Below are 115,343 nucleotides of genomic sequence, written 5' to 3' on the forward strand. Positions count from 1 at the left end.
GGCTGGAACTGATCGAGCCGAGCGACTTCAGCCTTGAAGGCTACGAGCACCACGCGCCGATGACCGCGCCAATGGCGGTTTGACCGCCGCCTCACAACACAGGCTATTGCGGCCTGTGTTGTGTTTGGTTACAGCCTCAGGCGTCCAGTTCAAGCGCCAGCAACGACTCAAGGCTTTGGCGTTTGCGGATCAACCGACTGGCCTCGCCGTCGATCAGTACTTCAGCGGCATGCCCGCGGCTGTTGTAGTTCGACGACATCGACGCGCCATAGGCGCCGGCGGTATGGAACACCAGGTAATCCCCCACCTGAGCCGACGGCAGCAGGCGCGATTCGACAATGCCGCCTTCAAGCTGAGTAAACACATCACCGGATTCGCACAACGGGCCTGCCACCACGGTAGCGCGCGGCGGACGCGGCGCCTGCGCGGTGCCGGGCTGTGGAATCAGTGAAATTTCGTGGTAGCTGCCGTACATCGAGGGGCGCATCAGGTCATTGAAGCCGGCATCGACCAGGGTGAAGTGGTTGCTGCCCATCGGCTTGGTTCCGCGTACTTCAGCTACCAGCAGGCCGGACTCGGCCACCAGGAAACGGCCCGGCTCGATTTCCAGGCGCACCGGGTGACCCAACTGCTGCTCGATCTGCTGTTTGGCTTCACGCCACTGCGTGAGGTAGTGCGCGATGTCTACGGCCTGCTCGCCATCGCGGTAAGGCACTGACAGCCCGCCACCGGTAGAGATCGCTTCGATGTCGTGGTCCAGGCGGCCAATCAGTTCCACCATGGCGCTGCATACTCGCTGCAGGTGGGAGTAGTCCACGCCCGAGCCGATATGGAAATGCAGGCCGACCAGATGCAGCTGATATTTGCGAACCTGGGCCAGCGCCTCTTGTAGCTGCTCGTGCCAGATTCCGTGCTTGCTGTTTTCACCGCCGGTGTTGGTCTTGTTGCTATGGCCGTGACCGAAGCCCGGGTTGATGCGCAGCCAGACCCGGTGCCCAGGGGAGCGCTCGCCCAGTTGCTCAAGCATGTCGATCGAGCCCACGTTTACCTCGATCTGCGTTTCTACCACGCGGTTCAGGGTGGCCCGGTCGAACAGATCGGCGGTGAACACCACTTCGGCAGCACCTGAGGTGCGGCCGGTTTTGAAGCCGGCCTTGAGTGCGCGCTCGATTTCACCGAGTGACACGGCATCAACCGCTACCCCCGCTTCACGCATCAAGCGCAGTACATGCAGGTTCGAGCAGGCTTTCTGGGCGAAGCGGATGGTGTCGAAGCCCGCCAGTTGCTGGATGCGCTGACGAATTACCTGGGCGTCGTACACCCACAGTGGGGTGCCGTGTTCGGCGGCCAACCGGGTCAGCATGCTATCGGTGATGGCGGTGGTCCGGCATGGGCCTGGACGTTGTGCGGCGGCGTGTTCCAATGAGGTTCTCCCTGGGGTATGGCGCGGCCCCGGTGTGGCGGGGCGTGGATGGCCTGCATCATGGAGAAAGGTGGGGGCGGCATAAAATATCAATTTGCCGTGAGGTCATTCATTTATGATATGGCTTTCGATCTCCCGAGCGGCCCATGTCCATCTCCTTGCGTCACATTGAGGTTTTCCGTGCGGTCATGACCTCGGGCAGCGTGACTGAGGCCGCTGCCATGCTGCACACCTCGCAGCCGACCGTCAGCCGTGAACTGGCGCGTTTCGAGCAACTGTCCCGTTTGAAGCTGTTCGAGCGGGCCCGTGGTCGGTTACGACCGACCTCACAGGCGCTGGCGCTGTTCGAGGAGGTGCAGCGGGCCTACTTTGGCCTTGATCGCATTCTCAATACGGTGGACGCCCTGCGCGAGTTCGAGCAGGGGCAGTTGTCGATTGTTTGCCTGCCGGTGTTTTCCCAGTCGCTGCTGCCCAAGACCTGCCAGCGCTTTCTGGCGCAGTTCCCCAAGGCCAGTGTCACCATCAGCCAGCAAGAATCGCCTTTGCTGGAAGAATGGCTCTCCGCGCAGCGGCACGACATCGGCCTGACCGAGGTGAGCAGCACGCCGCCTGGCACCGTGCTATCGCCGCTGATGACTGTGGATGAGGTCTGTGTATTGCCCAACGGGCATCCGTTGCTGGAAAAGCAACGCCTGGCGCCCGCCGACTTTTCCGGGCAACCCTTTATCAGCCTGTCCACGCTGGACACCTACCGGCAGCAGATCGACGAAATTTTCCGGCAAGCGCAGGTCGAGCGGCGCTTGGTACTGGACACCCACAGTGCGGCATCGGTGTGCTCAATGGTCCGCGAGGGGATTGGCCTGGCGATCGTCAACCCGCTGACTGCCCTGGACTTCGTTGGCCAGGGTGTGCAGATCCGCCCCTTCACGGTGCCGATTCCCTTTACCGTGAATATCGTCAAACCCCTGCATCGGCCACCTTCACAGTTGGTCAGCCTGTTCGAGGACGCCCTGCGCCAGCAGGCAGAGGCGGTCAAGGCGCAGTTGGCGGTTAATCCCCAGGCACTGTGAGGGCCATCAGTGGCCGTGGCTGCTGCCTACGTGTGAATGCTCTGCGCCCGGCGCGGTGACTGCCCCATTGACCTCCAGATGCTGCAGGATCGAGCACTGTTCCTCTTGGGCGTGGCAATGCTGGCGCAGTTCCAGCAACTGCTCCTGCAAGGCCAGCAACCCGTCGATCCGGGCCTTGACGTGCTGAATATGCTCATCGATCAGCGCGTTGACGCTTTCACACTGGGCCTCCGGGCTGTCGCGCAGACGCAGTAGGCTGCGGATTTCATCCAGGGTCATGTCGAGGGTTCGACAGTTGCGGATAAAGGTCAGGCGCTCGACATGTGCCTGGGTGTAGAGCCTGTAATTACCCTCGCTGCGCGCAGGCTCTGGCAGCAGGCCTTCGCGCTCGTAGTAGCGGATGGTTTCCACCGGGCAGTCAGTCGTTTTGGCCAGTTCACCGATTTTCATTGCACATTCCCTGGCAGGTTGCTTGACCCTATAGTGGCTACAGGGTGTGTACTTGGCAACAGGACCTTTAGGGATGAACCGTATGCACCAGCCTGTCAGCCACAACCACGCCCATAAGGCGCATGATGACCACGACAATGACCACGCTCATGGCCATCAAGCGCACGGCCATGCCTGTTGCTCGACTGCCGAGGCGCCGGCGCTGATTCAATTGAGCGAGGCGAGCAGTGCCAACGCTCGCCTGAGCCGCTTTCGGATCGAGGCCATGGACTGCCCGACCGAACAGACCCTTATCCAGAACGCGCTGGGCAAACTGGCGGGGATCGAGCAACTGGAATTCAACTTGATCAACCGCGTGCTTGGCGTGCGGCATACCCTGGTTGAGGCGAAGGTTATCGAGCAGGTCATCGCTGGCCTGGGCATGCAGGCCGAACCGCTGACAGAGAACGCCGAGACGCAGGATGAGCCGCGTGTAACGGCGAAGAAGCCCTGGTGGCCGCTGGCGCTTTCTGGCGTCGCGGCCCTGGTGGCGGAAGTCATTCACTTCACGGCGGCCGCGCCGAACTGGGTGGTGGCACTGGTTGCGTTGGTGGCGATCCTCAGTGGCGGCTTGGGTACGTACAAGAAGGGCTGGATCGCCCTGAAAAACCGCAACCTGAACATCAACGCCCTGATGAGCATCGCGGTGACCGGTGCAGTGCTGATCGGTCAGTGGCCGGAAGCGGCGATGGTGATGTTCCTGTTTACCTTGGCCGAGCTGATCGAGGCCCGCTCGCTGGACCGTGCGCGTAACGCCATCGGCGGCTTGATGCAGTTGAGCCCTGACCGCGCCACCGTGCAGCAGGCTGATGGCCAGTGGCTGGAGATGGAGGTCAAACACGTGGCGTTGGGCGCCCGTGTACGGGTTCGTCCCGGTGAGCGTATCGGTTTGGATGGTGAGGTATTGCTGGGGCAATCCAGCGTCGATCAGGCACCGATCACCGGCGAAAGCCTGCCCGTCGAGAAAGGGCCGGGCGACAAACTGTTCGCCGGCACCATCAACCAGGGTGGGGCCTTGGAGTTCCGTGTAACAGCGCCCGCCGGTCAATCGACCCTGGCGCGGATCATCAAGGCCGTGGAGCAGGCACAAGGTGCGCGTGCTCCGACGCAGCGCTTCGTTGATCAGTTCTCGCGCATTTACACCCCCGTGGTGTTTGCCCTTGCCCTGCTTGTAGCGGTCGTGCCGCCAGTGTTCACCGGAGCCGCGTGGTTCGACTGGATCTACCGGGCCTTGGTCTTGCTGGTGGTCGCATGCCCTTGTGCCTTGGTGATTTCTACCCCTGTGACGATTGTCAGTGGCCTGGCCGCTGCTGCGCGCAAGGGCATTCTGATCAAGGGGGGCGTGTACTTGGAGGGCGGCCGCAAGCTTGATTTCCTGGCCCTGGACAAGACCGGCACCCTAACCCACGGCAAACCGGTGCAGACCGATTTCCAACTGCTCGATCCACTGTTCGAAAGCGCCGCGCAGCGCATCGCCGCCAGCCTCGCCGCCCGTTCCGACCACCCGGTGTCCCATGCGGTAGCGCAGCAGGCCGAACAGCAGGGCATCGTCGTGCATGAGGTTCATGACTTCCAGGCCCTGCCGGGGCGAGGGGTCCGCGGGCAGGTCGAGGGCACCTTGTACCACCTGGGTAACCATCGGCTGGTAGAAGACCTTGGCCTGTGCTCGCCGCAACTGGAAGCCCGTCTCGATCTTCTGGAGCGCCAGGGCAAAAGTGTCGTGCTGTTGCTTGACGGCTCCGGCCCGGTGGCGTTGTTTGCCGTGGCCGACACGGTCAAGGACAGCAGCCGTGAGGCCATCGCTCAATTGCACGAACTGGGCATTCGCACCGTCATGCTGACCGGCGACAACCCGCATACCGCCGAGGCCATTGCCGCCCAGGTGGGCATCGATCAGGCCTACGGCAACCTGTTGCCCGCCGACAAGCTCAAGACCATTGAAGACCTCTACAGCAAAGGTCATCGGGTGGGCATGGTCGGCGACGGTATCAACGATGCTCCGGCACTGGCACGGGCCGAAATTGGCTTTGCCATGGCTGCAGCCGGCACCGACACGGCCATCGAGACGGCCGACGTGGCGTTGATGGATGACGACTTGCGCAAAATCCCGGCCTTCGTCAGGCTCTCGCGCAACAGCGCGGCGATTCTGAAGCAGAACATCGTGCTGGCGCTGGGGATCAAGGCGATCTTCCTGGGCATCACCTTTGCTGGCATGGCGACCATGTGGATGGCCGTGTTTGCCGATATGGGCGTCAGTCTGTTGGTGGTCTTCAACGGTCTACGTCTGCTGAGAAAATGAGGATGTATGTTGAGTGCCGAGTTGAAAGCGTTCTACATGGTCGCGCGGTTGGGCAGCATTACCCTGGCGGCGAAGAAGCTCGGGCTCAGCCAACCGACCGTGACCACGCAGATCCGCAATCTGGAAAGCCAGTACGGGGTTGAGTTGTTTTACCGTGGCGGTCGTCGCCTGACCTTGAGTGACGACGGTGCGCGTCTGTTGCCGATGGTCAAGGTGCTGTTGCAGCAGGAAGCGGACATCGAGTTCTTCCTGCGTAACAGCGGCCAGGCCCAGGGCACCCTGCGCATCGCCGCGACGGCGCCGTACTACATTCTCGACTTGGTGAAGATCTTCCGTGAACGCTTGCCGCAGGTTGAGGTTTCGGTAGAAATCGGCAATTCCCAACAGGTGTTGGAGTTACTGGAAGACTACCGAGTAGACCTCGCGGCGTCCTCGCAGTTACTCGAAGATGCCCGGCTGGTGCGGCGGGTGCTTGGCACCGACCCGCTGGTGGTGGCGGTGCACCGCAATCATCCGTTGGCCAATCGCGGGTCTGTGCCGCTCAGCGCCTTGAGCGGGCACTGCCTGCTGATGCGTGAACTTGGTTCCACGACGCGTCGCCTGACTGAACAGATGCTGGCCGATGCCGGGGTGAAGGCGGGTTCGTTATTGGAAATCGGCAGTCGCGAGTCGATTCGCGAGGGGGTGCTGCGCAACATCGGCATCAGCATCATTGCCCGCCATGAAGTGCCGCATAACCCGGAATTGCGCGTGCTGACCCTGGAGGGCGCTCCGCACATGTACGAATACCTCTATTGCCTGAAGGAACGGCGCCAGGCCCGCCTGCCCGCAGCGTTTCTTGGCCTCGCCCAAGAAGTCGCGGCCTGCGACCTGTAGGCCAAGGCAAGCCTGCTGCGCCTATCCCTGTAGGAGCCGGGCTTGCCCGCGATGCAGGCGCTGCGCACCCACGGGCACCCCGCCGCTGCAAAAGGTGCGGCTTTGCTGGCAATGGCAGTTAACCCAAATCTGCCTATACCACTATCGGTAGCTTTTGCCTGCGCGCCACAGAAGCTTCGCATTCGCCTCCTAGCATGACCCTCATCTGCTCGGTGAGGCCCTGCCATGAACAACCCACTCGTAAACCCTGGCGCACAGATGAAGGTGCGCGGCATCCACAAACGCTTCGGTGCTTTCACTGCACTGCAGGATGTATCCCTGGATATCGCCGCAGGCGAACTGGTCTGCCTGCTTGGCCCTTCCGGGTGCGGCAAGACCACGTTGCTGCGTTGCATCGCCGGGTTGGAGCGCCAGGACCGTGGCACGCTGTACATCGGTGATCGTGATATTTCCGACCTGCCACCGCAGGCGCGGGACTACGGCATTCTGTTCCAGTCCTATGCGCTGTTTCCCAACCTCACGGTCGAAGCCAATATTGCCTATGGCCTGAGCGGCAGTGGCCGTGATGAAGTGCGCCAGCGTGTAGCGCAGATGCTGGAACTGGTGGGCCTGTCGGGCAGCGAGAAAAAGTACCCCGGGCAACTCTCTGGCGGGCAGCAGCAGCGCGTTGCCTTGGCGCGTGCCCTGGCGCCAGCCCCCTCACTGTTGCTGCTCGATGAGCCAATGTCGGCGCTCGACGCCCGTGTGCGTGAGCACTTGTGCAGCGAGTTACGCCAATTGCAGCGTCAGCTTGGCATCACCACCCTGATGGTGACTCACAATCAGGACGAGGCCATGCTGATGGCCGACCGCATTGCCGTGATGAACAACGGGCAGGTTGAGCAGTACGCCACCCCGCAGGCGATTTATGACAAACCGGCCACCCCGTTTGTGGCCGAGTTCGTCGGCCAGGGTAACTGGCTGCCGTTCCAGCGCAGCAGCGACAGCCATGCTCAGGTCGGTTCGATGAACATGCGCCTCGACCAAGGCGCTAGCCAGGCCCGCAGCGGTCGGTTGTTCTGCCGCCCCGAGGCGATCAGTGTCAACCCGCCGACCCACGAAGAAAACCTGTTCCCGGCCCGGGTGCGGGAGATCACGTTCCTCGGCAACCGCTGCCGCATGAGCTTTGAGTTCAACGAACTGCCTGGCCATCCGCTGTTGGCGGAAGTCGCGCCGGAGGCCATGCCGCGCCTGGGTTCACAGGACATCTGGGTCGCCCTGCCACCGCGCAGCCTGCAGGTGTTTGCCTGAGATGGCTGCGCCAATCGCACTGTCGGGCGCTCAGGCGTCCCGCACTCAAACGGCCCGTATCGCACGGGGTGATCGCCTGTTCGTGGTCGGCGGCAAGGTGCTGTTGCTGCTGCTGTTGACCGTCGGTGTCCTGCTGCCGCTGCTTGCGATTTTCTGGCGTGGTTTCAGCAGCGAGGCCGGGCAGGGCGGCGGCCTGACGGCGGCCATTGAGCTGGTGACCAGCGCGAATTTCCATTGGTTGCTGGGCAACAGTCTCAAGGTATCGCTGAGCGTGGCAGCCATCGTCGTGCCCGTGGCCTACCTGTTCGCCTATGCCCTGCAGCGCACGCTGATTCCGGGCAAGTCGATCTGGCGCGGGATTTCGCTGTTGCCACTGCTGGCGCCGTCGATGTTGCCGGCCATTGCGCTGGTCTACCTGTTCGGTAACCAGGGGCTGCTGCGCGGTCTGCTCAACGACAACATCTACGGCTTCTGGGGCATTGTCCTTGGCGAGGCGATCTACACCTTTCCTCATGCCCTGATGATCCTGCTGTCGGCACTGTCGTTGGCCGATGCACGGTTGTTCGATGCAGCCTCCAGTATGGGCGCAGGCCCTTGGCGGGCGTTCCACAGCATTACCTGGCCTGCAACCCGGCAGGCGGTCTTCGCCGCGTTCTGCCTGGTATTCACCCTGACCATCACGGACTTCGGTGTGCCGGTCGTCGTGGGTGGCGACTATCAGGTCTTGGCGCTGGAAGCCTACAAGGCGGTAGTGGGGCAGCAGCAGTTCGGTCGCGGCGCACTGATCGGTATGGTGCTGTTGCTGCCAGCGCTGTTCAGCTTCGCGGTCGATGCCTGGTTGCGCCGCCGTCAGGGCGATGCAATGAGTGGTCGGGCGCAGGTGTTCCTGCCGGCGCCATCGCGGCAGCGCGATGGCTGGTTCCTGGCGCTGGTACTGCTGGTGTGCGCGATCCTGTTGCTGGTGGTAGGTATGGCGGTTTACTCGTCGCTGGTGAAGTTCTGGCCTTACAACCTGTCGCTTTCGCTGAAGCACTACCAGTTCGACGACACCGCCGGTGGCGGCTGGCTCGCTTATCGCAACAGCCTGACCATGGCCCTGGGTGTGGCACTGATTGGCAGTGTGGTGATCTTCACCGGAGCCTACCTGATGGAGAAAACCCGCGACCACCGCACTGCGCCAGCTCGACGGCGAGTTCGAGGCCGCCGCACTGTCGCTCAAGGCGCCGCTGTACCGGCATTTCCTGCGGGTGACTGTGCCGATCTGCCTGCCCGCACTGCTGGACATCATTCGCTACCTGTTCGTCTCGGCGATGACCACGGTGTCGGCGGCGATCTTCCTCTACAGCCCCGACACCATCCTCGCCGCCGTCGCTGTGTTGAACATGGACGATGCCGGCAACGTCGGCGGCGCGGCGGCCATGTCCACCCTGATTCTGCTGACCAGCGCGGCCGTCTCGCTGCTGCTGGCCTGGGCCTCGCGCGGCCTGCTGCAACGCTCCCAAGCCTGGCGCCAGCGTGCGCCAGGCCACTGATCACCCTCTAACCTGTACCGCTCAAGGAACCGCACCATGTTCAAGCCACTTGCTCTTGCCGCTGCCGTCCTCACTGCCATGACTGTGCAGGCCCAGGCCGCTACGACTCAACTGACGGTGTACACCGCACTGGAAGCCGAGCAGTTGAAGACCTACAAACAGGCCTTCGAGAAGGCCAACCCGGATATCGAGATCAAATGGGTACGTGACTCCACCGGCATCATTACCGCCAAGCTGCTGGCGGAAAAGGATCGCCCACAAGCCGATGCGGTCTGGGGCCTGGCGGCCTCCAGCCTGGCGGTTCTTGACCAGCAGGGCATGCTGCAGCACTACGCCCCCAAAGACCTGGAAAAGATCGGTGGCAACTACCGCGACGCGGCCAATCCACCGGCCTGGGTTGGCATGGACGTCTGGGCGGCGACCATCTGCTTCAACACCATCGAGGCCGAGAAGCAGGGCCTGAGCAAGCCTCTGAGCTGGCAGGACCTGACCAAGCCGGAATACAAGGGCAAGATCGTCATGCCGAACCCTGCGTCCTCCGGCACTGGCTTCCTGGACGTCAGCGCCTGGTTGCAGACCTTTGGTGAACCACAGGGCTGGGCGTACATGGACGCTCTGCACCAGAACATCGGCCAGTACGTTCACTCCGGTTCCAAACCCTGCAAGTTGGCCGCGGCCGGTGAATTCCCGATTGGAATTTCTTTCGAGTACCCGGCGGTTCAGCTCAAGCGCCAAGGTGCGCCGTTGGATATCGTGTTGCCAAAAGAAGGCCTGGGCTGGGAGATCGAGGCTACTGCCGTACTCAAGGGCAGCCAGCATGAAGCAGCCGCCAAGCGCTTGGCCGACTTCTCCGCCAGCCCGGCAGCGATGGAGTTGTACAAGGAAAACTTCGCCGTACTGGCTCAGCCGGGCATCGCCAAGCCGCAGACCGAACTGCCAGCCGACTATGAACAGCGCCTGATCAAGAACGACTTCGCCTGGGCCTCGAAAAACCGTGACGGCATCCTGGCTGAATGGCGCAAGCGCTATGACGGCAAGTCGGAAAAGGTGGCGCAGCAGTAAGTGACAGGGCCTACAGCTCTTGCACCAAGGCTTCAAGCTGCTCCAGGCGCTCTGCCTGGCTCAGCCGCGCCCCCGCGTTGAGCGATGACCACTGCGGGTGCGCCCGAGCCTTGTTGAGGGCTTCGGGCAGCTTGCCGTCACGCCAGCTGTTGTCCTGTGGTGTGCCCAGTGTGATGCGCGCCTGTGCTGCGTGCCCACGGCTGTCCAACGCCTGGGCCAGCTGGCGCTGACGCAAGGCCAGCAGGCGTAACACACCGTCGTCCACTGTCAGTTCACGTTGTCCTTTGAGCTTGCCCAGCAAGCGCGAGCCATAGTTGCGTGCGGTCTGCAGCGCGCCGCCGGCAATGGCGCCAGCCAATGCTGCCGCCCCCAGGGTCAGGCCACCTACCAGCAAGTCAACGCCCGCACCTGCGGCCGCTCCCGCCGCCACGCCGCTACCCAGGCGAACACCTAGCAGCTTGAGGGTTTCCGGGTTGAACAGGTCATCGCCCCAGCGTCCGTCGAGCAACGGCAGATCCTCGGCGCTGGCATCCTGGCTGCGGAACGCATAGAGCTTGAGCAAGGCGTCGACGCAACGTTGTTCACGTTGGCGTATGGTCTGGCGCAACTGCTCGATAGCCGCCGCTTCCTGTGTGGGGTCTGCCACTACACTGCGGCGACAGGCTGCGCAGTCGAGCAGCAGCTCGGCGATCAGTTGGCGGGCGCTGTGACGACGCGCTTCGCGCTGCGCCTGTTGGTCGTCGATCAAGCGCTGCAGGGCCGGGCGGGCACTTTCCAGCAGAATGCCAAGGCTCTCATAAAGCCTGCGTTCGCCATCTTCCGGTGGGGCCACGCTATCGAAGCGCACCAGCGCATGCAGCCCCAAACGGGCCAGCGCTTCGCGCCAGTCCGGTTCACGATGGTTGCTGCTGGCGACGAAATTGAGCACCGGCAGCAGCGGTTTACCGCAGCCTGCCAACACCTCCAGTTCATCGCGGTATTTGGCCAGCACCGGCTCGCGGGCATCGATCACGTATAGCCCGGCATCGCTGGCCAGTAACTGGCGCAGCACCTTGGCTTCTTGTTCAAAACGCTGGCGGGCTTCGCTGCCCTGCAGAAAGCGCTCCAGTCGTGCCGGGCCGTCGAGGCGTTCGCCGGGCCGCTCCAGGCGTTCGAGGTAGTCGAGCAGGGCAATGGCGTCTTCCAGGCCCGGTGTGTCGTAAAGCTCCAGCAGGGGCTCGCCCGCCACCGACAACCGTGCGCCTTCCACGTGGCGGGTGGTGCTGGGCCGGTGTGACACTTCGCCAAACCCCACATCGCGGGTGAGGGTGCGCAGCAGTGAGGTCTTGCCGACGTTGGTGTGGCCGACCACGGCCAGCTTCAAGGGCTCAGTCATGGCCATGCTCCAGCCAGTGCAAGGGCGCCGTGTCGGCGAACCTCAGGTCAAGTTTTTCCAGCGCCTGATGCCAGTCGCCCAGTCGCTCGCTGTCCAGTGCTTGCCCAGGCGGCGCTTGCATCAGCCAGATCCGCGTGGCCCCGGCGCTGCGCGCCAGTTCGGCGATCAACGCCAGGCTGCCACGGTCCGGCGAGCGGCGTGGGTCGCAGGCTATCGCCAGACGTGCAGGGGGGAAGCGGCTCAGTTGTTCCAACAGCCTGTTGCGCGACTCGCGGCTGTCGAGGATGCCGGCATCCACGACGCTGGCGGGTAGCGCCGGTGGCCACGGGCGCTGGTCGTCCAGCTCAAGGCCCACCAGCAGGGCGCCTGCGCTGTGTTCCGCGTCGGCCAGACGAGTGACCTCTGGCATGGCCGCGGGTTCTGGGTCGTTGATCCCCAAGCGTTCGCTACTGGGCATCAGGGCCTCACGCAGGGTGCTGTAGCCCGGCAGTTGCAGGTCCAGGCTCAGGTGCTGACGGCCACGTCGCCAGCGCCACAGGCAGGTCGCGGCCAGCAGCAGGCGCGGCAGCAGGCCGTAGACCACCAGCACGCCCAGCAACCAGCCGGCCCACGCCTGACGGGCCAGTTCCAGCACCGGCTGGCTGACGCCGCTGGCGCGGATCATGGCCACGTCCGGTACGCTGAAACCCAGCAGTGCCGGCAAGGCACCGAGTGCCTGGGTCAGGTCAATGAAGGTCTGGTCGCCGAGGATGGTGGTCTCCCAGACAAAGCCATAACGGCGGGTTGCCAGCAGTACCAGCAGCACCAGCAGGGCGCTGCCCAGTGCCAATAGCCAGAGGCCGTTGACCAGTGCCCCGAGCAGCCAGCGGTTGAGCCGCTGGCGTTGCAACAACAGCAGTAAGGCCGGCGCCAGATGCACCGCCTGCGCGTCACGGGCGAGCTTTTCGCTCAGCCATAGCCACACACGGCCCAGGCTTGCACCTTGCTCGCCAGCCAGGGAAAAGCTCATGGCCCAGCTCAGCAACAGCAGCAGGTTGACCCCGAGCAGGCTGCCCACGGCCCAGAACACATTCACCGGTCGCTGGCCGTCGCCCAGCGCGGCAAAGGCCAAACCGGCACCGCTCAGCACAGCCACCGCCAGCAGCACCAGCAGGGCCAGTCGCGCGCCCTGTTTCCAGTGCAGCAGCGCGGCACGCATGCCGTCACGTTCAGCCAGCCAGAGCGCACGGTTTTCGATCCGCGTTGCGAGGTCGCCCCCCAGTTGGCGGGCACGGCGATTAGCCTCCTGATCGTCCAGAGGGCCGGCGTGTTCTTCGCGCAAGCGTACCGCTTCGGTAAGCCAGCGTTTGTCCAGGTCTGTCAGTCCAGTCACGCAAAAGTCCATTGATCACGTCAGTCCAGAGCATAACCCAGGCGTGGCACAGCGGGCTTTGCTATCCTCGCCGACATGAAAACATCACTTCCCCTCAGCCTGATCGCGGCGCTCGCCGAGAACCGTGTGATCGGCATCGACAACCGCATGCCCTGGCACCTGCCGGGGGATTTCAAGTACTTCAAAGCCACCACTTTGGGCAAGCCGATCATCATGGGTCGCAAGACCTGGGATTCGCTCGGTCGACCATTGCCGGGCCGGCTCAACCTGGTGGTCAGCCGCCAGCCCGGGCTGACACTGGAAGGTGCCGAGGTGTTCGATTCGCTGGAGGCGGCCATCGCCCGTGCCGACGCCTGGGCGCGTGAGCAGGGTGTGGACGAGCTGATGCTGATCGGCGGTGCGCAGCTCTACACCCAGGCGCTGGCGCGTGGTCTGGCAGATCGCTTGTACCTGACCCGGGTCGAGTTGAGCCCGGAAGGGGACGCCTGGTTCCCTGAGTTTGATGCTGCGCACTGGCGCTTGGCATCCACCCAGGAAAACCCGGCCAATGAACAGACCCCGGCGTATCACTTCGAGGTCTGGGAGAAGGCCTTGTAGGCGCTGATGCCCAACTCAGGTATTTGACAGCGCCGCGTGTTCATCCGCTGCCAGCAGTGCCTTGTCGGTCTGCTGCATCATCTGGCTGGTAATCACGCCCGCTGTCATGGAGCCACTGACGTTCAGCGCTGTGCGGCCCATGTCGATCAGCGGTTCTACCGAAATCAGCAGCGCCACCAGTTCCACAGGCAAGCCCATCGCTGGCAGCACGATCAGCGCGGCGAAGGTAGCTCCGCCCCCCACGCCCGCCACACCGGCCGAACTCAGGGTCACAATCGCTACCAAGGTTGCGATCCACAGAGGGTCGAGCGGGTTGATGCCCACCGCTGGTGCAACCATTACCGCCAGCATTGCCGGGTACAGGCCGGCACAGCCGTTCTGACCAATGGTGGCGCCGAACGAGGCAGCGAAGCTGGCAATCGACTGCGGCACGCCCAGGCGCTGGGTTTGCGCTTCGATATTCAGCGGAATACTGGCTGCACTGGAGCGGCTGGTGAAGGCGAAGGTCAGCACCGGCCAGACCTTGCGCAAGAAACGCAGCGGGTTGACGCCGCTCAGCGACAGCAACAGGCCATGCACCACGAACATCAGCCCCAGGCCGATGTAGGACACCACCACAAAGCTACCCAGTTTGAGGATGTCGTCCAGGTTCGAGCTGGCCACCACCTTGGTCATCAGTGCGAGCACGCCGTAGGGGGTCAGTTTCATCACCAGGCGAACCAGGCGCATCACCCAGGCTTGCAGGGTGTCGATGGCCGCCAGGGCACGGTTGCCTTTCTCCGCATCGTCCTTGAGCAGCTGCAGCGCGGCCACGCCGAGGAAGGCCGCGAAGATCACCACACTGATGATCGAGGTTGGCTTGGCCCGGGCCAGATCACCCACCGGGTTCTGCGGGATGAACGACAGCAGCAATTGCGGGATATTCAGGTCGGCGACCTTACCGGCGTAATCGCTCTGGATGGTCTGCATGCGCGCCATTTCCTGAGTGCCGGCGACCAGCCCTTCAGCACTCAGGCCGAACAGGTTGGTCAGCACGATGCCGATCAGCGCGGCAATGGCCGTGGTGAACAGCAGGGTGCCGATGGTCAGGAAGCTGATCCGGCCCAGTGACGAGGCGTTGTGCAAACGGGCCACAGCGCTGAGGATCGACGCGAAGATCAGCGGCATGACGATCATCTGCAGCAACTGCACATAGCCGTTACCGACCAGATCGAGCCAACTGAGGGTGGCCTTGAGCACCGGGTGGCCGGCGCCATAAATGGCATGCAGAGCGGTTCCGAACAGTACGCCGAGGATCAGGCCCGCGAGGACCTTCTTCGCCAGGCTCCAGGTGCTGTTACGGGTTTGTGCCAGGCCTAGCAGCAATGCGAGGAACGCCAGCAGGTTAAGGGTTAACGGCAGATTCATTGAAGCTCCAGAACAAAGCAGGGGCATCGCTTCTGTGTGCGATTGCGAACAGAAATGCTAACAGCATGAAAACTGACGAATTTATATCGAAATGGAATTTGCTTAGTTGTTTTTGGAATAAAAAGTGTTGCGAAGCGTTGAAGCGTTAGCTAACCGGTGTCACGGGCTACTGTAATTCTAGAATTTAGGAACTATCCTACGAGCGCTGTCGCCCTGGGGTGCTTGTCCTGTGGATGTCTCGGTATTAGTTTCGACCTGTCACTGAACGTTTAGTGATCGGGCGTGAGAACCCGGAAGTCAGATACAGGGCGCAGTCCTTTATGGCGTTATGTCATGGTAGCCGTGCGCGGGCAGATTTCGGTCTGGCCGAGCTCCTGTATCCTCGGTTTCTCACCCCGCGTACGGCTGCCACCCTATCTCGTGAGAAAGATCGGATGGCAGCTCCTTCATCAGGTACAGGAGTGCACCATGAAAAAAATCGTCCCCGATCCACCTCCCGCCCTTGGCACCACTGTCGCCATCCCTTTTGGCACCTGCCAGTCCAGTCATCCTCCGATGTTCAGCGTTTGCAGCGGTGTCCAGGCCGAAGACGCGCTGGTTCATGCGACCCTATTGCTGCGTGGTATCCGTGACGTTACCGACTACTACTGTCAGCACCATGCCGAAGAAACCGGGCGTGGGATGTTGTGGTCGGTGCTGCATTCGGCGGAAATGGCCAAGGCATTGGTTGAAGGCGTATTGGATGGGATGCCGGTGTCGTCGGTAGGGCCGGCGCCTACGTCAACGTAGCGAGCGCATGATTCTGCAGGGCAGCCGGTTTACGGCGCCTGTATCGCAGGCAAGCCTGGCTCCCACTGGATTGCACAAGGCGGTGTGGGAGTTGGCTTGCCAACGATGGGTTTGGGCCGCTAAGGCGGTCTCAGGCGACGATCAGCGCCTTGACCTTGTTCATCGCGTTTTTCTCCAGCTGGCGAATACGCTCAGCCGACACGCTGTATTTCTCAGCCAGGTCATGCAGGGTGGCCTTTTCTTCGGCCAGCCAGCGCTGGTAGAGAATGTCGCGGCTACGCTCATCCAGGCCTTGCAGGGCTTCGTGCAGGTTGCTGGTGGAGTTGTCGCTCCAGTCGGCATCCTCAAGCTGACGGGCCGGGTCGTAACGGTGGTCTTCCAGGTAGTTGGCTGGAGACTGGAAGGCGCTGTCGTCGTCCGCTTCAGCGGCTGGGTCGAAGGCCATGTCCTGACCGGTCAGGCGGCTTTCCATCTCGCGGACTTCACGCGGCTCTACACCCAGGCTTTCGGCTACACGATGCACTTCATCGTTGTTCAGCCAGGCCAGACGTTTCTTTTGGCTGCGCAGGTTGAAGAACAGCTTGCGCTGAGCCTTGGTGGTCGCGACTTTGACGATCCGCCAGTTACGCAGGATGAATTCGTGGATCTCGGCCTTGATCCAGTGCACGGCGAACGACACCAGACGAACGCCCATTTCCGGATTGAAGCGTTTGACCGCCTTCATCAGGCCAACGTTACCTTCCTGGATCAGGTCAGCCTGGGCCAGCCCGTAACCCGAGTAACTGCGGGCGATATGCACGACAAAACGCAGGTGGGCGAGCACCATTTGCCGAGCCGCCTCAAGATCCTGCTGGTAGTAGAGACTCTCGGCCAGTTCACGCTCCTGCTCGACGGTCAGCAAAGGGATGCTGTTGACCGTGTGTACGTAGGCCTCCAGGTTTGCACCGGGGACCAGGGCATAAGCAGGTTGCAACGAAGTGGTCATACGAAAAAACCTCCGACTCACTGAATTCGTGCCCGTGGGCACTGCCAACATTGACCGGGGAACCCAGAACAAGTTCCCCCAAACGCTACGTCAATGCAGGCAAAAAGACACTTTTATCGCGGTGCGAGCTCGCTCAAGTGACGAGCGACCGCAATCCAAGCACCGATATACCCTAACAACACTGCACCAAGCAAGAGCGATAGACCATCGGCTGGCGGCACACCTGCCAGTGCGAAATCGCTACCGTAGAGGCCAGAAAGCCCGATCACCGCATCATTCAGCCAGTTCAAGCCAAATGCCAGCACGCCCCAGGACAGTACGCCTGCGCCAAATCCGTAGAGTGCGCCCATGTACAGGAACGGTCGACGGACATAGCTATCGGTACCACCGACCAGCTTGATGACTTCAATTTCGATGCGGCGGTTCTCGATATGCAGACGAATGGTGTTACCAATTACCAGCAGCAACGCCGAGACCAGCAGCACGGTCAGACCGAATACAAAGCGGTCACCCAGCTTCAGGATCGCTGCCAGGCGCTCGACCCAGACCAGGTCCAGCTGGGCCAGTTCAACCCGTGGCAGTTCGGCCAGGCGCTGGCGCAAGGCCTCGAGGGCCGGTTTGTCGACTTCCTTCGGGGTCACCACGATTACACCGGGTAACGGGTTTTCGGGCAGCTCGCGCAGGGCTTCGCCTAGGCCGGACTGCTTCTGAAACTCGTTGAGGGCCTGATCACGGCTGACAAACTCTGCCTCGGCGACACCCGCAATGCCTTTGATCTGGTCGCGCAAGGCTTCGCCGTCACGGCTGCTGGCGTCCAGTTTCAGGTACAGGGAGATTTGCGCTGCGCGCTGCCAGGAGCCGCCGAGCCGCTCGACGTTGCTCAGCAGCAACGACAGGCCCATGGGCAGGCTCAGGGCGACGGCCATCACCAGGCAGGTGAAGAAGCTGCCAATCGGTTGTTTGCCCAGGCGACGCAGGCTGTCGAGCAGGCTCGAGCGGTGGCTTTCCAGCCACGCATGCAGCAGGGTGCCGAAGTCCGGGCCGTCATCGTCGTCGTTGCCGCGTTTTTTCTTCTCCGGGGCAGGGTCGGCCGGTTTCGGTGCCACCCGCTCGGAAACCTTAGGACTACGTGTTGCACTCATTGCCCGGCCTCCCCATCGCCGATCAGACGGCCGCGCTGCAAGGTCAGCATGCGGTGACGCATGCGTGCGATCAGTGCCAGGTCGTGGCTGGCGATCAGCACGCTGGTGCCCAGGCGGTTAATGTCTTCGAAAACACCCATGATCTCTGCAGCCAGGCGCGGGTCAAGGTTACCGGTCGGTTCGTCGGCCAGCAGCAAGGCCGGGCGGTGAACGATCGCCCGGGCGATACCGACACGCTGCTGTTGCCCTGTGGACAAGTCGCCGGGGTACAGCTCAGCTTTGTCCGACAAGGCCACGCGTTCAAGTGCGGAGTCGACCCGCTTGGCCACCTCGGCCTTGGACAGGCCAAGAATCTGCAGCGGCAGGGCGACGTTGTTGAATACGGTGCGGTCGAACAGCAACTGGTGGTTCTGGAACACTACGCCAATCTGGCGGCGTAAAAACGGGATCTGTGCGTTGCTGATCTGCCCCAGGTCCTGGCCAGCCAGCAGCAACTTGCCGCTGGTCGGACGTTCCATGGCCAGCAGCAGGCGCAGCAAGGTGCTCTTGCCTGCGCCGGAATGGCCGGTGACGAACAGGAATTCGCCCCGACGTACCCGAAAACTCAATTCATGCAGGCCAACGTGACCATTCGGATAGCGTTTGGCGACCTGTTCGAATCGGATCATGGATGCTCCCGCTCGGCAAACAGTGCTTTCACAAAGGGTTCGGCCTCGAAGGTCCGCAGATCGTCGATGCCTTCGCCCACACCAATGTAACGAATTGGCAAGCCAAACTGCTTGGCCAGGGCGAAGATCACCCCGCCTTTGGCGGTGCCATCGAGTTTGGTCAATGCCAGGCCGGTCAGCTCAACGCTCTGGTTGAAGTGCTTGGCCTGATTGATGGCGTTCTGCCCGGTGCCGGCGTCCAGCACCAGCAGGACTTCGTGTGGGGCAGCCGCATCGAGTTTGCCCATTACCCGACGGACCTTCTTGAGTTCTTCCATCAGGTTGTCTTTGGTGTGCAGGCGGCCTGCGGTGTCGGCGATCAGCACGTCGATACCGCGGGCTTTGGCGGCCTGCAATGCGTCAAAGATGACCGAGGCCGAGTCGGCGCCGGTGTGCTGGGCAATGACCGGGATATTGTTGCGCTCACCCCACACCTGCAACTGCTCGACTGCGGCGGCACGGAAGGTGTCGCCAGCTGCCAGCATGACTTTCTTGCCTTCAAGCTGCAGTTTCTTCGCCAGTTTGCCGATGGTGGTGGTCTTGCCCGCGCCATTGACACCGACGACCAGAATCACGAAAGGCGTGCTCTGCGACTGGATGCGCAACGGTTGCTCAACAGGCTTGAGCAGGTCGGCCAGTTCGCCTTGCAGCGATTTATACAGGGCATCGCTGTCCGCCAACTGCTTGCGCGCGACCTTCTGGGTCAGGCTCTGGATGATTACCGATGTGGCTTCAACGCCGACGTCGGCGGTCAGCAGACGGGTTTCGATTTCGTCGAGCAAGTCGTCGTCGATAGCCTTCTTGCCCAGGAACAGGCTGGCCATGCCTTCGCCGATGCTCGCGCTGGTTTTCGACAGGCCTTGCTTGAGGCGGGCAAAGAAACCGGTTTTGGCTTCTTCGGTACGCTCTGGCGCTGGCTCGACTGGCGCAGGTGGCGCTGCCTGAGCGACCGGCGCAGGTACGACCGGTGCAGGTGCAGGTGCAGGTGCAGGTGCAGGTGCAGGTTCGGCGGCTGGCGCAGGCGCTGCAACCACCGGCGGGGTCGATTCGAGCGGCGCAACCGGTGCATCGCGATGGGGAATCGGGGGCGGCGAATGCGGCTCGAGGTCAGCCATCAGTGCCACCGGCTCCTCTGGAACCGGCAAGGTCAACCCGGCAGGCGGTGTTGCCGGGGCCGCAGCGGGGGCAACCTCTGCAACAGGCGTTGCGGGTGTCGGGGCCGAAACAGGGGCGACGTTGATCGCCGGCTCGGCGACGGTTGGCGCGACCTGCTCAGGTACATCCTGGGCGGGCGGCTGTGGCTGTTCGACAACCGGCTGCTTCTTGCGCAGCCAACCGAACAGGCCCTTCTTTTCACCGGCCGGGGCCGGGTTCTTTTTGTCGTCGTTGGAACCAAACATGGAAGACGGCTATCTCAGGGTAGCGATGCGCCACTGTGGCGCCTCAAAAAATTCTTTCAACGCAGAACAGACTATGTTTAAACCGGCTTGTTCATGCGCACATTTTGTCGAGAAGCCTTCGGGCTTGAACCCCGACAGGCATGGTCGTCTGGCAACCGGATCAGTATCCTAGCACCTCCTCGCCCGCAGACGCTAAGACCAAGCGGGCAGTCCTACAGGTTGAACAACGAATGAATGCTCTAGCCCGCCGTGCCACTGGCCTGCTGCTCAGCACAGTTATTCTGCCGTTCGCGGCCTTTGCCGCCGATCCGCAGCCCACTCACGAGTTCACCCTCGACAACGGCCTCAAAGTGGTCGTGCGCGAGGACCACCGCGCCCCCGTGGTGGTTTCGCAGGTCTGGTACAAGGTGGGTTCCAGCTATGAGACGCCGGGGCAGACCGGTTTGTCCCATGCCTTGGAGCACATGATGTTCAAGGGCAGCGAGAAACTTGGCCCTGGCGAAGCTTCTCGCATCCTGCGTGACCTGGGCGCCGAAGAAAACGCCTTCACCAGCGATGACTACACCGCCTATTACCAGGTGCTGGCCCGCGACCGTTTGCCGGTGGCCTTTGAGCTGGAAGCCGACCGCATGGCCAGCCTGCGCCTGCCTGCCGACGAATTCAGCCGTGAAATCGAAGTCATCAAGGAAGAGCGCCGCCTGCGCACCGACGATCAGCCGACTGCCAAGGCCTACGAGCGGTTTAACGCGATGGCTTACCCGGCCAGCGGCTACCACACACCGACCATTGGCTGGATGGCCGACCTTGAGCGCATGACCGTCGAAGACCTGCGCCATTGGTACCAGTCCTGGTATGTGCCAAACAACGCCACCTTGGTCGTGGTCGGCGACGTCACTCCAGACGAGGTCAAAACCCTCGCCCAGCGCTTTTTCGGCGGTATTCCCAAGCGTCCTGTGCCCTCGGCGAAGCTTCCGCTGGAACTGGCCGAGCCTGGCCTGCGCCAGCTGACGCTGCATGTGCGCACCCAACTGCCGAGCCTGATCTACGGCTTCAACGTACCGAGCCTGGCAACCGCCAAGGACCCGCGTACCGTACACGCCCTGCGCCTGATCTCGGCCCTGCTTGATGGGGGCTACAGCGCCCGCCTGTCTACCCGCCTCGAGCGTGAGCAGGAACTGGTTTCCGGGGCGTCCACCAACTACGACGCCTTTGCCCGTGGTGACAGCCTGTTCGTGATTTCGGCCACGCCCAATACCCAGAAGAACAAGACCCTGGCCGACGTCGAGGCCGGTATCTGGAAGCTGCTCGAAGAGCTGAAGACCACGCCGCCGTCGGCTGAAGAGCTTGAGCGTGTTCGCGCCCAAGTGATCGCCGGGTTGGTCTACAACCGCGACTCTATCAGCAGCCAGGCCACCACCATTGGCCAGTTGGAGACGGTTGGCCTGTCCTGGAAGTTGATCGACAACGAACTGGACGAGCTGAAAAACGTGACTCCGGCTGACATCCAGAAGGCCGCGAGCACTTACTTCACCCGCGAGCGCCTGAGCATCGCCCACGTATTGCCCGAGGAAAAGGCTCATGAGTGAGCGCACGACTCCCCGTTACACCCTGATGGGCCTGGGTATCCTGCTGGCGGTGGCACTGCTGGCATTCTTCCTGGCCCGCCCCGCCCAGTCCGATAACGCTGCAGTCGCGGAAAAACCGGCGGCAAAGCCAAGCAATACCTTGCAGTCGCTGGCTGAGCTCGACGACAAGGCGCCGAGTCGCCGCCAACTGGATATCCAGACCTGGAACACCGCTGAGGGCGCCAAGGTGCTGTTCGTCGAAGCCCGTGAGCTGCCGATGTTCGACCTGCGCCTGACTTTCGCTGCAGGCAGTAGCCAGGATGGCGATGCCCCTGGCTTGGCGACCCTGACCAATGCCATGCTCAATGAAGGCGTTGCCGGCAAGGACGTCAGTGCCATTGCCGAAGGTTTCGAAGGCTTGGGTGCCGATTTCGGTAACGGCGCTTACCGCGACATGGCTGTTGCCACTTTGCGTAGCCTGAGCAGCACGAGCAAGCGTGAGCCTGCGCTCAAACTGTTCGCTGAGGTGGTCGGCAAGCCGACGTTCCCGAGCGATGCACTGGCGCGAATCAAGAACCAGTTGCTGGCGGGTTTCGAGTACCAGAAACAGAACCCCGGCAAACTGGCGAGCCAGCAACTGTTCGAACGCCTCTATGGCAGCCACCCCTACGCTCACCCGAGCGATGGCAATGCCAAGAGCATTACCCCGATTACCGTCGAACAACTGCGTGCTTTCCATGCCAAGGCCTACGCCGCAGGTAACGTCGTGATCGCACTGGTGGGTGACCTGAGCCGCGAAGACGCCGAAAAGATCGCTGCCCAGGTGTCTGCCGCGCTGCCTAAAGGCCCGGCACTGGCCAAAGTCGCCGAGCCGAGCGAGCCCACACCGGGCGCCAGCCATATCGACTTCCCGTCCAAGCAGACCCACCTGCTGCTCGCCCAATTGGGCATCGACCGCAACGATCCGGATTATGCCGCGCTGATGCTGGGTAACCAGATCCTGGGTGGCGGTACATTCGGCACGCGGCTGATGAGCGAAGTACGGGAAAAACGCGGCCTGACCTACGGGGTGTACTCCGGGTTCACGCCGATGCAGGCACGTGGGCCGTTCCTGATCAACCTGCAGACCCGCGCCGAACTCAGCGAGGGCACCCTGAAACTGGTTCAGGACATTCTGCGTGACTACCTGAAAACCGGCCCTACCCAGCAAGAGCTGGACGACGCCAAGCGTGAGTTGGCCGGCAGCTTCCCGCTGTCCAATGCCAGCAACGCCAGCATCGTTGGCCAACTGGGCGCCATCGGCTTCTACAACCTGCCGCTGACCTACCTGGAAGACTACATGCAGCAGTCCCAGAGCCTGACCACCGAGCAGGTCAGGGCGGCGCTGAACAAGCACCTTGTGGCTGACAAGATGGTCATCGTTACGGCGGGGCCGAGCGTGCCGCAAAAGCCGTTGCCACCCCCTACAGACAAACCCGCCGAGCAACCGCTCGGTGTTCCGGAGCATTAATGGCCAGTCCATCCGCAAAACCGGCCCGTGCCCACAATGGCCAGGGCCAACTGCGCATCATTGGCGGCGAATGGCGTAGCCGTCGTCTGAATTTCCCCGACGGCCCAGGCTTGCGCCCGACCCCGGACCGGGTGCGAGAAACCCTGTTCAACTGGCTGGCTGCCTACATCGAAGGCGCGCGTGTGCTGGATGCTTTCAGTGGCAGCGGGGCGTTGTACCTTGAAGCGTTGTCGCGCGGTGCCGCCTCTGCGGTAGCGCTGGACAACAATCCGGCTGCGATTGCCAGCCTCAAGCAGAACCTGGAACTCCTGCGCTGCACACTTGGCCAGGTTATCCAGAGTGACGCCCAGCGTTACCTGCAGGGCGAGCCAAGTGCTCCCTTTGATGTGGTGTTTCTCGATCCGCCGTTTCACCAGGACCTGCTGAGCACGACCTGCAGCCTGCTTGAGGAGCGCCAATGGCTGGCGCCACGCGCCTGGATCTACACCGAGAGTGAGGCTGCGCCGTCGAGCCTGCACATGCCCGGCAACTGGCGGCTGCACCGGGAGAAAAAGGCCGGCCAGGTGCACTACGCGTTGTGGCAGCGCAGCTGATCGCACATCAGGCCCGCCGCTCGGCGGGCCTGACACCTCAATAACTATCTACACCCATCCCCTTTGGCAGAACACAGAAGCTACTCCGGCAATTGATGCCACTTTATGGAGTACTTCCCATGATCAAAAAAACCTTGCGATGGGCGCTCGCCTGTCTTGCCCCCGGCCTGCCGCTATTGGCAACGGCCAGTGAACCCGCCCCCTTGCAGCACTTCACCCTCGACAATGGCCTGCAGGTTATTTTGCGAGAAGATCGCCGTGCCCCTCTCGTTGAATCGCAGCTGTGGTACCACGTCGGCTCCAGCTACGAATACCCCGGCCAATCGGGATTGTCCCATGCATTGGAACACTTGATGTTCGAGGGCAGCAGCAAAATCGGCCCCGGCCAGATTGCAAAGATATTCGGCCGCATCGGGGCCACGGAAAACGCCTTCACTACACATGACGCCACGGTATTTCACCAGACCTTGCCCAGCGACCGGCTTGCAATTGCCTTGGAGGCAGCCGCTGACGCGATGGAAACTGCACGTTTGGGCGCAACGGAATATGCGCGTGAGATCGAGGTAGTAAAGGCTGAGCGCCGCCGCCGCGTGGACAACGCGCCGATCATGTTGGCTCAGGAACGGGTCCAGGCCCACGCTTATGCGCAGAGCAGCTACCGGACGCCGACAATTGGTTGGGCAAACGACCTTGAACAGATGCGCGTCGAGGAGCTGCGGCAGTGGTATCGCGACTGGTATGTCCCCAACAACGCCACCCTTGTGGTGGTGGGTGACGTAAACCTTGAAACGCTTAAACCCATGGTCGAGCGTTACTTCGGCGCCATTGCGCGCCGAGACACTCCGGTGAAGAAAGTGCCTCGCGAGCAGGGTAGCGTGGGCGAGCGTCGCCTGGACCTGCGCCTGCCCCAGTTGGAGCCTGGCCTGATACTGGCCTTTAACGTCCCCAGTGCTGCAACGGCTGAAGCGCCTCATCTGCCCCTGGCATTGCGCCTGATTCCTCAGATACTCACGGAAGGCTTCAGTTCACGCATGAACGCCCAGCTGATCCGTCATGAAAAAATGCTGTCCTATGTACAGTCTTCCTACGAGCCCTACCGGCGCGGCGACACGCTGCTGACGCTGGATGCGTTCCCAAACCCGACCACCCAGCCCGCATTGGCTGACGTCGAAATGCGGATCTGGGAAATGCTCGAAGCACTCAAGTCCACGCCACCTACAGCAGCCGAACTGGCACGTGCCAAAGCGCGTTTGATCGCTTCGCAGGTGTATGTCCGCGACGAATTGGGTGCACAGGCCGACGCCATCGGCGAGTTCGTCGGCAGCGGTTTACCGCTGACCTACCTCAACGACGAAATCCAGGCACTGCAAGCTGTCACCGCCGAGGATGTTCAGCACGCCGCCCAAAGCCTGTTGACGCGTGAGCGTTTGACCATTGCCCATCTGCAGGCCAAGGAGGCCGACCATGAATAACCTCAAGGCACGTATGCGTCATGGCGTGATTGGCGTACTAAGCGTTGCGCTCTTCACCCTGATGACCTCTACCGCCGCAACAGCAACGGACGAACTGTTCGGTGGGCTTACCTCACCTCACGAGATTGATCTGCTCAGCCACCCCGAGATAAAGCAGGACATTCAGACCTGGCGTACCGACGCAGGCACTCAGGTGCTATTCGTGCATTCGCCTGGCCTGCCCATGTTTGATCTGGTGCTGAAGATTGATGCCGGCAGCGTCCGGGATGGCGACACGCCCGGGTTATCAGCGCTTACCGTGAGCATGCTCAACGAAGGAACCAAAGACTACAACACCGACGAAATTGCCGAACTGTTCGAGCGGCACGGCGCTAAGTTCTCGACCCGTTACGAAGCGGACTCTGTCTCTGTTTCGCTGCGCAGCCTGAGCGCTGCCGAGCACCGTATACCGCTGGTTGAGCTGTTCGCCGAGGTGGTTGGCAAGCCCGCACTGGGCGCCACTCAGTTGCAGCGGTTGAAAGGGGAGATGCTCAATCAGTTGAACGATGACAACAATTGGATGCCGTTTTTCCTGAAGAACGAGTTATATGCCCAGCTCTTTCGTGGCCACCCCTACGCCCAGCCGTCAGGGGGCACGCCAGAGGGTATTGCAGCGGTTACCCGCGAAGCCTTGCACAGGTTTCACAGCCAGACCTACACCTCTCAGAACATGGTCATTGCACTGATCGGTGATCTGGCGCTGGAGGAGGCCAAGGCCATTGCCGAAACCGTTAGCCAGGCGCTGCCCGAGGGGCCGGCTCAACCTCCGATTGCCAGTACGCCAGAAGCTGAGCCTGAGGTTCTGCATTTTGAGCGCCCGAATGCACAAACCGATGTCATGCTGGCATTTCCGAGCGTCACGCTAGACGACCCGGATTACGTTGCCATGGAGATTGCCAGTATTTTATTGGGCAACCATCCCAACGCACGTCTGACGAATGAACTGCGCCATAAACGTGGGCTGACCTATGGTGTTGTGGCCACGTTCATGCCGTTCAAGGCTGGCGGTTCGTTGCAGATCAAATGGGATGTAGAGCCCCGCTACAACGAGGCTTCTCAAGCGTTGGTCAGTGAGATGCTGGAGACATTCCTGCGTAACGGCCCCACCCAGGAAGAGCTGGACCTGGCCAGACAGCTATTTCGTAGCGAAGCGCTCAACTCAATTTCGGTCAACGCCCTCGCGGTGCGGAAAATTTCTGCCATAGGCTTCAACGGTAGGCCGCTTGATGACATTCAGCGGCAACAGGAAGAGGCTTTCGCCTTGACGCCAGAGGCTGTCAGGCTTGCTGTAAATCGTAAGTTGGACCTCACGAAGTCGGTGTTCATCAGTGTGGGCCCCGAGGTGCCTCAGGAGCCGTTGCCCGATCTCTCGTTGATTGCGCAAACCGACGAATAGAGGCGGTACAAGCATTCAGGTTTGTGGCAACGTAGTCGATGCACGAAGAGGAATCGACGTTGGCCGCAGCCTTCAATACCCCTGTTTTTCGCCCAGCCCCCGGGCTGGGCAACCCACATCTGCAAACCTTGTGGGGCCCGCTATGGCGTAAGCTTGCGGTGCCGTCACGCCGGCGTGAACGCCTTTGGCTCAAGGACGGTGACTTCCTTGACCTTGACTGGCATGGCCCGCACAGCATTGATGCGCCTCTTGTGGTGTTGTTGCATGGCCTCACCGGTTCTTCGTCATCGCCTTATATCCTCGGCGTGCAGCAGGCACTGGCCCTGCAAGGCTGGGGCAGTGTCGCGGTGAACTGGCGAGGCTGTTCAGGCGAGCCGAACCTGTTGCCGCGCAGCTACCACTCTGGTGCCAGCGAAGACCTGGCCGAAGTCATTACTCATGTGCAGGCTCAACGTCCCGTCGCACCGCTCTACGCTGTCGGTTACTCCTTGGGTGGCAACATACTGCTCAAGTACCTTGGGGAAACCGGCACGGCCTGCCCTTTGCAAGCCGCCGTGGCGGTTTCGGTGCCGTTTCGCCTGGATCAGTGCGCCGACCGAATTGGCCAAGGCTTTTCGCGGGTGTATCAAGCCCATTTCATGCGCGCGATGCGGGCTTACGTGAAAGACAAGCAGCGGCATTTCCAGCGCCACGGCCATCAGGAGGGGTTGTCGGCTATCGAGCGCCTGGGGTCACTGGAGCATTTGCGCACGTTCTGGGATTTCGACGGCAAGGTCACTGCGCCGCTGAACGGCTTTGCCGACGCCCATGACTATTACCGGCGTTCATCGAGCCGTTACTTTCTCGGGGAGAATCGGACGCCAACGCTGATCATCCAGTCCAGCGATGACCCCTTCGTGTTTCGCCACAGCCTGCCGGGTAACAACGAGCTGTCGACGCAGACCACTCTGGAGCTGCATGCCCACGGTGGGCATGTCGGTTTTATCGACGGGAGTCTGCGCCACCCCGGCTATTACCTGGAGCGGCGCATTCCGCAGTGGTTGGCCAGCGGTGCTTAATCGCCGGTGGCGACAGCGTTTTGCGGGTCGGTAATCCACTCGCTCCAGGAGCCGGCGTACAGCGTTGCCAGCGGGTAACCGGCCAGGCACAGGGCAAACAGGTTATGGCAGGCGGTCACGCCTGAACCGCAATAGGCCACCAGGTTTTCTGGCTGACGCGCGCCCAGAACAGCAGCAAAGCGTTGGCGCAACTGCTCGGCCGGCAGGAAACGGCCATCAGCGCCCAGGTTATCGGTGAAGGCTGCGCATTGGGCGCCCGGGATATGCCCTGCGACCGGGTCGATAGGTTCTACTTCGCCACGGAAACGCGGCAAGGCACGGGCATCAAGCAAGGTCAGCTCCGGTGAACCCAGACGTTTGTTCAGTTGCTGCGCCGAAACCAGCATGGCCTGATCCGGTTTGCCGGAAAAATGTCCTTCTCGTTTTTCTGCGGGGTCCAGGCTCAACGGCAACCCTGCGGCGTGCCAGGCCTTGAGCCCGCCGTCGAGCACATAGACGCCACTACGCTTGCCCAGCCAGGCCAACAGCCACCAGGCTCGCGCGGCAAAGGCGCCCGGGCCATCGTCATAAAGCACGACGTCACTGTCGTTATCCACGCCCCAGCTTTGCAGGCGTTCAATCAACCGCCCTGGCTGGGGGAGCGGGTGACGTCCACTCACGCCCTTGACCACTGGGCCGCTAAGGTCGCGCTCCAGATCGGCGAAATGCGCACCAGCGATATGCCCTCCGGCATAACTGCGCTGACCGTAATCGACATCGTCCAGGGCAAAGCGGCAATCGAGCACCACCAGCTTTGGCTGTTCGAGCCGTTCGGCCAGTTGCTCAGGGCTCATCAGTTGCGCGAGGGGCATGACCATCTCCTTATCGTTCAAATAGGGTGAGTAGCAAAGGCCGGGGGCGTCACTGCTCCAGTGCCTTGTTCAGCGAAACGTAGAATTCTTCACACAGGGCATCCACCGCCGGGCGCGCCTGGGCGGTGACGAAGCCCAGCTCAAGTACCAGCACCTGATAAACGCCACGCTTGAACGCTTCCTCACTCAGGTGCGCGGAATGCTCGCGGGTCGTGCAGAGAAACCGCACCCAGGAGGTCAGCACGATCCAGGCGTTGAGCGTCAGCGACTCGATCTGTACCGCGTCCATCGCAACGATGCCGGCTTCGACGAAACCGCGATAGATCGCCTGCCCCTGCAGCAGGCAGCGCTGAGAAAAGCGGCGGTAACGTGAGGCCAGTTCCTGGTCGCTGTCGAGCAGGTGCTCAAGGTCGCGGTGCAGGAAGCGATAGTTCCACATCGCGGCCAGCAATTCCTTGAGGTAGAAGCGCTTGTCCTCCACGGTCGCCATCCGCCCTTCTGGCGGGCGCAGGAAACTGTCCACCTGTTCTTCGTACTGCGTGAACAATACGGCGATGATTTCCTGCTTGTTGGCAAAGTGGTAGTACAGGTTGCCAGGCGAAATCTCCATGTGAGCGGCGATGTGGTTGGTACTCACACTGCGCTCGCCTTGCTGGTTGAACAGCTCCAGGCTGTTCTGCACGATGCGTTCGCGGGTATTGATTCGTGGGGCCATGGGTCAGCTCCCAAAACATGAGCTTGAATGATTAGGCCCATCTTACGGTTTATCGACCGCAGGATGTACCCGGCCAGAGGCTTTTAAAATTGGTACAACAGTGCAATATTAGAGCATTAGCTCTATTCATATTGCCCCTGTCGTGGAGCACTGCATGACCGTCGACACTGCCAGTACGCTACCGCTAGCCACTGCACTTGATGCAATGAACGCGACCTTTACCGCTCAACGACAGGCCTTTGCCGGTAACCCGATGCCGCCTGCGGCCCAGCGTCGGCAGTGGTTGAAGCACCTGCGCCTGGCGCTGTTGGAGCATCAGAACGAACTGGTCGAGGCGATTGGCCGCGACTTTTCCACGCGCAGTGCCGATGAAACCCTGCTGGCCGAACTGATGCCCAGTGTTCAGGGCCTGCGCCATGCCGAGCGGCACCTGCAGCGTTGGATGAAAGCGGCTCGGCGCCCGGTCGGTCTGGCGTTCCAGCCTGCCCGTGCGCGGGTGGAGTACCAGCCATTGGGCGTAGTCGGGGTGATCGTGCCCTGGAACTACCCGCTGTTTCTTGCCATAGGCCCGCTGACTGGTGCTCTGGCAGCCGGCAACCGGGTGATGCTCAAGCTTAGCGAAGCCACGCCGGCCACTGGCGAACGGCTCAAAGGCCTGCTGCAGAAGGTCTTTCCCGATGACCTGGTCAGTGTGGTGCTGGGCGAGGCCGAGGTTGGCGAGGCGTTCTCGCACTTACCGTTCGACCACCTGCTGTTCACGGGCGCGACCTCCATCGGGCGCAAGGTCATGCAGGCCGCCGCACAAAACCTGACCCCCGTGACGCTGGAGCTTGGGGGTAAATCCCCGGCGATCGTCTCGGCGGATGTACCGCTGGAGGCTGCAGCCGAACGGATTGCTTTTGGCAAAACCCTGAATGCCGGGCAAACCTGTGTTGCCCCGGACTATGTACTGGTGCCCGAACAGCGCTTGGCCGGGTTTGTGGACGCCTACCGCAAGGCGGTACAGCGGTTCTATCCACAGATCGCAGGTAACCCGGACTACAGCGCCATCATCAACCCGCGCCAGTTGGCCAGGCTCAACGACTACCTCAGCGATGCGCGCGACAAGGGCGCGCAGGTGCTCGACCTGTACCCCGGCGAGCACAGCGAGGGCCGGCAGTTGGCACCTCACGTGCTGCTGCAGGTCAACGACGACATGCGGGTCATGCAGGACGAAATCTTCGGCCCGCTGTTGCCCGTTGTGCCCTATCGCCAGCTTGACGATGCCCTGGCCTACGTCAACCAGCGGCCTCGCCCGCTGGCGCTGTATTACTTCGGCTATAACCGCCGAGAGCAGCAGCGCGTGCTGGAGCAGACGCACTCCGGTGGGGTGTGCCTGAACGACACCCTGTTGCATGTTGCTCAGGATGACCTGCCGTTTGGTGGCGTCGGCCCTTCTGGCATGGGCCATTACCACGGGCATGATGGTTTCCTGACCTTCAGCAAGGCCAAGGCAGTGCTGGTCAAGCAGCGATTGAATGCGGCGCGGCTGATCTACCCGCCTTATGGCAAGGCCCTGCAAAAGCTGGTGTACAAACTGTTCATCCGTTAATTCGGCGATCACCTCCAGGCCCAATAACAATGACGACATGCCTGCCTGACCTGCACACACTGAACCGGCGTAGCCTGCTCAAGCTGGGGCTCGGCGCCACCGCGCTGCTTGCCACGGTTGGGCTGGGTGGTTGCACACCGGCGCCGTCGGCCAAGGGCTTGCAGGTACTGCGCGACAGCGACCTGCCGATGCTGCGGGCGCTGATTCCCGTGGTTCTGGAAGGCACGGCTGCAGTGCACACGGTGGAGGCGGTGCTGCGCAGCCTGGATGACAAGCTCGCCTACCTCTCCCCAGCCATGCTGAAACTGACCCGACAGCTACTCGATGTGCTCAGCCTGCCCCTGACCCGAGGCCCGCTCACCGGCGTATGGGGCGCGTGGGACCAGGCGAGTAGCGAGCAGATCCAGGCCTTTCTGAAACGATGGCAGCACAGCACCTTCGACCTGCTACGCATGGGGCATGGCTCGCTGCTTCAACTGTTACAGATGGCGTGGTACAGCCTGCCCGATGCGTGGGCCGACTGTGGCTACCCCGGCCCGCCGAAAATCTGACCCCCTTATCCAGAGCACCGACATGCCCGTACCCGATCTGTTCCGCGAAGGCCTGGCCCGCGGCTGGAAGACCTACGACGGTTCGACACTGAGCCAGGATCTGATGCTGGAAGCCGATGTGGCGATCATCGGCAGCGGTGCCGGCGGCGCCACCACCGCCGAGTTGCTCAGCGCCGCCGGGCTCAAGGTGCTGCTGATCGAAGAGGGGCCGTTGAAGACCAGTAGCGACTTTCACCTGCTTGAAGACCAGGCCTATGCCAACCTCTATCAGGAGGGCATCGGCCGCATGAGCAAGGACGGCGCCATTACCATCCTGCAAGGCCGGGCGGTCGGTGGCACGACGCTGATCAACTGGACCTCAAGTTTTCGCACGCCGGCGCAAACCCTGGACCACTGGGCCACCGAGCACGGGGTCAAAGGCCACAGTGCCGAAGCACTGGCGCCATGGTTCGAACGCATGGAAAAGCGCCTCGGCATTGAGCCCTGGGCCATGCCGCCGAATGCCAACAATGAGGTGCTGCGCCGCGGCTGTGAGCAGTTGGGTTACGCCTGGAAGGTCATTCCTCGCAATGTGCGTGGCTGCTGGAACCTGGGCTATTGCGGTATGGGGTGCCCGGTCAACGCCAAGCAGTCGATGCTGGTCACCAGTATTCCGGCGACGCTGGAGCGCGGCGGCGAGCTGCTGTACCTGGCCCGTGCCGAGCGGCTGGTGCATAACGGCGAACGTATCGCGCAGTTGGAGTGTGTGGCCATGGACAGCCGCTGCGTTTCGCCCACGGGCCGGCGCATCACCATCAAGGCGCAGCACTATGTGCTGGCCGGTGGCGGTATCAACAGCCCGGCCTTGTTGTTGCGCTCCGATGCGCCAGACCCACATCAACGTCTTGGCAAGCGCACCTTCTTGCACCTGGTCAATTTCAGCGCCGCGCAGTTCAAGGACACCGTGAACCCGTTTTACGGCGCCCCTCAGTCGATCTACTCCGACCATTTTCAATGGCGTGACGGCGTTACCGGGCCCATGGCCTACAAGCTGGAGGTGCCGCCCCTGCACCCGGCGCTGGCCAGTACCCTGCTAGGTCACTTTGGTCGCGAGAATGCCCTGCGCATGGCGCAACTGCCGAACACCCATGTCATGCTGGCACTCATGCGTGACGGCTTCCATCCACAGAGTGTCGGTGGCGAGGTGTCGCTGCGTGATGATGGTTCACCCGTGCTCGACTATTCGATATCCGATTACACCTGGGATGGCCTGCGTCGCGCCTTCCACAGCATGGCCGAGATCCAGTTCGCGGCTGGGGCCGAGGCGGTGCTGCCGCTGCACAGTGACGCGCATTACGTGAAAAGCCTGGCCGAAGCCCGGCTGATGATCGACGGCCTGAACCTCGAACGCTATCTTGTCCGCTTGGGCAGCGCCCATGTCATGGGTGGCTGCGCCATGGGTGAAGACCCGCGCCAGGCGGTGTGCAATAGCCTTGGCCAGCATCATCAATTGGCCAATCTGTCGATTCACGACAGCTCGTTGTTCCCCACCAGCATTGGCGCCAACCCACAGTTATCGGTGTATGGCCTGAGCGCCAGGCTCAGTGATGCCTTGGCCAAGCGCCTGTCGAAAGGCGGGTGACAAGCCTTATTCATGCTGTCTATAGTGCCATCAGCCTGTGCATGCGACTTGGCCGACTGCAGAGGCTGCGCTACCATCCGACTCCCCAACGCACTCCTGCCAGGACGACGCGATGAACCGAGTGTTGTACCCAGGGACATTCGACCCTATTACCAAGGGCCATGGCGATCTGGTCGAACGCGCCTCGCGCCTGTTCGACCACGTGATTATCGCGGTTGCCGCCAGTCCCAAGAAGAACCCGCTGTTCCCTCTGGAACAACGGGTCGAGTTGGCGCGCGAGGTCACCCGTCATCTGCCCAATGTCGAAGTCATCGGCTTCTCCACGCTGCTGGCGCATTTTGCCAAGGAGCAGCAAGCCAATGTCTTCCTGCGAGGTTTGCGCGCAGTGTCCGACTTCGAGTACGAGTTCCAGCTGGCGAACATGAACCGCCAATTGGCCCCGGATGTCGAGAGCCTGTTCCTGACGCCCTCCGAACGCTATTCGTTTATCTCCTCCACCTTGGTGCGTGAAATCGCAGCCTTGGGTGGAGACATCAGCAAGTTCGTTCACCCAGCGGTGGCCGACGCCCTGACCCAACGCTTCAAGAAGTGATTCTTCCGGCCTGAACCGAGCGCCCGCGTGCATCGCGGGCGCTAATGCGGCACAATTACGCCATTGGTTTTCACATGCCAGGGCCAGATGCCCGGGCCGGAGTCCCCATGTCCCTGATCATCACCGACGACTGCATCAACTGCGACGTCTGCGAACCCGAGTGCCCGAACGCCGCTATTTCCCAGGGCGAAGAGATCTACGTGATCGACCCGAACCTGTGCACCCAGTGCGTCGGTCACTACGACGAACCGCAATGCCAACAGGTTTGCCCGGTTGACTGCATCCCGCTGGATGAAGCCCACCCGGAAACCCATGAAGAGCTGATGATCAAGTACCGCAAGATCACCGGCAAGGCCTGATGCCCGGTAGCGCCGCGCTTCGCTCACTGTTGCTTGGCGCCGCGCTGGCGCTGTGTGCCACGCAGGCCTTGGCCGACGGCCCGGGGCGGGCGGCGATTGCCAGCCCGCACCCGGAAGCCACGGCAGCCGCCCGGGAAATGCTGGAGCAGGGCGGTAACGCGTTCGATGCGGCAATTGCCGTGAGTGCTGCCCTGGCGGTGGTTGAGCCTTATGGTTCTGGGCTGGGTGGCGGTGGGTTCTTCCTGCTGCGCCAACCCGGCTCACCGGTCCGCTATCAGTTCATCGATGCCCGCGAGCGTGCGCCGGGCAAGGCCACCGCGACCCTGTACCTCAAGGACGGCAAGGTTCAACCGGGCCTGTCGATCAATGGGCCGCTGGCTGCCGCTATTCCAGGCCTGCCTGCCGCGCTGGCCGACCTCGCTGCCAACTACGGCAGGCTGCCGCTAACCCGCTCGCTGGCGCCGGCCATTCGCCTGGCCAATCAGGGTTTTGCTGTCGACCGGGTTTACCGCGACCGTGCCCAGATGCGCCTGGCTGCCCTGCGTGACGACCCGGAAAGTGCGCGCTTGTTCTTGAAAGACGGTGACGTCCCGGCGTTGGGTACGTTCATCCGCCAGCCTGAACTGGCCGTCACCCTGACACGCTTGGCCGAGCAGGGTCATGACGGCTTCTATGCCGGCGCCACGGCCAAGGCACTGCTCAGTGGCGTGCAGGGTGCAGGCGGTATCTGGCGCCAGGACGACCTGAACGACTACCGCGTCGTTCACCGTGAACCGTTGCGCTACCCGCTGGCCGAGCACCGCGAGCTGATCAGCGCACCACCGCCGTCTGCCGGTGGTGTGGCCCTGGCACAGAGCCTGGCCATGCTTCAGCGCCTGCCCTGGCAGAGCGCCGACAGCGTACAGCGCAGTCATTACGTGCTTGAAGTGCTGCGCCGCGCCTACCGAGACCGTGGCCTGCTGGGCGATCCGGATTACGTCAGTAACCCGATCCCCCAGTTGCTTTCGCGCGGTTACCTGCAGGGGTTGGCCGATGGCATTGATACCTACAAGGCGACCCCCAGTGCCGATTTGCCGCCAGCGCCGGCCTGGCGCGAAGGCGACCACACCACTCATTTCGCGGTGATCGACGCCGAAGGCAATGCGGTAGCGGCTACCTTGTCGGTCAACCTGCCGTTTGGTGCCGCTTACAGTGCCCCAGGTACGGGTGTGGTGCTGAACAATGAAATGGACGACTTTGCAGCAGACCCCACCGGCAGCAACAGCTACGGGCTGGCCGGCAGCCAGGCCAATGCGGTAGCCGCCGGCAAGCGACCTCTGTCGAGCATGAGCCCCACGTTTATCGAGAGCCCCAGCCAGTTCGCCGCCTTTGGTACGCCTGGCGGCAGCCGCATCCCGAGCATGGTGCTGTTATCGGTCATGGCGTTTCTTGATGGCCGGCCCGTGGCCACGTGGCCAGCGGTACCGCGCTACCACCACCAGTACCTGCCGGACGTGGTCGAACACGAGCCGGGGGCGTTCAGTGCCGAGCAGCAGCGCGAGTTGCAGGCGCGTGGTTACACGCTCAAGGACGTGGGCCGCGCCTATGGCAATCAACAGGTGCTGTTCTGGGACAAGGCCGGGCATACCCTGGAGGCGGCCAGCGATCCACGCGGGCTGGGCACCTCCGAGGTATTCAGCCCACGCTGAGGCGGCTCAGGTCTGGCAGCGCGGGCAGTACACGCTGGCGCGCTGCCCGAGGCGTACTTCTCGCAAGGTGCTGCCACACACCTTGCACGGTTCTTCCCCGCGCCCGTAAACGAACAGTTCCTGCTGGAAATAGCCAGGTTGGCCGTCGCCACCGATAAAGTCACGCAAGGTGGTACCGCCACGTTCGATGGCACTGGCCAGGATTCGTTTTATTTCGATAGCCAGTTTCAGGTAGCGCGCCCGGGAAATGCTCCCCGCTTCGCGTCGAGGGTCAATGCCGGCGGCAAACAACGCCTCGGTCGCATAGATATTGCCGACGCCCACCACCACCGCGTTGTCCATGATGAAGGGCTTGACCGCCATTGAGCGTCCCCGCGATAGCTGGAACAGGCGCTCACCGTCAAACAGATCAGTCAGCGGCTCAGGCCCCAGCTTGATCAGCAGTTCATGGTGCAGCGGGTCGAGGCTCCAGAGCATCGCACCAAAGCGCCGGGGGTCGGTGTAACGCAGTGCCAGCCCGGACTCCAGCTCGATGTCCACGTGCTCGTGCTTGAGCGCTGGCAGGCCGATTTCTACCAGCCGCAGGTTGCCGGACATGCCCAGGTGACTGATCAATGTACCGACTTCGGCGTTGATCAGCAGGTACTTGGCCCGCCGTTCGACGCTGACGATACGCTGGCCGGAGAGGCGAACATCAAGGTCTTCGGGGATCGGCCAGCGCAGGCGCCGGTCGCGCACGATCACCCGTTTGACCCGCTGACCTTCCAGATAGGGTGCGATCCCGCGTCGTGTTGTTTCGACCTCTGGCAATTCAGGCATCGATCAATGCCCACCCAGGTCGCGGATGGTTTGCTTGAGGTTCTCGAAGTCGTACTCAGGCAAGCCGACGTAATCGAGCACCAGATGGCTGATGGTGTTCCACTCATGGTCTTCGCTCTGGCCACCCAGCACCCGGTGCGAAGCGCAAATATGCTCGGCCATCTTCAAGATCGACAGCAGGTTCTTCAACTGGCTGTTACGCGCCGATTCATCACTGAATACCGCCAGGGCGTTGTGATGATTGGCAATGGCATTGCTCAGGTGTTCCGGCAGGCGCCACGACTTGGCGGTGTAGTAGCCGACCACGGCATGGTTGGTGTTGAACACCTGGTTTTCGGTATCGACCACCCGCTGGCCGGGCCCGGCGCTGGCGTAGGCGTCTTCGACCACGCTCATGTACTCCGGGAAACGCTTGAGCATCAGCGGGATGCCACAGTCGTGGAACAGCCCCAGGGCATAGGCCTCGTCCACCGCTTGTGAGCCCAAGCGCTTGGCCAGGGTCATGCAGGTCATGGCCACGTCCTGGGCGTTGTCCCAGAAACGGTTCAAGGTGACGATGGTTTCATCGCTCATCTCGCCCTTGATCGACTGCGCATTGATCAGGTTGATGATCGAACGGCTACCGAGCAGATTCACCGCGCGCTGAATCGAAGCGATCTTATTGGTCAGGCCGAAATGCGCTGAGTTGACCAGCTTGAGCAGTGCCCCAGAAAGCCCCGGATCCTGGGAAATCAGCTTGGCGATCATCTCCAGGTCTGGATCAGGCATGTACTGCTCCATTTGCAGATCAACCATGATTTGCGGCTGGGGCGGCACACTGATGCCCTGCAGGGCCTGCTGAATCTGTTCGGAGGAGAGCTCTTGGGACATAAGTACACACTCGGGGCTGAGCGGCGATTTTAACCTTGCCCTGCGCCCAAGGAACACCGGCAGATGGCTCAATTGCAACTAATTGCCACCTCGGTTCACCACTTGGCGGCTATTTATCCTCGGCCAAGCGTTGAACCTCGTCGACGCGTTATACTCCCGCTCTTTTTTCCGGAGCGACGTCATGTCCCTGCCCAGCCTTCGCCTCAAAGCCAACGCCGACCGCCGCCTGCGCGCCGGCCATCTATGGGTTTACAGCAACGAAATCGACGTCGCCGCGACCCCGCTGCATGGCTTCAAGGCCGGTGATCAGGCCGTGCTGGAAGCCGCGGGCGGTAAAGCCCTTGGCATCGTCGCCATGAGCCCGAACAACCTGATTTGTGCTCGCCTGCTGTCGCGTGATGCCAAGCTGCCGCTGGACAAGTCGCTGCTGGTGCACCGCCTGAATGTGGCCCTGTCGCTGCGTGAACGCCTGTTCGACAAGCCTTACTACCGCTTGGTCTACGGTGATTCCGACCTGCTGCCGGGCCTGGTGGTCGACCGTTTCGGCGACATTCTGGTCGTGCAACTGGCTTCGGCCACCATGGAACTGCACCGCGACGACATCCTTGCTGCGCTGATCCAGGTGCTCAAGCCAAGTGGCATCCTGTTCAAGAACGACTCCGCCGCACGTGATGCCGAAGGGCTGAACCGCTACGTGGAAACCGCATTCGGCCTGGTGCCTGAGTGGGTTGCACTGGAAGAAAACGGCGTGAAGTTCGAAGCGCCGGTGATGGAAGGCCAGAAAACCGGCTGGTTCTATGACCACCGCATGAACCGTGCGCGCCTGGCGCCGTACGTCAAAGGCAAGCGTGTTCTCGACCTGTTCAGCTACATCGGTGGCTGGGGCGTGCAGGCCGGTGCCTTTGGCGCCAGCGAAGTGTTCTGCGTCGACGCTTCGGGCTTTGCCCTGGACGGCGTTGAGCGTAACGCTGCACTCAACGGTATTGCCGAGAAGGTCACCTGCGTCGAAGGTGATGTATTTGAAGCACTGAAAGAACTGAAAGCTGCCGAAGAGCGTTTCGACGTGATCGTGGCCGACCCACCGGCGTTCATCAAGCGCAAGAAAGACCTGAAGAACGGCGAGGGCGCCTATCGTCGCCTGAACGAGCAAGCCATGCGCCTGCTCACCAAGGACGGCATCCTGGTCAGCGCGTCGTGCTCGATGCACCTGCCTGAAGACGACCTGCAGAACATTCTGCTGACCAGCGCCCGCCACCTGGACCGCAACATCCAGTTGCTGGAACGTGGCGGCCAGGGCCCGGATCACCCGGTACACCCGGCGATTCCGGAAACCCGCTACATCAAGAGCCTGACCTGCCGTTTGCTGCCTAACAGCTAACATGCGGTGCCGGTGTTGGGCTGCTCGGCAGCTCAACACCTAGTCGTGCGTTGGCAATGCGCTCAGTTCCACACCGTCGATGTTGAACGTGTTAAAGCGTGGTTTGACCGGCTTTAGCTCACCCTGGCGGATCAACTCGATCACGCGCGCCGGGTCGTCCTGCCCCTCCAGGTCTGCAGCCGCTCGCCACTCGCCGTGCTCATCACGCTCCAGAATGTAAGCCTTGAACGCCCATTCCTCCTTGGACACGAGCAGCACCTCGTTGCGACCGTCGTCGTTCAGGTCCATGGCGTGCAGTACGCAACCAGCCCCCTGGCAATGCATGCCGATGAACGCGCCTTTCAGCATCGTCTCGACACCGTCCTCGGTATTGCCGACCCACTCGATCTTCAAGGCGTTATCACGGCCGTCAAATTCTGCCGAGTTCGAGCGGTAGGTCGGCTCTTTCAAAATCTCACGCAGCTGCTCGCGCCCTTGAGCGTCCAGAATCTGCCCGCGGTCCACTTCGGCCGTGAGCCATTCGAGCTGCTCGATTCCAGGCGCACCAAGCCGGTAGCGCAGGGTCCAGGCATCGAAGTCCGCCACCGCCGTACGCCCGCTGAGCAGGCGTTGCACTTGGTGCTTTGCGCTCCAGGTTTCCGGGCTCACCAGTGGTGTATGCACCAGTACCAACACCACACAGCCGAACAGGGCAATGGGCGGGTTGCTGGTACGCAGATGCCCCAGCCACACCGACTGCCGGCGAACAACCGCCCACACCGCCGCAAGGCTATACAGCAGCGCGACCAGCAGCAGTGGGATCGCCATGAAACGCTGTGGCGTCAGGCCGTATTGCTCAATGCGCAGCCAGGTCGAGTAGCCTGCCAGTACGACCAGCACCGGCAAGCACAGCAGGGACAACTCCACCAAAAGCCGCAAGCCTCTGGCGTATGGGGCGCTGTCGTGACCGTCCTGGAACACACCATTGACCAGAAACAGGTTAAGCCCCACCAGGCACAGCAGGATCAGGGTCGAAGAACCGGTATCCCAGACCGGTTGCAGACCACTGAATGGCAAGGTCAGGATGAACAGCACGGTCATCAGTGCTCCGAATGGCAGCAGGAAGCGGCACACCGCCAGCAGCACGCCACGCAGCAGCCCAATGACCGTCTCTTTCTCGCGGCCTATGCGCATGCCGAGGGAAAACACCAGTGTCAGGGCGATCGCGAGGAACAGTGGTGACTCGAGCACCGCCTTGACCTGCGGCACGCCCAGCATCTTGAACAGCGCACCACATAACAGCACCAGCAGCATCACCACCATGACCAGTTGCTGGGCGAGGAGCACGATGAAAATGTTGTTCCAGGCATGCCTGAACAGGTCTTCATAGCGTGGCCAGCGGCCTTCACGGGTTGGCCAACTGGCGATGAAGGCGCAGCCGATGTAGCCCAGCAGGCTCGCGCAGACCACCCAGGACCCTTGCAGCCACTGCGAGCCGTTGTCGGAAAAGACCCAGCCGCTGATCGCTGTCATCACCAGTGTCATCAGTGCAACCAGTACCCAGGTACCACGCTGCAGTACTGAACGCCCGAGCAGTTGCAGGTTGATCCCGCCGACGGTAGCCAGTGTCACCAGCATGGTGCTGATCCAGGGGATCTCCAGCCAAAGTGCGCTCAAGAGCAACAGCCCCTGAAGGGCGCCAACGAGCAGATAAAAATATAACGAAGGGGATAACGCGGGCATGCCAAGTCCTTTTGCCGGGGGAGCTGCGAAGGGCGGCAGTCTAACCAAGTGCCGCCAGATTTTCCCCTTGGAGGCACCGCTGACGCACCAACCCGCTATAGCGCCATTCCTTCCCGCGGCCAGCCGTGTAGAATCGGCCTATTCATCGCCAGTCATCCCCGGCGGGTTTATGAGCTCTGGCCGAGCGCACGGCGATCCCGCGGCGTTCTCGGCTTCATCCGCACCAGCGGCCACCTGCCTTCGGTGCAAAGGACAAGAGACGCTCACTCCCCTTTTTGTTACCTGCTTAGCCGCCAGGAGTGCTCCATGCCAGATTACCGCTCGAAAACGTCCACCCACGGCCGCAACATGGCCGGCGCACGCGCCCTGTGGCGCGCCACGGGTATGAAAGACGACGATTTCAAGAAACCGATCATCGCCATTGCCAACTCGTTCACCCAGTTCGTACCGGGCCACGTCCACCTCAAGGACCTCGGCCAACTGGTCGCCCGTGAGATTGAACGCGCCGGTGGCGTGGCCAAGGAATTCAACACCATCGCGGTCGATGATGGCATCGCCATGGGCCATGACGGCATGCTCTACTCGCTGCCAAGCCGCGAGATCATCGCCGACTCGGTCGAGTACATGGTCAACGCTCACTGCGCTGACGCCATTGTCTGCATCTCCAACTGCGACAAGATCACCCCCGGCATGCTGATGGCCGCCCTGCGCCTGAACATCCCGGTGATCTTCGTTTCCGGCGGCCCGATGGAAGCCGGCAAGACCAAGCTGGCCAGCCACGGCCTGGACCTGGTCGACGCCATGGTCATCGCAGCCGACTCCTCGGCCTCCGATGAAAAGGTCGCCGAGTATGAGCGCAGCGCCTGCCCGACCTGTGGTTCCTGCTCCGGCATGTTCACCGCCAACTCGATGAACTGCCTGACCGAAGCCCTGGGCCTGGCCCTGCCGGGCAACGGCTCGACCCTGGCCACCCACAGCGACCGCGAACAACTGTTCTTGCAGGCTGGCCGGACCATCGTCGAGCTGTGCAAGCGTTACTACGGCGAGAACGATCAGAGCGTTCTGCCGCGCAATATCGCCAGCTTCAAGGCGTTCGAGAACGCCATGACCCTGGACATCGCCATGGGTGGGTCGACCAACACCATCCTGCACCTGCTGGCCGCGGCTCAGGAAGCCGAAATCGACTTCGACCTGCGCGACATCGATCGCCTGTCGCGCAAAGTGCCGCAGTTGTGCAAAGTGGCGCCGAACATCCAGAAGTACCACATGGAAGATGTGCACCGCGCCGGTGGCATCATCAGCATCCTCGGTGAACTGGCCCGTGGTGGCCTGTTGCATACCGACCTGCCGACCGTACACAGCAAGACCATGGCCGATGCCATTGCCAAGTGGGACATCACCCAGAGCGATGACCCCGAGGTGCATACCTTCTTCCGCGCGGGCCCGGCCGGCATTCCGACCCAGACCGCCTTCAGCCAGTCGACCCGTTGGGAAACCCTCGACGCCGACCGCGAAAACGGCTGCATTCGCAGCGTTGAGCACGCCTACTCGCAAGAAGGCGGCCTGGCTGTGCTTTACGGCAACATCGCCCTGGACGGCTGCGTGGTGAAAACTGCCGGCGTCGATGAGTCGATCCACGTGTTCGAAGGCAACGCGAAGATCTTCGAAAGCCAGGACAGCGCGGTACGCGGCATCCTCGCCGACGAAGTGAAGGAAGGTGACATCGTCATCATCCGTTACGAAGGTCCGAAAGGCGGCCCGGGCATGCAAGAGATGCTCTACCCGACCTCGTACCTGAAGTCCAAAGGCCTGGGCAAGGCTTGCGCGCTGCTGACCGACGGTCGTTTCTCTGGCGGTACCTCGGGCCTGTCGATTGGCCATGCTTCGCCAGAAGCGGCAGCCGGTGGTGCAATCGGCCTGGTACGTGATGGCGACAAAGTGCTGATCGACATCCCGAACCGCTCGATCAACCTGCTGGTGGATGACGCCGAACTGGCTGCACGCCGGGTTGAGCAGGACAAGAAAGGCTGGAAACCGGTTGAAGTGCGCCCACGTAAAGTGACCACTGCGCTGAAAGCCTACGCTCTGCTGGCCACCAGCGCCGACAAGGGTGCGGTACGCAACAAGGCCCTGCTCGACGGGCTGTAAGGCGCTGCGCCAAGCCTTACAAACAAAGCCCCTGACCGAAAGGCCAGGGGCTTTTGTTTTGCAGGCGTTTGCTCAATAGGGCGACCTGTACTGCATGGCCTTGTTCACATCGTGTGGCAACTGGCTTGCCCGCGATACAGGGCAGCGGCTTACTGATTCCAGGGCGCCGCACGTCGGCTGTCGAGCAAGCTCAGGTAACTGCTGCCGCCCAACTGGCGCATTTGCTGGCGTATCCAGCTGGCACGTCGCGCGACGTAGCTGCTGGGGTGGCTGGCGCTCCATTTGCGTGGGCTGGGCAGCACGGCAGCAAGCAGGCTGGCCTGTTGCTGGGACAGGTTACGGGCGTTGACACCGAAGTGGTGTCGGGCGGCGGCCTGTGCGCCAAACACCCCGTCATCCCATTCAGCGCTGTTGAGGTACACCTCAAGGATGCGCTCTTTCGACCAAAACACTTCGATCAGCGCCGTGAACCAGGCTTCCAGCCCCTTGCGCAACCAACTGCGCCCCGACCAGAGAAACAGGTTCTTCGCCACCTGCTGGCTCAGCGTACTGGCCCCGCGGATGCTGCCACCACGTTCGTTGTGGGCCAGCGCGGCCTGGATTGCCGTGAAATCGAAGCCCCAATGCTCAGGGAATTTCTGATCTTCTCCGGCGATCACCGCCACTTTCAGATCGTCAGAGATCTGTTCCCAGGGTTGCCAGTCGCGCTGCAGGTCTATCGGTTGGCCGTTGAACCAGGAGGCAACCTTGCGCTCGACCATCAGTGCAGTACCCGGTGGCGGTACCCAGCGAAAGAGCAGCACCAGCAGGGCACTGCCGGCCGCGAACCAGAGCAGGGCACGAGTGAGGCGACGCAGTAGGGATGACAGCATAGGAGAGATGGCTTGGCCGAACCGATGGAGCGGGCCATTATACAGACCCTCTGCCTCGCCATGGTCCTGACTGGGAGTTGTCTTATGCTTCGTAGTTTCTTGTTGCTCGCTGCCTTTTTCGGTTTTACCGGTGTCGCCCTTGGCGCCTTTGCCGCCCACGGCCTGAAGGCACGCTTGAGCAGTGAGTACCTGGCGATCTTTCAAACCGGGGTCACGTATCAACTGATTCACACCCTGGCCCTGCTGGCGGTAGCGTTGCTTGCCACGCAGCTCCCCGGGCGCCTGGTGGGCTGGGCCGGCGGCCTGTTCAGCCTGGGTATCGTGCTGTTCTCTGGCAGCCTGTACCTGCTGACACTCACCGGCGTCGGCAAGTTGGGCATCATCACGCCACTGGGCGGTGTGGCGTTCCTCGCGGGCTGGTTGTGCCTGGGGCTTGCCGCCTGGCGCCTGAGTTGACTGATCGGTCGAAAACCGGGACGAATGGCGCTGCTTTGCCTTGGTCATCCGCGTGGATCGGGGCTAGAATGCTGGCCCCCTGAAAATAATGGCTGCCGTCCGCATGCGCATTCAATTGAACGGTGAACCCTATGAGCTGCCTGACGGTACGACCGTCGAGGCATTGTTGACCCGGCTGGAGTTGGTCGGCCGCCGGATTGCAGTGGAACTCAACCTGGATATCGTGCCGCGCAGTCAGCACGCCGCCACCGCCCTGCGCGAAGGCGATCAGGTCGAAGTCGTCCACGCCATTGGTGGCGGCTAGGCCGCCCCGCGATTCACCTGCAAGCCCCTCAACCCCCAAGAGGATTTCCGATGAGCAATGTTCGTAGCGACAAGCCTTTCACCCTGGCTGGCCGTACCTTCCAGTCGCGCCTGCTGGTGGGTACCGGCAAGTACCGTGACATGGAAGAAACCCGTCTGGCCATCGAGGCCTCGGGGGCTGAGATCGTCACCGTCGCCGTGCGCCGTACCAACATCGGCCAGAACCCGGGCGAGCCGAACCTGCTCGACGTGCTGCCGCCAGACCGCTACACCATCCTGCCGAACACCGCCGGTTGCTATGACGCCGTCGAAGCCGTGCGTACTTGCCGCCTGGCCCGCGAACTGCTCGATGGGCACAACCTGGTGAAGCTGGAAGTGCTGGCGGACCAGAAGACCCTGTTCCCCAATGTGATCGAAACCCTGAAGGCCGCCGAAGTGCTGGTCAAGGACGGTTTCGACGTGATGGTGTACACCAGCGATGATCCGATCATCGCCCGGCAACTGGCTGAAGCTGGCTGCATTGCCGTGATGCCGCTGGCGGGCCTGATTGGCACCGGCCTGGGCATCTGCAACCCGTACAACCTGCAAATCATCCTGGAAGAAGCCAAGGTGCCTGTGCTGGTCGACGCCGGTGTCGGTACCGCGTCGGACGCGACCATTGCCATGGAGCTGGGTTGCGAGGCCGTGCTGATGAACTCGGCGATTGCCCATGCCCAGCAGCCGATCATGATGGCCGAGGCCATGAAACATGCAATCGTTGCCGGCCGCCTGGCGTACCTGGCCGGTCGTATGCCGAAAAAACTCTATGCCAGCGCCTCGTCGCCGCTGGATGGTCTGATCAAGTAAGAGCACCCGATGACTGAATCGCAACAACCGCCGATCTCTCCTGAAGGCGAAGAGCGTCAACACCGCCGCATCAAGAGTTTTGTGATGCGTGCCGGCCGCATGACTGAAGGCCAGCAGCGTGGCCTGGACCAGGGCGCGCCGCTGTTTGTCCTGCCGCTGAGCGACAACCCGGTGGATTTCGACCAGGTTTTCGGTCGCGCCGCCCCGCGCACGCTGGAGATTGGTTTCGGCATGGGCCATTCCCTGCTGGAAATGGCCGCTGCTGCGCCTGAACAGGACTTCATCGGTGTCGAAGTGCACCGGCCGGGTGTCGGTGCGCTGCTCAATGGCGTGCTGACCCAGGGCCTGAAGAACCTGCGGGTGTATGACTGCGATGCCATCGAAGTGCTGAACAAGTGCGTGGCCGACAACAGCCTTGATCGCTTGCTGTTGTTCTTCCCGGACCCTTGGCACAAGAGCCGCCACCACAAGCGGCGCATTGTTCAGCCGGCATTCGCCGAGCTGGTACGCAGCAAGCTGAAGGTCGGTGGTGTGCTGCACATGGCCACGGACTGGGAGCCCTATGCCGAGTACATGCTGGAAGTCATGAACGTTGCACCGGGTTACCGCAACCTGGCAGCAGACGGCAAATGCGTACCGCGTCCTGAAGAGCGCCCGGTTACCAAGTTCGAGCGTCGCGGTGAGCGGCTCGGGCATGGCGTTTGGGACTTGAAGTTCGAGAAGCTGGCGTAAGCCTCTGCGCGAGCCGGCACTGCCGGCTCCTGCAGGTCAGCGGCGGTCGGCGACAACGCCGATCAGCACCAGTACCACCAGCAGTACCGGTGCCAGGGCATAGTTGTTGAACTGGCTCAGGCCGCGCACCACCCAGGGTGTGGCATAGATCAGCGCCGCACCACTGCCGATCAGGCACAGCAGGGCCATGAACGGGACGCGCAAGGCGCCCGCCAGATTGCCGATCCGTTGTTCGATCCAGCCCTTGATATCCGTGCCGAACAGCACCAGCAGGCAGCCGACCAGCGCCAAGGAAATCTCCGACAGGTTACTGCGGCTCCAGCGGGAAACGGTTGAGAGCAGGTCGAGTACCAAGTCCATTCGCAATCCTTAGGTCAAGAAATACTGCAGCAGGTCGTTGAGGAACAACTGGCCGCGTGGCGTGGCTACCAGTCGCGTCGGTTCGACCTGCAAAAGTCCCTTTTGTTCGGCTTCACGACGTGCCGCCGCCAACTGTTCCATCGGCAGCCCGGTACGCTGGCTGAACAGCTCCGTGTCCACCCCTTGAGTCAGGCGCAGGGCGTTCATCAGGAACTCGAACGGCAGTTCGTCTACGGGCAACAGCTTTTCACCCGCCTTGAAGGCTTTGGCCGGGTTCAGGTAGTCCTTGGGCAGGCGAGTCTTCCAGGTGCGCACGATGCGCCCGTCCGGGTGGCTGAGCTTTCCGTGGGCACCCGCGCCAATACCGATGAAGTCGCCGAAACTCCAGTAGTTCAGGTTGTGCCGCGCAGCACGCCCGGGTTGGGCGTAGGCGGACACTTCGTACTGGGCGTAGCCATGCTCGGCAAGCAGGGCCTGGCCGGCTTCCTGGATGTCCCAGAGGATGTCGTCTTCGGGCAGCACCGGTGGCTGGTTCCAGAACACCGTGTTCGGCTCCAGGGTCAGCTGGTACCAGGACAGGTGGGTCGGGCCCATGGCGATGGCTTGGCGCAGGTCGCTCAGGGCGTCATCCAGGGACTGATCGGGCAAACCGTGCATCAGGTCCAGGTTGAAGTTGTCGAACCCGGCCCGTCGTGCCATGTCGGCCGCACGCACGGCTTCTTCACCGTTGTGGATACGCCCCAGGGCTTCGAGCTTGGCCTGTTGGAAGCTCTGGATGCCGATCGACAGGCGGTTGATGCCCAGTTGCCGGTAGGCGGTGAACTTCTCCTGCTCGAACGTTCCGGGGTTGGCCTCCAGGGTGATTTCAATGTCACTGGCGAACGGGATGCGCTGTTCGACACCGGCCAGCAACCGGCCCAGTGCTTGTGCGCTGAACAGGCTAGGGGTGCCACCTCCGAAGAAGATCGAACTCAGCGGCCGGCCATAGACGGCAGGCAACTCCTGCTCAAGGTCGGCCAGGAGTGCGTCGACATAAGCCTCTTCCGGCAGCTCGGCACTGGCCGCATGAGAGTTGAAGTCGCAGTACGGGCATTTGCGCACGCACCAGGGGATGTGGATATACAGCGCAAGGGGTGGCAGCTGTGGCAGCGCCAGCCGAGGTGCCTGGGAGCTGAAGCCAGCCTCGCTCAGGTGCAGAGGCTGTGCTGGTGAATGCTCGGTCATGCCAAGCCCAGGCGCTGTCGCAGCAGGCTCATGGCGCGAGCACGGTGGCTCAGCTGATTTTTCTCGATCGGGTTCAGCTCGGCGCTCGAGCAGTTGCGTTCCGGCACCCAGAACAGCGGGTCATAACCAAAGCCGTTGGCACCGCTGGCTTCGGTCAGGATGCGACCGTGCCAGAGACCTTCGCAGAGAATGGGTAGCGGATCGTCAGCGTGCCGTACCAGTGCCAGCACGCAAACGAACTGGGCCGTGCGCTGGTCGTGTGGAACGTCCTTGAGAACGTCGAGCAGCTTGGCGTTGTTGGCCGCGTCGCCCTGGCCATCGGCGTAGCGTGCCGAGTAGATGCCTGGGGCGCCACCGAGGGCGTCCACGGCCAGCCCTGAATCGTCGGCCAACGCCGGCAACCCGGAAATACGCGCCGCATTACGGGCCTTGAGGATGGCATTCTCAACGAACGACAGGCCGGTTTCCTCGGGCTCTACGCTACTGAATTCACCGATTGAACGCAGTTGAACCGAGTCGCCGAGCATGGCCTGGAGTTCTTTCAGTTTGCCGGCGTTATGGCTGGCCAATACGAGCTGTGGAAAAGTCATCATTCGCCTGGGAATACTTCCTGGTTAAAGCTGAAACTGTTGGTTTTGCCAGCGGCACCGACAGTGACCGTGAAGGTGTAGGTTTCTGGCTGCTGCACCGGGAACTGGGCAATGTAGTACGTCGCACCCTGATCATTGACCTGCTTGAAGGTCAGGTCGGTCTTGCGGCTGGTCAGGTCACTGACCGTGCCGCTGACCGAGGCGGCGCTGGGCTTGCCGTCCTTGAGAACGGTGATGTTCAGCACGCCCTGGTTCTTGCTGCGTACAAGGCCAGCAGCCTGGGCCGTCGCCGGTTGCAGGAAGCCGGAGTTGAAGACGCTGTAGTGAACGGTCACATCACCGAAGACTTCCTTGCGCTCGGGCTTGGCGGCATCGGCAGCCAGGACCGGGATGGCCAGGCACAGGCTGCATAGAAACAGGACTAGACGGCGCATGATCGTACTCCTCGAAAAGGGCGGGGTTAAACCGCGACCTGATGTTCCTGCAGGCCCGGGCTGTTGACACGGTAAATGCCGATCTCACCTAGTAGATTAGGCCAAAGCTTGCTTGCCCACCCGTGGCGGTGCAAGTGGTCTACTGCCAGGCGGTCGAGTACTTGTGCCCGACGTTCGCGGCACAGCGCCTCGAAGTCTTCAAAGGTGCAGAAGTGGATGTTCGGCGTGTTGTACCAGGTATACGGCATGAAGTCCGACACCGGCATGCGACCTTTGGTCGCCAGGTACCAGCGGCAGCGCCAATGACCGAAGTTGGGGAAGGTGATGATGCACTGGCGACCGACCCGCAGCATTTCGTCGAGAATCCGGTCCGGGTATTCGACCGCCTGCAGGGCCTGGGTCATGACCACGACATCGAAGCTGTTGCTGGCAAAGTTGCCCAGGCCCTTGTCGAGGTCCTGTTCGATGACGTTGACACCCTTGGCCACGCACTCGGCGATGTTGTCGGGGTCGATTTCCAGGCCGTAGCCGGTTACCTGTTTGTTGGCGCGCAGCGAAGCCAGTAGCTCGCCATTACCGCAGCCAAGGTCGAGTACCCGGCTGCCAGCGGGGATCCAGTCTTGGATGATTTCCAGATCGGCTCTCATGGGGTCCTCAGAGGGCAATGCGGTTCATGTAGCGGGAGAAGGCCTGCAGGTAGCGTGGGATCGGGATCAGGAAGGCATCGTGGCCTTGTGGTGCATCGATCTCCAGGTAGCAGACGTTTTTCTTCGCGGCCATCAGTGCGTCGACGATCTCCCGCGAGCGGGCGGGCGAGAAGCGCCAGTCGGTGGTGAACGACATCACGCAGAAATCGGCTTTGACGCCGGCCAGGGTCGCGGCCAGGTCACCCCCGTGGGCGGCTGCCGGGTCGTAGTAGTCCAGGGCCTTGGTCATCAACAGGTAGGTGTTGGCGTCGAAACGCCCCGAAAACTCTTCGCCCTGATAGCGCAGGTAGCTTTCAACCTGGAATTCCACGCTGTGGAAGTCGTAGTTGAGCTTGTCGCTTTTCAGCTCGCGGCCAAACTTCTCGCCCATCGAGTCATCGGACAGGTAGGTAATGTGCCCGACCATGCGCGCCAGCATCAGGCCGCGCTTGGGGATTACCCCGTGCTCCTGGAAGTAACCGCCGTGGAATTCCGGGTCGGACAGGATGGCCTGGCGCGCCACTTCGTTGAAGGCGATGTTCTGTGCCGAGAGTTTCGGTGCCGAAGCGATGGTCAGGCAGTGGCGTACCCGCTCGGGGTAACTGATGGTCCACTGCAGCGCCTGCATGCCGCCGAGGCTGCCGCCAACGACCGCCGCCCAGGTGCTGATGCCAAGCCGGTCGGCCAGGCGTGCCTGGCTGTGTACCCAGTCTTCCACGGTGAGCACCGGGAACTCGGCACCAAAAGGCTTGCCGGTCGCCGGGTTTATGCTGCTTGGCCCGGTGGAACCGTTACAGCCGCCGAGGTTGTTCAGGCTGACGACGAAGAAACGGTTGGTGTCGATAGGTTTGCCGGGGCCGATGCAACTGTCCCACCATCCGGGCTTGCGGTCGTCGGCGCTGTGGTAGCCCGCCGCGTGGTGGTGCCCCGACAGGGCATGACAGATCAGCACGGCGTTGCTCGCGCTGCTGTTGAGTGTGCCGTAGGTTTCGTACATCAGGTCGTAGGCGGCCAGCGAACGACCGCAGGCCAGGGCCAGGGGATCGCTGAAGTGCGCCAGTTGCGGTGTTACCAGACCGACCGAATCTTCGGGAAAGACAGTGGACATCGACCCTGCTCACGCTTAAATGAGGCGTAAGTCTAAAGACCGCTGGGGTGGGGGGCAAGCCGCGTGGTAGATGGCTGGCCTTGCCGACGAAGCCCTGTGAATTCATCGTCGGCAAGGCCGCCTCTGCGGGCGTGGTGTCGTCAGGCCTGAAATCAGACCAGCAGGCGCAGGATCTCTGGCATTGCGGTCATGGCTGCCAGGTTGTTGATGACCAGCATGTCGATCAGTTTCAGCGCCATGAACGCCAGGATCGGCGAAATATCCAGGCCGCCGAGGTTTGGCAGCAGGCGACGGAACGGGGCCAGGAACGGATCGCAGATCTGGTTGACCAGTTCGGCACCAGGGTTGTGGCTGCCCGGTGCGACCCAGGACAGGATCACGCTGACGATCAGGGCGAAGAAGAAGATCTTCAAGAACAGCGCGGTGACGCCAATGATCGACCAGATCAGCAACTGTACCGGGTTGCCGGTGGTGCCGTAGGCCAGCAACAAGGTCAGGCCCATCAGCAGCAGCTGCACGGCCAGTGCCAGCAACAATGACGACATGTCCAGGCCGAACAGGCTGGGGATGATCCGGCGCAACGGTTTGAGCAGCGGCTGGGTGGCGCGTACGGCAAACTGGCTGAGCGGGTTGTAGAAGTCTGCGCGAACCAGCTGCAGGATGAAGCGCAGCATCACGACCAGCAGGAACAGGCTGCCGAGGGTCTGCAGAATGTAGATTGCAGCGGTGTTCAGTCCGATCATCTTCGGCTCCTTAGTTGCCTAGTTGTTCGGCCAGTTCGGCCGAGCGGTGCGCAGCTGCGCCCAGCGCTTTTTCCACCAGCGCTTCGAATCCATCAGCCTGGAAGGACTTGATCGCCGCCTCCGTGGTGCCGGCTGGCGAGGTCACCCGACGGCGCAATTCAGCTGCGTCGACATCACTGGTAACTGCCATTTGCGCGGCACCCAGTGCGGTCTGCAGGGTCAGGCGTGCTGCGGTTTCACGTGGCAGGCCAAGTTTCTCGCCGGCTGCAGTCATGGCTTCGATCAGCAGAAAGAAGTAGGCCGGGCCGCTGCCGGATACGGCAGTGACGGCGTCCAGTTGCTGTTCCTGTTCCAGCCACAGTGCGATGCCTACGGCCGAGAGCAGTTGTTCGGCCTGCTGGCGCTGTTCGGCACTGACCTGAGCGGTGGCGAACAGGCCGCTGACGCCCTGGCGCAGTAGCGCTGGGGTGTTGGGCATGCAGCGTACGATCGGCTGGGCGCCAAGCCATTGGTTCATGCTGGCGCAGGTGATGCCGGCAGCAATCGAGACGACCAGCTGGTTTGGCTTGAGGCTGGGTTGCAGGGCCAGGCAAACGGCTTTCATGGCCTGCGGTTTGACGGCCAGCACGATCACGTCGGCGCCGTCGATGGCCTCGGCATTGTCGGCGAACATCTCGATGCCGTGTTCGGCGTGAACTTTGGCGCGTTGTTCGGCGCCAGGGTCGCTGGCGCGAATCTGCGCAGCCTCCAGGCCCTGTGCGCGCAGGCCGCCGATCAGGCTGGCGGCCATGTTGCCGGCACCGATAAAGGCAATACGAGTCTTGCTCATGTCAGGTCCTTGTCGAAAAAGGTGAGTAAAGCAGGGTCAGGGTTGGCCGTAGTCACGGGCGCCAAACAGCGCGGTACCGATGCGCACCCAGGTTGCACCCTGTGCAATCGCCGACTCCAGGTCGTGGCTCATGCCCATGGATAACGTGTCGAGTGGCAAGCCCAGGCTGGCCTGCAGGTCGCGTACCTTGGCAAAGGCTGCGTCCTGCGCGGTGCGGTCTTCGGTGGGCTCGGGTATCGCCATCAAGCCACGCAGCTTCAGCCGTGGCAGCACCGCGATAGCAGCGGCCAGCGCGGGCAGTTCCTCCGGGGTGCAGCCGGACTTGCTGTCTTCGCCACTGACATTGACCTGAATACAGATGTTCAATGGTTCCAGCGATTCAGGGCGCTGCTCGGAAAGGCGTTGAGCGATTTTCAGGCGATCCACGGAATGTACCCAGTCGAAGTGCTCGGCGATAGCGCGCGTCTTGTTCGACTGAATGGGGCCGATGAAGTGCCAGGTCAAGGGCAGGTCGGTCAATTCGGCCTGTTTGCCCAGGGCTTCCTGCAAGTAGTTCTCGCCCATGTCGCGCAGGCCGGCAGCGAAGGCTTCGCGCACGGCGGCGGCAGGTTTGGTTTTGCTCACGGCCAGCAGCTTGATGCTGGCCGGATCTCGCCCGGCAGCCTCGGCGGCACGGTGGATGCGCTCGGCGAGGGTGGAAATGTTGTCTGCTATGGTGGACATGATCGATGCCAGCGGCTCTTTGGGTCTGCGGCATTCTACCTGCTTGGCGGTGTTTGGGGAGTCTTATGGATGTGACTGAACTGCTGGCCCTTGCTGCCAAGGAGGGGGCCTCGGACCTGCACCTGGCGGCGGGTGATGTGCCAATGATCCGCCTGGATGGCGAGATGCTGCGACTGGATTTACCGTCGCTTGAGCCTGATCAGGCGCGGGCGTTGATCGCGCAAATCATGACGGATCAGCAAAAAAAGGATTTCAAAACCCTTCAGGATCTCGATTTCTCCTTTGCCATGGCGGGGGTAGGGCGCTTCAGGGTAAATGCCTTCGAGCAGTTGCAGGGCGTGGGGGCGGTATTCCGGTTGATCCCCTCATCGGTACGTGGCCTGGCTGAGTTGGGGCTGGGTGCTGTTTTCCGGCAAATCGCCGAACTGCGTAGTGGGCTCGTATTGGTGACCGGCCCCACCGGCTCGGGAAAGTCCACCACCCTGGCAGCCTTGATTGATCACCTGAACCGCGAGCGCGCCCTGCATATTCTCACGGTCGAAGACCCGATCGAGTTTATCCACAGCCCGGTGCGTGGCCGGATCAGCCAGCGTGAGGTGCAGCGTCACAGTCACAGTTTTGCGGCGGCGCTACGGGCCGCCCTGCGTCAGGACCCGGATGTGATCATGCTCGGGGAATTGAGGGACCTGGAGACGATTCGCCTGGCCCTGACGGCGGCCGAAACCGGGCATCTGGTGCTGGCCACCCTGCATACGGGCTCGGCAGCGAAGACCGTTGACCGGATCGTCGATGTATTTGCCGCCGAGGAAAAGCAATTGGTACGTGCGATGCTGGCCGAGTCCCTGCAGGCGGTGGTGTCTCAGGTGCTGGTGCGCAAGCCCGGTGGTGGCCGGGTAGCCGCGCACGAGATCATGCTGGCGACGCCGGCGATTCGCAATTTGATCAGGGAGGGGAAAGTGGTGCAAATCCAGTCTGCAATCCAGACCGGCGGGGCGCTGGGCATGCAGACCCTGGACAGTTGTCTGCAGGGTCTGATGGCAAGGGGGGAGATCAGTGCTGATACGCGCCGGGCGGTGGGATGCGCGCCCGGTGGGTTTTAGCGCTTGGCAAGGTTCAGCTGTTGCTGGTCCTTGGGCAGTACGCGCTTTGCAACCACATAATGGTTCTGCCAGTAAGGCTTGTTCAGCGTATCAATGCTGACGCGCTTGCCGGTGCGTGGCGCATGGATGAAGCGGTCGTTGCCCAGGTAGATGGCAACATGGTTGACCTTGCGGCTCTTGATATTGAAGAACAGCAAGTCGCCCGGTTTCAGGTCTTTTTTATCGACCTTGATGCCGTGGCCGCTGGCCATGGCGTTGGAGGTGCGAGGCAGGTCGACTTCATCGATATCGTTGAAGGCGTACTTGACCAGGCCGCTGCAGTCGAAGCCTTTGCTTGGGCTGCTGCCACCCCAGCGATAGGGGGTGCCCAGCGCGTTGACGGCGCGGCTCAGCACGTCGCTGCTCTGCTTGGCCGACAGGTTGGCCGTTGATTTTGTCGGTTTTGCACTACGGTTGGCATAGTGGATCGGGGATGCCGAACCTTTGTTGGCGTGTACGCCGGTGGCATTGGCGGTATAGCCAGAGAAGCCATTAGGAAGACGTTGCTCACGATTGGTGGCGTGGGCGGCCAGGGGCAATAATAGGCAAATAGTCAGCCATGTCTTGAAAAGGGGACGCATAGGCAGGGCTCTTGTTGGTTAGCGCGCAACTTTATAACAGCTTTTTTGCGCGGATCTGCCCCGTTGGTCGATTTCGACGGCACCATACGTCGGCTTGCTACTGAAAAGTCACATTTTTGTTTAGAAAATTTTCACATAACCCGCTGAGGCTACGAATGAACAGTTATCAACAGAGCCCACCCTTCCATGACACGCACAGCAAGGTTATCGGCTATCTGCTGTGGTGCTTCGGTTTTCTCGGTGCGCACCGCTTTTACTATGGCAAGCCGGTCACGGGCACGATCTGGTTCTTTACCCTGGGGTTGCTTGGCATCGGCTGGTTGATCGACCTGTTCCTGATCCCGTCGATGGACCGTGAAGCGGACATGCGCTTTCACTCCGGGCCGCTGGATTACAACATCGCCTGGGTTCTGCTGACGTTTCTTGGGGTGTTTGGCGTGCATCGCATGTACCAGGGCAAATGGATCAGTGGCCTGATCTACCTGGTGACGGGCGGTCTGTTTCTGGTGGGCGTGCTGTACGACTTCTGGACTCTGAACGACCAGGTGTCGCTGAGAAACGCCCAACGGCGCTAAGGCGCCGCTGGGCGAGAGGGCTTACTGGCGGTTTTGGCGCTGCTGCAAGAGCAGGTTGTTGAAGCCGCTACCGGCCAACTGCTTTTGGGCCACGGTCAATTGTTCGCGGTTGCTGAACGGGCCCACCAGCACGCGGTACCAGGTTTCGTCGCGGACCATGCCGGACTCGACCTGCACGGCCTGGCCGAGCAGGATGATTTGCGCGCGGACCTTGTCGGCGTCAGCCTGCTTGCGGAACGAGCCGGCCTGCAGGAAGAACTGGGTGGTCGCTGCTGGTTTCACCACGGGAGGTGGCGGTGGCGGCGTTTGCCCCAGCAGTGCGGCCTGGGCCCTGGCAGTGTCGATCTTCGCGGCTTCAGCCGGTGTGACCGGCTGCTGTGGCTGGGCGGGTACCGGCGGGGTTTTCTCCGGTACGGCTTCCGGCGGCACGATGACTTCCGACTCTGGCAGCAAGGTGTAGAAGTCGTATTTCGGCTTCACCGGTTGCTGTGGGCTGGGCGGTGTCTTGTTCGCTTCGGCAGCGCGCTCGGCTTTCTGCTGTTCGGGCTTGCTCCGCTTGACCTCGTCGGTGCTCGGATCAAGCTTCATCAGAAAGACAATGAATGCGCCCACGGTCAGGCCGACAGCCAGCCACAGCCAGCCGGGGATCGGCTTCTTCTCCGGCGCCTGATAGCGGCTGGCGCCGCGCTTGGGAGCGGGCTTTTTCTTGGCTGCCACCTTACATGCGCTCCAGGGTTTCCAGGCCCAGCAGTTCCAGGCCCTGCTTGAGGGTGCGACCGGTCAGTGCGGCCAGGCGCAGGCGGCTCTGTTGCTGTTCGGCCGTTTCGGCGGCCAGGATCGGGCAGTTCTCATAGAAGCTGGAGAACAGGCCGGCGACGTCGTACAGGTAGCTGCAAAGCACGTGCGGCGTACCTTTTTCAGCAACGTTGTTCAGGGTTTCGCCGAATTGCGCCAAGCGTGCCGCGAGGTCGTGTTCCTGGGCGGCTTGCAGGGTGATATGGCCGTCAACTTCGCTGAAGTCCTTGCCCAGCTTGCGGAATACGCCCGCCACGCGGGTGTAGGCGTACAGCAGGTACGGCGCGGTGTTGCCTTCGAAGTTGAGCATCAGGTCGAAGTTGAAGCTGTAGTCGCTGGTGCGGTGCTTGGACAGGTCGGCGTATTTCACCGCGTCGATACCGACAACCTGGGCGATGGCGCGCAGTTCATCTTCCGCCAGTTGCGGGTTCTTTTCCTTGACCAGGGTGTACGCACGTTCCTTGGCTTCGGTGAGCAGGTCGATCAGCTTGACCGTGCCGCCGTCGCGGGTCTTGAACGGGCGGCCATCGGCGCCGTTCATGGTGCCGAAGCCCATGTGCTCCATGATCATGTCGTTACCGACGAAGCCAGCGCGGCGGGCGACTTCGAACACCTGCTGGAAGTGCAGTGCCTGGCGCTGGTCAACGAAATACAGGGCGCGGTCGGCCTTGAGGACGTTGCTGCGGTAGCGCACGGCTGCCAGGTCAGTGGTCGCGTACAGGTAGCCGCCATCGGCCTTCTGCACGATCACCGGCAGTGGGTCGCCGTCGGCGGTCTTGTACTCTTCGAGGAATACGCACTGGGCACCGTTGCTTTCGACCAGCAGGCCCTTGGCCTTGAGGTCGTTGACCACGTTGATCAGGTCGTCGTTGTAGGCGCTTTCGCCCATGACGTCAGCCATGGTCAGTTTGACGTTGAGCTGCTCGTAGGTCTTCTGGCAGTGCGACAGCGAGATGTCCTTGAAGCGGGTCCACAGCTTCAGGCATTCGGCATCACCGGCTTGCAGCTTGACCACCAGGCCGCGCGCGCGGTCGGCGAAGGCTTCGGACTCGTCGAAGCGCTTTTTCGCGGCGCGGTAGAAGTTTTCCAGGTCCGACAGCTCGTCGCTGGTGATCGGGTTTTCTTCCAGATAGGCCATCAGCATGCCGAACTGGGTGCCCCAGTCGCCGACGTGGTTCTGCCGGATCACGTTGTCGCCGAGGAACTCGAGTACGCGGGCGACGGCATCGCCGATGATGGTCGAGCGCAGGTGGCCAACGTGCATCTCTTTGGCCAGGTTGGGTGCCGACAGGTCAACGACCACTTTCTGTTGTGGGCCGGCTTTCTGTACGCCAAGTTTGCTGTCGGCCAGCGCGGCGTCGAGGCGTGACGCCAGGGCCTGGGTATTCTGGAAGAAGTTCAGGAAGCCGGGGCCGGCGATTTCCACTTTGCTGACCTGGGCATCGGCGGGCAGGGCCGCGATGATTTTTTCGGCTAGGTCGCGTGGCTTCATGCCGGCCGGCTTGGCCAGCATCATCGCGATATTGCTGGCGAAGTCGCCGTGGGTCTTGTCCCGGGCGTTTTCCACCTGGATCGCCGGCGTAAGCCCTTCAGGCAGCACACCGTCGGTGACGAGTTGGGTGAGGGCTTGCTGGATCAGCTGGCGAATGGTGTCTTTCATGGGATTCTCTTTCGACCGCAAGCGCGGCGGCGCTTGGATGCGCAGGTGGAAAAACTGAACATTATCCGTTGCTGGCACGAGCTTGCCAACCTTTGGGGCTGTCTTGCGTTCGATCCTCTGCAATACGTACTCAAACCGGCCTCGTTGACGATGAGGCCGGATGGGTCAGTAGAGGTCGACCGGGTCCACATCCAGCGACCAGCGTACCTGCCGCCCGCTGGGCATGTGTTCCAACAATAGCAGCCAGGCATTGATCAGCCGATGCAGCGGCGCGCGTGCGTTGGCCTGCAGCAGCAACTGTGCGCGGTAACGACCGGCCCGACGCTCCATTGGCGCAGGTACTGGCCCGAGCAGCTCGATGCCATGCAGGTTGTGCTCGGCCAGCAGTTGTTCGGCGGCGGCGCAGGCTTCATCGAGAAAGCCCTCGGCCTGCCCCGGCTTGTGGGCTTCGGCGCGCAGTAGGGCAAGGTGTGCGAAGGGTGGCAGGCCAGCTGCACGGCGCTCGCTCAGGGCCTGCTCGGCAAAGGCGAAGTAGCCTTGTTCGGTCAGTTGCACCAGCAGTGGATGGTCGGCCAGGTGAGTCTGGATAATGACTCTGCCGGGCTCTTCTGCGCGCCCTGCGCGGCCCGCAACTTGAACGATCAACTGGGCCATGCGCTCGCTGGCGCGGAAATCGCCGGAAAACAGTCCACCATCGGCATCGAGAATGGCAACCAGCGTGACCCTCGGGAAGTGGTGACCCTTGGCCAGCATCTGGGTGCCGACCAGAATGCACGGCTGACCGCGCTGGATGGTGGCAAACAACTGGTTCATCGCATCCTTGCGCGAGGTGCTGTCGCGGTCGACGCGTAGCACCGGGTAGTCCGGGAACAGGATGCTCAGGCGTTCTTCGGCGCGCTCGGTGCCGGCGCCGACCGGGCGCAGGTCGACCTTGTTGCATTGTGGGCACTGGCGTGGCACGCGCTCGTCATAGCCGCAATGGTGGCAGCGCAACTCGCCGGAGCGCTGGTGAACGGTCATCCGCGCATCGCAGCGCGGGCACTCGGACATCCAGCCGCAATCATGGCAGAGCAATGTCGGGGCAAAGCCTCGGCGGTTGAGGAACACCAGTACCTGCTGCCCCGCTGCGAGTGTCTGGCCGATGGCTTGTTGCATCGGGCCGCTGATGCCGCTGTCCAGTGGGCGACTCTTGACGTCCAGACGCAGAAAACGCGGTGCCTGGGCACCTCCGGCGCGGTGGTTCAGGCGCAGCAGGCCGTAGCGACCCGTGTAGGCATTGTGCAGGCTTTCCAGCGATGGCGTGGCGGAGCCCAGCACGATCGGGATGTTTTCCTGGCGAGCGCGTACCAGTGCCAGGTCGCGTGCGTGGTAACGCAGGCCTTCTTGCTGTTTATAGGAGCCGTCATGCTCTTCATCAATGATGATCAGCCCCGGGTTCTTCATGGGGGTGAACAGGGCTGAACGGGTGCCGATGATGATGTCGGCCTCGCCATCGCGGGCCGCCAGCCAGGCATCCAGGCGTTCGCGATCGTTGACCGCGGAGTGCAATAAGGCGATGCGGGCATTGAAGCGCTGCTCGAAGCGGGCCAGGGTCTGTGGGCCAAGGTTGATCTCGGGGATCAGAATCAGCGCCTGTTTGCCGGCTTCCAGGGCTTCACGGATCAGTTGCAGGTAAACCTCGGTCTTGCCGCTGCCGGTGACACCAGCAAGGAGGAAGGCGTGGAAGCTGTCGAAACCGGCTCGCACGGCGTTGAAGGCGGCGTGCTGTTCCTCGTTGAGCGGCAGTTCCGGTTGCGCCAGCCAATGCTCATGGCGCTGTTGCGGCGCATGGCGGCGTACTTCAACCTGCACCAGTTCTTTGCTCAGCAGCAGGTCAAGGCTGTCTTTGTTCAGGCCCAGTTTGCCGAGCAGGCCGTGGGCGACGCCGTGCGGGTGCTGGGCCAGGGTCGACAATGCTTCACGTTGGCGTGGTGCCCGGGCAATGCGCGGGTCGTCCAGGCGTGCGCCAGGTGCAATCTGCCAGAAGCGCTCCTGCCGCGCTTCGGCCGGTTCACCCTGGCGCAGAAACACCGGCAGCGCCCAGCTGAAGGTGTCGCCCAGGCTGTGCTGGTAGTACTGCGCGGTCCACAGGCACAGCTTGAAGAAGGCTGGCGGCAGTGGAGAGACCGGATCGAGCAGCGCGATGGCGGGCTTGAGCTTGTCGGCTGGGACGTCACTGTGGTCGCAGACCTCCACCAGGATGCCGATCATTTCGCGCCGACCGAATGGCACCCGAATGCGCATGCCGGGTGTCAGTTCGACGCGGGCCATGCTCGCTGGGGCCCTGTAGTCGAACAGTCGCCGCAGGGGCGAGGGCAGAGCAAGGCGCAGAATGACGTCGGACACGCGGTAATTTCTCTGAAGGGGGATTCCTGAACCGCCGAGCCTAGCAGACGACCGCCGGTGCAAGCGACAACTTGCGTCGACCGTCGGCTCTGGTATTATTCGCCGCCTAATTACGTGCGGTATTCAACAATGGTGTTGGATGGCGGCACGCAGTCGAGGAAGTGACCATGAAGCCAGAAATTCATCCAACATACGAAGCCGTTACTGCCACCTGCAGCTGCGGCGCTGTCATCGAAACCCGTTCGACTCTGTGCAAGCCACTGAGCCTCGACGTGTGCTCGCTGTGCCACCCGTTCTACACCGGTAAGCAAAAAGTACTGGACACTGGCGGCCGCGTACAGAAGTTCGCCGATCGCTTCGGCATGTTCGGTGCCAAGAAGTAAGATTGCGCGCAAGGCTAGCCCCTGTGGGCCTGTCAATGCTGCTGAAGAAGGCGTCCCTCGTGGGCGCCTTTTTTATGGGCGCGATTTGGCAGGGCGTCGCCTTGGCGTTCTGTCCTGCCCCGGCCAGCGTACAGTCGGTTAGCGTCACGCAGGTGGTCGATGGCGATACCGTGCGTCTGGAGGATGGGCGCAGCGTGCGCCTGATTGGGGTAAATGCCCCGGAAATCGGTCGCAAAGGCCGCAGCAGTGAACCGTTTGCCGACGCTGCCCGGCAACGCCTGCAAGCGTTGGTCAAGGCCAGTGGCGGGCGTATTGGCCTGCAGCCCGGCGTGCAAGGTCGCGACAAGTATGGGCGTACACTTGCACATATCTACACACGCAATGGCGACAATATTGAGGCGCAGTTGTTGGCTGAAGGCCTGGGCTATCGCGTGGCAGTGGCGCCTAACGTGGCGCTGGTAGCGTGCCAGCAGGACGCCGAGCGAGTGGCTCGCAAGGCAGGGCTCGGGCTTTGGCGCGCACCTGCAGTGCGTACTGCCGGGCAGATCGAACAGTCGGGCTTTGCGCTGATTACTGGCCGGGTTCGGGGCATTGAGCGTAACCGCGGCGGCGTCTGGACCGAAATCGACGAAGGGTTGGTGCTTCAGGTCAGCCCACGCTTGCAGGGTGACTTCCCATCGTCCTTTTTTGAGGGGCTCAAGGGGCGTCAGGTCGAAGCACGGGGTTGGGTGCTGGATCGTTCCCGCAAAGGCGGGCTGAAATCGGGGCAGGCGCGTTGGTTGCTGCCGCTGACTGACCCAAGCATGCTCGAGCGGGTTGATTAAGTAAAAATTGTGGACATTTTTAAAATAAATTGTACACACTGAAAGCCTTGCAGGACGCGGCTCTTGGCGGAAAGTCGTAGGTTAAAGGCCTTGACACTAGTGACCGGGCAGTCTTGTCGGCCCCTTGCTCTTTGCGTATCCTCGGCGGCTCGTCAGAACAGTAAAAGCGGAATGCCCATCATGTCAGATTTGAAAACTGCCGCTCTCGAATACCATGCTCAGCCTCGTCCGGGGAAACTGAGCGTCGAGCTCACCAAGCCTACTGCGACTGCTCGCGACCTGGCCCTGGCCTACAGCCCGGGCGTCGCCGAGCCGGTACGTGAAATCGCTCGCGATCCAGAGCTGGCCTACAAGTACACCGGCAAGGGCAATCTGGTAGCAGTCATTTCCGACGGCACTGCCATCCTCGGCCTGGGTAACCTGGGCCCTCTGGCTTCCAAGCCTGTCATGGAAGGCAAGGGTGTTCTGTTCAAGCGTTTCGCCGGTATCGATGTGTTCGACATCGAAGTCGACTCGGAAAGCCCACAGGCGTTCATCGACACCGTCAAGCGTATCTCCATCACCTTCGGTGGTATCAACCTGGAAGACATCAAGGCGCCAGAGTGCTTTGAGATCGAACGTGCTCTGATCGAGCAGTGCGACATCCCGGTATTCCACGATGACCAGCACGGTACTGCGATCGTGACCGCTGCGGGCATGATCAACGCCCTGGAAATCGCTGGCAAAACCTTGGGCGAGGCGAAAATCGTCTGCCTGGGCGCCGGCGCTGCTGCCATCTCCTGCATGAAGCTGCTGGTGAGCATGGGTGCGCAGATCGAAAACATCTTCATGGTTGACCGTACTGGCGTTATCCACGCTGGCCGTGACGACCTGAACCAGTACAAGGCGGTGTTCGCTCACGCTACCGAGAAGCGCACCCTGTCCGAAGCGCTGGAAGGCGCTGACGTGTTCGTAGGCCTGTCCGGCCCGAACCTGCTGAGCGCTGAAGACCTCAAGCGCATGGCGGCCAACCCGATCGTGTTCGCCTGCTCCAACCCGGATCCAGAGATCTCGCCGGAACTGGCTCACGCCACCCGTAACGATGTGATCATGGCCACCGGCCGTTCGGACTACCCGAACCAGGTCAACAACGTACTGGGCTTCCCGTTCATCTTCCGTGGTGCCCTGGACGTTCGCGCCAAGCGCATCAACGAAGAGATGAAGATCGCTGCTGCCAACGCCCTGCGTGAGCTGGCCAAGCTGCCAGTGCCGAAGGAAGTGTGCGACGCCTACGGCGGTATCGCGCTGGAGTTCGGTCGTGAGTACATCATTCCGAAGCCAATGGATGCTCGCCTGATCACCGTGATCTCCGATGCTGTGGCCAAGGCTGCGATCGAGACTGGTGTAGCAACCCTGCCGTATCCGAAGAACTACCCGCTGAAAAGCGTGGATGACGTGTTCAACGGCTAAGCCGTTGTAGCGCTCCAGCAAAAAGCCCCGGCGCGTGAGCACCGGGGCTTTTTTTGTGCGCCGTAGAAGCCATCGCGGGCAAGCCTGCATCCCGCACCTGTAGGGGCAGGCTTGCCTGCGATGGCATCGGCGCGGTGCCAGCGAGGCCACGGCGCCTGCATCGTTGGCAAGCCAACTCCCACAGGAATCCGCGCAGAACAGTGCATCTCTGTAGGATCAGGCTTGCCTGCGATGCAGGCGCCGCGATAGGGCTTGTACCCCAACGATGACGCCGTCGCCTGCAAGAGCCGTACTCCTGCGGTGTAGGAGTACGGTTGCTATGGCGTCAGAACAGGTCGATCGGAGCCGCTTCATCTGCGGGCAGCGGGCTGCCCGGCAGGTTGCTGTTGCCCAGTTCGTTGACTGACGGCGGTGAGTCTTCAGCCTTGAACAGTTCAAAGTAGGCGTTTGGCGTGCTAGGTGTCGCTGCACGACCACTGGCCGGGTCAATTCGCAGGCTGAGGATGCCCTCCGGCTCTGCCAGGCTGTGCGCAGGTTTGTCCTTCAGCGCTGCGCCCATGAAGTTGATCCAGATCGGCAGGGCTACCGTGCCGCCATACTCGCGATGGCCGAGGGTCTCGGGCTGGTCGAAGCCCGTCCACACCGTGGTGGTGTAGTCGGCGTTGTAGCCAGAGAACCAGGCATCCTTGGCTTCGTTGGTGGTGCCTGTCTTGCCGGCTAGGTCGGTTCGCCCCAGAACCATCGCCCTGCGCCCGGTGCCACGCTTGATCACGTCTTCCAGCATGCTGGTAAGGATGTACGCGGTGCGGCCATCGATTATACGTGGCGCGATCACTGGCGCTTGCACCATGGTCGTAGGGTTGGCGGTATCGACGCTGATTGGCCCGGCTTCGGGGGCGGCAATGCCGTTCTGGTCTTCATTACCTTGCGGCACGCGCGCCGGGTTGGCAGTGAACAGTGTTTCGCCGTTACGGCTCTCGATGCGCTCGATCAGGTACGGGGCGATCTTGTAGCCGCCGTTGGCAAAGGTGCTCCAGCCGGTGGCGATCTCCATCGGGGTCAGGGTTGCCGTGCCCAGGGCCAGCGACAGGTTGCGTGGCAGGTCCTGTTTGTTGAAGCCAAACTTGGTGATGTAGTCGATCGTGGTGTCGACGCCCATGCTCTGCAGCAGGCGGATCGAAACCATGTTGCGCGACTTGTACAGTGCCTCACGCAGGCGGATCGGGCCAAGGAAGGTGTTGGTGTCGTTCTTCGGGCGCCAGACCTTGTCCAGGTACTCGTCGACAAACACGATAGGGGCATCGTTGACCAGGCTGGCGGCGGTGTAGCCGTTATCCAGTGCAGCACTGTAGATGAATGGCTTGAAGCTTGAGCCTGGCTGACGCTTGGCTTGCATGGCGCGGTTGTAGTTGCTCTGCTCGAAGGAGAACCCGCCGACCAGTGCGCGGATAGCGCCGCTGTGGGGGTCGAGCGAGACCAGTGCGCTCTGCGCTGTGGGTACCTGGCTGAACTTCAGGATGCCGCTGCTCAGGCGTTGCACCCGGATCAGGTCGCCGATCTGGGCAACATCTGCAGGTTGTTGTGGGCTGCGGCCCTGGCTGTTGGTGCTGAGGAATGGGCGGGCCCATTTCATGCTGTCCCAGGCAACCGGAAGCTCTTCACCGGTGCGGGTCAGGACATGCAGGCCGCTCTTGTCAACCTGGGTCACGATGGCCGGCTCCAGGCCTCCCAGTGGTCGTTGCTTGTTCAGTTCCTGCAGCCATGCCGCTCGGGTTTTACCGGGCAGGCGCGATTCCGGTCCGCGGTAGCCGTGACGTTGGTCATAGGCGAGCAGCCCTTCCAGTACGGCATTGTTGGCCATTTCCTGGAGGTCGCTAGGGACGGTAACCGTCACCCGGAAACCTTCTGTGTAGGCGTCGCTGCCGTAGCGGCCAACCATCTCGGCGCGGGCCATCTCGGCGATGTAGGGCGCGTTCACTTCGGGGGTCGGTACGTGGTAGCTGGCGTTGATCGGCTCAGCCAACGCGCTCAGGTAGCTGGCTTCGTCGATTTTGCCAAGCTTGTACATACGGCCGAGGATCCAGTCGCGGCGCTCTTTGGCGCGTACCGGATTGGCCAGCGGGTTGAAGCGCGAGGGCGCCTTGGGCAGGCCGGCGATCATCGCCATTTGCGCCAGGCTTACGTCACGAATCGATTTGCCGTAGTAAACCTGGGCTGCGGCTTCAATGCCGTAGGCGCGGTTACCCAGGTAGATCTTGTTCACGTACAGCTCAAGGATTTCATCTTTGGTCAGTTCGCGCTCGATCTGCAGGGCCAGGAGAATTTCGTTGGTCTTGCGCGAGAAGCTGCGCTCGCTGCTCAGGAAGAAGTTCTTCGCCACCTGCATGGTGATGGTGCTGCCGCCACTCTGGATGTGGCCCGACTTGATCAATTGTGTTGCAGCGCGCATCAGGCTGCTCGGGTCGACCCCGTAGTGATTGGCGAAGTTGTCGTCTTCGGCAGCCAGCAATGCCTGGATGAAATGCGGCGGAATGTCGGCAAAACGGATGGGTGAACGACGCATTTCGCCAAACTCGGCGATGAGCTTGCCGTCACTGCTGTAGACCCGCAGGGGGATCTGCAACTGGATGCTTCTGAGGGCCTCTACCGAGGGCAAGCTGGGGCTAAGATACAGAAACGCGCCGCTCAGACCGAGTACGAGCGCACAAATGACTGCGACGAAAGACCACCAGAAGAACTTCAGCAGGCGTATCAAGGCTTTGGGGTGTCCAGGTAGAGGAGTGAGTTGAGCACAGGCCCGGCAGACGTCAAAAAACGCTGGGCATTATAAGCAAATTTCACCTCGGCGCGTTACGCGAGCCCTTGTCAAGGTGCTCGATTGCCGCTGGCGCAAGCGCTGCGCGGTGAATGGTGACTATAAAAATAGGGAAAGCCAATGTTTGGACGTTTCGGCAAGGATGCCGGTTCACTTTTGGGTATTGAAATTGTCGCTACTGCCGTACGCCTGGTGCAACTGGAGCGTCGTGGGGGCGGTTGTGCGGTGCGCGCCTGGGCGATTGAGCCACTGGCTGCTGGGGCGGTGATCGATGGGCGCATGGTGGCGCTTGACCTGATCGCAGCGGCGTTGGCCCAGGCATTCAGGCGCAGTGGCGCTACAGCGGTTGATGCCGCACTGTCGCTGCCGGCATCGGCGGTCATGTGTTGTGAGGTGACGTTGCCGCGTGGGCTCGGTGAGGCCGAAATGGCTGACCGTTTGTCTGACGAGCTTGCAGGCAGCATCCCTTACCCGCTCGATGACGCAGCCATCGACTTTCAAGTGATGGGTGTCAATGCGCAGGCGCCGGGCGCGCTCGATGTGGCGGTGGCGGTATGCCGCTGGGATGCGCTGGAGGTGATCGAGGAGGTCCTGGCGCTGGCTGGCCTGTGCCCACAGGTTGTCGATATCGACAGCCATGCCTTGCGGCGGGTTGCCTGTCGGGCGTCAGGTGAGGTGTCTGCGGTGCTAGTGGTCGAGACAGACCATCTTGTCTTTCATCACCTGCGCGAGGCCGGTGAACACCGTCGGGACGAATTACGGGGCGGGGATGCGGCCCTGCAGTTGGAGTCCATTGTGCGTGCGCTCGACCACTGGTTGCTGGATAGCCTGGAGCGTGGCCGCGGATCAATGCCGGAGCAGTTGCTGTTGGCGGGTACTGGTGCCACTGCGGCGCTTGCCGAGCAGTTGCAGCCGAGGTTGGGTATTGCCTGCTCGGTGCTTGACCCCTTTGACGGCATGCTCGGTGTGCGGGATGGCGCATTGCGTGCAGCGGCGCCTTGCCTGGCGATTGCCAGCGGCCTTGCGCGCAGGAGCTTTGACTGATGCGGCGGGTCAACCTGCTGCCGTGGCGCGAGGCCAGGCGCCAGGCACGGGGCAAGCAGTTGCAGGCAATGCTGGTTGCAACGCTCGTGCTGGGAGGCGCAGGCGTGTACCTGGTGGATCGTGCAGTCGAGCGGCGGCTAAGCGGACAGGAGGCGCGCAATGCAGGGTTGCAACAAGACAGTGAGCAGCTTGATGAGTTGATCGCCCGCCTGTCCGATCTGGCAGAGCAACGTGATGCCTTGCTGGAGCAGTTACAGGACGTTGAGGTGCTGCAGGAGGGCCAGGGATTCGACGTGCTTGAACGTTTGGTTTACGCCGTGCCGCAGGGTGTACAGCTTACCGGATTGCTCTTTGAGGCTGCGCAGTTGAACGTCTCGGGGTTGGCCCCTTCAAGTGCAGCGGTTGCCCGCTTCCTGCGTAACCTTGGCACCGTACCGGGCTTGCAGAGGCCTGAGCTGCAGGATGTGCAGTCGAGCGGAACGGGGGTGGCCTTTCAACTGCTGGTGGGCGTGCAGTTGGCTGATTCGGAGCCTGCGCCATGAGCCGGCTGGCAATGCTTGCCGGTTTGGAGTGGGGCGTGCTGGGCAGTTGGTCCTGGCGGGCGAAGGCCGCGCTGCTGGCAGCCTCCTTGGCTGCCGTGACAGGGTTAGGCTACGGGGTTCAGGTACGTGACGGGCTGCTGGATCTTGAGCGCTCCATGGGCCGAGAGGTAGCGCTCAGGGGCGAAATTGCCGAAAAGTCGGTGCAGGCCGCGCTTTCGGAGGGCTATCACCAGCAGATCGATGCCTTGCAGCACCGTCTTGAGTCTGCAAGGCAGCGGTTGCAGCAGGGCGATGCTGCACGGTTGCTGGAGGATGTCGCGCGGCTGGGCGACGGGCTTTGGGTCGAGCAGTTCAAGCTGCTTGATGAGGTGCCTCATGCCTATTTTGTCGAACAGCCGCTGGAATTGAACGCCATAGGCGCTTATCCACAACTGACGGCCTTGCTCGCCGGTCTGGCCGGGCTGTCCCGTATCGTCACCTTGACGTCGTTGCAACTGGCCCCGGCGGAGGCGAAGGCACCGGGGCAACTGCAGCTGCGCCTGCTTGCCAGTACCTATCGTGCTGGCGATCAGTCTCAGGCGCTGGAACCTGCCACGTTGCCGGTGCTCGCCGACGCTTCAGCGCCACTGCCACATGATCCGTTTGCTGCCGTTGAGCCACTTGAGTCGCGCACGCTGCTTGAGCGGCTTGCGCTTGAGCAGTTTGAAATGGTCGGCAGCCTGCGCGGCCGACAGGGGAGAGTGGCTCTGTTAAGAGGGGCGGGTTCGATACACCGTATTCAGTTGGAGGATCGCTTGGGGCCTGATCACGGACGCGTCGTGGCCATCAGCGAGCATCAAGTGGAGCTTGTCGAGCAAGTGTTCATTGAGGGCAGGGGCTGGCTTGAGCGACCCCGAACCCTTGTGTTGAAGCAGGCAGACCGAGGAGACGGTCGCTGACACTGGAGGTCATGGATGAGCAAGCGGTGTTGGGTGTTTGGGGTGTTGTTTTTAGTCATGGCAGACACAGATCTGCGCGCGGCTGTATCGACAGGTCCTTATGTTGGAGAGCCATTGTCGCTGAACTTTCAGGATGTCGAGGTGCGTTCGGTGTTGCAGGTGCTGGCCGATTTCACCGAGCTGAATCTGGTAACCAGCGATGCGGTGCAGGGCACTGTCACCCTGCGCTTGCAGGACGTGCCTTGGGATCACGCGTTGGACCTGGTGTTACGCAGCAAGGGGCTTGGCAGGCGTCTGGACGGTAATGTGCTGATGGTGGCACCGCTGGAAGAATTGGCGGGGCTGGCGACATTGCAGCGTGAGGTGTTGCAGGTCACGCATGCCAGGGCGGCAGATATCGCTGAGCTCTACCTGGGCTTGTTCACAGGGGATGCAGCAGGCGCTGAGCGCGGTGCGATCGTGATTGATGAACGCACCAACACGATTCTCGCGAGCCAGACTTCGGCGCGCCTTGACGCGTTGCGCCAGCTCGTCGCGCAACTGGACGTGCCTGTGCGTCAGGTGCTGATCGAGGCAAGGATCGTTGAGGCCAATGTCGACTACGAGAAAAGTTTTGGCATTCGCTGGGGTGGCGAGTTGAGCCTGGGCGCTGGCGTGGCGCTCTACGGGCCGGGTGAGGTGGGGCGGCCTTTTGTCGACCTTGGGGCGGAACGGGCGAGCTCGGGCATCGGCTTGGGGCTGGTTCGTGACAGCCAATTGCTGGACCTTGAGCTCACTGCGATGGAAAAATCCGGTAACGGGGAGATCATCTCGCAGCCCAAGGTGGTGACTGCTGACCGAGAAACTGCACGGATCCTCAAGGGGACCGAGGTGCCTTATCAGGAGTCGGGCGCCAATGGCACCACCTCGATCACCTTTCGCGAGGCGTCCCTGTCACTTGAAGTGACGCCGCAGATCATGGCGGACAACCGTGTGGTGATGGCCGTCAAGGTGACCAAGGATGAGCCTGATTACCTCAATGCCCAGGCTCAGGTGCCGCCGATACGGAAGAATGAGGTCAACGCCAAGGTTCAGGTGGGTGATGGGGAGACCATCGTGATTGGCGGGGTGTATTCGACGGTGCAAAGTAAAGTGGTGGATAAGGTGCCATTTTTGGGCGATGTGCCGTATGTTGGGCGGCTGTTTAAGCGCGATGTCGTACAAGAAAAAAAATCTGAGCTGCTGGTCTTCCTGACTCCGCGTATCATGAGTGACCAGGCGATTGCTGTGAGTCGTTGATTCTGTGCGAAATTTGATACTTGTTGGGCCGATGGGTGCTGGCAAAAGCACCATTGGCCGTCTGCTTGCCAAAGAGCTGCGTCTGCCGTTCAAGGATTCCGATAAGGAAATCGAGCTGCGTACGGGCGCCAATATCCCATGGATCTTCGACAAGGAAGGCGAGCCGGGATTTCGTGATCGTGAGCAGGCGATGATCGCCGAGCTGTGCGAGGCCGATGGCGTTGTGCTTGCAACCGGCGGTGGTGCCGTGATGCGTGAAGCCAATCGCCGGGCATTGCATGCCGGTGGGCGAGTGGTTTACCTGCATGCCTCGGTTGAACAGCAAGTCGGGCGCACCGCGCGTGACCGCAATCGACCGTTGTTGCGTACCGCCGATCCTGCTGCGACCTTGCGTGCCTTGCTGGAGCTGCGCGATCCGCTGTACCGGGAGATCGCCGATCTGGTCGTCGAAACCGACGAACGGCCGCCGCGCATGGTGGTGCTGGATATTCTCGAGCGCCTGGAGAAGTTGCCGCCCCGTTAGGCTATCCTCGGCGGCCAGTCATGCCGTGACAGGGCACCTCGTTACTGCGCGGGCCGCGCTATTGCTCCCGCGCCCTAGTTCATTGTGGGGAAACATGCAGACACTTAAGGTCGAGTTGGGTGAACGTAGCTATCCGATCTACATTGGTGAGGGCTTGCTGGATCAGCCCGAGTTGCTGGCGCCGCACATAGCGGGTCGGCAGGTTGCCATCGTTTCCAACGAGACCGTTGCCCCCCTTTATCTGGAGCGCCTGACCCGTACATTGGGCGCTTTTTCAGTGCTGCCAGTGGTATTGCCGGATGGCGAAGCCTTCAAGAACTGGGAAACCCTGCAGCTGATTTTCGATGCCCTGCTGACCGCGCGTCATGATCGTCGGACCACCATTATCGCCCTTGGCGGCGGTGTGATCGGCGATATGGCCGGTTTTGCGGCGGCGTGCTACCAGCGTGGCGTGGATTTCATCCAGGTGCCGACCACGCTCCTGTCGCAGGTCGACTCCTCGGTGGGCGGCAAGACCGGTATCAACCATCCGTTGGGCAAGAACATGGTCGGTGCGTTCTATCAGCCCAATGCAGTGCTGATCGATACCACCAGCCTGAATACACTGCCGGCTCGCGAACTGTCGGCAGGTCTGGCGGAAGTCATCAAGTACGGCCTGATCTGCGATGAGCCGTTCCTGGGCTGGCTGGAAGCGAATGTCGATGCCCTGCGCCGGCTTGATCAAGCCGCGCTTACCGTTGCCATTCAGCGCTCCTGCGCGGCCAAGGCCGCCGTGGTCGGCGCTGATGAGCGTGAGTCCGGCGTGCGCGCCACGCTGAACCTGGGACATACCTTCGGTCATGCGATCGAGACTCATATGGGCTATGGTGTCTGGTTGCACGGTGAAGCCGTTGCCGCTGGCACAGTCATGGCGCTGGAAATGTCCATGCGTCTGGGCTGGATCAGTCAGCAGGCCCGAGATCGGGCCATCCGCCTGTTTCAACGCGCAGGCCTGCCGGTGGTGCCTCCACAGGAAATGACCCCGGCGCATTTCATGGAGCATATGGCAGTCGACAAAAAGGTACTCGACGGTCGCCTGCGGCTGGTGCTGTTGCGCCAGTTGGGTGAGGCCGTGGTTACCGACGACTATCCAAGAGAGATTCTTCAGGCCACGCTGGACGCGGATTACCGCGCGATCGTGGCCCAGCTTTGAGGTTGATAAGAGTTCGATGACTAGTTTGCATGCCGACGAGGCCTTTCTCGGCCATTACCAGTTGAGCCACGACCCCTTCGCTGCGCGGGTGCCTGGTTTCAAATTCTTCCCGGCCCAGCGCAAGCCGGTGTTGGGCCAGCTCCATCACCTGGCGCGTTACAGTCAACTATTGCTGGTGGTCACCGGGCCACTGGGCAGCGGCAAGACCTTGCTGCGCCAAGCCCTGGTCGCCAGTACCAACAAACAGTCCGTACAGAGCATTGTGGTCTCGGCACGTGGGGCCAGCGATGCCGCCAGTGTGCTGGGGCAAGTCGCCCAGTCGTTGAACCTGGCCAAGGCCGAGGTTCCAGAGATTCTCGCTCAGGTGGTGCAGTTGGCGCTGACCGGGCAGGAAGTCTATTTGCTGGTCGATGATGCGGAACAACTCGACGAGTCGGCACTCCAAGCCTTGCTGGAACTGGCTGCGGGCACTCCTGAGGGGCGTCCGCACGTGTTCCTGTTCGGTGAGCCGTCACTGATCGCCGGGCTGGATGCGCTGAATGCCGAGCAGGAGCGCTTCCACATCATTGAGCTGCAGCCTTACAGCGAGGATGAAACCCGGGAGTACCTGGAGCAACGCCTGGAAGGTGCCGGAAGTGGCCTCAATGTGCTGACCAGTGAGCAGATCGCCGATATTCACGAGCATTCGGAGGGTTGGCCTGGCGTAATCAACCAGGTTGCCCGGGATGCCTTGATCGAAGCCATGATTGCCAGCCGCACGACGGCGAAGCGACCATCAATGGGGTTCAAAATGCCTAAGAAGCACGTACTGGCGTTGTCTGCTGTGGTAGTGGTCGCCGTTGCAGCGGCGGTGTTGATGCCCAAGAAGGGCGACCAGACGCCTCCCGGAGCGCCTGCAGAGCAGGCACAGCTGCCATTGGGCCAGGGGCAGCCAAGCACTGCCCAGTCCAACAATGGTGGCCCGGCCATCGAATTTGCTGGCTCCTCGCAGCCTATGCCATTGCCACTGGTGGGGCAGTCTCAACCGGTGATGCGTGGTCCGCTGGCTGAAGCGGCGGGCATGGGGGACGGTGATGAAAGTACGCCTGCTGGCGAAACTGCATTGCAGCCGCCTACGGTGACGACCATCGCACCCCCTGCTGGTGTTCCCGCTGGCCCTGCACCGACACCTGCCCAACCGGTAGCGTCTACTCAGGTGCAACCGGCTGCACACGCTCAGCAAGCTCCGGTCGCCGCTGCCAGCAAGCCGGTTGCACCTGCGCCTGCACCTGCAGTGAAGCCTGCGCCTGCCCCTGTGCAGGTCGCCGCAGCCAAGCCGGCGCCGAAACCGGTAGAAAAGCCGGCGGAGAAACCAGTCGCGAAGGCCGCCGCCGGTGGTAACTGGTATGCCGGGCAAAAGCCGAGCAACTATGTGGTCCAGATCCTCGGTACCAGCTCTGAGGCGACGGCTCAGGCCTATGTCAATTCTCAGGGTGGCGACTATCGCTACTTCAAGAAAAACCTGCAGGGCAAGCCGCTGTTCGTCGTTACCTACGGCAACTTTGCCAGCCGTGATGCCGCACTTGCTGCAATCAAGGCCTTGCCAGCCAAGGTCCAGGCTGGTAAACCTTGGCCTCGTAGTGTTGCCAGCGTCCAACAAGAGCTGGCAGCGACCCGCTGAAATAGCTCGGTGGCACCACCCCCGCCACCTGCTGAGCGTCTCCTGAATTTCGGTCAAGCCTGCTGCGCCATGCGCGGCAGGCTTTTCTGTCCCAGACTGCCGGCCAAAAGCCATTGCAGTCCAGGCTGAAACGCTTCAGACTCAAGCGAAGCCGCTATCACGGCAGCGCTCATAAAAACATTCAAAAATGCGACATGGATTTGCGTGGTTTCGTCGCGCGAATTTGTGGGCTACCTTGTCGCTGTGCAACAATGACTGCCCTTTTGCCCCCGCAAAGCTGGCGTTCGTTCGGCGTGGATGGTAAGTGGTTGTACTAAAAAGAGATTTGCCTTGGTGAGAGGCGAACCTGGTGAGAAAGTGTCTATGAAAACAGGTCTGTACCATCCCGAAGAATTCAAGGATAACTGTGGTTTTGGCCTGATCGCCCATATGACGGGCGAGCCCAGCCACCACCTTTTGCAAACGGCCATCGAGGCCCTGACCTGCATGACCCACCGTGGTGGGATCAACGCCGACGGCAAGACCGGTGACGGCTGCGGTCTGCTGATGCAGAAACCCGATCAGTTCCTGCGAGCCGTCGCTCGCGAGCAGTTCGGTAGCGACCTGCCCAAGCAGTACGCCGTGGGCATGGTCTTCTTCAATCAGGATGATGCCAAGGCGCAGGCGGCACGCGCCAACATGGACAAGGAAATCCTTGCCGCGGGCCTGCAATTGCTGGGCTGGCGCAAGGTGCCGATCGATACCAGCGTTCTGGGCCGTCTGGCCTTGGAGCGCCTGCCGCAAATCGAGCAGGTGTTCATCGGCGGTGAAGGCCTGAGCGATCAGGAATTCGCCATCAAGCTGTTCAGTGCGCGTCGGCGCTCGTCGGTGGCCAACGCCGCCGATACCGACCACTACATCTGCAGCTTCTCGCACAAGACGATCATCTATAAGGGCCTGATGATGCCGGCAGACCTTGCCGCCTTCTATCCGGACCTCAGCGACGAGCGCCTGCAGACTGCGATCTGTGTGTTCCACCAGCGCTTCTCCACCAACACCCTGCCGAAATGGCCGCTGGCTCAGCCATTCCGCTTCCTCGCCCACAACGGCGAGATCAACACCATTACGGGTAACCGCAACTGGGCCCAGGCGCGTCGGACCAAGTTCGCCAACGAACTGATTCCTGATCTGGAAGAGCTCGGCCCGCTGGTCAACCGCGTCGGTTCCGACTCTTCGAGCATGGACAACATGCTGGAGTTGATGGTCACCGGCGGTATCGACCTGTTCCGTGGCGTGCGGATGATCATTCCGCCAGCGTGGCAGAACGTCGAAACCATGGACGCTGACCTGCGTGCGTTCTATGAGTACAACTCCATGCATATGGAGCCATGGGACGGCCCAGCCGGTGTGGTCATGACCGAAGGTCGCCACGCCGTGTGTCTGCTCGACCGCAACGGCCTGCGTCCAGCCCGTTGGGTCACCACCAAGAACGGCTACATCACCTTGGCGTCGGAAATCGGCGTGTGGGACTACAAGCCTGAAGACGTGATAGCCAAGGGCCGTGTCGGCCCGGGCCAGATCTTCGCCGTGGACACTGAAACCGGGCAGATCCTCGACACCGACGCCATCGACAACCGTCTGAAGTCGCGCCACCCGTACAAGCGCTGGCTGCGCCAGAACGCCCTGCGTATCCAGGCAACCCTGAGCGATGACCAAGGCGTGGCCAGCTACGATGCTGACCAGCTCAAGCAATACATGAAGATGTTCCAGGTCACCTTCGAGGAACGTGACCAGGTGTTGCGTCCGCTCGGTGAGCAAGGCCAGGAAGCTGTGGGCTCGATGGGTGACGACACGCCGATGGCTGTGTTGTCGCAGCGCGTGCGTTCGACGTACGACTACTTCCGCCAGCAGTTCGCCCAGGTCACCAACCCACCGATCGACCCGCTGCGCGAAGCGATCGTCATGTCCCTGGAAATCTGCCTCGGTGCCGAGCGCAACATCTTCCAGGAATCGCCTGAGCATGCCTCGCGGGTGATCCTCAGCTCCCCAGTGATTTCGCCCGCCAAGTGGCGTTCGCTGATGAGCCTGGATCGTCCAGGTTTCGAGCGTCAGTTGATCGACCTCAACTATGAGGAAAGCCTCGGCCTTGAGGCAGCGGTCCGCAACATTGCCGATCAGGCTGAAGAAGCGGTGCGCAGTGGCAAGACTCAACTGGTGTTGAGCGACCGCCATATTGCCCCGGGCAAGCTGCCGGTGCATGCATCGCTGGCTGTCGGTGCCGTACACCACCGCCTGACCGAGCAAGGCCTGCGCTGCGACAGTAACATCCTGGTGGAAACCGCGACCGCGCGTGACCCGCATCACTTTGCGGTACTGATCGGTTTCGGCGCTTCTGCTGTGTACCCGTACCTGGCGTACGAAGTGCTGGCCGACCTGATCCGCACCGGGGAAGTGCTGGGTGACCTGGATGAGGTCTTCAAGTACTACCGTAAAGGCATCTCCAAGGGCCTGCTGAAGATCCTGTCGAAGATGGGTATCTCCACCATTGCTTCTTACCGCGGCGCCCAGTTGTTCGAGGCCGTTGGCCTGTCGGATGAAGTGGTAGCGCTGAGTTTCCGTGGCGTTGCCAGCCGCCTGAAAGGCGCACGTTTCGTTGATATCGAGAACGAGCAGAAGCTGCTCGCTGCCGAAGCCTGGAGCCCGCGCAAGCCCATCCAGCAAGGCGGTTTGCTCAAGTTCGTTCACGGTGGCGAATACCACGCCTACAACCCGGATGTGGTCAACACCCTGCAGGCCGCTGTGCAGCAGGGCGACTATGCCAAGTTCAAGGAATACACCGCGCTGGTCGACAAGCGCCCGGTGTCGATGATCCGCGACCTGCTGAAGGTCAAGGTCGCAGACCAGGCTCTGGCGCTGGACGAAGTCGAGCCACTGGAAGCAATCCTCAAGCGTTTCGACTCTGCTGGTATCTCGCTTGGCGCCCTGTCGCCAGAGGCGCACGAAGCGCTGGCTGAAGCCATGAACCGCCTGGGTGCGCGTTCCAACTCCGGTGAGGGCGGTGAAGACCCAGCCCGCTATGGCACCATCAAGAGCTCCAAGATCAAGCAGGTGGCCACAGGCCGTTTCGGCGTGACGCCGGAATACCTGGTCAACGCGGAAGTGTTGCAGATCAAGGTGGCCCAGGGCGCCAAGCCGGGTGAGGGTGGGCAGCTGCCTGGTGGCAAGGTCAACGGCCTGATCGCCAAGCTGCGTTATGCCGTACCTGGCGTGACCCTGATCTCGCCGCCGCCGCACCACGACATCTATTCCATCGAAGACTTGTCGCAGCTGATTTTCGACCTCAAGCAGGTCAACCCGCAGGCGCTGGTTTCGGTGAAGCTGGTGGCGGAAGCGGGCGTCGGTACCATCGCCGCTGGCGTGGCCAAGGCCTATGCCGACCTGATCACCATCTCCGGTTACGACGGTGGTACTGGTGCTTCGCCACTGACCTCGATCAAGTACGCCGGTGCCCCGTGGGAGCTGGGCTTGGCCGAGACTCACCAGACCCTGCGCGGCAACGATTTGCGTGGCAAGGTTCGCGTGCAGACCGACGGCGGCCTGAAAACCGGCCTGGACGTGATCAAGGCAGCCATTCTGGGTGCTGAAAGCTTCGGCTTCGGTACGGCGCCAATGATCGCCCTTGGCTGCAAATACCTGCGTATCTGTCACCTGAACAACTGCGCCACTGGTGTAGCGACCCAGAACGACAAACTGCGCAAGGACCACTACATCGGTACCGTCGACATGGTGGTGAACTTCTTCACCTACGTCGCCGAAGAAACCCGTGAGTGGCTGGCCAAACTGGGCGTGCGTAGCCTCGGTGAGCTGATCGGGCGCACCGATCTGCTGGAAATGCTCCCGGGCGAAACTGCCAAGCAGCAGCACCTGGACCTCAGCCCGCTGCTGGGCAGTGAGCATGTGCCGGCTGACAAGCCGCAGTTCTGCCAAGTTGACCGCAACCCGCCGTTCGACAAGGGTGTGCTGGCCGAGAAGATGGTCGAGATGGCCCTGCCAGCGATCAAGGATCTGGCGGGCGCCGAATTCAACCTGGACATCTGCAACTGCGACCGTTCGATCGGCGCGCGGATTTCCGGCGAGATCGCCCGTCTGCACGGCAACCAGGGCATGGCCAAAGCACCGATCACCTTCCGCTTCAAGGGTACTGCAGGCCAGAGCTTCGGCGTCTGGAACGCAGGTGGCCTGAACATGTATCTGGAAGGCGACGCCAACGACTATGTCGGCAAAGGCATGACTGGCGGCAAACTGGTGATCGTACCGCCAGCGGGCAGCCCGTTTGCTACGCAGCACAGCGCGATTATCGGCAACACCTGCCTGTATGGCGCTACTGGCGGCAAGCTGTTTGCTGCGGGTACTGCTGGCGAGCGTTTTGCTGTGCGTAACTCCGGCGCCCACACGGTTGTGGAAGGCACTGGCGACCACTGCTGCGAATACATGACTGGCGGTTTCGTTTGCGTACTGGGCAAGACCGGCTACAACTTCGGTTCTGGTATGACCGGTGGTTTCGCCTACGTGCTCGACCAGGACAACAGCTTCGTTGACAAGGTCAACCACGAACTGGTGGAAATCCAGCGGATCACCGGCGAAGCGATGGAAGCGTACCGCAGCCACTTGCAGCGCGTGCTCGGCGAGTATGTCGAAGAGACGGGTAGCGAGTGGGGACGTGAGCTCTGGGAGAACCTGGACGACTACGTGCGCCGCTTCTGGCTGGTCAAGCCGAAGGCTGCGAGCCTGAAGAACCTGCTGTCCAGCACCCGTGCCAACCCGCAGTGATATGCGCCTGAAGAGTTTGATGAGGTTTAAACATGGCTGAACGTCTGAGTAATGACTTCCAGTTCATCGAGGTCGGGCGCAAGGATCCGAAGAAGAAACTGCTGCGTCAACGCAAGAAAGAGTTCGTGGAAATCTACGAACCCTTCAAACCCCAGCAGTCGGCCGAACAGGCCCACCGCTGCCTGGGCTGTGGCAACCCGTACTGCGAATGGAAGTGCCCGGTGCACAACTTCATTCCCAACTGGTTGAAGCTGGTGTCCGAGGGCAACATCCTGGCGGCGGCGGAACTGTCGCACCAGACCAACACCCTGCCGGAAGTCTGCGGCCGGGTGTGCCCGCAGGACCGCCTGTGCGAGGGTGCGTGCACCCTCAACGACGGTTTTGGTGCGGTGACCATCGGTTCGGTCGAGAAGTACATCACCGACACCGCGTTCGCCATGGGCTGGCGCCCGGACATGTCCAAGGTCAAGCCGACCGGTAAGCGTGTCGCGATCATCGGTGCCGGTCCGGCTGGCCTGGGCTGTGCCGACGTGCTGGTGCGTGGTGGGGTAACCCCGGTGGTGTTCGACCGGAACCCGGAAATCGGCGGTCTGCTGACCTTCGGTATCCCCGAGTTCAAGCTGGAAAAGACCGTGTTGAGCAATCGTCGCGAAGTCTTCACCGGCATGGGCATCGAGTTCCGCCTGAACACCGAAGTGGGCAAGGACATCAGCATGGAACAGCTGCTGGCCGAGTACGATGCCGTGTTCATGGGCATGGGTACCTACACCTACATGAAAGGCGGTTTCCCTGGTGAAGACTTGCCGGGTGTGCATGATGCGCTGGACTTCCTGGTGGCCAACGTCAACCGCAACCTGGGCTTTGAAAAGTCGCCGGAAGATTTCGTCGACATGAAAGGCAAGAAGGTCGTGGTGCTGGGCGGTGGTGACACGGCGATGGACTGCAACCGCACGTCCATCCGTCAGGGTGCCAAGGCGGTAACCTGCGCCTATCGTCGTGACGAAGCCAACATGCCAGGCTCGCGCAAAGAGGTGAAGAACGCCAAGGAAGAGGGCGTGAAATTCCTCTACAACCGTCAGCCAATCGCCATTGTGGGCGAAGACAAGGTTGAGGGCGTGAAGGTTGTCGAGACCCGTCTCGGCGAGCCGGATGCCCGTGGCCGTCGCAGCCCTGAGCCGATTCCCGGCTCCGAGGAAATCATCCCGGCAGACGCCGTGGTGATCGCCTTTGGCTTCCGTCCAAGCCCCGCGCCATGGTTCGAGCAGTTCAGCATCCAGACCGATAGCCAGGGCCGTGTGGTGGCGCCGGAGCAGGGCGCGTACAAGCACCAGACCAGCAACCCGAAGATCTTCGCCGGTGGCGATATGGTCCGTGGGTCTGACCTGGTGGTGACTGCGATCTTCGAAGGGCGCAACGCCGCTGAAGGGATCCTGGACTACCTGGGCGTCTGAAAAAGCATCGCGGGGCGAGCCCGCTCCCACAGGGTCAGCGTCACTGCGACCGTGGTGGGGCGAGCTCGTCCGGCGATGAAGTTTGGAAAATCTATTGACCTAGTGCAGGTCGATAGACAAAAGGCACGGTTCATACCGTGCCTTTTACGTTGGTGTCTGAGAAAATGCCCCCACTTTTTTTCCGGATGCCGACATGACTGCCTTGAAGAACGATCGTTTTCTGCGCGCCCTGCTCAAGCAACCCGTAGACGTTACCCCTGTATGGATGATGCGCCAGGCTGGCCGTTACCTGCCGGAGTACCGCGCCAGCCGCGCCAAGGCCGGCGATTTCATGAGCCTGTGCATGAACCCGCAGTTTGCCTGCGAGGTCACCCTGCAGCCGCTGGACCGCTATCCGCTGGACGCGGCGATCCTGTTCTCCGACATCCTCACCATTCCCGACGCCATGGGCCAGGGCCTGTACTTTGAAACCGGCGAAGGCCCGCGTTTCAAGAAGGTCGTCAGCACCCTGGCTGACATCGAAGCCTTGCCGATCCCCGATCCGCAGAAGGACCTGGGCTACGTGATGGATGCGGTCAGCACCATCCGCCGTGAGCTCAATGGCCGGGTGCCGCTGATCGGCTTCTCCGGCAGCCCATGGACCCTGGCCACCTACATGGTCGAAGGCGGCTCGTCGAAAGACTTCCGCAAGACCAAGGCCATGCTCTACGACAACCCGCAGGCCATGCACCTGTTGCTGGACAAGTTGGCGCAGTCTGTAACCTCGTACCTCAACGGGCAGATCCTCGCCGGAGCACAAGCCGTACAGATCTTCGACACCTGGGGTGGCAACCTGTCGGCTGCGGCCTACCAGGAGTTCTCCCTGGCCTACATGCGCAAGATCGTCAGTGGCCTGATCCGCGAGCACGAAGGGCGCAAGGTTCCGGTCATCCTGTTCACCAAGAATGGCGGCCTGTGGCTGGAAAGCATTGCGGATGCTGGCGCCGACGCCCTTGGTCTGGACTGGACCTGCGAAATTGGCGAAGCCCGCCAGCGCGTCGGCGCCAAGGTTGCCCTGCAGGGCAACATGGACCCGACCGTACTCTACGCCAAGCCTGAAGCCATCCGTGCTGAAGTGGGGCGTATCCTGGCCAGCTACGGGCATGGCACCGGTCACGTGTTCAACCTCGGCCATGGCATCACCCCGGAAGTCGATCCTGAGCATGCTGGTGTCTTCATCAACGCCGTTCATGAGTTGTCGGCGCAGTACCACCAGTAAGCACTGTTGAATAAAAAGCGCCCGGCCAATGCCGGGCGTTTTGCATTAAGTTTGAATTCAGCGTGCCTGCTTATGCTGGTCCCATCGAAACCAAGATTGGATCACACTTATGAAAACCCGCTATCTCGCACTGCTTCTCGCTCCCCTGTTCAGCACCGCTGCCCTGGCCGCTGGCTACACGGGCCCTGGCGCACAATCGGTGGCCACGGTTGCCGAGGCCCACAACGCGGCTGACGACACCCCAGCCGTGCTGCAAGGTCACATCACCCAGAAGCTGAAGAACGAGAAGTACGAGTTCAAGGATGCTACCGGCAACATCATTGTCGAAATCGACGACGAAGACCTGCCGCCAGTGGCCTTCAACGACAAGACCCTGGTCAAACTGACTGGCGAAGTCGACAAGGGCCTGATGAAGCGTGATGTCGATGTGGATCTGGTCGAGGTATTGAACTGAGTCTGCGCAGGAACGGCACCTCATTTGCTCTTGAATACAGGTTTACACCTGTTTCCACAAAACGCTCGATGCATTGCATCGGGCGTTTTTTATTTCAGGGGCAGTTGGGCCGCTCCCCGTTATAGATCAACACAGATTTATCCCCCATCTGCAGTGCCTTCATCACCTCTCGATCCTGGCGTGCCCTCGAATCAAAGACCCGGCTGTGCTTGTAAAAAGCGTGGCGCGAAATGCCCATGAGCATGAATCTGTAAACCCTGTTCAGGATGGGATATCTCTTACATGCATGGATCCAACTGTCCCACTCAAAAACAGGTGGTTCTGACGGTAAATCCGCTCTCGTCTGAGAATTTTCCTACAGATAAGCTCGGATCAATGTCGAATAATGGCTTTCCGCTACCTGAAAAACTTCGCATCAGAGGTGAGGTATTACAGATGCTCTGAGTCTTCGCATGCGAAGAAAGGGTTCTCTTTGATTATGTCAGGTGTTTTTCTTTAAGCCTGGCTCATGCATTACTTTGGTGGCTGTCCCGGCCAAAAAGATGCTCTTTTATTGCCTTGATCGGATGTCTGAAGACACCACGATCCGCAACGTTGAATGCCTGTTGGAAACACAGAAGTAGATCCCGCTTCACGTGCGGGCCAATGTTGTGCACCCCTTCGGGTGATTAAACATAAGTTTGCGGATAGGTACTTTGATTTTCGCAGCCTGAAAAAGCGCCGCGTAGCAGGTCACGTTATTTGCCCTGCCGAATCTGTGTGTAACGCGGAAACGGCTACGGGTTGCGGGATACGTGTGCCTGTCAGGCGGGGATATCAACTTCAAATGACGTCGTTCAAGGGGGATCCATGAGTTAAGAATAGGCTGGTTTTATTCTAGATGCTTTCTAGGCACGATTAATGCTCGAAGAGGTAAGTATGCTTACAGAAATTGATTGTGGTATGACGCGTGACCATATTAATGTCTTTCAATCGCTCGCGCGTGAATATTCAACGTTCATTTTTGTTCGTCCCGTAAATCAGGACTCGACAAGTTTGATTGCCGAGGGTTACAGCACGAAAAAACTGGATATTCATGCTAAAAGCTCGAACTGGGGACCTATGTCTGGCTTTATCTGCGTCGATTCAGAACTCAGCAAGGTGGTCGATGAAGGGCCCGATAAGGTAGCTAAGAATCGTGAAGCTGTGCGACACGCTTTGCGCACAGATGGGGTGGGTCAGACTGAGTTGATAATCCCGTATACGCGAATCGAAGAACTCGTGAAAAAGGGATTATTTACCCATGCCGGCATGGGAGGATCATTCCAGGCCAGCAGCCGCAAAAATGTAAAGCAGATGCGCTTTGAATGTGAGCGAAGTGCGGATGGCCGGTGCCATGTTTATTACTATCCTGCGGGTAAAAAAATGCCTGTCATGGTCATTGGTTACAAACATGAGGGTGCCGTCATTGCGGTGACCGCGGATTATGACATTTTTGCAATTTGCCCCCACCATACAGCGCCCGGCTTCAGCAGTGCGTCGGTCGCTAATGTGACAGATCAAGGCCTCTTGGGTGTTCTTTCAAGATTTCAGGAGAATTTGATTCGTGTGATCAACTCCCGCTGCGGAAAACATCCGGTCGTAAACCATGGTACTGAACTGAACAACCCATTTCCGGAAAATGATCGAGAGCTGGCGATGTTTGTCCCGGGTGGAAATGCACGGATGATCAATAGAGGTCATTTGCACGATATCTTTGGGGATCTCGCTATTCGAGGCTTTCATGTGTATTCCAATAGCCGCTGGAACGCTGCTGTCAGAACGCATATTGGATCGAGGATGAGTCGACTGCAAAATCCTGCAGTGCGTGGGGCCTGCGCGACTAAATATCTGAGTGACGCAGACTTTAATGGGCTAAGCGTTAGAGGGTATGGCGGCGAGACGCGTCTTGCGTTTGCGCAAGATAAGTTTGGTAAGGAGTTGGTAAACAACTCGGCCGCCGATATTCGTCCACGTTGGCGTTTTTGATTTTTCAAAAGTGTTGAAGAAAAACCTTAGCGACAGGCCTGGACGGAGTGCGAGAGGTCGGTAAGGGGGAGGCAGTAAGTGCCAGGGAGGCTCCTATCATTTTTGCCGCGGGCACACTGTAGCTTAACCCTTGGCGTTTTCTGGCAGTGCCGGCAACTTGCTCAGGTGCAGCGCCACCAGCAGCGCAATGACCAGCAAGCTGCCGATGAAGAGGCCGATGCCGTTCCAGCCGCCCTGGTGCCAGAACACACCACCAGCGGTGCCGGCGACACTGGAGCCGGCGTAGTAGCTGAACAGGTACAGCGACGAAGCCTGGCCCTTGGCCTTGAAGGCACGGCGGCCGATCCAGCTACTGGCCACCGAGTGTGCGCCGAAGAAGCCGAAGGTGAAGATCAGCATGCCGATGACGACTAGTGGCAGGGGTTCGAGCAGGGTCAGCAGCAGGCCACCGAACATCAGCACAATGGTTGCCCAGAACACCTTGCGGCGGCCCAACTTGTCGGCCAGCGCGCCAATTTGTGCCGAGCTGTAGATGCCCGACAGGTAAACCACCGACAGCAGCCCGACCAAGGCCTGGTTCATGTGGTAAGGCTCTGCCAGCAGGCGGTAGCCGATGTAGTTGAAGAGGGTAACGAAGGCGCCCATCAGCAGGAAGGCTTCAAGGAACAGCCAGGGCAGCCCGGCATCGCGAAAGTGCAAGGTGAAGCCGTCCAGCAGGCTGCGAGGATTCAGCGGGCGCGCACGGAAGTTGCGCGACTCGGGGAGCATTTTCCAGAAAAGTACCGCGGCGATCAGTGCCAGCCCACCGATGGCCAGCAGTGCCGTGTGCCAACTGACGAAGTCGATCAGTACGCCGGTAATCAAGCGTCCGCTCATGCCACCAATGGCATTGCCGCCGATGTACAGGCCCATGGCCAGGCCAAGATGCTGAGGGTAGATCTCTTCGCTCAGGTAGGTCATGGCCACCGCAGCCAGCCCGCTCAAGGACAGACCGACCAGCGCGCGCATCGCCAGAACCCCTTCCCAGGTGGGCATCAGCGCACTGGCGATTGTGCACAGTGCAGCGCAGAACAACGCTGCAACCATCACGGGCTTACGCCCAATACGGTCTGAAACAGGCCCGGTGACCAGTAGACCGAACGCTAGCAGCGCAGTCGACACCGACAGCACCAGGCTGCTTTGCGCCGCATTGATGGAGAATTCCCGGGACAGCAGCGGCATCATGGGTTGCACGCAATACAGCAGCGCGAAGGTGGCGAAGCCACCACAGAACAATGCCAGCACTGTGCGCATGAACGCCGGTGTGCCCTTTTCGATCCAGTGGTCAGTGGTGGTGGCTGCGTCCGTGGTGGGTGCAGGGGGCACGTCGTGGGCGAGGGGAGCAACAGCAGTTTTCACGGTAAACCTCGGAAGGGCTACGGCCAGTCAGGCAGTGAAAAAAGCATATAGCTAGCTAATGATCATTTCCAATATATTGTTCGACCTGTTTAAGAGGTTTTGCGACCTGTTGAGGGTGTCATGGAATTACGCCACTTGCGGTACTTCATTGCAGTTGCCGAAGAGCTCCACTTCGGGCGGGCGGCGCAGCTGTTGGGCATCTCCCAGCCACCCTTGAGCCAGCAGATCCGGGCTCTGGAGCAGGAGTTGGGGGCGCGTTTGTTCGAGCGGACCAACCGACGGGTGGAACTGAGTGAAGCCGGCCGCTTGTTCCTCGATGAGGCGCGACAGGTGCTGGCCCAGGTCGATAAGGCTGCCGATGTCGCTCGGCGCGCCCAGCTTGGCGAGTTGGGTGAAATGAAAATTGGCTTCACCACCTCCGCGCCGATTAATTCGGGTATCCCCAAGGCGATTTATGCCTTTCGTCAGCGCTTTCCTGCCGTGCACCTGAACCTCAAGGAAATGAGCAGCCGTGATGTTGCCGATGCGCTGCTCGACGAGACCATCGAGATCGGCCTGATGCGCCCGCTGGCCTTGCCGGAGAGCCTGCTCGCCACGGAGTTGTTCCGTGAGCCTCTGGTGGCGGTGCTCAGCGCTACACACCCGCTGGCGGAGGGCAGCGAGCGTGGCTTGTTGTTGTCGACGCTGGCCAATGAGCCGTTTGTATTTTTCCCGCGCAGCTATGGCAGTGGCTTGCATGCGCAATTGATGAGCCTGGCACGGCAGGCCGGCTTCAGCCCGCACTTTGCCCAGGAGGCGGGTGAGGCCATGACGATTATTGGCTTGGTGGCAGCGGGCCTAGGGGTGTCAGTGTTGCCGGCCTCTTTTCAGCGCATGCGTATTGACGGTGTGGTCTATCGAACCCTGCTTGATGCCGACGCGGTTACCGCTGTGTGGTTGGTACAGCGACGCGAGTCAGCCTCGGCCATGGCCCGTGCCTTTGTCGAGCTGCTGGCGGGTCAAGGGCTCAATGGTGCTGGCTAAACCGCCGTCACGCCCACATACTCGGTCATTCACTGATACACGGAGGTCATTCCATGCGGCGCGTGGTGTTTAATCAGAAAGGTGGCGTGGGTAAGTCGAGTATTGCTTGCAACCTGGCGGCGGTGAGTGCCAGTGAAGGCTACCGAACCCTGTTGATTGACCTGGATGCTCAGGCCAACTCGACCCAGTACCTCACCGGCCTGACTGGCGAGGATATCCCCATGGGGATTGCCGATTTCTTCAAGCAGACATTGTCGTCCGGCCCCTTTGCCAGGAAGAACAAGGTCGACATCTACGAGACGCCGTTCGACAACCTCCATGTCGTCACCGCTACTGCGGAGTTGGCTGACCTGCAACCCAAGCTCGAAGCCAAGCACAAGATCAACAAGCTGCGTAAGTTGCTCGATGAGTTGTCCGAAGACTACGACCGGATTTATCTCGATACGCCGCCAGCGCTGAACTTTTATGCGGTATCGGCATTGATTGCGGCCGATCGGGTACTGATTCCCTTCGACTGCGACAGCTTCTCGCGCCAGGCCCTATACGGTCTGCTGGCCGAAATCGAGGAACTGCGTGAGGACCACAATGAGCACCTGCAGGTCGAGGGCATTGTGGTCAACCAGTTCCAGGCCCGGGCCAGCCTGCCCCAGCAGATGCTCGACGAGTTGCTGGCTGAAGGCTTGCCGGTGCTGCCGGTCTACCTGAACAGCTCAGTGAAGATGCGCGAGTCGCATCAGGCCAACTTGCCGTTGATCCATCTGGAACCACGGCACAAGTTGACCCAGCAGTTTGTTGAACTGCATTCGCTGCTGGAAGAAAACGCTTAAATCCCCTGACTGCGCAGCCACTCCAGCAAGTGCTGGAGTGGGAAGGCGCCGCTTTGGCGTGCGACTTCGCGGCCATTTTTGAACAGGATCAGGCTGGGGATTGAGCGAATACCCAATTGCCCGGCCAGTTGCGGGTTGGCCTCGCTGTCGAGCTTGGCCAGGCGACAGCGCCCGCTTAGCTGGCTGGCCGCTTGTTCAAAGATCGGCGCAAAGGATTTACACGGGCCGCACCAGTCGGCCCAGACATCAACCAGCAGTGGCAGATCACCCTTGATCTGGCTGGCATAGTCACCCTGTTTCAATTCAAACGGTTTGTTCAGCAGCACGGCGCCTTTGCAGCGTCCGCACTTCGGCGCGTCGCCCACGCGTGCTGCGGGGATGCGATTCAGGCCATTGCAATGAGGGCAGGGTATCAGCAGCGGGTCGGTCATGGTGGCGTCCGGGAAGCGAGTCGATAGTTGTTATCTGGAGCGTACGCGCAGCTTTTTCAATGTCGGCTTCGGGTGATTCTCGTCTGATCCATTGGTGTTGGCAGTTGCTCACGAGGAGCAACTGATCTCCAGATGCTTGCCCCATTCGGGTGGCCGCTCTGCGTACGCCGCCATGCCCGGCTGTTCGTCGAATGGCGTGCAGAGCACCTGATGCAGGCGACGCACCTCGCTGTAGTCACCCGCTTCAGCGGCTTCTATCGCGCGTTGGGCCAGGTAGTTGCGCAGGATGTACAGCGGGTTGACCGCATGCATCCGGGCGCGGCGTTCTTCGCTGTTGCCCGGTTCACGGGCGATGCGTGCCAGGTAGTCCCCAGACCAACGGTCAAAACCGGCGAGGTCGACGAAGTCGTCGCGAACCACGCGCAGTGCTGCTTCTGCGGGCTGGTCGCCGAGCTTTCTGAAGAACAATGTGTAATCCACCGCACCCTGTTGCATGACCTGCAGGAGCCCCTCGATCAGCGCCTTGTCGGCGTCTTCAGCGTGCGTCAGGCCGAGTCGACGACGCATCAGGTCCAGGTAGTGGGCTTCGTACAGCGGCAGGAACAACGCCAGGGTTTCGCGCAGGGCCTCGACGCTGATGAAGGGCGTCAGGGCCTGGGCCAGGGCGCTGAGGTTCCAGTGTGCAATCGGCACTTGATTGCTGTAGCTGTAGCGTCCCTGGTCATCCGAGTGGTTGCAGACGAAGCGGGCGTCGAAATCGTCCAGGAATGCAAAGGGGCCGAAATCAAAGGTGATGCCCAGGATCGACATGTTGTCGGTATTCATCACGCCGTGGCAGAAACCATAGGCTTGCCAATGGGCGATCAGTTCGGCGTTGCGCTCAACGATGCTACGGAACATCGCCAGGTACGGCTCGGGCTGATCGCGGCACTCGGGGAAATGGTGGTTCAGCACGTGCTCGGCGAGGATCTTCTGCTGCTCCGGCTGGCGGGTGTAGTAGAAGTATTCGAAGTGACCGAAGCGAACATGGCTGGGTGCCAGGCGCAACAGCATGGCCGCGTGCTCCTGGGTTTCGCGCCACACAGGCGTGTTCGAGCCGATTACGCACAGCGCTCTGCTGCTGGCGATACCCAGGGCATGAAGGGCCTCGGAGGCGAGGAACTCGCGAATCGAAGAGCGCAGAACCGCACGACCATCTCCCATGCGCGAATAGGGCGTCTGCCCGGCGCCTTTCAGGTGCAGGTCCCAATATTCGCCTGCGTCATTGCGCACTTCGCCCAGCAACAGGCCACGGCCATCGCCCAGGCGAGGGTTGTAGGAGCCGAATTGGTGACCGGAGTAAACCATCGCCCGAGGTTCAGCCTCGGCCCAGAGTTTGTGGCCACTGAAAAGCTCGGCAAACACCGGTGAGTGGGCCTCGGTAGGGTCGAGGTCGAGCAGGGCCATGGCGGCATCGCTGGCAACCACCAGACGTGGCTCGGCAATCGGCTCGGGCAGTACCGACGTGGAGAACGCATCGCCCAGACGGGCGAAGCGGTTATCGAAGGTGAGTTCGTCGAGGGCTTTCAACGGCCATCTCCAGGAGAATGTCCGAGCATTCTGCAAGGGTATGGCCGTTGACGTCCAGTCAGGCGGGATTGGAACCTGATGCCAGATCACCCGGCTTGCCGATCAAAGGGATTGGCACGGCGGTTTTCTGATCCTCTGCGGGAACGATGTTGAACACCTGTCCCTGCATGTTTTTCAGGTAAATCTCCAGTTGGCGGTACGCGATGTTGATGTTGTTTTTCTTGAACTCGCTGTTGATGACGCGGTTGACCTCATCCAGCGCCGGGTTGCGGTCACCGAGGTCGCGGACATGCATGCGCAGTTCGTGGTCCAGTGTGCTTTCGCCAAAATTGAGGAAGTAGACCGTCGGGGCCGGCTCCTTGAGCACGCGTGGGTTGTCGTTGGCGGCCTTGAGCAGCAGGTTGCGCACCAGCTCCAGATCCGAGCCATAGTCGACGCCGATCTTGAGCGTGACTCGGGTGATGGTGTCAGTCAGCGACCAGTTGATCAGTTGCCCGGTAATGAAGGTCTTGTTCGGGACAATGATGTCCTTGCGGTCGAAGTCGGTAATGGTGGTCGCTCGGATGCGGATCTTGCTCACGGTACCGGACAGGTTGCCGATGGTGATGGTGTCCCCGATACGCACCGGGCGTTCGAACAGGATCATGATCCCCGAGATGAAGTTGGCGAAGATTTCTTGCATCCCGAAGCCCAGGCCGACCGACAGCGCAGCCACCAGCCACTGCAGCTTGTCCCAACTGACGCCGAGGGTCGACAGCGTGGTGACGAAGCCGATTCCGGCAATCGCATAGGACAACAGCGTGGTCGTCGCGTAGGCACTGCCTTGGGCCAGGTTCAGTCGCGACAGTACCAGCACTTCCAGCAAGCCTGGCAGGTTGCTGGCCAGGGCAAAGGTGATACCGACGATCACCAGTGCACCCAACAGGTCACCGAGGCTGATCGGGACCATGCTCATGGCTGCACCGGTGCCGCTGGTGTATTCGTAGAGGGTGATGTTGTCGAGGTAGGCAAACACACTGATCAGGTCTGCCCAGACCCAGTACAGGGCGCCAATGAAGATGCCGAGCAGCGCGAGGCGGATCAGGCGCAGCGATTGCTGGTTGACCTGTTCGATGTCCAGGGTCGGCTCTTCAATCATCGTTTCACCGTCCGGGCCTTCCTTGACGGCCTGACGTTTACTCTGCGCACGCTGATAAGCCAGGCGACGTGCGGCAACTGCCAGGCCACGGACGAATGCAGCCTCGATCACCAGCCAGAGCATCAACAGATACAGCGTGTCGATCAGCCGGTCGGTGAGTTTCAGCGCGGTGTAGTAGTAACCAAAACAGACCGCGACGAACAGGGCGATTGGCAACACGGTGAAGGCCAGCCCCACGGCCATGCGAAACAGCGAGGCCTGGTTATGGTTCGGGCTACTGAGCAGCAGGCGGCTGAGCAACCAGGTCATCAGGGCGTAGCAGGTCAGTACTACGCCGATACCCAGCACGTCGTCGGCCAGGGCCGAGGGTTGGTGCTCGGCGACCGCCACCACGGCCACCAGTGCCAACACCACTGCGCCAAGACGCCGGATCCAGCTGCGGAGGAACTCCACCTGCGGTTTCTCCCAGCGAAAATGCAGCTCGGCAACACCCGCAGGCGCGAGAATCCGGTACGCGGTGTAGAACACCATCCAGGCTTGGGCAATCTGTAGCAGGGCAGCACCGAGGTTGGCATTCTGACCGCGTGCGTCGATCTGCAAGGCAAAGCCGCACAGGGCCAGTGCCAGGCTGATCGGCAGCGCCAGCAGCACGTTGATCAGGAGCGCCTGAGGGGTGTGCCACTGACTATCGCGCTTGAAGTGACCGATATCCCGATGGACCTTGCTCAGGCGCGCATACAGGTAGTTGCGGCGCCAGAGCAGGGCACCGATCAGCAACAGCAGCGGCAGGAACAACAGCGGGCGCTGCACCAGACCGTCAGCCAGTTCACTCACACTTGAGGCCCACGGCAGGCTCACGACCTGCTTTTGCAGGCGCTCAGGTACGCTGCGTAGCCATTCCAGTTCCAGCGGCTTGTTGCTGGGGATCCAGAACATCTGCTCGTCGAGGGTGGCGCGCAGGTTCTGCGCTGTGCTCAGCAGCTGTTTCTGGTTCAGTTGCAGGGTGATGGATTCGTTGAGCAGTGCACTCAGTTCACGGTTAAGTCGTTCAAGCAGGTCGCTGCGGGTGATCGCGACTTCAAGCAACGCCTTGCGCAATTGCGGCGTAGCGCTTTCCTCTGGGTGGCTGGCCAGCAGTTTGTCGACATAGCTACTCGGGCTGCTGATCTGCTCGCGCTGCTGGTTGATCTCAAACTGGTAGAGGCGGATATCGGCAATCTGGTCAGCCAGGTCACCGTCGACTTTCAAGTGCGGCAGGGACTGTTTCTGTTTGTAGAGAATCTTGGACAGCAGCAGGCTGCCCTTGAGCACACTGATTTGTTCGTCCAGCGCCAGATCGCTCTGGGTCAGGGCATCAAGTTGCTGCTTGGTCTTGAGGTTTTCCTGAGTCAGTTGGTTGAGCCGGTCTGTGCTCAGCAGCAGGTAGTCGGAGAGCTTGAGGTTGGCAGCACTTTCGGTGGCCAGAACACTGCTGCCCCCGGCTTTCTGCGCCTCGATGGATTGTTCGGTGACGGTCTGCTGCGACTGGGCCAGGCGCTTCTGGTTGATCAGGGTCTGCAGGTCCTGAATCTCTTGCTCCAGGCGTGCCGCGCGCTCGATCAGCAAGTCATGCTGGCTGCTACCCAGATCTTGCAGCAAGCTGTTGCCGGCCAGTTCCTGCCGGCGTAGCAGGGTCAGGGCGTTGAGGGCGGCTAGCTCGGCATTGAGTTGGTTGCGCTGTTCTGGCGACAGCACCTTCCCGGCTTCTTTGCCCAGTTTCAGGCTGGTATTGATCTGTTGGCTGCGTGTCTGGTTGTCGCTGATTTCGGCCTGGGCCCGCTCCGGGCGAGTCTGGGAGGTAATGGTCAGGCTGTTGGCTTCGGAGAGTGCCTTTTGCAGGTCACTCTGTTGGGTCGTGCGTTCGGTGAGCAACTGTTCCAACTGGGGAACATCAAGGCTGGCATAACGCTCAGCCACCGGAATGACCGTGCTGCTCTTGAGCTTGGCCAGTTCGCGCTGGTTTTCACCGGTCTTTTTTGGGGCATCGCTGAGTTGCTGCTTGAGCGCGGCCAGGCGTTTTTCACTGTCATCCTTGCTGTTGAGGAAGACCAGGGTTTGTTCCAGCACCTGACGCAGGGCTTTCTGCTCCGCCTCAGGCAGCTTGCGCTCGGCAATCTTGTCGAGACTTTGCTGAACAGCGGCAGCGTTGGGTGGCTCCGCAGCGAAGGCGAAGGTTGCAGAAAGGCACAGCCCCAGCAGGGCTGCGCAGACAAGCGTGCGCAAGGACATAGGCAGAAAATTCGTACAAGCAGATGTAAGAAAGCGGAGTTTAGAGGAACAGGCCCGGGCCGGGGCGACTTCCTTCGGGAAATTTGACGCCCACTTTGAGGATCTTGTTCCCCTCCATCAGCGCAACGGTCCACAAGGTGTTGTTCCATTCGATCTGGTCACCCACTACCGGCGCACCACCAACCTTCTGTTGGATGAAGTGGCTCAGAGGCGTGTGTGGGTCCTGACCGTCGAGCTTGAGGCCGTACAGGGCCGCTACAGCCCCCAGTTCTGCGTCACCTTCAAGGACGAAGTCACCGAAGAAGCGCAGGTCCAGACCACGTTGTGGTGCCTGGCTGAACAGCTTGCCCAGGGCCGGGAGATCGTGTTCATGGCCGATAACACAGAGCAGGTCACCCACCTCCAGGGTGGTACTTCCCGACGGGTGGAGCAGTTGCTGACCACGGAAAAGCGCTGCAATGCGGGTGCCCTCAGGCATTTTCAACTCACGCAGCGCTGCGCCGATGCACCATTTTTCAGCACCCAGACGGTAGACGAACAGCTCCCATTCACTGGTGATGTGCACTTCCAGTGCAGAGCGGGAGATGGGTGCCGGGTCAGGTGGCACGGTGACTTTCAGCAGCTTGGCCACCCACGGCAGGCTGGTGCCTTGCACCAGCAGCGAGACCAGGACGATGAAGAAGGCCAGGTTGAAATACAGTTGTGCGTTGGGCAGCCCGGCCATCAGCGGGAACACCGCCAGAATGATCGGTACTGCGCCGCGTAGGCCGACCCAGGAAATAAAGGCCTTTTCGCGGCCATGGAAGGCCTTGAATGGCAGCAACCCGGCTAGCACCGACAGCGGGCGGGCGAAGAGGATCATCCACAAGGCCAGGCCCAGTGCCGGCAGGGCAATTGGCAGCAGGTCGTGCGGAGTGACCAGCAACCCCAGCACCAGGAACATGCCGATCTGTGCCAGCCAGGCCATGCCGTCGAGCATGTGCAGAATGCCGTGGCGGCTGCGGATCGGGCGGTTGCCCAGTACCAGGCCGCAGAGGTACACGGCGAGGAAGCCACTGCCGTGCAGGGCGTTGGTCAGGGCAAATACCAGCAGGCCACCACTGATCACCAAGATCGGATAGAGGCCGCCGGCCAGGTTGATCCGGTTGACCAGTTGCAGCATCAGCCATCCGCCGCCCAGGCCGAGCACTGCGCCAATGCCAAACTCGCGCACCAGGTGCCCGAGCAGGCCCCAGTGCAGGCCTGTCTGACCGCTGGCGAGCATGTCGATCAGGGTCACGGTGAGGAACACCGCCATGGGGTCGTTGCTGCCCGATTCGATTTCCAGCGAGGCGGTGACCCGTTCGTTCAGGCCCTTGCCGCCCAGCAGGGAGAACACCGCAGCAGCGTCGGTCGAACCGACAATGGCGCCGATCAGCAGGCCCTGGATCAGGTTCAGGTCAAACAGCCAGGCCGCCATCATGCCGGTCAGGCCGGTGGTAATCAGTACCCCGACGGTCGCGAGCGATAACGCTGGCCACAAGGCAACACGGAAGCTCGCGACCCGCGTACGCAGGCCGCCATCGAGCAGAATCACGGCCAGTGCCAGGTTGCCGACGAGGTAGGCGGTGGGGTAGTTGTCAAAGATGATGCCGCCGCCATCGACCCCGGCTGCCATGCCTACGGCGAGGATGATCACCAGAATGGGGATGCCCAGTCGCGAAGACAGTGAGCTGACCAGAATACTTGCACCTACCAGCAACGCGCCGATCAAGAACAGGCTGTTGATGGCGGTCGCATTCAAAGGCAGTACTCCAGGACAATCGGCGGGAAAGGTGTGCAGAAACAAGCAGGTCGCGTGCCAAGGATTCTAACCTGAGCGCTTGGAAAACTGTCTAGATAGTTACCACCGTAATATGCTTGATAGCGTTTGCAATGCCGTATCAGCAACCAATACGGCAATTATCATGACGTCATTCGCATCCGCTTCTCTGCAGAACATCGCTCAAGGCTTCCTCGGGGCCTATCCCGATATCCATAGCCTGGCCCGGCTTGGCGCAGGCCATATCATCGAAAATGCACTCGGCTATTGGCTCGATCCCGACCAAGTCTACTGGCACCGCTTTGATCATGCCGTCAGCAGCAACCGAACCTTCAGTGGTTGGGCGCACTACAGTGCGCCGATCGAGTCGATGACCTTGAGCGAGCTGATTCAACGTCGTTTCACCCTCAACGACCAGCTCAATCCCGACCTGCTCAGCAACTACGGTGGGTTTTACCGAGTGGGTGCGGGCCATGGACATTATGACGAGCGTGTTGAGGTTCGCCTGGCACCTGAAAATGTCATGGAGGCCTTCTGGGCGCTCGACCTGCAGTCGGTGTACCTGCAAACCCTGGAGCGGTTCTGGGCGCAGCATGCCGATAACTTCTGTCTGCTTGCCCGGGCACAGTTTCTGACAGCATTGGCGCATGCACGAGAGAAGGAGGGCTTGTCCGACGCCGAGCAACAGGCGGTGTTGCGTGCGGCAGTCGGTTCGATCCGCTTCCCGGCAACGCTCGCGCGCTTGCGCCAGTCGCAGGGGGAGGGTGTGAACTCCGGCTTCAGCGCCCTCAGCTTCAGTGGGCAGGTGGCGCGCGATATGTTCTGGTTGGTACTCCCGAGCAATGCCTTGCTGCTGTACCTGGCCAGCGAGACGCCTGCCCTGATTCGTTTTACCGGCAAGGACCAGCTCTATGCCTGGATAAAGGAGCAAGTGGCGGACGAGCCAGGCCGGCAGCGTTTTCAGCAACACTTTCCTGACCTTGATCCGGCCGCGGGGAAGGTGTTGTGTGAGCGTCTATCAGCCGGTCAGCGAGTGCTCAATTGGGATGTCGCGCCCGTTGCAGGGGATGTCTTTGTGCATCTGCGGGAGGCCGCCAAGCAGGAACTCAAGGCCGTTGCCTTGGCACGAATCACCGCCAATAGTGACTTGCGCAAGGCCAAATGGCTGGCATGGCTGGGGGTTGTCAGTCGTGTGGTTTCACCGCTGGCGCCACTGGGCTGGCCGCTCGCCCTGGCGGCGGTCGGTGCCGGGGCGGCAAGCCTGGGATTGCATCTGGACCAGGCTGTCAACGCGAGCGATATACGCCAGCGCCGGCGCGGTTGGGTGTTGGCGGTTGTGGACCTGTTGTTTGTGTTGCTGGATGCCAAGATGCTTGAAGCCGATGCCTTCAACGGTGAAGCGCGTGCTGTTCGTGCACCGGGTGGTTCTGAGGCTGTGCCATTGACCCGAGCCCCGCAGGTGGCGTTGCCGCCGCTCCCGGTTGATGCGCAGCCTGTGGGGGCACCGCCGCTCTCTGACGGCAACTCTACGTTCTGGACGGCCTGCATGCGGCCCGCCGCCGATGAATTGCTGGCACTGTCCGATCAGGCGTTGGCACGTCAGCGAAGCCTGTTGACGCACCTGCCTGAAGCCGATCTGGAGCGGGTCTCGGCCAGCGGCGACTACCTGGATCCGTTTGGTGAGCCTTATGTGGTGTACCGCGATGAACTGGGTTTTGGCGCACGTCACATCAAGCAGTACAGCCATTCGCCGCAGCGCTACAACAACCTCTTGCGCGGCCTGCCGCTGGAAGGCACGGTTGACGCTAATGTGGCCAGGATTCATGCATTATCCAAGGAGTTGGGCATGGTTGGCTGCGATAATCAGGTGCGGCTGTATCGCGCTGCGTCTGCGGCGAGAGGCACATCCGGTGCATGGCTCAAGCGTGGGCAGGTGAAGGTTGGGGACGTGCTCCTGACGACTGACTTTACGTCGTTTACAGAAAACCCGTACACCCTCTGGGAGTTGTTCCGTGAAGACAGGAGTGCCGTTCAGGCACGTTTCGACGAAAGCTCCGTGGTGTTCGTTCTGGAGCCTGGTGGGCCCGCCTATGCGTCGCCCGTAGCAGCCTTTTCCGACCTGGAACATGAGGCCGAGGCACTGATCTTGCCGGGTCGGCCGCTGCGCATTCTCGACATTGCCGAGGTCGTCGGGGCGGATTTTCGCTTCACTCAAGTCCGTTTGCAGGGGGTTGAGTCGGTTGCTCCTGACGAGGCGATGTTCGAGTTTCGTACCGGGGAGCCGTTCCAGCGAGCGGCGTATGCCCGACGCCTGGGGGGCGTCGGGCAGAGCCTGGTCGAGCGCTTTTTTCCGCAGCCTTAGCTTATGCCTGCTTCACTTCACGCAGCGGCTTGCCCTTGACCGGCGCATCGTTGGCCACGTAGTACTTGGCGGTGCTGCGTGGCAGTGGCTGACGCCCACGAATCTTGTCGGCGATTTTCTCGGCCATCATGATCGTTGGGGCGTTCAGGTTGCCGGTAGTGATGATCGGCATGATCGAGGCATCGACCACGCGCAGGCCTTCCATGCCATGTACGCGACCCTGGCCATCGACCACGGCCATGTCGTCGGTGCCCATCTTGCACGAGCAGGACGGGTGGAACGCGGTTTCGGCGTGCTCGCGAATGAACGTGTCCAACTCTTCGTCGGTTTGCACATGCGCACCCGGGCTGATTTCACGACCACGGTATGCGTCCAGCGCCGGCTGCGCCATGATCTCACGGGTCAGGCGGATGCCATCGCGGAACTCCTGCCAGTCCTGTTCGGTTGCCATGTAGTTGAACAGGATGCTTGGGTGTTGGCGTGGGTCCTTGGACTTGACCTGGATGCGCCCACGGCTTGGCGAACGCATCGAGCCCATGTGGGCCTGGAAGCCGTGCTCCTGCACACCGTTGCTGCCGTTGTAGTTGATCGCGACCGGCAGGAAGTGGTACTGGATGTTCGGCCACTCGAACTCGGGGCGGGTGCGGATGAAGCCACCAGCCTCGAACTGGTTGCTGGCGCCGATACCGGTTCCGGCAAACAGCCACTGGGCACCGATAGCGGGCTGGTTCCACCACAGCAGCGAAGGGTACAGCGAGACCGGCTGGGTGCAGGCGTACTGCAGGTACAGTTCCAGGTGGTCTTGCAGGTTTTCACCCACGCCCGGCAGGTCGTGGACCACGGGAATGTCCAGGCTCTGCAGCAGTTTGGCCGGGCCAACACCGGAGCGTTGCAGCAACTGCGGCGAAGCGATGGCGCCGCTGCAGACGATGACTTCCTTGCGTGCACGGGCTTCGACACGCTCTTCGCTGTCGCCTTGCAGGTAGGTCACGCCAATAGCGCGTTTGCCGTTGAACAGCACGCGATCGGTCAGGGCATGAGTGACGATGGTCAGGGTCGAGCGCTTCTTGGCGATGTCCAGGTAGCCGCGTGCGGTACTGGAGCGACGGCCTTCAGGGGTCACCGTACGGTCCATCGGGCCAAAGCCTTCCTGCTGGTAGCCGTTCAGGTCTTCGGTGCGCGGGTAGCCGGCTTGCACACCAGCTTCAACCATGGCGTGGAACAGTGGGTTGTTGCCCGCCTTTGGCGTGGTCACGCGGACCGGGCCTTCGCCGCCATGGTAGTCGTTCGGGCCGATGTCACGGGTTTCCGCTTTACGGAAATACGGCAGGCAGTCCAGGTAGCTCCAGTCTTCCAGGCCTGGCAGTTTGGCCCAGCCGTCATAGTCCATGGCGTTGCCACGGATATAGCACATGCCGTTGATCAGTGATGAGCCACCCAGACCCTTGCCCCGGCCACATTCCATGCGACGGTTGTTCATGTAGGGCTCTGGATCGGTCTCGTAGGCCCAGTTGTAGCGGCGGCCCTGCAGCGGGAAGGCCAGTGCGGCAGGCATCTGGGTACGGAAGTCGAAGCGGTAATCCGGGCCGCCGGCTTCGAGCAGCAGGACGGTGACGCCTTCGTCTTCGGTCAGACGGGTGGCCAGGGTGTTACCGGCCGAGCCTGCACCGACAATGATGTAATCGAATTCTTGGGACATGAATGTACCCTCTTGGCAGTGAACGAGGTGAGCGGATGGCGCCCGGGTCTCGCGACTCGGGCGCGGCTACAAGGGTGCTTAGAACACCGAGTTGTAGTTGCCCAGCTCGACCTGTACCGACTTGATGCGAGTGTACTGAGCCAGCGAGCTGATACCGTTCTCACGGCCGACACCGGACTGCTTGTAACCGCCGACCGGCATTTCGGCAGGCGACTCGCCCCAGGCGTTGATCCAGCAGATACCGGCTTCCAGCTGGTGGATGATGCGATGCGCACGGGTCAGGTCGTTGGTGCAGACACCCGCGGCCAGGCCGAAGTCGGTGTCATTGGCGCGACGGATGACCTCTTCTTCGGTTTCGTAGGTGAGGATGCTCATCACCGGGCCGAAGATTTCTTCGCGAACAATGGTCATGTCGTCGCGGCAGTCGGTGAATACGGTCGGCGCAACGAAGGCACCCTTGGCGAAGTCACCGGTGGTCAGGCGTTCGCCACCGCACAGTACGCGTGCGCCTTCTTCCTTGCCCTTGGCGATGTAGCCGAGGACATTTTCCATGTGGGCGAAGCTGACCAGTGGGCCGAAGTTGGTGTTTTCGTCTTCCGGGTTACCCGCGCGGATGCGCGCAACGCGCTCAACGATCTTGGCTTCAAAGGCGGCTTTCAGAGAGGCAGGCACGAACACGCGGGTGCCGTTGGTGCAGACCTGACCGGAGCTGTAGAAGTTGGCCATCATGGCGATGTCGGCGGCGCGATCCAGGTCGGCGTCGGCGCAGATGATCAGTGGCGACTTGCCGCCCAGCTCCATGGTGACTTCCTTGAGCGAGGAGCTCGAAGCACTGGCCATGACCTTCTTGCCGGTGTCGGTGCCGCCGGTGAAGGATACTTTTTCAACGCGTGGGTGCTCGGTCAGCCAGGTACCGACTTCGCGACCGCTGCCGGTCAGGACGTTGAACACGCCATCTGGCAGGCCGGCTTCGGTGTAGATTTCGGCCAGTTTCAGGGTGGTCAGCGAGGTGACTTCACTGGGTTTGAAGATCATCGCGTTACCAGCGGCCAGGGCCGGGGCGGATTTCCACAGGGCGATCTGGATCGGGTAGTTCCAGGCGCCGATACCGACGGTCACACCCAGTGGTTCGCGGCGGGTGTAGACGAAGGAGCTGTCGCGCAGCGGGATCTGCTCGCCTTCGATGGCTGGTACCAGGCCAGCGTAGTATTCGAGTACGTCGGCACCGGTCACGATGTCGACGTAGCGGGTTTCGGAGTAGGACTTGCCGGTGTCCAGGGTTTCCAGCGCGGCCAGCTCATCGTTGCGCTCGCGCAGGATGTCAACGGCACGACGCAGGATGCGCGAACGCTGCATGGCGGTCATCGCGGCCCAGACTTTCTGGCCACGTTCGGCGCTCTCGACGGCGCGTTCGACGTCTTCTTTGGTGGCACGTTGCACGTGGGCGAGGACTTCGCCGTTGGCCGGGTTGATGGCTTCGAAGGTGGCATCGCCGCCAGCGTCGACATAACCACCATCAATGTAGAGTTTTTGCAGTTCGAAACGGGCCATAGTGTCCTCGCAAGTGCATTGTGGTTTGGCTATCCGCGCAGCGCTCCTGCCTGTGTGGCAATCGCCGGGCGCGGTGCATCAGAGGCCTGGTTGTGTGTGTCCGGGCTCGTCTGTTTTGCCAGTTGTAGATCCATGTATTCGTAAGCGATTTGCTGCGCCTGGTCGGTGTCGAAGGCGTCTCCGGATAACGCACCACGCAGCCACAGGCCGTCGATCAAGGCTGCCAGCCCGCGTGCTGCACTGCGTGCTTCAGGCAACGGCAGGACGCGGCGGAACTGACAGCACAGGTTGGAATACAAGCGGTGATCGTTGATCCGCTGCAACCTGTGCAAAGACGGCTGGTGCATGCTGGTTGCCCAGAATGCCAACCAGGTTTTCATTGCCGGGCCGTTGACCTGGCTGGCGTCGAAGTTGCCTTCGATGATCACCTGCAGGTGGGCGCGCGGGCTGTTGTCCTTGAGCGCATGCCGACGTGCGGCGACGCTCTCGGTGAGCACGCTCATCAAGTACCGCATGGTCGCTGCGATCAGGCCATTCTTGTCCTGAAAGTAGTGACTGATGATGCCATTCGACACACCGGCCAAACGGGCGATCAGCGCAATGCTGGCATCTCCCATGCCGACCTGATCGACCGCCATCAACGTGGCTTCGATCAACTGCTGGCGGCGGATGGGTTGCATACCGACCTTGGGCATCTTGCAAATCTCCTCAGGCCTGCGGGCAGACGACAAGCGGCTGCCTCGGCGAAGGCCAGTCTATTTTGTTTTGATTGAACGTTCAATCAACAAAGAATAAGCTCTGCGACAATCTGCACCATTGACAGGTTTTTTTGACCTTCTGTTGGCGCAAATTGGCACCCTAAAATGACGTGTAAGCCCCGTAACACAAGGCGTTGACGGTTTTTTGCGGAATATTGAACAGATCGGCCGAACGGCACGCGGCCATGCGGCAAACCTTCTGGTCGGGGTTTTCGGTCTGTTTTTTAACGCAATCGTTCGGGATTACGGTTTTTTCCAAGGTGCTTTTATAACACCTGAGCCAATGTGGCTATTGCACCATTTGCTCAGGTAACGGGTCGTTCTGTTGTTTTCTCTCGCACTGCCTGGAGCCTCTGTGCAATGAGTTCTGCCTCTTTGATAAAGACCCCTGTTGAGAGGGTCCGGGTCAATAGCGTGGTGTTCTTCACCTCGGCGCTGTTGATTCTTGTACTGACTGCCTTGCTGATCGCGGTTCCTGAAACTGCAGGTCGTGTGCTTGGCCAGGCCCAAGCCTGGTTGTCGCGTAGTTTCGGTTGGTACTACATGCTGGTGATTGGCGGCTACCTGCTGTTCGTCATCGTTCTGGCGTTTTCCTCCTTCGGCAAGTTGAAGCTGGGCGGCAAGGACGACACACCGGACTTCAGCTACGGTGCCTGGGCCGGCATGCTGTTCTCCTCCGGTATCGGTATTTCGCTGCTGTACTTCGGCGCCTCCGAACCGCTGGATCACTACTTCAACCCGCCGGAAGGTACACCGGCCAGCCTGCAAGCAGCCCGTCAGAGCCTGCAGTTGACGTTCCTGCATTGGGGCCTGCATGGCTGGGCGATCTACGCGTTGGTTGGTCTGTCGGTGGCCTACTTCGCCTATCGTCACAACCAGCCGCTGGCCCTGCGTTCGGCGCTGTACCCGCTGATGGGCGAGCGCTGGGTCAAGGGCGCAGCCGGGCACACCGTTGATATCTTCGGGATGTTCGTGACCCTGCTGGGCCTGGTGACCAACCTGGGCATCGGCTCGATGCAGGTATCGTCGGGCCTGGAGTACCTGTTTGGGATCGACCATAGCAAGACCAACCTGCTGATCGTCATTCTGGTGATGAGCACGGTGGCCACCATTGCTGCGGTATCGGGTGTGGAAAACGGTATTCGTCGCCTGTCCAACCTGAACATCCTGCTGTTCAGCGGCCTGCTGCTGTTCGTGCTGTTCAACGGCCCGACCCTGCACCTGCTCAACAGCTTCGTACAGAACACGGGTGACTACCTCAACGGCGTGATCCTGAAGACCTTCGACCTCTACGTCTATGAGGGTGACAGCGCCAAGTCGGAGCGCTGGTTGGGCCTGTGGACGGTGTTCTATTGGGCCTGGTGGATCTCCTGGGGCCCATTCGTGGGTATGTTCATCGCGCGTATTTCCCGTGGTCGTACCGTGCGTGAGTTGGTGGCCGGCGTGCTGCTGATTCCGTTGGGCTTCACCTTGGCCTGGCTGTCGATCTTCGGCAATACCGCGCTGGACCTGGTGATCAACCAGGGCGCGGTGGAGTTGGGGCGCACGGCGCTGGAGCAGCCCTCAATGTCGATCTATCAACTGCTGGAGCACTATCCAGCGGCCAAGATCGTCGTGGGTGTGGCCGTGTTTGTCGGTTTCGTGCTGTTCCTGACTCCGGCCGATTCCGGTGCAGTCATGATGGCCAACCTGTCTTGCAAGGGTGGCCAGGTCGACGAAGACGCACCGCACTGGCTGCGTATTCTATGGTCGGCGATCATCACTCTGGTGACCATCGGTCTGCTGTTCGCAGGCAATTTTGAAGCCATGCAGACCATGGTGGTGTTGGCAGGCTTGCCGTTCTCCGTGGTGCTGGTGGTGTTCATGTTCGGCCTGTTCAAGGCGATGAAACAGGATACTCAGGTCGAGCAGGAGCAAGCCGAATTGGCGGCCCGGGGCCGTCGCGGCTTCAGCGAGCGCCTGAGCCAACTGGACCTTCAGCCGACCCAGGCCATGGTTCAGCGCTTCATGGACAAGCAGGTCAGCCCGGCGCTCAAGGAAGCGGCCGAGCAACTGAAGACCCTGGGCTATGAGGTGCAGACCCGCCTGGGCCAGTCGCGTGCGGCGATGGGCCTGCGGATCGACATGGAGGAGGGCAACCCCTTTGTCTATGAAGTCAGCCTGGATGGCTACCTGGCCGCGCCAAACGAAGCGCCGGCTGACGGTGCCAGCGATGTACGGCAACGCTTCTATCGGGCCGAGGTTTACCTGCATAACGGTAGCCAGGAGTACGACCTGATGGGCTTCACGCCGGAGCAGATTACCCGGGATGTACTCGATCAATTCGAGAGCCATCGTCAGGTGTTGGGTCGGGTCTACAGCTGACCATTATCCGCTGAAAGCCAAGGGCTCTGTTCGCAGGAACAGGGCCCTTTCTTTTTCATGTGTGTTGCGGTGCTGGACAGCCGCTCAGGTGCCCGGCACTCTTGAAGGCGCCAAGGATCCCGGTGCCTGCCATGTTCAAGCTTCCTGCTTTTCTGATCTTCAGCGTATTCCTGCTCAGCAGTGTTGCTCGTGCAGACGAGCCATTGGTGCTGCTGACCGAGAACTTTCCGCCTTACAACATGGCCACGAACGGCAAGAGCTTCGCTCAGGATGCCAATATCGAAGGCATTGCGGCCGATATCGTTCGGGAAATGTTCAGGCGTGCGGATGTCTCCTATAGCATGACTCTGCGCTTTCCTTGGGAGCGTATCTATAAGCTGGCCCTGCATACGCCAGGCTACGGTGTGTTTGTCACGGCCCGCCAGCCGGAGCGCGAGGCGCTGTTCAAATGGGTAGGCCCTATCGGGCCGGATGACTGGATCCTGCTGGCGCCTGAGGGCAGCCCGATCACCCTGGAACGCCTGGAAGACGCTCGTGGCTATCGGATAGGCGCCTACAAGGGCGATGCCATTGCCGAACACCTGAGCAAGCAAGGGCTACGACCTTCCATCGTGCTGCGGGATCAGGACAATGCCGGGAAGCTGCTCCGGGGGGAGATCGACCTGTGGGCGACGGGCGACCCGGCGGGTCGCTACCTGGCCCGCCAGATCGGCATCAACCAGCTCAAGACGGTGCTGCGTTTTAATGGTGCAGAGTTGTACCTGGCACTGAACAAGAGCGTTTCGGACGCAGTTGTCAGTCGGCTTCAGCAGGCACTGGAGCAGATGCGCGAGGATGGGTTTGTTGACGCCACGTTTGCCCGCTATCTGTAAGGCGAGAAGGGCGCTTCTGCCTGGTGGTAGATAGTTATTGATCGGCCGTACAAGGCTGACGTTACGCTCCTGTATGTGTTCTATCGCACTGACAGGAGTTGTGCATGTCTGGTTCTTTACACCCCAGTGATATCAACATTCAGGCGATGGTTGCCTTGCAATTCGCCTCGCGCCCTACCTTGCGTAGCGTGCTTGAGCGGCGGATGCTTGAGGTGCTTTTCGCACGTTACCCATCCCTCGCCCGGAACTACCCCGGCCTGGTCTCGGCCAGTCAAATCAGCCTGATGGTGCCCGAAAGGCGTGAGAATCGCCTGTTCTATTCGCGCCAGTCACTGCTTGATGTCTTCATGCTGCATTTCGCACAGGGCAAAACGCTGGTATTTGCCAATGAGACTCAGGAGGCCTACCGGCTCAGCTATGACTACCCCGCAGTCATGCAATCGGGTGACCTGAAGAATCGTCTGGACATGGAGGATGTGGCTCAGTCGCTGAATGAGTTGCAGGCGACGATTCATATCAATTTGCAACAAGCCTTGGTCGATTACTGGCAGCAGACGGGCAGCACACAGGTGCCACGGACGCTGTGGCTCAGCGAGGTGCTCAAGACCGTTTTGACTGCAAGCCAGTCCACTGCAGAGTTAGGGCGTGAGGAGCGTGCTGCACTGTCCCAAGTCGTCGAAGTACCGCTGAAAATGAGTCGACAGCGGCGCTATGGCAATGACTGCACGCAAGCCTACCTGATTGATATCCATGTGGATGGGGCTGCCGGTCCCTATGCCTTGCTGAGTGGTGACGTGCTGTTGAAGTCTCGGGTAGACGGGCACGACAGGTTCCTCTGGTGTCAGCCTTCGGGGCGGGTGGAATCGTTTGCCCGCGAAGAGGCGTTTTCCGAGGCCTTGCATGCGTGGGTCGCCAAGCGTTTCGTGGTGTCTCAGGTTACCTGGAGCTGTCATGAGCCTGAAGAAAACCTGTTCGAGGTGCAGGCCAGTGTACTGTTGAATCGTCAGTTAGAGGCATTGACGCCGTTGGCGTCGCGTCGATTTGCTGATGTGCAGGCGCTGGAGCAAGGCTTTAGTGCGCTCACGGATCCGTCGGTGTTCTTCCAGCCCACCGCGCTGCTGACGGTGGTGCCACAGGCCGTACTCAGCGACAGCCTGCCAGACTGGTTAAGTGATGCCTCGGCATCCGATCAGTTTGCCTATATGGGCCTTTTGCTGGGGCTGGCCAATGCGCAGGCAACGTCTCGCGGGCAATCATTTCTTTATGATGTGCCGAGCTTGAAGGCTTTTACCGCTCAGTCACTGCGCGATCAGCTACTGAATGATCACCCATCGGACGGCGACTACTTTGCGGATGATCTGATACTGACGTTCGCGATTGCCGAAGGGCAACTGGGTACAGCTGGCATGATCAGGCACGAGGCCATGACCTTTACCGACTATGCCATCGGCAATCTGGTCTCAAAGCCCAGTGGCACTGTGGTCATCAGCCATCGGAACGGCAAGCCGATCATGGCCTGGATGACGCCTGAGTACATTGATGAACTGGTGCAGCGGGTGAACATCGGTGAGGTGTACCCCAAGCACGTCGCGGCGTTACTGGGCGACCCTACCCAGCTCAAGCGTCGACAACAGCTGTTTTGCCGTGAGCTTGAAGTGCATTTACCGCTTGTGGCGCTGGAGGCCAAAATCCGTGGACAGGCCGGTTTCAGTGAAGTGGGCTACAACTATGTGCGGAGTGCGACGCTGGGGCTGAGTGATGATTTAACGGGCGATGAGGCCGCCGTGTTGATCAGGCCGCTTGCCTTCAAGCACGAGCCTGACAGCGAGGTCGCGGATGAGGTCGTCAATTTCTTTGTCATTGCTCCCCGTGATATGACAACAGGTCCGTGCGTGCTGTACCGGCCGCTTGACACCGAGCAACCGTTGCTACAGTTCCCCAGCACTGAGGCGCTGTTTGATGCCATCAAGGAAGAGGGAGCGTTACAGGAGAGTGTCCTCAGTTGGTTCAGTGATGATACCCGTCAAGTCTACGCCAACGGTGGTTTCGACGAGCCGCACATATCCAGGGTGATCATTGACACTTTATTGCCGCTGGAACGGTCAGCACCTGCTCAGTTGGTTGCGGTGGACGTGGTGGGAACGGCCTGTGAACGGCTCTTTGAGGGCAATACCCGGATGTTGGTCGAGCTGGCCAACCGAGACTCGGTGTCCAATGCCGAAAGCCGTTGGGCACTGATTAAGAAAGGTGCGTGGCTGGTGTTCGGCGCGGTAGTGCCACTACTGCGTGGTCCTGTCGCTGTGGTTATCTGGATCGTTCAACTGGTTAGCAGTCTGAACGAGGATTTCAAGGCGTTGCGCAGCGGGGATGAGTTTCAGCGGGACGCGGCGATTGTTGATTTGCTGTTCAATCTGGGCCTGCTCCTGTTGCACCGCTCATCGCCGCCCGGTGAGACCGCGCCGCCCAAGCCTGTTGCCTTGCCAGAGATTGCCGGCCCTGCGCGCAGGCTTGAGGGCGATGTGGTGCCATTGGTGAAAGTGCAAAAAGACCAGTCGTTCTCGACTACCGCCACGCTTGGCGGCAATGGCACCGCACTGGATTTTTCCTGGAGCAACCCCGCGAACCACCTGAGCGCAGTGCAGCGTGAAAAGCTTCGGCGCTGGCAGGTGGATCCGATGACAGACCTGGGAGGCTATCGCGAGGATGACGAGGCGCGGGGGCTGTATGGTACCGATGACAACCTGTATGCCAAGGTTGCAGGGGCTGTCTATCGTGTCGACCGGGCGGCAGGGGAGGTCTGGGTGGTCAACCCCATTTACCGTCTTCAGCGTGGCCCGCGGTTGCGGCACCTGTCGGCTGATGAATGGGCGCTGGATTTGAGATTGGCCTTGCGTGGCGGCGGCCCGAAGCGTCAGATCAGTGCATTGGCCGAGGCCAACAAGGCGCATTACGAAGCGACGCTCGAGCAGATGAGCAAGGCCATGCAAGACTACGTGACGGAGAAAGACGCTTTCGAGAAACTGATCGAGACCTCGCGGAGTTTGGTGGCCGAAAAAGACAACGCAGCGAAGACTCTGGCGGGCTTCAAGGCCAAGCATGAGGTCGCTGATGGACCGGCCAAGACGGTGCTTGAAGGGGTCATCGCAAAAGTACAAGCGCTTCAGCTTGAGCGGGAAAATGTGCTGGCGGCGCAGTACAAGAACCAGATCACGCATCTACGGCGGATGGTGGATATTCAATGGCAAGTCAGGGACATTGTTATCGACTTGGGTAAGCCTCAATACGCGAAGTTCTATGCGCGCACAGGGGTCTCCAAGAACCTTGACGCGGTGTTGACCCAGTTGGCCATTGATTCTGCCACCCTGTACCAACGGCTTTACCTTTGCACCGATTGGGACACGCTTGCCGAGAGTCGTGAGCGTGTTGTCAGATGGCCGCGTAGTGAGCTTGAAATCGATCATTACAATCAGTTTGTCGATGCTTTGACGACCAACATTCAGGAGCAGAAGGAAATCCTGGACTTCCTGGCGCAACTCGATCATCTGGACGGCCTGCTGGTTGAGGCGGGGTTGAGCGACGCCGTTGCCAAGGTGCGTGCCGAGCGTTTGTTCAGCACGAAAGAGCTTCGCTTTGCCTACCTGACCGACCTTGGCGAGTTGGTCATGAACAGGGCTGCGATGTCCGACCCGGATGACTTCCTGTGGCTGGAACATCTGCTGATCGGTTCGGATTTAAAGCGTGCAGGGTATTCCCATGCCTCCCTGGAGCAGGAGGACGTTTCGCTGTCTGATCGAATCAGCATTTTGAACAGTAGCCTTGAAGTCTATGACACAACGTTACAGATCTGTGAGTTTCTTCAGGAAAACCCGTACGACAACGTGCGTGCCGACGCGCTGGAGCGCTACAGGGCGGAGCTGAAGGATTTGAAACACAGCGCCGAGACAGACTTGGCGCTCGCGATCAGGGCCCAGGAGCTGGATCAACCCCGTACCCCTGCCAGGCCGCGTCCGACGCCGAAGTTTTCCGCAAAATCGCGCACCATCACCACGCATGACCAGCGCGTACTGGTAGGGAAGGAAGTGACCGAGGGTGATCAGGTCTATGTTGAGCAGCGTAATAAGGTGACGGGGGAACGCCTGAGCCGCTTTCACCAGCATGGTGATCAGTGGGTCGAAGTGGTTGAGCAGGCGCAAGGCAGCAATGAGTTGCCCGCTCCTCAGGAAGGTGCGCCCTCTGCTGATGCATTGCGCCTGGCCAGGGAAAAAGCCAATCGCATGTTGAAAAGGCGTGAAGGTGCGTTGCGCAAACTGCGTGGTTACCTGAAAAAAACCGATTCGCTGAAGAGCCTTGAGCACATTTTTGAGCATGAAGAGCGTAATTTCCGTGAGGCGGCTCAGCAGCTTGAGGCACTAGGGGAGCAGTTGACTGAGGGCGACCAGGGCAAAATCGTCGCGCTTCGTGAGGCGGCCGATGCCCTCCGCGAGGATTTGATTACCTTCTACAAGGAGAGCCCGCCACAGGCTGAAAGTCTGAAGTACCTGTACAAGTATGCAAAGCTGCAGATCGCACGGGTAGGGAGTCGAACGCCGGTCGAAGGGTATGCCAATGACTTCATTGAAAAATATGAAATCAGAACGCAAAAGCTGGAGCCGCTGTGGGAAATACACCTCCACTACCCGGACAATGCCACGCCACGTCGGCAGTTCGTCAAAGGCCACCTGAAGGCCTGGAAGGATCGAAACCTTGGGCGCCGCTATCAGTTGGCCAATGCGCGGGATGACGGAAGCCTCATCAATATCCACCGGGGCGATGTGACGTTGGCTGACGTGGACAAGATACTGCAGCTCGACTGATCGTCGCCTGGAGCACGAGCGGGAGCGTTCAGCGGGCTGGCAGGTACCGGCCATGTTTGCCATGGCCGGGCATGGCCTGGTTGCTGCGTTCGGCAATCATCTGGTGTATTTCAATCCAGGTGATGCCCTGGGCTTTCAGTTTCGGCAGCTCGCGCTCCAGCACGTCAAGTGTTTGCGGGTAAGGGTGGCCAATCAGTACCGCCGAGCCCTGTTTGTGCGCCAGGTCGATGCCCTGTTGCAACTGCGCCGCGATGGCGGCAGTGGTGCGGACATCGTCCAGAAACACATCACGTGAGACGCTGGCCAGGCCCTTTTCCTGGGCCTTGGCTGCGGCCACCGTCCTGGCACTGGTGCGGCTGTCGACAAAGAACAGATCGCGTTGGTGCAGTTCATCCATCAGCCAACCCATGGCCTCGGGCTCTGCGGTCATCCGGCTGCCCATGTGGTTGTTCAGGCCCGCCGCGAAGGGCACCTTGACCAGGGCGGCGTCCAGGCGGCGCATCAGTTCAGCCTGTGGCATGCCTGGATGCCAGGCATAGGGCCCTGTTGCCGGGTCCATGGGCATGTGCAGAATGACCGTTTTGCCCGCTTGGTGAGCCTGGCGAGCAAACTCGCTGGCGTGTGGCGTGTCGGGCATCACGGCGAGTGTCACCGGGCCGGGCAGGGCGAGCACACGGCTGTCCCGTGCCGGGTTTTGTCCCAGGTCATCGATGATCAGGCTCAGGTAGGCCGGCGCCGCAGAGGCGGCACCGGCCAGCCCGCACAACAGTACGAGCGCGAGGCAGCGCAAGAACACCTTACTTGTCGCGCGTGATGCTCAAGCCCTTGAGCAGGCTGAGGGCCTGGCTGAGCTGGAAGTCGTCATCCTGCGGGCGTGCCTTGCGTGCGGAGCCTTTGCCCGATGGACGGTCTGCGCCGCCATTGCCATTGCCCAGGTGACCTTGCAGGTCGGCTTCCTTGAAGTTCTCGCTGTCCTGCTCGCTGGTGATCTTGGCGCGGCGCACCTCGATGTCGGGAACAATGCCCTGGGCCTGGATCGAACGTCCGTTGGGGGTGTAGTACAGCGCGGTAGTGATCTTCAGTGCGCGGTCATTGTTCAGCGGCAGTACCGTTTGCACGGAGCCTTTACCGAAGCTGTCAGTGCCCATCAGTACGCCCCGTTTCTGATCCTGGAGTGCGCCGGCCACAATTTCGGATGCCGAAGCACTGCCGCCGTTGATCAGCACCACCAGCGGCACGCCTTCACTGGCGTCGGCCGAGTCAGCTGAGAAGCGCAGTTCGGAGTTGGCGATACGGCCCTTGGTGTAGACGATCAAGCCCTTGGTCAGGAAGTGGTCGGCCACCTCGACCGCCGACTGCAGCACGCCGCCGGGGTTGTTGCGCAAGTCCAGGACCAGGCCGCGCAGTTTCTTGCCGTTGTCCTTGCGCAGCTTGGCCAGCGCCTTGCCGACTTCCTCGCCGGTCTTGACCTGGAACTGGGTGATACGAATGTAGCCATAGCCGTCTTCGAGCATCTGGCTCTTGACGCTCTTGACCTGGATGATGGCGCGGGCCAGTGTCACGTCGAACGGTGTGCCACCATCGCGGACCAGGGTCAGGGTGATTTTCTCGCCGACCTTGCCACGCATTTTATCGACGGCTTCGGTCATGGTCTGGCCACGGGTCGGCTGGCCGTTGATCTTGACGATCAGGTCGCCGGCCTCGATGCCTGCACGGGACGCCGGGGTATCGTCGATGGGCGACACCACCTTGATGAAGCCATCCTCGCTGCCGACTTCGATACCCAGGCCACCGAACTCGCCGCTGGTGCTTTCCTGCAGTTCCTGGAAGTCTTCCGGGCCCAGGTAGGCCGAGTGCGGGTCGAGGTTGCTGAGCATGCCCTTGATGGCATTCTCCAGCAGGGTCTTGTCATCGACGGGTTCGACATAGGCTGCCTTGATGCGGTCCATCACCTCGGCGAAGGTGCGTAGCTCATCGAGTGGCAGTGGCGCCTTGGCGCTGACGGTCGTGGCCGGCATCGCTGCTGGCTGTGCCGGTTCGGCGGCGTTGGCCAGAGGCGCGCCGATGACCAGGGCAGCAGCCAGGGCCAGCGAGGTGAGGCGGGGCGAGTGCAGCATGTCGAACGAACTCCTGATCCGGGTTTCGCCCCGTTCGGGGCATCGGCATGACAGATAGCGGTCAGGCCGTGAACAATAAGGTAATGCCTATCCCTGGGACCTGCACCATTGCGCCGGATCGCTCGGGCGACCCTGCTGGCGAATGGCGAAATACAACGCCGAAGTATTTTGGCCACCGCTGTTGCCGACGGTGGAGATGGCCTCACCGGCTTTGACGATGTCGCCGGCATCCTTGAGCAGGGTCTGGTTATGGCCATAAAGGCTCAAGTAACCGTTGCCATGGTCGAGGATGACCAGAAGTCCGGCACCGCGCAACCAGTCGGCGAAGACCACGCGGCCCCCGTGTACGGCATGCACCTGGCTGCCCGCAGAGGCGCTGATCATCACGCCGTCCCACTTGGCCCGCGAGTCATCGCCACGGGTTTCACCAAAGCGTGCAAGCAACCGGCCATTGACCGGCCATGGCAGTTTGCCACGGGCTGCGGAAAATGCCCCGCCAAATGCGGCTCCATCACTGGAGACCAGCGGGCCAGGGGTTGTCTGAGGCTTCTTCGGCGCATCGTTTTCACGGGCCGCAAGGGCTTCGCGCTGGCGCTGTTTCTCGGCTTCCTGTTGGGCAAGCAATGCACGCTGGCGTGCTTCTTCGGCCTCGCGCGCCTGACGGGCCAGGGTTTCCTCGATGGTCTTGAGGACGCGGCTCAGGTCAGCCTGCTCTTGCTCGCGCGCCTGTAGCTTCTGGTCACGGGCTTTTACGTCGGTGTCGAGCTTGGCCAGTACCTGCTGGCGTTCCTCACGGACCTTTTCCAGCTCCTGGCGCTGACTGTCGAGGCTGCCTTGCTGGGCCAGCAACTGGGCCTGCTGCAGAGCAATGTCGTTTTCCACATTGGCAAGCTGGCGCAGGGTTTCATTGAAGCTGCGCAACTGGCTCAAGCGCGCCTGACTCAAGTAGTCATAGTAGGTCAGGGTGCGGGCGAATTTTTCCGGGTTCTGCTGGTTGAGCAGCAGTTTGAGGTATTCCTCACGGCCATTCTGGTAAGCAGAACGCGCCTGGATCGCGATCAGGCGTTGCTGTTCAATGCGGGCGCTCTGGAGTTTTTTTTTCTCACTGTTCAGGCGCTCCAGCTCGCCCTCGGTCTTTTTTAGTTCCTTCTGCAATGCCTCCACCTGTTTTTCCAGCTTGCCGATGTCGGTTTCGGTCGAGCGCAGGTCTTTCTGCACGCCGGATTTTTCCTGCTGCAACTGGCCAAGGAGCTTTTTCAGCTCGGCAATATCCTGACGCGTAGCGTCCAGTTGCTGCTGGGTTTGTGCGCGTTCATCGGCGAATGCCGGGCTGAACAGGCAGGTCAGGGCTAGAAGGATCAGGGCGCGAAGCATCTGAAGGGCGATACCAAGAGGGAGACCGGCCTAGTATGCCCGGCACGCGCCGCAAAAAAAACGCCTCAAGGCAACTGCCTTGAGGCGTTTGTCCGGAAAACCGACCGTTATGGCGGGTTTACGCAGGTCAGGCGTCGATCAGGATCGAGGTCCCGGTCATTTCCCGGGGTTGTTCCAGGCCCATCAGTTTCAGCATGGTGGGGGCGACATCTGCCAGTACGCCGCCGTCACGAACGGTGAACGGGCGTTTACCGACGTAGATGAACGGGACCGGTTCGGTGGTGTGCGCGGTGTGCGCCTGACCCGTGCATTCGTCTTCCATCTGTTCGACGTTGCCATGGTCGGCAGTGATCAGCGCTTCGCCGCCGACCTTCTCCAGCGCTTCGACCAGCCGGCCGACGCAGGTATCCAGGCACTCCACGGCCTTGACCGCAGCCTCGAACACACCGCTATGGCCAACCATGTCGCCATTGGCGTAATTGACCACGATCACGTCATAACGCTGCTGCTCGATGGCTTCGACGATTTTGTCGGTCACCTCGGGGGCGCTCATTTCCGGTTGCAGGTCGTAGGTGGCGACCTTGGGGGATGGGATCAGGATGCGCTCTTCACCGGGGAACGGCTCTTCACGGCCACCGGAGAAGAAGAAGGTGACGTGGGCATATTTCTCGGTTTCGGCGATACGCAGTTGGGTCTTGCCCTGCTTGGCCAGGTATTCCCCGAGCACATTGTCCAGGCTTCCTGGGGCGAAGGCGGCCGGAGCCGGGATCTTTGCCGAGTACTGGGTCAGGCCGATGTAGGCCGCCAGCTTCGGCAGGCGTGCGCGAGGGAATTCATTGAACTCGGTCTCGACGAAGACCCGCGACAGCTCGCGGGCACGGTCGGCACGGAAGTTCATGAAGATCACGGCATCGCCGTCTTCAACCTTGACGGCATCACCAATGCGCGTGGCTTTGACGAACTCATCGCTCTCGTCGCGGGCATAGGCTGCTTCCAGGCCAGCCTGTGCGCTGTCGGCGCTGAACTCGGCGACACTGTCGACGATCAGGTTGTAGGCCGCGGCGACGCGGTCCCAGCGGTTGTCACGATCCATCGCGTAGTAACGACCGATCAGGCTGGCAATACGGCCCTTGCCCAAGCGGGCAAAGGTGGCGTCGAGCAGCTCGATGGACGATTGCGCACTCTTTGGTGGCGTGTCGCGGCCATCGAGGAAGGCGTGCAGGTAGATTTTCTCTGCGCCGCGCTGGGCGGCCAGCTCTGCCATGGCGATCAGGTGGTCCTGGTGGCTATGTACGCCACCATCGGAGAGCAGGCCAAGGATATGCACGGCCTTGCCAGCACCGACCGCCTTGTCCACGGCGCCACACAGCACGGGGTTCTGGAAGAACTCGCCGTCCTTGATCGCCTTGGTGACACGGGTGAAGTCCTGGTACACCACACGCCCGGCACCCAGGTTCATGTGGCCAACCTCGGAGTTGCCCATCTGGCCGTCCGGCAGGCCCACGTCCATGCCGGAGCCGGAGATCAGGCCATGCGGCTGTGTAGCACGCAGGCGATCATAAACCGGGGTGTTGGCCGAGTAGATGGCGTTGTACTCGTGGCTTTCGCTGTGACCGAAACCATCCAGGATGATCAGGACCAGGGGTTTTGGCGTGCTCGTCATGAATCCCACTCGCGCTTGTTCAGATGAAAAAGAAACGCATTTTAGGGCATCTTGGTCCCGGATGACGAATTCCCTTTGTGTGGTTAACGGAATAAGCCGACAAGCTGCAACACATTAAGCGGAATTACTGCAGGCGGGGTCGTCGGGCGGGCTTTGGCCGACCTTGGCGGCTGTGTATACTGGCCAACATTTTTAATGGCCCGGAACCCTCTGATGGTTGCTCACCTGATTGAATTCGCCACTAACCACTATTTGCTCGTCGCACTGTTCGCGGTGCTGCTGGTACTGCTGATTCTCACCGAGGCCCGTCGCGGCGGTCGCAGCCTCAGCAGCGGCGAACTGACCGCTCTGGTCAACAGCGAGAAGGGCCTGGTCATCGACATTCGCACCAGCAAGGACTTCGCTGCCGGTCATATCGTCGGCGCCCTGAACATTCCTCAGGACAAGCTGGCTGCACGCATTGGCGAGCTGGAAAAACACAAGGCCAAGACCTTGATCGTGGTCGACAACATGGGCCAGCATTCCGGTACTACCTGCCGTGAGCTGCTCAAGGCCGGCTTTACCGCTGCCAAGCTGTCTGGCGGTGTGTCCAGCTGGCGCGCCGATAACCTGCCATTGGTGAAGTGATCCATGCCTGATGTCATCGTCTACTCCAGCGATTACTGCCCTTACTGCTCGCGCGCCAAGCACCTGCTCCAGAGCAAAGGTGTAGCCTTCGACGAGATCAAGGTCGATGGCAAGCCGCAGCTGCGCGCTGAAATGAGCCAGAAGGCCGGGCGTACATCGGTGCCGCAAATCTGGATCGGCGCTACCCATGTGGGTGGCTGCGACGACCTGTATGCCCTTGAGCGAGCGGGCAAGCTGGACGCTTTGCTCAAGGCTTGATTCAGAACCCCTACAAGACCCTGGAAAGAAGGATCTGTCATGACTGATCAACAGAACAACGGCGCAGAAGCGCTGGATGAGAACGCACCGCAGTTTTCCATGCAGCGCATCTATGTGCGCGACCTGTCGTTCGAAGCGCCGAAAAGCCCGGCGATCTTCCGTCAGCAATGGGAGCCGAGCGTCGCACTGGACCTGAACACCAAGCAAAAAGGTCTGGAAGGCGATTTCCACGAGGTCGTGCTGACCCTGTCGGTCACGGTCAAGAACGGTGAAGAAGTAGCCTTCATCGCTGAAGTGCAGCAGGCCGGTATCTTCCTGATCAAGAACCTCGATGCCGCTTCGATGAGCCACACCTTGGGCGCATTCTGCCCGAACATCCTGTTCCCTTATGCGCGTGAAGCGCTGGACAGCCTGGTGACCCGTGGCTCGTTCCCGGCACTGATGCTGTCGCCAGTGAACTTCGATGCCCTGTACGCCCAGGAAATGGCGCGTATGCAGGAAGCCGGTGAGGCGCCGTCGCTGCAATAAGCGACTGCTGTCACCTGAAAGCGCCCTACGGGGCGCTTTTTTCTTGGTTCAGGCAAAGCCTTGCTGGCGCCAGGCCTCGTAGACGGCCACCGCGACGGTATTGGACAGGTTCAGGCTGCGGCAGCCTTCGCGCATCGGCAGGCGCAGGCGTTGCTCGCTGCTCAGCGCGTCGAGCACTTCGGCTGGCAGGCCACGGCTTTCCGGACCGAACAAAAACGCATCGCCGGGCTGGAAGCTGGCATCATGGAAGGGCCGCGAGGCCTTGGTGGTGAACGCGAACAGACGCGGCTGTCCCAGGCTTTCCAGGCAGCTTGGCAGGTCGGCATGACGCTTGAGTGTGGCGTACTCGTGATAGTCGAGGCCCGCTCGGCGCAAGCGCTTGTCGTCCAACTCAAAGCCGATAGGCTCGATCAGGTGCAGGTGGCAGCCGCTGTTGGCGCACAGCCTGATAATGTTGCCGGTATTCGGCGGAATCTCTGGTTGAAAGAGGATGACGTGAAACATGCACGGCTCCGGGCAAAAAGACGAAGGGCATTCTACTCCTGAACCGGACCCACGTTCGCAACTCTGGCCGCGAGTGATGTTTTCGCTGGCAATCTTCGGCATGTTGGTCGGGCTGATGATCGGTCGCTTGACGGCGCCCGAGCCGCGGGAGTTGGAGCAGGTCGAGGTCATCGAAGGAGGGCTGAACCTGTGGTTCAACGAAGAACCCAAGCTGCATGGCGAAGAGGTCGAGGGCGCTGTTGCGCTGCTGTTCGAAGCTGATGGGCGGCCTCAGCGTGGTCAGTTGCAACTTGAGGGCAAGCCCGTGAGTTGGCGGGTGCAGAAGACCGATAAGGGCTTGCTGGTGAACCTGGTAGCGGCCCGTCCTCTGCACGGCGATTGGGCCGGTGCAGAGCAGGACGGGCGTTGGCGCTTGCAGGTATTGTTGCGCGAATAAAAGAGGGGATTCCCCGGCCTGCCTGTACCAAGGTCCCCAAAACGGGTGATACCTATGTTATGCACTGTGTGTGCCAGTTTTGTTGCAGGGCTGAAAATGGCTGATTACAGCCGTTTTACCGGAAGAAGAAGGCTCTAGGACGGGGATTTTTGCCTTGTCGCGGTGCATCGCGAGCGGGTTTGGTGCAGGGTGGCGCGTTCAGCAGGAGAGGGCAGCTTCTACATCGGGGGGCTGCAGGAGCCGGCGCCGCGTCATGTGAAACGGGCGCCAAGGCGTGCTCCTGCAGTAATGGGGCGTCAGGCGTCGTCAGCCTCGTCCTCTTCGCCGCCCGCTACGTTCATTCCCAGCTCCTTGATCTTCCGGGTCAGGGTGTTGCGCCCCCAGCCCAGCAGCACGGCGGCATCCCGGCGGCGCCCTGCAGTGTGTTTGAGGGCGGTTTCGATCATGATCCGCTCAAAACTAGGCACGGCACTGTCGAGCAGGTTCGACTGCCCACGCGCCAGGGCCAGGTCTGCCCACTGCCGCAAGGCCTGCTCCCAGTTGGTGACGGGCGCGGCGTCCTGCGGCAGGTTCAGCAGTTCGGGCGGCAGGTCGCCAATGTGCACTTCCCGGCCTGAAGCCATGACGGTGATCCAGCGGCAGGTGTTCTCCAGCTGGCGAACATTGCCCGGCCATGGCAGGTTGCGAATGAACTCTTCGGTTTCAGGCTTGAGCAGCTTGGGCTCGACGGCCAGTTCCTGCGCGGCACGGCTGAGGAAGTGCCGGGCCAGGGTCGGGATGTCTTCGCGACGATCCGACAAGCGCGGGATGTGAATGCGGATCACGTTCAGGCGGTGGAACAGGTCTTCCCTGAACTTGCCTGCCTGAACCAGCGTTTCCAGGTTCTGATGGGTCGCAGCAA

Annotated in this window: 96 protein-coding genes and 1 pseudogene (2 of these 97 cut by a window edge); 54 read left to right on the plus strand and 43 right to left on the minus strand. The window is 61.1% G+C overall.

The features are described 5' to 3' along the window. On the plus strand, positions 1 to 83 hold the final stretch of the coding sequence (locus tag UIA24_RS03575; RefSeq protein ID WP_330522202.1) for a thymidylate synthase. Its footprint begins 889 nt before the window's first position; 83 of the gene's 972 nt are visible here — the last part of the coding sequence; its start codon lies beyond the left edge, outside the window; the stop codon is at positions 81 to 83. Between the two features lie 53 nt (positions 84 to 136). Here UIA24_RS03575 and lysA read toward each other — a convergent pair whose 3' ends face one another. Beyond that, entirely contained in the window at positions 137 to 1,375 is a 1,239-nt protein-coding gene (gene lysA / locus UIA24_RS03580; RefSeq protein ID WP_330522360.1) for a diaminopimelate decarboxylase, read from the minus strand. A gap of 194 nt (positions 1,376 to 1,569) precedes the next feature. Between lysA and UIA24_RS03585 the strand changes: the two genes are divergently transcribed. Then, positions 1,570 to 2,493, plus strand: coding sequence for a LysR family transcriptional regulator (locus UIA24_RS03585; protein ID WP_065757993.1), 924 nt, complete (start codon positions 1,570 to 1,572; stop codon positions 2,491 to 2,493). Between the two features lie 6 nt (positions 2,494 to 2,499). On the opposite strand, the gene cadR is transcribed toward UIA24_RS03585, so the two are convergent. After that, a complete protein-coding gene (gene cadR, locus UIA24_RS03590; protein WP_330522203.1) occupies positions 2,500 to 2,943 on the minus strand; it encodes a Cd(II)/Pb(II)-responsive transcriptional regulator in 444 nt (147 codons plus the stop codon). Positions 2,944 to 3,025: 82 nt separating this feature from the next. Here cadR and UIA24_RS03595 point away from each other — a divergent pair, with 82 nt between their 5' ends. From UIA24_RS03595 to UIA24_RS03615, 5 genes and pseudogenes are all read left to right on the plus strand, one after another. Next, a complete protein-coding gene (locus tag UIA24_RS03595; RefSeq protein ID WP_330522361.1) occupies positions 3,026 to 5,281 on the plus strand; it encodes a heavy metal translocating P-type ATPase in 2,256 nt (751 codons plus the stop codon). 6 nt (positions 5,282 to 5,287) lie between these two features. After that, positions 5,288 to 6,157, plus strand: a complete 870-nt coding sequence (locus UIA24_RS03600; RefSeq protein WP_065757991.1) for a LysR family transcriptional regulator — start codon at positions 5,288 to 5,290, stop codon at positions 6,155 to 6,157. A gap of 225 nt (positions 6,158 to 6,382) precedes the next feature. Continuing rightward, the gene (locus UIA24_RS03605) at positions 6,383 to 7,447 is read left to right on the plus strand and encodes a putative 2-aminoethylphosphonate ABC transporter ATP-binding protein (RefSeq protein ID WP_330522204.1); all 1,065 of its coding nucleotides are present in this window, start codon (positions 6,383 to 6,385) and stop codon (positions 7,445 to 7,447) included. 1 nt (position 7,448) lies between these two features. After that, a pseudogene (locus UIA24_RS03610) lies at positions 7,449 to 8,979 on the plus strand (ABC transporter permease subunit). 36 nt (positions 8,980 to 9,015) lie between these two features. Beyond that, entirely contained in the window at positions 9,016 to 10,041 is a 1,026-nt protein-coding gene (locus UIA24_RS03615; protein ID WP_099773314.1) for a putative 2-aminoethylphosphonate ABC transporter substrate-binding protein, read from the plus strand. A gap of 10 nt (positions 10,042 to 10,051) precedes the next feature. Here the strand turns inward: UIA24_RS03615 and UIA24_RS03620 are convergent, their stop codons facing one another. Further along, positions 10,052 to 11,416 carry a GTPase/DUF3482 domain-containing protein gene (locus tag UIA24_RS03620; protein WP_330522205.1) on the minus strand — a complete coding sequence of 455 codons (1,365 nt, stop codon included), beginning with the start codon at positions 11,414 to 11,416 and terminating at the stop codon, positions 10,052 to 10,054. Continuing rightward, positions 11,409 to 12,800, minus strand: coding sequence for a DUF2868 domain-containing protein (locus UIA24_RS03625; RefSeq protein ID WP_102053203.1), 1,392 nt, complete (start codon positions 12,798 to 12,800; stop codon positions 11,409 to 11,411). Before UIA24_RS03625 ends, UIA24_RS03620 begins: the two co-directional genes overlap by 8 nt. Before the next feature lie 63 nt (positions 12,801 to 12,863). Between UIA24_RS03625 and UIA24_RS03630 the strand changes: the two genes are divergently transcribed. Beyond that, on the plus strand, positions 12,864 to 13,385 hold the full coding sequence (locus UIA24_RS03630) for a dihydrofolate reductase (RefSeq protein WP_099773317.1): 522 nt from the start codon (positions 12,864 to 12,866) through the stop codon (positions 13,383 to 13,385). A gap of 15 nt (positions 13,386 to 13,400) precedes the next feature. Here the strand turns inward: UIA24_RS03630 and UIA24_RS03635 are convergent, their stop codons facing one another. Next, complete coding sequence (locus tag UIA24_RS03635) at positions 13,401 to 14,792, minus strand: L-cystine transporter (protein ID WP_330522206.1); 1,392 nt, start codon at positions 14,790 to 14,792, stop codon at positions 13,401 to 13,403. A 468-nt stretch (positions 14,793 to 15,260) separates the two neighbouring features. Between UIA24_RS03635 and UIA24_RS03640 the strand changes: the two genes are divergently transcribed. Beyond that, positions 15,261 to 15,581: a DUF3077 domain-containing protein gene (locus UIA24_RS03640; RefSeq protein ID WP_330522207.1), complete on the plus strand. Its 321-nt coding sequence runs from the start codon at positions 15,261 to 15,263 to the stop codon at positions 15,579 to 15,581. A 130-nt stretch (positions 15,582 to 15,711) separates the two neighbouring features. Here the strand turns inward: UIA24_RS03640 and rpoH are convergent, their stop codons facing one another. From rpoH to ftsY, 4 genes are all read right to left on the minus strand, one after another. Then, entirely contained in the window at positions 15,712 to 16,566 is an 855-nt protein-coding gene (gene rpoH / locus UIA24_RS03645; protein WP_065757982.1) for an RNA polymerase sigma factor RpoH, read from the minus strand. 113 nt (positions 16,567 to 16,679) lie between these two features. Continuing rightward, positions 16,680 to 17,708: a permease-like cell division protein FtsX gene (ftsX, locus tag UIA24_RS03650; protein WP_065757981.1), complete on the minus strand. Its 1,029-nt coding sequence runs from the start codon at positions 17,706 to 17,708 to the stop codon at positions 16,680 to 16,682. Further along, the gene (gene ftsE, locus UIA24_RS03655) at positions 17,705 to 18,376 is read right to left on the minus strand and encodes a cell division ATP-binding protein FtsE (protein ID WP_010222191.1); all 672 of its coding nucleotides are present in this window, start codon (positions 18,374 to 18,376) and stop codon (positions 17,705 to 17,707) included. The genes ftsX and ftsE overlap by 4 nt, the downstream gene beginning before the upstream one ends. Continuing rightward, positions 18,373 to 19,815, minus strand: a complete 1,443-nt coding sequence (gene ftsY, locus UIA24_RS03660) for a signal recognition particle-docking protein FtsY (RefSeq protein WP_330522208.1) — start codon at positions 19,813 to 19,815, stop codon at positions 18,373 to 18,375. The genes ftsE and ftsY overlap by 4 nt, the downstream gene beginning before the upstream one ends. Before the next feature lie 230 nt (positions 19,816 to 20,045). On the opposite strand from ftsY, the gene UIA24_RS03665 reads away from it, so the two are divergent. The 6 genes from UIA24_RS03665 to UIA24_RS03690 all read left to right on the plus strand — a co-directional run bounded on the left by UIA24_RS03665 (position 20,046) and on the right by UIA24_RS03690 (position 27,448). After that, the gene (locus UIA24_RS03665) at positions 20,046 to 21,401 is read left to right on the plus strand and encodes a M16 family metallopeptidase (RefSeq protein ID WP_065758165.1); all 1,356 of its coding nucleotides are present in this window, start codon (positions 20,046 to 20,048) and stop codon (positions 21,399 to 21,401) included. Beyond that, positions 21,394 to 22,890 (plus strand): M16 family metallopeptidase, encoded by a 1,497-nt coding sequence (locus UIA24_RS03670; RefSeq protein ID WP_330522209.1) that lies wholly within the window; start codon positions 21,394 to 21,396, stop codon positions 22,888 to 22,890. Before UIA24_RS03665 ends, UIA24_RS03670 begins: the two co-directional genes overlap by 8 nt. Beyond that, positions 22,890 to 23,483, plus strand: a complete 594-nt coding sequence (gene rsmD, locus UIA24_RS03675; RefSeq protein ID WP_330522210.1) for a 16S rRNA (guanine(966)-N(2))-methyltransferase RsmD — start codon at positions 22,890 to 22,892, stop codon at positions 23,481 to 23,483. Before UIA24_RS03670 ends, rsmD begins: the two co-directional genes overlap by 1 nt. A 119-nt stretch (positions 23,484 to 23,602) precedes the next feature. Continuing rightward, the gene (locus UIA24_RS03680; protein WP_330522211.1) at positions 23,603 to 24,955 is read left to right on the plus strand and encodes a M16 family metallopeptidase; all 1,353 of its coding nucleotides are present in this window, start codon (positions 23,603 to 23,605) and stop codon (positions 24,953 to 24,955) included. Then, the gene (locus UIA24_RS03685; protein WP_330522212.1) at positions 24,948 to 26,390 is read left to right on the plus strand and encodes a M16 family metallopeptidase; all 1,443 of its coding nucleotides are present in this window, start codon (positions 24,948 to 24,950) and stop codon (positions 26,388 to 26,390) included. The genes UIA24_RS03680 and UIA24_RS03685 overlap by 8 nt, the downstream gene beginning before the upstream one ends. Positions 26,391 to 26,428: 38 nt before the next feature. After that, positions 26,429 to 27,448, plus strand: a complete 1,020-nt coding sequence (locus tag UIA24_RS03690) for a hydrolase (RefSeq protein WP_330522213.1) — start codon at positions 26,429 to 26,431, stop codon at positions 27,446 to 27,448. On the opposite strand, the gene UIA24_RS03695 is transcribed toward UIA24_RS03690, so the two are convergent. Together UIA24_RS03695 and UIA24_RS03700 are read right to left on the minus strand one after the other, a co-directional pair. Continuing rightward, complete coding sequence (locus UIA24_RS03695) at positions 27,445 to 28,299, minus strand: sulfurtransferase (protein ID WP_065758171.1); 855 nt, start codon at positions 28,297 to 28,299, stop codon at positions 27,445 to 27,447. The two genes, UIA24_RS03690 and UIA24_RS03695, sit on opposite strands and share 4 nt — an antisense overlap. Positions 28,300 to 28,348: 49 nt before the next feature. Then, entirely contained in the window at positions 28,349 to 29,014 is a 666-nt protein-coding gene (locus tag UIA24_RS03700; protein ID WP_065758172.1) for a TetR/AcrR family transcriptional regulator, read from the minus strand. A gap of 154 nt (positions 29,015 to 29,168) precedes the next feature. Here UIA24_RS03700 and UIA24_RS03705 point away from each other — a divergent pair, with 154 nt between their 5' ends. The 6 genes from UIA24_RS03705 to ggt all read left to right on the plus strand — a co-directional run bounded on the left by UIA24_RS03705 (position 29,169) and on the right by ggt (position 35,416). Further along, positions 29,169 to 30,605, plus strand: coding sequence for a coniferyl aldehyde dehydrogenase (locus tag UIA24_RS03705; RefSeq protein ID WP_330522214.1), 1,437 nt, complete (start codon positions 29,169 to 29,171; stop codon positions 30,603 to 30,605). Positions 30,606 to 30,664: 59 nt separating this feature from the next. Continuing rightward, positions 30,665 to 31,156, plus strand: coding sequence for a twin-arginine translocation pathway signal protein (locus UIA24_RS03710; protein ID WP_330522362.1), 492 nt, complete (start codon positions 30,665 to 30,667; stop codon positions 31,154 to 31,156). A 22-nt stretch (positions 31,157 to 31,178) separates the two neighbouring features. Beyond that, positions 31,179 to 32,777, plus strand: a complete 1,599-nt coding sequence (locus UIA24_RS03715) for a GMC family oxidoreductase (RefSeq protein WP_330522215.1) — start codon at positions 31,179 to 31,181, stop codon at positions 32,775 to 32,777. A gap of 112 nt (positions 32,778 to 32,889) precedes the next feature. Further along, a complete protein-coding gene (coaD, locus tag UIA24_RS03720) occupies positions 32,890 to 33,369 on the plus strand; it encodes a pantetheine-phosphate adenylyltransferase (RefSeq protein WP_065758175.1) in 480 nt (159 codons plus the stop codon). 107 nt (positions 33,370 to 33,476) lie between these two features. Beyond that, a complete protein-coding gene (locus tag UIA24_RS03725) occupies positions 33,477 to 33,728 on the plus strand; it encodes a YfhL family 4Fe-4S dicluster ferredoxin (RefSeq protein ID WP_065758176.1) in 252 nt (83 codons plus the stop codon). After that, the gene (ggt, locus tag UIA24_RS03730; protein WP_330522216.1) at positions 33,728 to 35,416 is read left to right on the plus strand and encodes a gamma-glutamyltransferase; all 1,689 of its coding nucleotides are present in this window, start codon (positions 33,728 to 33,730) and stop codon (positions 35,414 to 35,416) included. The genes UIA24_RS03725 and ggt overlap by 1 nt, the downstream gene beginning before the upstream one ends. Positions 35,417 to 35,422: 6 nt before the next feature. Here ggt and mutM read toward each other — a convergent pair whose 3' ends face one another. Beyond that, positions 35,423 to 36,235 carry a bifunctional DNA-formamidopyrimidine glycosylase/DNA-(apurinic or apyrimidinic site) lyase gene (mutM, locus tag UIA24_RS03735; protein ID WP_330522217.1) on the minus strand — a complete coding sequence of 271 codons (813 nt, stop codon included), beginning with the start codon at positions 36,233 to 36,235 and terminating at the stop codon, positions 35,423 to 35,425. Positions 36,236 to 36,238: 3 nt separating this feature from the next. Next, positions 36,239 to 37,051, minus strand: a complete 813-nt coding sequence (locus UIA24_RS03740; RefSeq protein WP_330522363.1) for an HDOD domain-containing protein — start codon at positions 37,049 to 37,051, stop codon at positions 36,239 to 36,241. Positions 37,052 to 37,286: 235 nt separating this feature from the next. On the opposite strand from UIA24_RS03740, the gene UIA24_RS03745 reads away from it, so the two are divergent. Then, positions 37,287 to 38,483, plus strand: coding sequence for a class I SAM-dependent rRNA methyltransferase (locus UIA24_RS03745; RefSeq protein ID WP_065758180.1), 1,197 nt, complete (start codon positions 37,287 to 37,289; stop codon positions 38,481 to 38,483). A 39-nt stretch (positions 38,484 to 38,522) separates the two neighbouring features. On the opposite strand, the gene UIA24_RS03750 is transcribed toward UIA24_RS03745, so the two are convergent. Beyond that, entirely contained in the window at positions 38,523 to 40,139 is a 1,617-nt protein-coding gene (locus tag UIA24_RS03750; protein WP_330522218.1) for a DUF4153 domain-containing protein, read from the minus strand. A 372-nt stretch (positions 40,140 to 40,511) separates the two neighbouring features. On the opposite strand from UIA24_RS03750, the gene ilvD reads away from it, so the two are divergent. Continuing rightward, entirely contained in the window at positions 40,512 to 42,353 is a 1,842-nt protein-coding gene (ilvD, locus tag UIA24_RS03755) for a dihydroxy-acid dehydratase (RefSeq protein ID WP_065758182.1), read from the plus strand. 149 nt (positions 42,354 to 42,502) lie between these two features. On the opposite strand, the gene mtgA is transcribed toward ilvD, so the two are convergent. Continuing rightward, entirely contained in the window at positions 42,503 to 43,225 is a 723-nt protein-coding gene (mtgA, locus tag UIA24_RS03760) for a monofunctional biosynthetic peptidoglycan transglycosylase (RefSeq protein ID WP_065758183.1), read from the minus strand. 84 nt (positions 43,226 to 43,309) lie between these two features. Here mtgA and UIA24_RS03765 point away from each other — a divergent pair, with 84 nt between their 5' ends. The 4 genes from UIA24_RS03765 to trmB all read left to right on the plus strand — a co-directional run bounded on the left by UIA24_RS03765 (position 43,310) and on the right by trmB (position 45,562). Continuing rightward, a complete protein-coding gene (locus UIA24_RS03765; RefSeq protein WP_065758184.1) occupies positions 43,310 to 43,681 on the plus strand; it encodes a DUF423 domain-containing protein in 372 nt (123 codons plus the stop codon). Between the two features lie 103 nt (positions 43,682 to 43,784). Continuing rightward, positions 43,785 to 43,985: a sulfur carrier protein ThiS gene (gene thiS / locus UIA24_RS03770; RefSeq protein ID WP_065758231.1), complete on the plus strand. Its 201-nt coding sequence runs from the start codon at positions 43,785 to 43,787 to the stop codon at positions 43,983 to 43,985. A gap of 50 nt (positions 43,986 to 44,035) precedes the next feature. Next, on the plus strand, positions 44,036 to 44,830 hold the full coding sequence (locus UIA24_RS03775) for a thiazole synthase (RefSeq protein ID WP_065758185.1): 795 nt from the start codon (positions 44,036 to 44,038) through the stop codon (positions 44,828 to 44,830). Positions 44,831 to 44,839: 9 nt separating this feature from the next. After that, positions 44,840 to 45,562: a tRNA (guanosine(46)-N7)-methyltransferase TrmB gene (gene trmB, locus UIA24_RS03780; protein ID WP_330522219.1), complete on the plus strand. Its 723-nt coding sequence runs from the start codon at positions 44,840 to 44,842 to the stop codon at positions 45,560 to 45,562. A 36-nt stretch (positions 45,563 to 45,598) separates the two neighbouring features. Here trmB and UIA24_RS03785 read toward each other — a convergent pair whose 3' ends face one another. The 9 genes from UIA24_RS03785 to UIA24_RS03825 all read right to left on the minus strand — a co-directional run bounded on the left by UIA24_RS03785 (position 45,599) and on the right by UIA24_RS03825 (position 52,259). Beyond that, positions 45,599 to 45,922, minus strand: a complete 324-nt coding sequence (locus tag UIA24_RS03785; RefSeq protein ID WP_065758187.1) for a DUF3392 domain-containing protein — start codon at positions 45,920 to 45,922, stop codon at positions 45,599 to 45,601. 9 nt (positions 45,923 to 45,931) lie between these two features. Then, positions 45,932 to 47,146, minus strand: coding sequence for a radical SAM family heme chaperone HemW (hemW, locus tag UIA24_RS03790; RefSeq protein ID WP_330522220.1), 1,215 nt, complete (start codon positions 47,144 to 47,146; stop codon positions 45,932 to 45,934). After that, the gene (gene rdgB / locus UIA24_RS03795) at positions 47,143 to 47,739 is read right to left on the minus strand and encodes an RdgB/HAM1 family non-canonical purine NTP pyrophosphatase (RefSeq protein ID WP_065758189.1); all 597 of its coding nucleotides are present in this window, start codon (positions 47,737 to 47,739) and stop codon (positions 47,143 to 47,145) included. Before rdgB ends, hemW begins: the two co-directional genes overlap by 4 nt. Further along, entirely contained in the window at positions 47,736 to 48,170 is a 435-nt protein-coding gene (locus UIA24_RS03800; protein WP_330522221.1) for a DUF4426 domain-containing protein, read from the minus strand. The genes rdgB and UIA24_RS03800 overlap by 4 nt, the downstream gene beginning before the upstream one ends. A gap of 26 nt (positions 48,171 to 48,196) precedes the next feature. Continuing rightward, positions 48,197 to 48,817 (minus strand): methionine biosynthesis protein MetW, encoded by a 621-nt coding sequence (gene metW / locus UIA24_RS03805; RefSeq protein ID WP_065758191.1) that lies wholly within the window; start codon positions 48,815 to 48,817, stop codon positions 48,197 to 48,199. Between the two features lie 7 nt (positions 48,818 to 48,824). Then, positions 48,825 to 49,964 carry a homoserine O-succinyltransferase MetX gene (metX, locus tag UIA24_RS03810; RefSeq protein ID WP_065758192.1) on the minus strand — a complete coding sequence of 380 codons (1,140 nt, stop codon included), beginning with the start codon at positions 49,962 to 49,964 and terminating at the stop codon, positions 48,825 to 48,827. 152 nt (positions 49,965 to 50,116) lie between these two features. Continuing rightward, positions 50,117 to 50,707, minus strand: a complete 591-nt coding sequence (locus UIA24_RS03815; protein ID WP_065758193.1) for a YggT family protein — start codon at positions 50,705 to 50,707, stop codon at positions 50,117 to 50,119. Positions 50,708 to 50,717: 10 nt separating this feature from the next. Then, positions 50,718 to 51,536, minus strand: coding sequence for a pyrroline-5-carboxylate reductase (gene proC, locus UIA24_RS03820; protein WP_099773330.1), 819 nt, complete (start codon positions 51,534 to 51,536; stop codon positions 50,718 to 50,720). A 36-nt stretch (positions 51,537 to 51,572) separates the two neighbouring features. Continuing rightward, positions 51,573 to 52,259: a YggS family pyridoxal phosphate-dependent enzyme gene (locus UIA24_RS03825; RefSeq protein WP_330522222.1), complete on the minus strand. Its 687-nt coding sequence runs from the start codon at positions 52,257 to 52,259 to the stop codon at positions 51,573 to 51,575. Between the two features lie 65 nt (positions 52,260 to 52,324). Here UIA24_RS03825 and UIA24_RS03830 point away from each other — a divergent pair, with 65 nt between their 5' ends. Further along, a complete protein-coding gene (locus UIA24_RS03830) occupies positions 52,325 to 53,359 on the plus strand; it encodes a type IV pilus twitching motility protein PilT (RefSeq protein ID WP_102053217.1) in 1,035 nt (344 codons plus the stop codon). On the opposite strand, the gene UIA24_RS03835 is transcribed toward UIA24_RS03830, so the two are convergent. Further along, positions 53,356 to 53,979, minus strand: a complete 624-nt coding sequence (locus tag UIA24_RS03835; protein ID WP_065758197.1) for a C40 family peptidase — start codon at positions 53,977 to 53,979, stop codon at positions 53,356 to 53,358. The two genes, UIA24_RS03830 and UIA24_RS03835, sit on opposite strands and share 4 nt — an antisense overlap. A gap of 155 nt (positions 53,980 to 54,134) precedes the next feature. Here UIA24_RS03835 and UIA24_RS03840 point away from each other — a divergent pair, with 155 nt between their 5' ends. Next, the gene (locus tag UIA24_RS03840) at positions 54,135 to 54,554 is read left to right on the plus strand and encodes a TM2 domain-containing protein (protein WP_330522223.1); all 420 of its coding nucleotides are present in this window, start codon (positions 54,135 to 54,137) and stop codon (positions 54,552 to 54,554) included. 21 nt (positions 54,555 to 54,575) lie between these two features. Here UIA24_RS03840 and UIA24_RS03845 read toward each other — a convergent pair whose 3' ends face one another. The 3 genes from UIA24_RS03845 to UIA24_RS03855 all read right to left on the minus strand — a co-directional run bounded on the left by UIA24_RS03845 (position 54,576) and on the right by UIA24_RS03855 (position 59,394). Beyond that, complete coding sequence (locus UIA24_RS03845; RefSeq protein ID WP_065758199.1) at positions 54,576 to 55,271, minus strand: SPOR domain-containing protein; 696 nt, start codon at positions 55,269 to 55,271, stop codon at positions 54,576 to 54,578. Position 55,272: 1 nt separating this feature from the next. Next, positions 55,273 to 57,009, minus strand: coding sequence for an arginine--tRNA ligase (argS, locus tag UIA24_RS03850; RefSeq protein ID WP_065758200.1), 1,737 nt, complete (start codon positions 57,007 to 57,009; stop codon positions 55,273 to 55,275). 165 nt (positions 57,010 to 57,174) lie between these two features. Continuing rightward, positions 57,175 to 59,394 (minus strand): primosomal protein N', encoded by a 2,220-nt coding sequence (locus tag UIA24_RS03855; protein ID WP_102053218.1) that lies wholly within the window; start codon positions 59,392 to 59,394, stop codon positions 57,175 to 57,177. A gap of 167 nt (positions 59,395 to 59,561) precedes the next feature. Here UIA24_RS03855 and rpmE point away from each other — a divergent pair, with 167 nt between their 5' ends. From rpmE to UIA24_RS03870, 3 genes are all read left to right on the plus strand, one after another. Further along, positions 59,562 to 59,777, plus strand: coding sequence for a 50S ribosomal protein L31 (gene rpmE, locus UIA24_RS03860; protein ID WP_065758202.1), 216 nt, complete (start codon positions 59,562 to 59,564; stop codon positions 59,775 to 59,777). Between the two features lie 35 nt (positions 59,778 to 59,812). Then, on the plus strand, positions 59,813 to 60,601 hold the full coding sequence (locus tag UIA24_RS03865) for a thermonuclease family protein (protein WP_330522224.1): 789 nt from the start codon (positions 59,813 to 59,815) through the stop codon (positions 60,599 to 60,601). 180 nt (positions 60,602 to 60,781) lie between these two features. Beyond that, positions 60,782 to 62,050 (plus strand): malic enzyme-like NAD(P)-binding protein, encoded by a 1,269-nt coding sequence (locus UIA24_RS03870; protein ID WP_065758203.1) that lies wholly within the window; start codon positions 60,782 to 60,784, stop codon positions 62,048 to 62,050. 325 nt (positions 62,051 to 62,375) lie between these two features. Here UIA24_RS03870 and UIA24_RS03875 read toward each other — a convergent pair whose 3' ends face one another. Beyond that, positions 62,376 to 64,802: a penicillin-binding protein 1A gene (locus tag UIA24_RS03875; protein ID WP_176717395.1), complete on the minus strand. Its 2,427-nt coding sequence runs from the start codon at positions 64,800 to 64,802 to the stop codon at positions 62,376 to 62,378. 183 nt (positions 64,803 to 64,985) lie between these two features. Between UIA24_RS03875 and pilM the strand changes: the two genes are divergently transcribed. The 12 genes from pilM (at position 64,986) to UIA24_RS03935 (ending at position 82,021) form a co-directional block, all read left to right on the plus strand. Further along, a complete protein-coding gene (gene pilM, locus UIA24_RS03880) occupies positions 64,986 to 65,909 on the plus strand; it encodes a pilus assembly protein PilM (protein WP_330522225.1) in 924 nt (307 codons plus the stop codon). After that, positions 65,909 to 66,451: a PilN domain-containing protein gene (locus tag UIA24_RS03885; RefSeq protein ID WP_330522226.1), complete on the plus strand. Its 543-nt coding sequence runs from the start codon at positions 65,909 to 65,911 to the stop codon at positions 66,449 to 66,451. Before pilM ends, UIA24_RS03885 begins: the two co-directional genes overlap by 1 nt. Next, entirely contained in the window at positions 66,448 to 67,389 is a 942-nt protein-coding gene (locus UIA24_RS03890) for a pilus assembly protein PilP (protein WP_330522227.1), read from the plus strand. The genes UIA24_RS03885 and UIA24_RS03890 overlap by 4 nt, the downstream gene beginning before the upstream one ends. Positions 67,390 to 67,446: 57 nt before the next feature. Next, the gene (locus tag UIA24_RS03895; RefSeq protein WP_330522228.1) at positions 67,447 to 68,667 is read left to right on the plus strand and encodes a type IV pilus secretin PilQ; all 1,221 of its coding nucleotides are present in this window, start codon (positions 67,447 to 67,449) and stop codon (positions 68,665 to 68,667) included. A gap of 4 nt (positions 68,668 to 68,671) precedes the next feature. Further along, positions 68,672 to 69,190, plus strand: a complete 519-nt coding sequence (aroK, locus tag UIA24_RS03900; RefSeq protein WP_065758209.1) for a shikimate kinase AroK — start codon at positions 68,672 to 68,674, stop codon at positions 69,188 to 69,190. A 94-nt stretch (positions 69,191 to 69,284) separates the two neighbouring features. After that, complete coding sequence (aroB, locus tag UIA24_RS03905; protein ID WP_065758210.1) at positions 69,285 to 70,382, plus strand: 3-dehydroquinate synthase; 1,098 nt, start codon at positions 69,285 to 69,287, stop codon at positions 70,380 to 70,382. Between the two features lie 16 nt (positions 70,383 to 70,398). Then, complete coding sequence (locus UIA24_RS03910) at positions 70,399 to 72,042, plus strand: AAA family ATPase (RefSeq protein ID WP_330522229.1); 1,644 nt, start codon at positions 70,399 to 70,401, stop codon at positions 72,040 to 72,042. Between the two features lie 363 nt (positions 72,043 to 72,405). Then, positions 72,406 to 76,851: a glutamate synthase large subunit gene (gltB, locus tag UIA24_RS03915; protein ID WP_099773339.1), complete on the plus strand. Its 4,446-nt coding sequence runs from the start codon at positions 72,406 to 72,408 to the stop codon at positions 76,849 to 76,851. Between the two features lie 32 nt (positions 76,852 to 76,883). Beyond that, positions 76,884 to 78,302 (plus strand): FAD-dependent oxidoreductase, encoded by a 1,419-nt coding sequence (locus UIA24_RS03920; RefSeq protein ID WP_099773340.1) that lies wholly within the window; start codon positions 76,884 to 76,886, stop codon positions 78,300 to 78,302. A 193-nt stretch (positions 78,303 to 78,495) separates the two neighbouring features. Beyond that, complete coding sequence (gene hemE / locus UIA24_RS03925; protein ID WP_330522230.1) at positions 78,496 to 79,560, plus strand: uroporphyrinogen decarboxylase; 1,065 nt, start codon at positions 78,496 to 78,498, stop codon at positions 79,558 to 79,560. A gap of 109 nt (positions 79,561 to 79,669) precedes the next feature. Further along, entirely contained in the window at positions 79,670 to 80,014 is a 345-nt protein-coding gene (locus tag UIA24_RS03930; protein WP_099773342.1) for a YgiW/YdeI family stress tolerance OB fold protein, read from the plus strand. A gap of 918 nt (positions 80,015 to 80,932) precedes the next feature. Next, a complete protein-coding gene (locus UIA24_RS03935; protein WP_330522231.1) occupies positions 80,933 to 82,021 on the plus strand; it encodes an anthrax toxin-like adenylyl cyclase domain-containing protein in 1,089 nt (362 codons plus the stop codon). A gap of 123 nt (positions 82,022 to 82,144) precedes the next feature. Here the strand turns inward: UIA24_RS03935 and UIA24_RS03940 are convergent, their stop codons facing one another. After that, a complete protein-coding gene (locus UIA24_RS03940; protein ID WP_425415159.1) occupies positions 82,145 to 83,386 on the minus strand; it encodes an MFS transporter in 1,242 nt (413 codons plus the stop codon). Positions 83,387 to 83,539: 153 nt separating this feature from the next. Here UIA24_RS03940 and UIA24_RS03945 point away from each other — a divergent pair, with 153 nt between their 5' ends. Next, the gene (locus UIA24_RS03945; protein ID WP_330522232.1) at positions 83,540 to 84,442 is read left to right on the plus strand and encodes a LysR family transcriptional regulator; all 903 of its coding nucleotides are present in this window, start codon (positions 83,540 to 83,542) and stop codon (positions 84,440 to 84,442) included. 53 nt (positions 84,443 to 84,495) lie between these two features. Next, positions 84,496 to 85,269, plus strand: a complete 774-nt coding sequence (locus UIA24_RS03950; protein WP_065758219.1) for a ParA family protein — start codon at positions 84,496 to 84,498, stop codon at positions 85,267 to 85,269. On the opposite strand, the gene trxC is transcribed toward UIA24_RS03950, so the two are convergent. From trxC to UIA24_RS03970, 4 genes are all read right to left on the minus strand, one after another. Further along, positions 85,266 to 85,700 carry a thioredoxin TrxC gene (trxC, locus tag UIA24_RS03955; protein WP_330522233.1) on the minus strand — a complete coding sequence of 145 codons (435 nt, stop codon included), beginning with the start codon at positions 85,698 to 85,700 and terminating at the stop codon, positions 85,266 to 85,268. The two genes, UIA24_RS03950 and trxC, sit on opposite strands and share 4 nt — an antisense overlap. A 108-nt stretch (positions 85,701 to 85,808) precedes the next feature. Then, on the minus strand, positions 85,809 to 87,269 hold the full coding sequence (gene selO / locus UIA24_RS03960) for a protein adenylyltransferase SelO (RefSeq protein ID WP_330522234.1): 1,461 nt from the start codon (positions 87,267 to 87,269) through the stop codon (positions 85,809 to 85,811). Positions 87,270 to 87,327: 58 nt separating this feature from the next. Beyond that, positions 87,328 to 90,675, minus strand: a complete 3,348-nt coding sequence (gene mscK, locus UIA24_RS03965) for a mechanosensitive channel MscK (protein WP_330522235.1) — start codon at positions 90,673 to 90,675, stop codon at positions 87,328 to 87,330. A 40-nt stretch (positions 90,676 to 90,715) separates the two neighbouring features. Next, positions 90,716 to 92,458, minus strand: a complete 1,743-nt coding sequence (locus tag UIA24_RS03970; RefSeq protein ID WP_065758222.1) for a potassium/proton antiporter — start codon at positions 92,456 to 92,458, stop codon at positions 90,716 to 90,718. A gap of 163 nt (positions 92,459 to 92,621) precedes the next feature. On the opposite strand from UIA24_RS03970, the gene UIA24_RS03975 reads away from it, so the two are divergent. Beyond that, entirely contained in the window at positions 92,622 to 94,838 is a 2,217-nt protein-coding gene (locus tag UIA24_RS03975; RefSeq protein WP_330522236.1) for a dermonecrotic toxin domain-containing protein, read from the plus strand. Position 94,839: 1 nt separating this feature from the next. Here the strand turns inward: UIA24_RS03975 and betA are convergent, their stop codons facing one another. From betA to betI, 3 genes are all read right to left on the minus strand, one after another. Then, the gene (gene betA, locus UIA24_RS03980; protein ID WP_330522237.1) at positions 94,840 to 96,537 is read right to left on the minus strand and encodes a choline dehydrogenase; all 1,698 of its coding nucleotides are present in this window, start codon (positions 96,535 to 96,537) and stop codon (positions 94,840 to 94,842) included. A 78-nt stretch (positions 96,538 to 96,615) separates the two neighbouring features. Further along, positions 96,616 to 98,088 carry a betaine-aldehyde dehydrogenase gene (gene betB, locus UIA24_RS03985; RefSeq protein ID WP_330522238.1) on the minus strand — a complete coding sequence of 491 codons (1,473 nt, stop codon included), beginning with the start codon at positions 98,086 to 98,088 and terminating at the stop codon, positions 96,616 to 96,618. 29 nt (positions 98,089 to 98,117) lie between these two features. Next, positions 98,118 to 98,783, minus strand: coding sequence for a transcriptional regulator BetI (betI, locus tag UIA24_RS03990; RefSeq protein WP_065758226.1), 666 nt, complete (start codon positions 98,781 to 98,783; stop codon positions 98,118 to 98,120). A gap of 423 nt (positions 98,784 to 99,206) precedes the next feature. Between betI and betT the strand changes: the two genes are divergently transcribed. From betT to UIA24_RS04005, 3 genes are all read left to right on the plus strand, one after another. After that, positions 99,207 to 101,210: a choline BCCT transporter BetT gene (betT, locus tag UIA24_RS03995; protein WP_330522239.1), complete on the plus strand. Its 2,004-nt coding sequence runs from the start codon at positions 99,207 to 99,209 to the stop codon at positions 101,208 to 101,210. A 131-nt stretch (positions 101,211 to 101,341) separates the two neighbouring features. Beyond that, positions 101,342 to 102,082 carry a substrate-binding periplasmic protein gene (locus UIA24_RS04000; protein WP_330522240.1) on the plus strand — a complete coding sequence of 247 codons (741 nt, stop codon included), beginning with the start codon at positions 101,342 to 101,344 and terminating at the stop codon, positions 102,080 to 102,082. Positions 102,083 to 102,186: 104 nt separating this feature from the next. Further along, on the plus strand, positions 102,187 to 106,935 hold the full coding sequence (locus UIA24_RS04005; RefSeq protein WP_330522241.1) for a dermonecrotic toxin domain-containing protein: 4,749 nt from the start codon (positions 102,187 to 102,189) through the stop codon (positions 106,933 to 106,935). Between the two features lie 28 nt (positions 106,936 to 106,963). Here the strand turns inward: UIA24_RS04005 and UIA24_RS04010 are convergent, their stop codons facing one another. The 4 genes from UIA24_RS04010 to gpmI form a co-directional block, all read right to left on the minus strand. Next, positions 106,964 to 107,731 (minus strand): divergent polysaccharide deacetylase family protein, encoded by a 768-nt coding sequence (locus tag UIA24_RS04010; RefSeq protein ID WP_330522242.1) that lies wholly within the window; start codon positions 107,729 to 107,731, stop codon positions 106,964 to 106,966. Between the two features lies 1 nt (position 107,732). Further along, complete coding sequence (locus UIA24_RS04015; RefSeq protein ID WP_065762004.1) at positions 107,733 to 109,052, minus strand: S41 family peptidase; 1,320 nt, start codon at positions 109,050 to 109,052, stop codon at positions 107,733 to 107,735. An 87-nt stretch (positions 109,053 to 109,139) separates the two neighbouring features. Beyond that, positions 109,140 to 110,426 carry a murein hydrolase activator EnvC family protein gene (locus tag UIA24_RS04020; protein WP_330522243.1) on the minus strand — a complete coding sequence of 429 codons (1,287 nt, stop codon included), beginning with the start codon at positions 110,424 to 110,426 and terminating at the stop codon, positions 109,140 to 109,142. Positions 110,427 to 110,553: 127 nt separating this feature from the next. Then, complete coding sequence (gene gpmI, locus UIA24_RS04025) at positions 110,554 to 112,089, minus strand: 2,3-bisphosphoglycerate-independent phosphoglycerate mutase (RefSeq protein ID WP_330522244.1); 1,536 nt, start codon at positions 112,087 to 112,089, stop codon at positions 110,554 to 110,556. Positions 112,090 to 112,302: 213 nt separating this feature from the next. On the opposite strand from gpmI, the gene UIA24_RS04030 reads away from it, so the two are divergent. From UIA24_RS04030 to secB, 3 genes are read left to right on the plus strand one after another with little or no spacing between them, the layout of a single operon-like run. Further along, positions 112,303 to 112,716: a rhodanese-like domain-containing protein gene (locus UIA24_RS04030; protein WP_065761542.1), complete on the plus strand. Its 414-nt coding sequence runs from the start codon at positions 112,303 to 112,305 to the stop codon at positions 112,714 to 112,716. Between the two features lie 3 nt (positions 112,717 to 112,719). Then, a complete protein-coding gene (gene grxC / locus UIA24_RS04035; RefSeq protein ID WP_065761543.1) occupies positions 112,720 to 112,974 on the plus strand; it encodes a glutaredoxin 3 in 255 nt (84 codons plus the stop codon). Between the two features lie 39 nt (positions 112,975 to 113,013). Then, positions 113,014 to 113,502, plus strand: coding sequence for a protein-export chaperone SecB (gene secB, locus UIA24_RS04040; protein WP_065761544.1), 489 nt, complete (start codon positions 113,014 to 113,016; stop codon positions 113,500 to 113,502). A gap of 48 nt (positions 113,503 to 113,550) precedes the next feature. Here secB and trmL read toward each other — a convergent pair whose 3' ends face one another. Next, positions 113,551 to 114,006, minus strand: coding sequence for a tRNA (uridine(34)/cytosine(34)/5-carboxymethylaminomethyluridine(34)-2'-O)-methyltransferase TrmL (gene trmL, locus UIA24_RS04045; protein WP_065761545.1), 456 nt, complete (start codon positions 114,004 to 114,006; stop codon positions 113,551 to 113,553). Here trmL and UIA24_RS04050 point away from each other — a divergent pair. Next, positions 114,005 to 114,442 (plus strand): hypothetical protein, encoded by a 438-nt coding sequence (locus UIA24_RS04050; RefSeq protein WP_099773351.1) that lies wholly within the window; start codon positions 114,005 to 114,007, stop codon positions 114,440 to 114,442. The two genes, trmL and UIA24_RS04050, sit on opposite strands and share 2 nt — an antisense overlap. A gap of 296 nt (positions 114,443 to 114,738) precedes the next feature. On the opposite strand, the gene ntrC is transcribed toward UIA24_RS04050, so the two are convergent. Further along, a protein-coding gene (gene ntrC, locus UIA24_RS04055; RefSeq protein ID WP_099773352.1) for a nitrogen regulation protein NR(I) crosses the window boundary here: on the minus strand, positions 114,739 to 115,343 show its 3' portion. The gene runs 832 nt beyond the window's last position; the window shows 605 of its 1,437 coding nt (coding positions 833-1,437); the start codon falls outside the window, past its right edge; the stop codon is at positions 114,739 to 114,741.

It is taken from the genome of Pseudomonas sp. AL 58 (assembly GCF_036348395.1).
Taxonomy (GTDB): Bacteria; Pseudomonadota; Gammaproteobacteria; order Pseudomonadales; family Pseudomonadaceae; genus Aquipseudomonas; species Aquipseudomonas defluvii.

Excerpts from the sequence above, each read along its gene's own strand:
- hemE (WP_330522230.1), top strand. The coding sequence starts at position 78,496 with ATGACTGCCTTGAAGAACGATCGTTTTCTGCGCGCCCTGCTCAAGCAA.
- UIA24_RS03785 (WP_065758187.1), bottom strand. The coding sequence starts at position 45,922 with ATGGACTTGGTACTCGACCTGCTCTCAACCGTTTCCCGCTGGAGCCGC.
- mscK (WP_330522235.1), bottom strand. The coding sequence starts at position 90,675 with ATGTCCTTGCGCACGCTTGTCTGCGCAGCCCTGCTGGGGCTGTGCCTT.
- UIA24_RS03950 (WP_065758219.1), top strand. The coding sequence starts at position 84,496 with ATGCGGCGCGTGGTGTTTAATCAGAAAGGTGGCGTGGGTAAGTCGAGT.
- UIA24_RS03670 (WP_330522209.1), top strand. The coding sequence starts at position 21,394 with ATGAGTGAGCGCACGACTCCCCGTTACACCCTGATGGGCCTGGGTATC.
- UIA24_RS03595 (WP_330522361.1), top strand. The coding sequence starts at position 3,026 with ATGCACCAGCCTGTCAGCCACAACCACGCCCATAAGGCGCATGATGAC.
- ftsE (WP_010222191.1), bottom strand. The coding sequence starts at position 18,376 with ATGATCCGATTCGAACAGGTCGCCAAACGCTATCCGAATGGTCACGTT.
- UIA24_RS03685 (WP_330522212.1), top strand. The coding sequence starts at position 24,948 with ATGAATAACCTCAAGGCACGTATGCGTCATGGCGTGATTGGCGTACTA.
- UIA24_RS03895 (WP_330522228.1), top strand. The coding sequence starts at position 67,447 with ATGGCAGACACAGATCTGCGCGCGGCTGTATCGACAGGTCCTTATGTT.
- hemW (WP_330522220.1), bottom strand. The coding sequence starts at position 47,146 with ATGACCGAGCATTCACCAGCACAGCCTCTGCACCTGAGCGAGGCTGGC.
- UIA24_RS03910 (WP_330522229.1), top strand. The coding sequence starts at position 70,399 with ATGACTAGTTTGCATGCCGACGAGGCCTTTCTCGGCCATTACCAGTTG.
- UIA24_RS03775 (WP_065758185.1), top strand. The coding sequence starts at position 44,036 with ATGAGCAATGTTCGTAGCGACAAGCCTTTCACCCTGGCTGGCCGTACC.
- UIA24_RS03680 (WP_330522211.1), top strand. The coding sequence starts at position 23,603 with ATGATCAAAAAAACCTTGCGATGGGCGCTCGCCTGTCTTGCCCCCGGC.
- metX (WP_065758192.1), bottom strand. The coding sequence starts at position 49,964 with ATGTCCACTGTCTTTCCCGAAGATTCGGTCGGTCTGGTAACACCGCAA.
- UIA24_RS04030 (WP_065761542.1), top strand. The coding sequence starts at position 112,303 with ATGGTTGCTCACCTGATTGAATTCGCCACTAACCACTATTTGCTCGTC.
- argS (WP_065758200.1), bottom strand. The coding sequence starts at position 57,009 with ATGAAAGACACCATTCGCCAGCTGATCCAGCAAGCCCTCACCCAACTC.
- metW (WP_065758191.1), bottom strand. The coding sequence starts at position 48,817 with ATGAGAGCCGATCTGGAAATCATCCAAGACTGGATCCCCGCTGGCAGC.
- UIA24_RS03620 (WP_330522205.1), bottom strand. The coding sequence starts at position 11,416 with ATGACTGAGCCCTTGAAGCTGGCCGTGGTCGGCCACACCAACGTCGGC.
- thiS (WP_065758231.1), top strand. The coding sequence starts at position 43,785 with ATGCGCATTCAATTGAACGGTGAACCCTATGAGCTGCCTGACGGTACG.
- UIA24_RS03830 (WP_102053217.1), top strand. The coding sequence starts at position 52,325 with ATGGATGTGACTGAACTGCTGGCCCTTGCTGCCAAGGAGGGGGCCTCG.
- betA (WP_330522237.1), bottom strand. The coding sequence starts at position 96,537 with ATGTCCCAAGAATTCGATTACATCATTGTCGGTGCAGGCTCGGCCGGT.
- rsmD (WP_330522210.1), top strand. The coding sequence starts at position 22,890 with ATGGCCAGTCCATCCGCAAAACCGGCCCGTGCCCACAATGGCCAGGGC.
- gpmI (WP_330522244.1), bottom strand. The coding sequence starts at position 112,089 with ATGACGAGCACGCCAAAACCCCTGGTCCTGATCATCCTGGATGGTTTC.
- UIA24_RS03835 (WP_065758197.1), bottom strand. The coding sequence starts at position 53,979 with ATGCGTCCCCTTTTCAAGACATGGCTGACTATTTGCCTATTATTGCCC.
- UIA24_RS03930 (WP_099773342.1), top strand. The coding sequence starts at position 79,670 with ATGAAAACCCGCTATCTCGCACTGCTTCTCGCTCCCCTGTTCAGCACC.
- aroB (WP_065758210.1), top strand. The coding sequence starts at position 69,285 with ATGCAGACACTTAAGGTCGAGTTGGGTGAACGTAGCTATCCGATCTAC.
- UIA24_RS03815 (WP_065758193.1), bottom strand. The coding sequence starts at position 50,707 with ATGATCGGACTGAACACCGCTGCAATCTACATTCTGCAGACCCTCGGC.
- UIA24_RS03615 (WP_099773314.1), top strand. The coding sequence starts at position 9,016 with ATGTTCAAGCCACTTGCTCTTGCCGCTGCCGTCCTCACTGCCATGACT.
- UIA24_RS04000 (WP_330522240.1), top strand. The coding sequence starts at position 101,342 with ATGTTCAAGCTTCCTGCTTTTCTGATCTTCAGCGTATTCCTGCTCAGC.
- UIA24_RS03935 (WP_330522231.1), top strand. The coding sequence starts at position 80,933 with ATGCTTACAGAAATTGATTGTGGTATGACGCGTGACCATATTAATGTC.
- secB (WP_065761544.1), top strand. The coding sequence starts at position 113,014 with ATGACTGATCAACAGAACAACGGCGCAGAAGCGCTGGATGAGAACGCA.
- UIA24_RS03840 (WP_330522223.1), top strand. The coding sequence starts at position 54,135 with ATGAACAGTTATCAACAGAGCCCACCCTTCCATGACACGCACAGCAAG.
- UIA24_RS03700 (WP_065758172.1), bottom strand. The coding sequence starts at position 29,014 with ATGGCCCCACGAATCAATACCCGCGAACGCATCGTGCAGAACAGCCTG.
- UIA24_RS03890 (WP_330522227.1), top strand. The coding sequence starts at position 66,448 with ATGAGCCGGCTGGCAATGCTTGCCGGTTTGGAGTGGGGCGTGCTGGGC.
- UIA24_RS03870 (WP_065758203.1), top strand. The coding sequence starts at position 60,782 with ATGTCAGATTTGAAAACTGCCGCTCTCGAATACCATGCTCAGCCTCGT.
- gltB (WP_099773339.1), top strand. The coding sequence starts at position 72,406 with ATGAAAACAGGTCTGTACCATCCCGAAGAATTCAAGGATAACTGTGGT.
- trmB (WP_330522219.1), top strand. The coding sequence starts at position 44,840 with ATGACTGAATCGCAACAACCGCCGATCTCTCCTGAAGGCGAAGAGCGT.
- UIA24_RS03725 (WP_065758176.1), top strand. The coding sequence starts at position 33,477 with ATGTCCCTGATCATCACCGACGACTGCATCAACTGCGACGTCTGCGAA.
- UIA24_RS03745 (WP_065758180.1), top strand. The coding sequence starts at position 37,287 with ATGTCCCTGCCCAGCCTTCGCCTCAAAGCCAACGCCGACCGCCGCCTG.
- UIA24_RS03600 (WP_065757991.1), top strand. The coding sequence starts at position 5,288 with ATGTTGAGTGCCGAGTTGAAAGCGTTCTACATGGTCGCGCGGTTGGGC.
- UIA24_RS03975 (WP_330522236.1), top strand. The coding sequence starts at position 92,622 with ATGACGTCATTCGCATCCGCTTCTCTGCAGAACATCGCTCAAGGCTTC.
- UIA24_RS03625 (WP_102053203.1), bottom strand. The coding sequence starts at position 12,800 with ATGGACTTTTGCGTGACTGGACTGACAGACCTGGACAAACGCTGGCTT.
- UIA24_RS03635 (WP_330522206.1), bottom strand. The coding sequence starts at position 14,792 with ATGAATCTGCCGTTAACCCTTAACCTGCTGGCGTTCCTCGCATTGCTG.
- proC (WP_099773330.1), bottom strand. The coding sequence starts at position 51,536 with ATGAGCAAGACTCGTATTGCCTTTATCGGTGCCGGCAACATGGCCGCC.
- UIA24_RS03765 (WP_065758184.1), top strand. The coding sequence starts at position 43,310 with ATGCTTCGTAGTTTCTTGTTGCTCGCTGCCTTTTTCGGTTTTACCGGT.
- UIA24_RS04050 (WP_099773351.1), top strand. The coding sequence starts at position 114,005 with ATGCACGGCTCCGGGCAAAAAGACGAAGGGCATTCTACTCCTGAACCG.
- mtgA (WP_065758183.1), bottom strand. The coding sequence starts at position 43,225 with ATGCTGTCATCCCTACTGCGTCGCCTCACTCGTGCCCTGCTCTGGTTC.
- grxC (WP_065761543.1), top strand. The coding sequence starts at position 112,720 with ATGCCTGATGTCATCGTCTACTCCAGCGATTACTGCCCTTACTGCTCG.
- UIA24_RS03695 (WP_065758171.1), bottom strand. The coding sequence starts at position 28,299 with ATGCCCCTCGCGCAACTGATGAGCCCTGAGCAACTGGCCGAACGGCTC.
- rpoH (WP_065757982.1), bottom strand. The coding sequence starts at position 16,566 with ATGACCACTTCGTTGCAACCTGCTTATGCCCTGGTCCCCGGTGCAAAC.
- ftsX (WP_065757981.1), bottom strand. The coding sequence starts at position 17,708 with ATGAGTGCAACACGTAGTCCTAAGGTTTCCGAGCGGGTGGCACCGAAA.
- UIA24_RS03585 (WP_065757993.1), top strand. The coding sequence starts at position 1,570 with ATGTCCATCTCCTTGCGTCACATTGAGGTTTTCCGTGCGGTCATGACC.
- UIA24_RS04005 (WP_330522241.1), top strand. The coding sequence starts at position 102,187 with ATGTCTGGTTCTTTACACCCCAGTGATATCAACATTCAGGCGATGGTT.
- mutM (WP_330522217.1), bottom strand. The coding sequence starts at position 36,235 with ATGCCTGAATTGCCAGAGGTCGAAACAACACGACGCGGGATCGCACCC.
- UIA24_RS03885 (WP_330522226.1), top strand. The coding sequence starts at position 65,909 with ATGCGGCGGGTCAACCTGCTGCCGTGGCGCGAGGCCAGGCGCCAGGCA.
- trxC (WP_330522233.1), bottom strand. The coding sequence starts at position 85,700 with ATGACCGACCCGCTGCTGATACCCTGCCCTCATTGCAATGGCCTGAAT.
- UIA24_RS03865 (WP_330522224.1), top strand. The coding sequence starts at position 59,813 with ATGCTGCTGAAGAAGGCGTCCCTCGTGGGCGCCTTTTTTATGGGCGCG.
- ilvD (WP_065758182.1), top strand. The coding sequence starts at position 40,512 with ATGCCAGATTACCGCTCGAAAACGTCCACCCACGGCCGCAACATGGCC.
- cadR (WP_330522203.1), bottom strand. The coding sequence starts at position 2,943 with ATGAAAATCGGTGAACTGGCCAAAACGACTGACTGCCCGGTGGAAACC.
- UIA24_RS03605 (WP_330522204.1), top strand. The coding sequence starts at position 6,383 with ATGAACAACCCACTCGTAAACCCTGGCGCACAGATGAAGGTGCGCGGC.
- rpmE (WP_065758202.1), top strand. The coding sequence starts at position 59,562 with ATGAAGCCAGAAATTCATCCAACATACGAAGCCGTTACTGCCACCTGC.
- ggt (WP_330522216.1), top strand. The coding sequence starts at position 33,728 with ATGCCCGGTAGCGCCGCGCTTCGCTCACTGTTGCTTGGCGCCGCGCTG.
- UIA24_RS03920 (WP_099773340.1), top strand. The coding sequence starts at position 76,884 with ATGGCTGAACGTCTGAGTAATGACTTCCAGTTCATCGAGGTCGGGCGC.
- UIA24_RS04015 (WP_065762004.1), bottom strand. The coding sequence starts at position 109,052 with ATGCTGCACTCGCCCCGCCTCACCTCGCTGGCCCTGGCTGCTGCCCTG.
- UIA24_RS04020 (WP_330522243.1), bottom strand. The coding sequence starts at position 110,426 with ATGCTTCGCGCCCTGATCCTTCTAGCCCTGACCTGCCTGTTCAGCCCG.
- betB (WP_330522238.1), bottom strand. The coding sequence starts at position 98,088 with ATGGCCCGTTTCGAACTGCAAAAACTCTACATTGATGGTGGTTATGTC.
- betT (WP_330522239.1), top strand. The coding sequence starts at position 99,207 with ATGAGTTCTGCCTCTTTGATAAAGACCCCTGTTGAGAGGGTCCGGGTC.
- UIA24_RS03630 (WP_099773317.1), top strand. The coding sequence starts at position 12,864 with ATGAAAACATCACTTCCCCTCAGCCTGATCGCGGCGCTCGCCGAGAAC.
- UIA24_RS03825 (WP_330522222.1), bottom strand. The coding sequence starts at position 52,259 with ATGTCCACCATAGCAGACAACATTTCCACCCTCGCCGAGCGCATCCAC.
- UIA24_RS03945 (WP_330522232.1), top strand. The coding sequence starts at position 83,540 with ATGGAATTACGCCACTTGCGGTACTTCATTGCAGTTGCCGAAGAGCTC.
- UIA24_RS03800 (WP_330522221.1), bottom strand. The coding sequence starts at position 48,170 with ATGCGCCGTCTAGTCCTGTTTCTATGCAGCCTGTGCCTGGCCATCCCG.
- betI (WP_065758226.1), bottom strand. The coding sequence starts at position 98,783 with ATGCCCAAGGTCGGTATGCAACCCATCCGCCGCCAGCAGTTGATCGAA.
- rdgB (WP_065758189.1), bottom strand. The coding sequence starts at position 47,739 with ATGATGACTTTTCCACAGCTCGTATTGGCCAGCCATAACGCCGGCAAA.
- UIA24_RS03640 (WP_330522207.1), top strand. The coding sequence starts at position 15,261 with ATGAAAAAAATCGTCCCCGATCCACCTCCCGCCCTTGGCACCACTGTC.
- trmL (WP_065761545.1), bottom strand. The coding sequence starts at position 114,006 with ATGTTTCACGTCATCCTCTTTCAACCAGAGATTCCGCCGAATACCGGC.
- pilM (WP_330522225.1), top strand. The coding sequence starts at position 64,986 with ATGTTTGGACGTTTCGGCAAGGATGCCGGTTCACTTTTGGGTATTGAA.
- coaD (WP_065758175.1), top strand. The coding sequence starts at position 32,890 with ATGAACCGAGTGTTGTACCCAGGGACATTCGACCCTATTACCAAGGGC.
- UIA24_RS03690 (WP_330522213.1), top strand. The coding sequence starts at position 26,429 with ATGCACGAAGAGGAATCGACGTTGGCCGCAGCCTTCAATACCCCTGTT.
- UIA24_RS03715 (WP_330522215.1), top strand. The coding sequence starts at position 31,179 with ATGCCCGTACCCGATCTGTTCCGCGAAGGCCTGGCCCGCGGCTGGAAG.
- ftsY (WP_330522208.1), bottom strand. The coding sequence starts at position 19,815 with ATGTTTGGTTCCAACGACGACAAAAAGAACCCGGCCCCGGCCGGTGAA.
- UIA24_RS03705 (WP_330522214.1), top strand. The coding sequence starts at position 29,169 with ATGACCGTCGACACTGCCAGTACGCTACCGCTAGCCACTGCACTTGAT.
- UIA24_RS03665 (WP_065758165.1), top strand. The coding sequence starts at position 20,046 with ATGAATGCTCTAGCCCGCCGTGCCACTGGCCTGCTGCTCAGCACAGTT.